General features: G+C 46.1%; 70 protein-coding genes, 2 tRNA genes and 3 pseudogenes. 35 read left to right on the top strand and 40 right to left on the bottom strand.

Annotated features, from left to right (window positions below):
- Positions 1–499 precede the first annotated feature (499 nt).
- Positions 500–1,027 carry a dihydrofolate reductase family protein gene (locus EII41_RS02525; RefSeq protein ID WP_124789300.1) on the top strand — a complete coding sequence of 176 codons (528 nt, stop codon included), beginning with the start codon at positions 500–502 and terminating at the stop codon, positions 1,025–1,027.
- Between the two features lie 67 nt (positions 1,028–1,094).
- On the opposite strand, the gene EII41_RS14485 is transcribed toward EII41_RS02525, so the two are convergent.
- The 5 genes and pseudogenes from EII41_RS14485 to EII41_RS02545 form a co-directional block, all read right to left on the bottom strand.
- Positions 1,095–1,295, bottom strand: coding sequence for a hypothetical protein (locus EII41_RS14485; protein WP_260425449.1), 201 nt, complete (start codon positions 1,293–1,295; stop codon positions 1,095–1,097).
- 168 nt (positions 1,296–1,463) lie between these two features.
- Complete coding sequence (locus EII41_RS14490; RefSeq protein WP_231964098.1) at positions 1,464–1,613, bottom strand: hypothetical protein; 150 nt, start codon at positions 1,611–1,613, stop codon at positions 1,464–1,466.
- A 26-nt stretch (positions 1,614–1,639) separates the two neighbouring features.
- Positions 1,640–2,059, bottom strand: a complete 420-nt coding sequence (locus EII41_RS02535) for a virulence RhuM family protein (protein ID WP_124789301.1) — start codon at positions 2,057–2,059, stop codon at positions 1,640–1,642.
- A 20-nt stretch (positions 2,060–2,079) separates the two neighbouring features.
- A complete protein-coding gene (locus EII41_RS02540) occupies positions 2,080–2,598 on the bottom strand; it encodes an ORF6N domain-containing protein (RefSeq protein WP_124751656.1) in 519 nt (172 codons plus the stop codon).
- Positions 2,599–2,610: 12 nt separating this feature from the next.
- A pseudogene (locus EII41_RS02545) lies at positions 2,611–2,814 on the bottom strand (tyrosine-type recombinase/integrase); the annotation flags it as partial.
- Between the two features lie 285 nt (positions 2,815–3,099).
- On the opposite strand from EII41_RS02545, the gene EII41_RS02550 reads away from it, so the two are divergent.
- The 3 genes from EII41_RS02550 to EII41_RS02560 are packed head-to-tail and all read left to right on the top strand — an operon-like array spanning position 3,100 to position 5,954.
- On the top strand, positions 3,100–4,329 hold the full coding sequence (locus EII41_RS02550) for a site-specific integrase (protein ID WP_124789302.1): 1,230 nt from the start codon (positions 3,100–3,102) through the stop codon (positions 4,327–4,329).
- Between the two features lie 53 nt (positions 4,330–4,382).
- Complete coding sequence (locus tag EII41_RS02555; RefSeq protein WP_124789303.1) at positions 4,383–5,585, top strand: site-specific integrase; 1,203 nt, start codon at positions 4,383–4,385, stop codon at positions 5,583–5,585.
- Positions 5,586–5,591: 6 nt separating this feature from the next.
- A complete protein-coding gene (locus EII41_RS02560; protein ID WP_124789304.1) occupies positions 5,592–5,954 on the top strand; it encodes a hypothetical protein in 363 nt (120 codons plus the stop codon).
- A 338-nt stretch (positions 5,955–6,292) separates the two neighbouring features.
- Here EII41_RS02560 and EII41_RS02570 read toward each other — a convergent pair whose 3' ends face one another.
- A complete protein-coding gene (locus EII41_RS02570; RefSeq protein WP_124789306.1) occupies positions 6,293–6,697 on the bottom strand; it encodes a nuclear transport factor 2 family protein in 405 nt (134 codons plus the stop codon).
- 133 nt (positions 6,698–6,830) lie between these two features.
- Here EII41_RS02570 and EII41_RS02575 point away from each other — a divergent pair, with 133 nt between their 5' ends.
- From EII41_RS02575 to EII41_RS02630, 11 genes and pseudogenes are all read left to right on the top strand, one after another.
- Complete coding sequence (locus EII41_RS02575; protein ID WP_124789307.1) at positions 6,831–7,145, top strand: winged helix-turn-helix transcriptional regulator; 315 nt, start codon at positions 6,831–6,833, stop codon at positions 7,143–7,145.
- A 223-nt stretch (positions 7,146–7,368) separates the two neighbouring features.
- Positions 7,369–7,788, top strand: a complete 420-nt coding sequence (locus EII41_RS02580) for an SRPBCC family protein (protein WP_124789308.1) — start codon at positions 7,369–7,371, stop codon at positions 7,786–7,788.
- Positions 7,785–8,258: a MarR family winged helix-turn-helix transcriptional regulator gene (locus tag EII41_RS02585; protein ID WP_124789309.1), complete on the top strand. Its 474-nt coding sequence runs from the start codon at positions 7,785–7,787 to the stop codon at positions 8,256–8,258. The genes EII41_RS02580 and EII41_RS02585 overlap by 4 nt, the downstream gene beginning before the upstream one ends.
- Positions 8,259–8,266: 8 nt before the next feature.
- Positions 8,267–8,710, top strand: a pseudogene (locus EII41_RS02590) (GNAT family N-acetyltransferase).
- Positions 8,711–8,712: 2 nt separating this feature from the next.
- A complete protein-coding gene (locus EII41_RS02595; RefSeq protein WP_124789310.1) occupies positions 8,713–9,327 on the top strand; it encodes a DNA alkylation repair protein in 615 nt (204 codons plus the stop codon).
- Positions 9,328–9,335: 8 nt separating this feature from the next.
- Complete coding sequence (locus EII41_RS02600; RefSeq protein WP_124789311.1) at positions 9,336–9,860, top strand: AAA family ATPase; 525 nt, start codon at positions 9,336–9,338, stop codon at positions 9,858–9,860.
- Between the two features lie 342 nt (positions 9,861–10,202).
- Positions 10,203–11,003 (top strand): type IV toxin-antitoxin system AbiEi family antitoxin, encoded by an 801-nt coding sequence (locus EII41_RS02605; protein WP_124789312.1) that lies wholly within the window; start codon positions 10,203–10,205, stop codon positions 11,001–11,003.
- Between the two features lie 190 nt (positions 11,004–11,193).
- Positions 11,194–11,829, top strand: a complete 636-nt coding sequence (locus EII41_RS02610; protein WP_124789313.1) for a hypothetical protein — start codon at positions 11,194–11,196, stop codon at positions 11,827–11,829.
- Between the two features lie 26 nt (positions 11,830–11,855).
- Positions 11,856–12,705, top strand: a pseudogene (locus EII41_RS02615) (AraC family transcriptional regulator).
- Positions 12,706–12,801: 96 nt separating this feature from the next.
- Positions 12,802–14,163, top strand: coding sequence for an MATE family efflux transporter (locus EII41_RS02620; protein WP_124789314.1), 1,362 nt, complete (start codon positions 12,802–12,804; stop codon positions 14,161–14,163).
- A 285-nt stretch (positions 14,164–14,448) separates the two neighbouring features.
- Positions 14,449–14,775 carry an RteC domain-containing protein gene (locus EII41_RS02630; RefSeq protein ID WP_124789353.1) on the top strand — a complete coding sequence of 109 codons (327 nt, stop codon included), beginning with the start codon at positions 14,449–14,451 and terminating at the stop codon, positions 14,773–14,775.
- Between the two features lie 90 nt (positions 14,776–14,865).
- Here EII41_RS02630 and mobA read toward each other — a convergent pair whose 3' ends face one another.
- From mobA to EII41_RS02700, 13 genes are all read right to left on the bottom strand, one after another.
- Positions 14,866–15,282, bottom strand: a complete 417-nt coding sequence (mobA, locus tag EII41_RS02635; protein ID WP_124789316.1) for a conjugal transfer protein MobA — start codon at positions 15,280–15,282, stop codon at positions 14,866–14,868.
- Between the two features lie 880 nt (positions 15,283–16,162).
- Positions 16,163–16,957 (bottom strand): NERD domain-containing protein, encoded by a 795-nt coding sequence (locus EII41_RS02645; protein ID WP_074452739.1) that lies wholly within the window; start codon positions 16,955–16,957, stop codon positions 16,163–16,165.
- A gap of 3 nt (positions 16,958–16,960) precedes the next feature.
- Positions 16,961–17,233, bottom strand: coding sequence for a hypothetical protein (locus EII41_RS02650; protein WP_009347047.1), 273 nt, complete (start codon positions 17,231–17,233; stop codon positions 16,961–16,963).
- Positions 17,220–17,984: an AbiH family protein gene (locus EII41_RS14495; RefSeq protein WP_124789317.1), complete on the bottom strand. Its 765-nt coding sequence runs from the start codon at positions 17,982–17,984 to the stop codon at positions 17,220–17,222. Before EII41_RS14495 ends, EII41_RS02650 begins: the two co-directional genes overlap by 14 nt.
- Before the next feature lie 15 nt (positions 17,985–17,999).
- The gene (locus EII41_RS02660; protein WP_124789318.1) at positions 18,000–18,470 is read right to left on the bottom strand and encodes a hypothetical protein; all 471 of its coding nucleotides are present in this window, start codon (positions 18,468–18,470) and stop codon (positions 18,000–18,002) included.
- A 2-nt stretch (positions 18,471–18,472) separates the two neighbouring features.
- A complete protein-coding gene (locus EII41_RS02665) occupies positions 18,473–18,745 on the bottom strand; it encodes a hypothetical protein (RefSeq protein ID WP_124789319.1) in 273 nt (90 codons plus the stop codon).
- A complete protein-coding gene (locus EII41_RS02670; RefSeq protein WP_124789320.1) occupies positions 18,738–20,591 on the bottom strand; it encodes a restriction endonuclease subunit S in 1,854 nt (617 codons plus the stop codon). The genes EII41_RS02665 and EII41_RS02670 overlap by 8 nt, the downstream gene beginning before the upstream one ends.
- The gene (locus EII41_RS02675; RefSeq protein ID WP_185711807.1) at positions 20,588–21,721 is read right to left on the bottom strand and encodes a YhcG family protein; all 1,134 of its coding nucleotides are present in this window, start codon (positions 21,719–21,721) and stop codon (positions 20,588–20,590) included. Before EII41_RS02675 ends, EII41_RS02670 begins: the two co-directional genes overlap by 4 nt.
- Positions 21,722–21,734: 13 nt before the next feature.
- Positions 21,735–24,164 carry a type I restriction-modification system subunit M gene (locus tag EII41_RS02680; RefSeq protein ID WP_124789321.1) on the bottom strand — a complete coding sequence of 810 codons (2,430 nt, stop codon included), beginning with the start codon at positions 24,162–24,164 and terminating at the stop codon, positions 21,735–21,737.
- 5 nt (positions 24,165–24,169) lie between these two features.
- Complete coding sequence (locus tag EII41_RS02685) at positions 24,170–26,209, bottom strand: DUF262 domain-containing protein (RefSeq protein WP_185711808.1); 2,040 nt, start codon at positions 26,207–26,209, stop codon at positions 24,170–24,172.
- Positions 26,210–26,225: 16 nt separating this feature from the next.
- Positions 26,226–29,507, bottom strand: coding sequence for a type I restriction endonuclease subunit R (locus tag EII41_RS02690; protein ID WP_124789323.1), 3,282 nt, complete (start codon positions 29,505–29,507; stop codon positions 26,226–26,228).
- Between the two features lie 4 nt (positions 29,508–29,511).
- Positions 29,512–30,198 carry a M48 family metallopeptidase gene (locus EII41_RS02695; protein WP_124789324.1) on the bottom strand — a complete coding sequence of 229 codons (687 nt, stop codon included), beginning with the start codon at positions 30,196–30,198 and terminating at the stop codon, positions 29,512–29,514.
- 3 nt (positions 30,199–30,201) lie between these two features.
- Entirely contained in the window at positions 30,202–30,432 is a 231-nt protein-coding gene (locus EII41_RS02700) for a helix-turn-helix transcriptional regulator (RefSeq protein WP_124789325.1), read from the bottom strand.
- 137 nt (positions 30,433–30,569) lie between these two features.
- Here EII41_RS02700 and EII41_RS02705 point away from each other — a divergent pair.
- Positions 30,570–31,254, top strand: a protein-coding gene (locus EII41_RS02705; protein WP_124789326.1) for an IS1 family transposase whose coding sequence is annotated in 2 segments (ribosomal slippage) — positions 30,570–31,067 and positions 31,069–31,254 — 684 coding nt in all. Because the reading frame shifts where the segments join, the coding sequence is not laid out codon by codon here.
- Between the two features lie 984 nt (positions 31,255–32,238).
- Here EII41_RS02705 and EII41_RS02720 read toward each other — a convergent pair.
- Together EII41_RS02720 and EII41_RS02725 are read right to left on the bottom strand one after the other, a co-directional pair.
- On the bottom strand, positions 32,239–33,291 hold the full coding sequence (locus tag EII41_RS02720) for a site-specific integrase (RefSeq protein WP_124789327.1): 1,053 nt from the start codon (positions 33,289–33,291) through the stop codon (positions 32,239–32,241).
- A 270-nt stretch (positions 33,292–33,561) separates the two neighbouring features.
- Positions 33,562–33,648 (bottom strand) — tRNA-Ser (locus EII41_RS02725).
- 249 nt (positions 33,649–33,897) lie between these two features.
- Here EII41_RS02725 and dnaN point away from each other — a divergent pair.
- Genes dnaN through rlmB form a run of 6 tightly spaced genes read left to right on the top strand, consistent with a single transcriptional unit; the run spans position 33,898 to position 40,379 of the window.
- Complete coding sequence (gene dnaN / locus EII41_RS02730) at positions 33,898–35,022, top strand: DNA polymerase III subunit beta (protein WP_124751654.1); 1,125 nt, start codon at positions 33,898–33,900, stop codon at positions 35,020–35,022.
- Positions 35,023–35,033: 11 nt separating this feature from the next.
- Positions 35,034–35,795, top strand: coding sequence for a 3'-5' exonuclease (locus EII41_RS02735; protein WP_124751653.1), 762 nt, complete (start codon positions 35,034–35,036; stop codon positions 35,793–35,795).
- Between the two features lie 52 nt (positions 35,796–35,847).
- Entirely contained in the window at positions 35,848–37,053 is a 1,206-nt protein-coding gene (coaBC, locus tag EII41_RS02740; protein ID WP_124789328.1) for a bifunctional phosphopantothenoylcysteine decarboxylase/phosphopantothenate--cysteine ligase CoaBC, read from the top strand.
- On the top strand, positions 37,050–37,955 hold the full coding sequence (locus EII41_RS02745; RefSeq protein WP_124751651.1) for a DUF4835 family protein: 906 nt from the start codon (positions 37,050–37,052) through the stop codon (positions 37,953–37,955). The genes coaBC and EII41_RS02745 overlap by 4 nt, the downstream gene beginning before the upstream one ends.
- Positions 37,956–37,958: 3 nt before the next feature.
- The gene (gene recN, locus EII41_RS02750) at positions 37,959–39,623 is read left to right on the top strand and encodes a DNA repair protein RecN (RefSeq protein WP_124789329.1); all 1,665 of its coding nucleotides are present in this window, start codon (positions 37,959–37,961) and stop codon (positions 39,621–39,623) included.
- A gap of 12 nt (positions 39,624–39,635) precedes the next feature.
- Positions 39,636–40,379 carry a 23S rRNA (guanosine(2251)-2'-O)-methyltransferase RlmB gene (gene rlmB, locus EII41_RS02755; protein ID WP_185711809.1) on the top strand — a complete coding sequence of 248 codons (744 nt, stop codon included), beginning with the start codon at positions 39,636–39,638 and terminating at the stop codon, positions 40,377–40,379.
- Between the two features lie 379 nt (positions 40,380–40,758).
- Here the strand turns inward: rlmB and EII41_RS02760 are convergent, their stop codons facing one another.
- Complete coding sequence (locus EII41_RS02760; protein WP_124751648.1) at positions 40,759–41,580, bottom strand: DUF6261 family protein; 822 nt, start codon at positions 41,578–41,580, stop codon at positions 40,759–40,761.
- Between the two features lie 479 nt (positions 41,581–42,059).
- On the opposite strand from EII41_RS02760, the gene EII41_RS02765 reads away from it, so the two are divergent.
- The 4 genes from EII41_RS02765 to EII41_RS02780 are packed head-to-tail and all read left to right on the top strand — an operon-like array spanning position 42,060 to position 45,105.
- Entirely contained in the window at positions 42,060–42,287 is a 228-nt protein-coding gene (locus tag EII41_RS02765; RefSeq protein WP_124751670.1) for a hypothetical protein, read from the top strand.
- A gap of 57 nt (positions 42,288–42,344) precedes the next feature.
- Positions 42,345–43,091 (top strand): glycoside hydrolase family 16 protein, encoded by a 747-nt coding sequence (locus tag EII41_RS02770; RefSeq protein WP_260425454.1) that lies wholly within the window; start codon positions 42,345–42,347, stop codon positions 43,089–43,091.
- A gap of 3 nt (positions 43,092–43,094) precedes the next feature.
- A complete protein-coding gene (locus tag EII41_RS02775; RefSeq protein ID WP_124789330.1) occupies positions 43,095–43,787 on the top strand; it encodes a DUF5020 family protein in 693 nt (230 codons plus the stop codon).
- A 28-nt stretch (positions 43,788–43,815) separates the two neighbouring features.
- Positions 43,816–45,105, top strand: a complete 1,290-nt coding sequence (locus EII41_RS02780) for an NCS2 family permease (RefSeq protein ID WP_124789331.1) — start codon at positions 43,816–43,818, stop codon at positions 45,103–45,105.
- A 19-nt stretch (positions 45,106–45,124) separates the two neighbouring features.
- On the opposite strand, the gene EII41_RS02785 is transcribed toward EII41_RS02780, so the two are convergent.
- The 3 genes from EII41_RS02785 to EII41_RS02795 are packed head-to-tail and all read right to left on the bottom strand — an operon-like array spanning position 45,125 to position 47,797.
- Positions 45,125–46,219: an endonuclease/exonuclease/phosphatase family protein gene (locus EII41_RS02785; protein WP_124789332.1), complete on the bottom strand. Its 1,095-nt coding sequence runs from the start codon at positions 46,217–46,219 to the stop codon at positions 45,125–45,127.
- A 2-nt stretch (positions 46,220–46,221) separates the two neighbouring features.
- A complete protein-coding gene (locus tag EII41_RS02790; RefSeq protein WP_124789333.1) occupies positions 46,222–47,106 on the bottom strand; it encodes a rhomboid family protein in 885 nt (294 codons plus the stop codon).
- Positions 47,087–47,797: a rhomboid family intramembrane serine protease gene (locus EII41_RS02795; protein ID WP_411292572.1), complete on the bottom strand. Its 711-nt coding sequence runs from the start codon at positions 47,795–47,797 to the stop codon at positions 47,087–47,089. The genes EII41_RS02790 and EII41_RS02795 overlap by 20 nt, the downstream gene beginning before the upstream one ends.
- Positions 47,798–48,003: 206 nt before the next feature.
- On the opposite strand from EII41_RS02795, the gene EII41_RS02800 reads away from it, so the two are divergent.
- On the top strand, positions 48,004–48,276 hold the full coding sequence (locus EII41_RS02800; RefSeq protein WP_124751642.1) for an HU family DNA-binding protein: 273 nt from the start codon (positions 48,004–48,006) through the stop codon (positions 48,274–48,276).
- A 152-nt stretch (positions 48,277–48,428) separates the two neighbouring features.
- On the opposite strand, the gene folB is transcribed toward EII41_RS02800, so the two are convergent.
- Entirely contained in the window at positions 48,429–48,782 is a 354-nt protein-coding gene (gene folB / locus EII41_RS02805) for a dihydroneopterin aldolase (RefSeq protein ID WP_124751641.1), read from the bottom strand.
- 89 nt (positions 48,783–48,871) lie between these two features.
- On the opposite strand from folB, the gene EII41_RS02810 reads away from it, so the two are divergent.
- A complete protein-coding gene (locus EII41_RS02810) occupies positions 48,872–49,291 on the top strand; it encodes a polymer-forming cytoskeletal protein (protein WP_124751640.1) in 420 nt (139 codons plus the stop codon).
- Here the strand turns inward: EII41_RS02810 and EII41_RS02815 are convergent.
- From EII41_RS02815 to EII41_RS02825, 3 genes are all read right to left on the bottom strand, one after another.
- Positions 49,284–51,977: a 4-alpha-glucanotransferase gene (locus tag EII41_RS02815; protein ID WP_124789334.1), complete on the bottom strand. Its 2,694-nt coding sequence runs from the start codon at positions 51,975–51,977 to the stop codon at positions 49,284–49,286. The two genes, EII41_RS02810 and EII41_RS02815, sit on opposite strands and share 8 nt — an antisense overlap.
- Positions 51,978–51,988: 11 nt before the next feature.
- Positions 51,989–54,526, bottom strand: a complete 2,538-nt coding sequence (locus EII41_RS02820) for an adenosylcobalamin-dependent ribonucleoside-diphosphate reductase (RefSeq protein ID WP_124789335.1) — start codon at positions 54,524–54,526, stop codon at positions 51,989–51,991.
- A gap of 422 nt (positions 54,527–54,948) precedes the next feature.
- A complete protein-coding gene (locus EII41_RS02825; protein ID WP_014225652.1) occupies positions 54,949–55,119 on the bottom strand; it encodes a DUF362 domain-containing protein in 171 nt (56 codons plus the stop codon).
- Between the two features lie 152 nt (positions 55,120–55,271).
- Here EII41_RS02825 and EII41_RS02830 point away from each other — a divergent pair, with 152 nt between their 5' ends.
- On the top strand, positions 55,272–55,988 hold the full coding sequence (locus EII41_RS02830) for a porin family protein (RefSeq protein ID WP_124789336.1): 717 nt from the start codon (positions 55,272–55,274) through the stop codon (positions 55,986–55,988).
- Here EII41_RS02830 and EII41_RS02835 read toward each other — a convergent pair.
- The 3 genes from EII41_RS02835 to rsfS are packed head-to-tail and all read right to left on the bottom strand — an operon-like array spanning position 55,975 to position 59,224.
- Positions 55,975–56,826, bottom strand: a complete 852-nt coding sequence (locus tag EII41_RS02835) for a phosphatidate cytidylyltransferase (RefSeq protein ID WP_124789337.1) — start codon at positions 56,824–56,826, stop codon at positions 55,975–55,977. The two genes, EII41_RS02830 and EII41_RS02835, sit on opposite strands and share 14 nt — an antisense overlap.
- Before the next feature lie 13 nt (positions 56,827–56,839).
- Complete coding sequence (gene ftsH, locus EII41_RS02840) at positions 56,840–58,840, bottom strand: ATP-dependent zinc metalloprotease FtsH (protein WP_124789338.1); 2,001 nt, start codon at positions 58,838–58,840, stop codon at positions 56,840–56,842.
- A gap of 24 nt (positions 58,841–58,864) precedes the next feature.
- Positions 58,865–59,224: a ribosome silencing factor gene (rsfS, locus tag EII41_RS02845; RefSeq protein ID WP_124751634.1), complete on the bottom strand. Its 360-nt coding sequence runs from the start codon at positions 59,222–59,224 to the stop codon at positions 58,865–58,867.
- A gap of 112 nt (positions 59,225–59,336) precedes the next feature.
- On the opposite strand from rsfS, the gene EII41_RS02850 reads away from it, so the two are divergent.
- Positions 59,337–59,407 (top strand) — tRNA-Gln (locus tag EII41_RS02850).
- 64 nt (positions 59,408–59,471) lie between these two features.
- Here EII41_RS02850 and EII41_RS02855 read toward each other — a convergent pair.
- Complete coding sequence (locus EII41_RS02855) at positions 59,472–60,587, bottom strand: acyltransferase family protein (RefSeq protein WP_124789339.1); 1,116 nt, start codon at positions 60,585–60,587, stop codon at positions 59,472–59,474.
- A 417-nt stretch (positions 60,588–61,004) separates the two neighbouring features.
- Between EII41_RS02855 and EII41_RS02860 the strand changes: the two genes are divergently transcribed.
- From EII41_RS02860 to EII41_RS02880, 5 genes are all read left to right on the top strand, one after another.
- The gene (locus EII41_RS02860; RefSeq protein WP_124789340.1) at positions 61,005–61,460 is read left to right on the top strand and encodes a hypothetical protein; all 456 of its coding nucleotides are present in this window, start codon (positions 61,005–61,007) and stop codon (positions 61,458–61,460) included.
- Positions 61,461–62,295: 835 nt separating this feature from the next.
- Positions 62,296–69,657 (top strand): InlB B-repeat-containing protein, encoded by a 7,362-nt coding sequence (locus tag EII41_RS02865; protein WP_185711810.1) that lies wholly within the window; start codon positions 62,296–62,298, stop codon positions 69,655–69,657.
- 789 nt (positions 69,658–70,446) lie between these two features.
- Positions 70,447–71,157 carry a DUF6261 family protein gene (locus EII41_RS02870; RefSeq protein WP_124789342.1) on the top strand — a complete coding sequence of 237 codons (711 nt, stop codon included), beginning with the start codon at positions 70,447–70,449 and terminating at the stop codon, positions 71,155–71,157.
- A 110-nt stretch (positions 71,158–71,267) separates the two neighbouring features.
- Positions 71,268–74,399, top strand: a complete 3,132-nt coding sequence (locus tag EII41_RS02875; protein WP_124789343.1) for a SusC/RagA family TonB-linked outer membrane protein — start codon at positions 71,268–71,270, stop codon at positions 74,397–74,399.
- A 21-nt stretch (positions 74,400–74,420) separates the two neighbouring features.
- Entirely contained in the window at positions 74,421–76,352 is a 1,932-nt protein-coding gene (locus EII41_RS02880) for a SusD/RagB family nutrient-binding outer membrane lipoprotein (protein WP_124789344.1), read from the top strand.
- A gap of 860 nt (positions 76,353–77,212) precedes the next feature.
- On the opposite strand, the gene EII41_RS02885 is transcribed toward EII41_RS02880, so the two are convergent.
- The 7 genes from EII41_RS02885 to EII41_RS02915 all read right to left on the bottom strand — a co-directional run bounded on the left by EII41_RS02885 (position 77,213) and on the right by EII41_RS02915 (position 87,839).
- Positions 77,213–80,842, bottom strand: a complete 3,630-nt coding sequence (locus EII41_RS02885) for a glycosyl hydrolase 2 galactose-binding domain-containing protein (protein WP_124789345.1) — start codon at positions 80,840–80,842, stop codon at positions 77,213–77,215.
- 156 nt (positions 80,843–80,998) lie between these two features.
- Positions 80,999–81,493 carry a UpxY family transcription antiterminator gene (locus EII41_RS02890; protein WP_260425451.1) on the bottom strand — a complete coding sequence of 165 codons (495 nt, stop codon included), beginning with the start codon at positions 81,491–81,493 and terminating at the stop codon, positions 80,999–81,001.
- Between the two features lie 5 nt (positions 81,494–81,498).
- Positions 81,499–82,980 (bottom strand): glycoside hydrolase family 10 protein, encoded by a 1,482-nt coding sequence (locus EII41_RS02895; protein ID WP_317615866.1) that lies wholly within the window; start codon positions 82,978–82,980, stop codon positions 81,499–81,501.
- A gap of 6 nt (positions 82,981–82,986) precedes the next feature.
- Complete coding sequence (locus tag EII41_RS02900) at positions 82,987–83,769, bottom strand: glycerophosphodiester phosphodiesterase (RefSeq protein WP_124789347.1); 783 nt, start codon at positions 83,767–83,769, stop codon at positions 82,987–82,989.
- Between the two features lie 18 nt (positions 83,770–83,787).
- Positions 83,788–84,726 (bottom strand): thioredoxin-disulfide reductase, encoded by a 939-nt coding sequence (gene trxB, locus EII41_RS02905; protein WP_124789348.1) that lies wholly within the window; start codon positions 84,724–84,726, stop codon positions 83,788–83,790.
- A gap of 36 nt (positions 84,727–84,762) precedes the next feature.
- Entirely contained in the window at positions 84,763–85,401 is a 639-nt protein-coding gene (locus tag EII41_RS02910; protein WP_124789349.1) for a LolA family protein, read from the bottom strand.
- Complete coding sequence (locus tag EII41_RS02915) at positions 85,398–87,839, bottom strand: FtsK/SpoIIIE family DNA translocase (RefSeq protein WP_124751623.1); 2,442 nt, start codon at positions 87,837–87,839, stop codon at positions 85,398–85,400. The genes EII41_RS02910 and EII41_RS02915 overlap by 4 nt, the downstream gene beginning before the upstream one ends.
- Positions 87,840–88,247: the final 408 nt, after the last annotated feature.

Raw genomic sequence — 88,247 nt, forward strand, 5'->3', positions numbered from 1 at the left:
GACACGTCTTACCGCTTTCCGGATGCTTTGTCTTAGAGAGGAAGAGATTATATTCGAGGGAAGCAGAGAAAAAAGGATATAGGATATCAGGACTATCGGATTTTGAATAAATAATCGTCTTCTTCGTTTCTAAGAATAGACTTTACAGCATGTTATAAACGAAATGAAGAATTGAAAAAACGATTTTTCATGGTTTTTGCTTACAAATACAGTATCTTTGTAGGAGAAATATAGAAGTATATGTATTGCGGGAATATTTTTCTGCAATTCATGATATATAACATAACGTTCGCTGAACGTCTCGTTACGGAAACTGGTAATTTTCAAATGGAAGAGACCGATGCGCAATGTTCATGCTATACGCAAGTATGGCGTGGGCTTGCCTGTCTTCTTCCAAGGGCATACCAGTGCCTCGTAACGAAGCAGCGTGAGTTCCACGCTTTCTTTTTTGGAGGTTAGCGAATGTTCTTTGACTGGAAAAATGGCAATAAATTGAGACATGAAAAAGATTAAACTGTACATCGCTGTTTCTTCGGATGGATATATCGCACCTCCCGACGGAGACTTGAGTTGGCTTGTCAATCACCCGATACCATCGAAGGAAGAACATCAAGATTTCTTAAACTCCGTGGATACCGTTCTTTTAGATGGTAATATGTACAGTAATCTTGTTTGTATGGATATTCTATGGCCATACAAAGGCAAAGAGGTATATGTCGTTTCTTCTCATCCGGTCTTAGCAAAGTATGACGTAAAATTCATCACGGAAAAGGTTTCGGAGACGATTGCTGACCTCAAAAGAGCGGAAGGGAAGGACATTTGGCTTGCCGGAGGCGCCGACCTCATTTCCTTATTACGTGACAATGGCTTGATTGACGAAATGATAATCATTTACACGCCTGAAGTCTTTGAAAAGGGGATTGCTTTATTCTCAGGGATTCCTGAAAAGTCCGGTTGGGTACAAATAGAAAACAAGGAATTTGATAGTAGTATGATTCGAAAGATATATCGATGTTTAGGAGGGTAAGTTGGCAAAGCAGAGAAGAAACCTACTCCTTTGAAGAAGCAGGCTTCTCTATTTTTATAGAATTTGGCTAAGTACCTTTTTTCTGGTAGCATTTACTTCCATCCGGCGAGATATAAAAATCGAATGTTTCTTCGACGGTTGTACCCGAAATATCGAGCGAGTACTTGCAACGGATAATCACGACAAGCACGTCTGCCGGATTCTGGCTGTCATACTCTCGTAAGTTGTCGGGTGGCAAAGTTCTAAGCGAATCAATCCGAGCGTTCATTCGCTCAATGTCTTCCGCATACTTGTCGTATTCGCTTTTCAGCTTGGTGGCGGTCTGCAAATCTTCGGTTAGTTTCTTCGCGAGTTCAATACGTTTGATGACAACCTCCTTATCCTTTCTAAAATCGTTTGTCAGATAAGCAATACTGTCGGCAACCGTGACTATGCCTTATTCCGACATTTCCAATACCTTAAAGTCAATGCCGGATTGACCTTTCAATACGTAATCACGAATGGCTTTCTCGTACTTGCTGTTCATATTGAACTCACTGCAAGCAACGAAGAGAACCGCAATCAAAAAATAAATTGTCTTTTTCATAACTGAATTGTTTGTGAATATTCTACTTAATTTAGTTTTATATCAGCAAATCTTGACGATAAGTTATATACCACCCAAACCTCTTTTTCTTTTTGGGGCTTTGTACAGATATATTCGGTCAAAGCCTTCATGACCCATTCCCTAAAAGCTCTTGCTTCAAAGGAGGCCGTCCGGTAACTTATGAATATGAGAGCTTCCAAATTATAGAGCTTCATTTCAGATTCGCGGCCATTATACTTATATTTATGTATACAGCTCACTTCGTCTTCACACAATAACCCGGATTTGAATATACTCCGAAGCTGATTGCCGATGCTACTTACATAAACATTAAACAGACTCGCAATCTCATGCTTAGTCATCCATAAAGTGCAATTTACAAGTTTTGCTTCAACAACAAATTGATTTTCGCCGTTTTCTCGGATTTTGATATAACCTCGATTCATAACACAACATAGTTAATCGGTTATTCCTCCTCTTGCTTTGCTGTGAAACCGATTCGCCGGCGAGGTTTGTTTTCTTGCTCTTTTTGTGATGCAAGTTCGGTGAGTGCTTGGTAGATGTCACTAAACTGCATATTCGTTTCAATCATAAACTCCTCCAGTTTGCGATTCAATTCGGCGTAGCCTAAGGCGTATTGACGCAGTACCACGAACGCCCGCATAATAGAGATATTCACCTCGATAGCTTTGGGACTTCTTAATACAGAAGAGAGCATTGCCACCCCTTGTTCGGTAAATGCAAATGGAAGGGCTGGACTGAATTTCAGGTTCTGAGGCAGGTTGTCACATATTGTGATAAGCTCTTGCCATTCACTTTTCGTGAGTTCAAACATAAAATCCGGCGGAAAACGCTTTATATTACGTTTCACGGCTTGTTTCAACGCACGTGTTTCGACCTCATAGAGCTCGGCAAGATTATAATCAAGCATTACTCGTTGCTCCCGAATCTCGAAAATCTTGTTTTGAATGAGTTGTAATTCCATAGTTCGATGAATTTATGGGTTGATGGCTAATTTTTCATCAAGGCTTTTAATCTTAGCTGCAAAAAGATTCATGTCATCACTGATTTTAGAGTCTGTGATACGTGCATAAATCTGAGTTGTCCGGATGTTCGTATGGCCTAACATCTTACTGACACTTTCAATGGACACTCCCTTTGATAGAGTGAGAGTCGCAAAAGTGTGCCGGGCGCAATGGTAAATACAAGCCTAAGCAGGCATAAGAGGAACATAGGTATAAATAAGGTAACTGGTTGTGAATTAGCTGTTTTTCTATATTCTGCAACAGATAGGGATAGGCAAAATAGTATGGGATATTGAGACCTTTCAGTTACCAAACCGTTATCCTGTTGTTTCCCGAACAAGCTGAGGTAACGATTATTGGAAGATTTTTTCTCATCTCGTTTCTTTCTGTCTGTTTATCAATATTTTGCGTATCAGAGAACGCTTTAGCAACGGGTAATTTTGCCCATAAAATTAAAGCGTATGAGGATAGAAAAGTTCAAGGTGTTGCTCTACCTGAAAAAGAGCAGACCCGACAAGTCGGGCAAAGCCCCCATCATGGGACGCATTACCGTCAATCGTTCGATGGTGCAGTTCAGTTGCAAAATCTCCTGTACTCCTGACTTATGGAATCCTCGTGAGAGTCGGTTGAACGGTAAAAGCAATGAAGCCGTGGAGGTGAATGCCAAATTGGACAAGCTGCTACTCTCCATCCATGCGGCATTCGACACCTTGGAGGAACGTAAGGTCGATTTTGACGCCGAAGCTGTCAAGGACCTGTTTCAAGGAAGTCTCGGAACGCAGATGACTCTATTGGGAATGACGGACATTGTCTGCGAGGAATTGAGGAAACGCATCGGGATAGACCGTGCAAAGGGAACTTACCCAGCCTATATCTATACCCGTAGAACTTTGGCAGAGTTCATCGAAAAGGAGTTTTGCACCAAAGACATCGCTTTCGGTCAGATGACGGAGCAGTTCATTCACGATTATCAGAGTTTCATCTTGGACGATAAAGGACTTGCCATAGATACCTGCCGACACTATCTGGCTATCGTCAAGAAGGTATGCCGTAAAGCCTACAAGGAAGGTTATGCCGACAAATGTTTCTTCGCACACTTCAGTCTCCCCAAGCAAGAGGAGAAGACACCGAAAGCCCTAAGCCGGGAATCCTTTGAGAAAATCCGTGACTTGGAAATTCCTGAACATCGTGCTTCCCATATCTTGGCAAGGGATCTCTTCCTTTTCGCCTGCTATACAGGGACAGCCTACGCCGATGCTGTTTCCGTTACACGGGATAACCTATTCACGGATGATAATGGCTGTCTATGGTTAAAATACCGCCGCAAGAAAAACGAGCTTCGCGCCTGTGTCAAGCTGCTGCCCGAAGCCATCGAATTGATAGAGAAATACAACGACGATACCCGTCCGACTCTTTTTCCGATGCTATACCATCCCAACCTTCGCCGTCTGATGAAAAGCCTTGCGGTTCTTGCCGACATCAAGGAAGACCTGACCTACCATGCCGGCAGGCATTCCTTCGCTTCGTTGATTACTCTGGAAGCCGGAGTACCCATAGAGACCATCTGCAAGATGCTGGGACACTCCAACCTGCAAACTACTCAGATATATGCGAAGGTAACTCCCAAGAAACTCTTCGAAGATATGGACAAATACATCGAAGCGACAAAAGACCTCAAACTCGTATTATAAAAACACAGACATATTGAAAGCAGAGTGAAAACAAAAAAAACAATGAAATAACCATGCGCAGTACATTCTCTTTACTACTCTATATCAATCGCAACAAAGTTCGTGCAGACGGTACAACTTCCGTCCTTTGCCGAATCTCCATTGACGGGAAAAGCACGACGATAACCACCGGTATCTCCTGCAAACCCCAACAATGGAACGCCAAAAATGCAGAGGCCTCAGATACACGGACAAACAACCGTCTGAAGAAATTCCGCAGTAATGCGGAACGGCTTTATGAGGATCTGCTCAAGAAATACGGCGTTGTCAGTGCCGAACTGTTGAAAAACGAAATCGCAGGACATGTCGTAGTCCCCCTTCATTTACTCCGGATGGGAGAAAGAGAAAGAGAACGCCTTGCGATAAGAGCCAAAGAAATAGGCTCAAACTCCACATACAGGAGTTCAAGATATTACCAAAGTTATATTCGCGAGTTTTTGGAGTCAAAAGGCATGAGCGACATTGCTTTCTCAGACATCACCGAGGAGTTCGGACGGGAATACAAGGTTTATCTGAAACGATACAAAAACTTCGGAGCATCGCAGACCAACCATTGCCTTTGTTGGCTGAACCGATTAGTTTACCTTGCCGTTGACCATGAGATTATTAGAGCCAATCCATTGGAAGAAGTCGAATATGAGAAGAAGCCACCTGCCAAGCGTATGCATATCAGCAAAGCGGAGTTGAAACAACTGCTGGAACTGAAACTCCCCGACAATGACCCTTTGAAAGAACTGGCTCGACGGACTTTTATCTTCTCCTGTTTTACGGGGCTTGCCTATGTCGATACACAATTGCTTTATCCGCACCACATAGGGAAAACTGCCGAAGGAAGACGTTATATACGGATTAACCGCAGGAAGACAAAGGTAGAGTCATTTATCCCCCTGCATCCGATAGCGGAGCAGATTATCAATCTGTACAACACGACCGATGACACACAACCCGTCTTCCCTCTGCCAAGCAGGGATATGATGTGGTTTGAAATACACGAACTGGGCGTCATCATCGGGCGCAAGGAGAATCTGTCCTACCATCAAGCCCGGCACAGCTTCGGCTCGTTTTTGATTTCCGAGGGGATTTGTACGGAGAGCATTGCTAAGATGATGGGGCACGCCTCCATCACCAGCACGCAGACTTATGCGAAGATTTCTGAGAAGAAAATCTCAGAAGATATGGACAGGCTGATAGAAAGACGAAAGAACAACGAATATTGAAACACGATGAAAAGAGAAATCATAACCATCAGGGAGAATGGAGAAATACATATCCCGACAACTCCCGTATGGATGTCGGCTTGTGAGATAGCCAATCTGCTCGGGGCATTCTCTGGCAAGGTGAACGCACAAATCAAAGCGATATTCAAAGAGGGGCTTTTGATGGAGACGGAAGCGATGAAGACAATCCGCTCAGAACGGGGATTTATTGATTTGTACAGTATTGAAATGATAGCAATGCTGTCGTTTCGTATTGCCACGCCACAGGCAAAGACTTTGCGCAGGTGGATAATCGGCAGGTTTTCTAAGAAGAAAGTTTCCTCCTCACCCATAATCGTCTGCTATACCGTCGGCAGACAACATAATTAAGGAAAAGCAGGCAGTGAGAGGATAATTTCCCACTGTCTGCTTTTTACTTACTGTACATTCCGTTGTGTCTTGATTTTGGCGTATGATGAGCCAATGAAGAAAAGTGGTCGAAGAAGCCAACAAATCTTACGTAAGAATCAGAAAAAACTTACGTCACTTTTCTGGAATCTTACGTCACTTTTTTTTGAGAGTTGCTTTGTCGTGGTCAAAACAAATCGACAATATGACCAAAATCAAGACAACAGAGGCAAACAGTTAAACCCTAACAGAAATAGATTAATAAACAGGCAGTAAGACGCATTTATCTCACTGCCTGCCTTAGTGTTTTTGGTAAATGATCATCCTTGTGCCAGTGCCGTCCAGAAGCGGTCTTCTTCGTCGATTCGCTCGGAGAACAGCCAGACTTCCTTTATCAGGTCATTATCAAAGCGGAAAAGGTCTACTCCCCTCATCTCCATTGAATGCCCGTTTGCCGACACTGCAAATCCAATCGCAGCTACAACCAAATCGCCGTTTCCCGTCACATAATCCACTTGGTCGATAGCGAATGTTCCATTACTCAATTGAGCCATTCTTCCCAAATGAGCGAAAACATTCTGCTTGCCGTTGTAAACGCCCGACAATGTACCCTTTCCCGGTTGATGCCATATCAAATCATCGGAGAGCAATGCCCCCACCGTTTCAAAATCACCCTGTGCCAAAGCGGTGTAAAATTGACGCACTTTTTCGATTTTCTTTTCCATAAAACTGTATTTTTAATTGTCAGAACCACTGCAAAGTTATACCTTTGCACTACTATCTGCAAGTACACACAATATTGTATGATACACACCATATTGTTAGAATTGCTGATTATCAAGAATAAAAAAGTTTGTCATGGAGAGAAAGATTTCAGACACAGAATGTCCCGTGCGAAAGTCTATGCAGATTTTTGCAGGTAAATGGACGCTACTCATCATTTTTCAAATCAACCACAGGGTAATCCGTTACGGAGAACTCAAACGTGCTATTCCCGGTATCAGCGAGAAGATGCTTATCGACGAGTTGAAATTCTTGTGCGGTAAAGGGCTGATTAAAAAGAAACAGTATCCCGAAGTACCTCCACGAGTAGAGTACTCCCTCACGCCATTGGGAGAGAAAGTTCTGCCGATTATAGACGAGATTGCCAAGTTCGGTATGGAGAATTTGTAGTCTTACAGATTAGATTTTCAACGTGTGAAGCATAAATTTTCTCTCAAAAAACGGTATTGCCTTCAAAAAAACAAACCGTTTTACCTTTTATTGTTGTCGAATATATTATGTTTGTGGCAACAAAGTGTTTTTTCACATGAAAGATAGAGGGCATAGAAAAACGAAACATCAGATTTCGCTTTATTCATTTCCTGATACTTTCAGAACATAAGACAATTAAAATATGTGGTCAAAAACGTATTCTATTACAACTAATGAAGTTACAAAAGAACAAATGTGGAAGCTATTTGCTGATGTAAATGGCTGGCATACATGGGATAGTGGAGTGGAAAACGCTCAATTGAATGGGCAATTTGAACAAGGCTATCATATTCTTTTGAAACCTAAAAGCGGTCCGAAGATAAAGATTGTTCTTTCAAAAGTAGTAGAGAAGCAATTGTTTATTACGGCTTCTTCTTTCCCTTTGGGTAAAATCTATCACCAGCATTTGTTTGAGGAAACCTCTGATGGGTTGAGAATTTCATATACTATCACGGTAAAAGGAGTGTTGAGTTTCTTGTGGGTGAAACTTATTGCCCAAAATCTGTTCAATTCAATTCCCAAAGATGTTGTAAAACAAATAAACATAGCCAAGACACTATGAATAAGACAGACATTGTTTTTGGAATCGAAAAGGCAGAAGAGAGTTCGGGGTTTCTGCTTTGGCAAGTTACAACACTTTGGCAGCGTCGCATAAAGCAATCATTGGATTTATTGGATTTGACGCATACGCAATTCGTTCTATTGGCAACTGTAGCTTCACTTTCTCAAAATGGTAATATCGTAACACAGATTGACATTGCAAATCAAAGTAAAACCGATCGTATGATGGTTTCTAAAGTTTTACGCACACTACAATCAAAAGGGCTGATAGAGAGAAGAGAGCATAGAACCGATACACGAGCCAAAGAAATAACCATCACTCGAAAAGCCTTAGATCTTGTACAAAAAGCGGTAGTTGCAGTGGAGCAAATAGATAGAGAGTTCTTTGGAGTTCTCCGCACCGAGCGAGAAAGATTCAACGACAGTATGCGTCAACTAATCAAGAATGACATAAGTCGTTCCTCAACGTAACAGACTTCATGAAAATAGAAAGAGTAACCGAAAACAAGAAGCAATTCCTTGACCTGTTATTGTTAGCAGATGAATAGGAAGATATGATTGACAAGTACTTGCCAAACGGAGACTTGTTTGCCTTATACGACGATGACTTGAAAAGCATTTGCGTTGTAGTGCCGGTAAGCAGTAATACCTGTGAACTGAAAAACATAGTGACATACGAGCAGTATCGGGGCAAAGGTTTCGGTAGGAGATTGATAGATTACATTTCCGATTTCTACAAAAAAGACTATAAGACAATGCTTGTCGGTACAGGCGAAGTTCCTGCAATTCTATCGTTTTATGAAAGTTGTGGCTTTGAAAAGTCTCATCGGATCGAGCATTTCTTCACGGACAATTACGACCGTCCTATTTTCGAGGGAGATATACGACTTGTAGATATGATTTACCTTAGAAAGAACTTATAACAATGGGAATAGACAACATATTAAGCAAGATATTACCAATAGAACATGGCTTTCAGCATATTATTGATGGAGCTGATGAAATCCTTTCTGCATACTCGAAGAAACAATGTTTTGAATTTGCTCTCGAGTTGTTCAAACACGAAGCCTATCAAGCCCGAATGTTGGCAACAACTATATTGGGCAGATTGGCAACAACGAATAATGATGCACTTCATTTTCTGAAAGAACAAATAAGTACTGATGAAAATTGGCGTGTGCAGGAAATGCTTGCAAAAGCTTTTGATGAAGTTTGCAAACATAGAGGATATGAAACGTCTTTACCACTCATCGAAGAGTGGATAACTGACGATAATCCGAATGTAGTCCGTGCCGTAACAGAGGGGTTGAGGATTTGGACAAGTCGTCCATTCTTCAAAGAAAACCCATTGATGGCTATTGCTCTAATCGCTAAGCACAAGGGACACGAAAGCGAATATCTTCGGAAATCCGTAGGAAACGCTCTAAGGGATATAAGCAAGAAGCACGCAGAATTGATACGGCAAGAGGTGGAGCAATGGGATTTATCCAATCCTCGAATTATGTTCACTTATAAACTTGCAGCGAAGTTGTTAAAATGAATATTACAATGAGCAAAGCCATTCTTTTTATTTTTTCTGGACTACCAGCGGTTGGCAAATCCACACTTGCGAGGTTTGTCGCAAAAGAGTTTGGAACGGTTTACTTGCGCATTGATACCATAGAACAAGGACTGAAAGACCTATGTCGTATCAGTGTCGAGGGAGAGAGTTACAGATTGGCTTACCGCATGGCAAGCGACAATTTGCAACTCAACAGTAATGTCGTGGCTGATAGCTGCAACCCCATCGAATTGACAAGAAGGGAATGGGAAGAGGTTGCCGCTAAGAGTGGTTGCCGTTTCTTAAATATTGAAATTGTTTGCTCGGACAAGTCGGAACACAAGCAACGAGCAATGCAGAGGATTTCAGAAGTCACAAATATGAAGATACCGATATGGGACGACATCGAAAAACGAGAATATCACGAATGGCGAAAAGACCATATTATTATTGACACAGCAGGCAAGACTATTGAACAATGCAAAACTGAACTAAAAACAAAGATAACCGACAACCATCTTCTTGATGAATAGATTTCAACGATGGCAGGATAAACAGTGAGTAAAGACATCAACAATTAAACAGAAAAGAGTTTGCTTCATTAAAATGGAACAAACTCTTTTCCGTTTAGGCTTATATACTCCTTTGTTGCATCAACTTGTCCATGTCCCTTGCAATCTTTTGGTCAGTGATTTGAACATAGATGTGTATGCTGTCTATGGAATGTTGCTTTAGGGAAAAGGATTAAAGACAATTCGTTTGAATCCCAAAAGAGACTGTATGGAGCTTTTTTTACTCAATTCTTTGAGCTTTTCTTTTGAGTAGTCTATCTTTGCGAATAGTAGCCATTACGGCTACTATTAAAGAATAAGGAAATGGCAGAAAAAGTATTCTCTTATGGTGATTTTATCAGGCAGGTCTTGTCGGTGGGGCGAATTTCGTTTACCATTGAGGAGGTGATGCAGCAAAGCGGATATGGCAGGAAAATCGTACAGGTCTCCCTTTCTCGTTTGGCAAGCAAGGGAGAGATTGCACTTATAAGACGAGGCTTTTATGTGATTATTACCCCGGAGTTTTCCCTGCAAAAAAACGTCCCGCCTCTTATGTATATCGATGATTTGATGAAATACATAGAAAGAGATTATTACGTCTCTCTTCTGTCGGCTGCCGCACTTCACGGGGCTGCCCATCAGCAACCGATGCGTTTTTTTGTTACTACAGGTATGCCTCCTGTCAGAAACATAGAGAATGACAGGTTGCATATCGCTTTCAACATAAGGAAAGAGTGGGATAATTCTTGTGTTACACAGATGAAGACCCGAACGGGATATGTGAATGTGTCCACTCCGGAGGCGACAATGCTCGACCTTGTGGAAAACCAACGCACTTTCGGATTGGCACGGGTTGTCGGTATTATTGATGAATTGTCTGAATGTATCAGCAAATCTTCTTTGCGAAACACCGCAACCTATTACCCTACGGCCATCATACAGCGTTTGGGCTACATCTTTGAGAGCTTGCCGGGAAAAGCAGACCTGACAAAGGGCTTGGCTTCCGTACTTGCCAAGCGGACTGTATATCCCCAATATTTTTCTCTTTCGGCAGAGAAGCGTGGCACATTGGACGAAAAATGGAAAGTCATTGTAAACGATGAAATAGAAACAGACGTATTATGATACCTCAACGATATATCCTCGAATGGAAATCCGTAGCCTAAAAGTCCAAAAAGGCACGAAGCCGGACAATGGTGTAAGCAATGAAAATCCGTAAACTCATTTTCATTGCAGAGCGACCGCCTTTGCCGCCAATCGCCCTGCTGAAATAAAAATATTTTTAATATGTGAATTACCAATAAGATTAAAGTATATGTGTCAGCCTGAATTAAGAGATATCGAAAAAGAGAAAAGAAGACTTGCTTTTGAAAAAGCTCACGAGATTAGGAAGTTTGAAATTGAACTTTATTGGAAACGAACTACTTATTTTTGGGCATTTATAGCCTTTTCCTTTGGAGCGTATATTGCAGTTGTATCTTCCGAAAGCAAAGAGTTTACCAATAGAGAAAACTACGCTTTCGTTATAACATGTATTGGCTTTATCTTTTCTCTCAGTTGGTATCTCGTAAATAGAGCCAGCAAGCATTGGCAAACCAATTGGGAGGTGATTATAGATGATTTAGAAGATGAATTCACAGGAGATTTGATGAAAAGACATATAGAGAATAATAACAAATGGTATGAATTGACATTATCGTATAGATATTCTGTTTCAAGGATCAACCAGATTGTAAGCCTCTTTATTACCATTGTATGGGTTATCTTGATGTGTTTTTCTGGTTATCAAATTCTCAGTATTTCCACATTATCCTTATCAGGAAACTGGATGTTTCCTATATTCTTTATTGTCACAATCGCTTTCTTTGTTATTCTCGTAAAATGGGGAAAGTCTGAAAAGCCAAAGGAAAAGGTTACTCTTAATCGAAAATCGTCCAAAGAATGTTGTTGAACGAAATCATAAAATAATGGAAAGATATGCTCCGGTTACGCATCTATAGAAGTTCACAGCTCTCAGATTTCGGAGTCTATCTGAAGACTGTTATCTCTCGGACATCGGCATCTTCGGAAAGATACGCTTTCTCCCATACCGACGACTATTATTTCTTTGGCTTCATAGAGGATGGGCAATGCCGTCTGAATATTGATTTCGATGAGTACTCTTTCGGGAAAGGAAGTCTGGTAATCATCCGTCCAGGACAGGTACATCGCATCATCGATGCTTCCAACCTTTCTGCAAAATTTCTGGTTATCGACTCGGTATTGGTGGATAAGGAGGAAAAAACGAACATTAGAGCGATACGGTCGTCCCCAAATACAACTATCCGACATATCGGAACTGAAACTATTATTATCGCTTCTCGACCGCAAAATGGGTTGCATGGAAAATCCATCTGCCAAAGCAGTCGTTCAGCGACTGACCACCGTCATTGTAGGGTTGGTCGTGGAGAACGTTGTAAATGCAACGATAGCTCAATCCAAATTGCAGGGGATAGTGACCAGACACAAGGAAATAGTATGGGAATTTCGGGATTCGCTGGAAAGTAATATCCGAAGCAATCGTTCGCCATCATTCTATGCCGGACGGCTGAACATTACCGTTGCCTACCTGAATGAGGCAGTAAATTCTGTTCTGGGGACAAGTGTGAGCCACCATATCCAAAACGAGATTATTTTGCAGGCTAAACGTCAATTGGTCTATACTACAGATTCCGTCAAAGAGATTGCACATAGTTTGGGCTTTAACGATCACTCCTACTTCACACGACTGTTTACCAAGGTTGTGGGCATTTCTCCCTCGCTTTTCAGAAGAACTTACCACGAATAGTGCTATTATAACCGTTGTCCGTCTATTGTGGCAGCCTGTATTCAACCATACCTTTGCAGCGAACTTTATTCACTTAAAAAGATACGGATTATAAGGATGAACAACGCTGTGAATATTTTGCGAGAAGGAAGTATGATGAAAGCCCTGACAAAGTTGGGGATACCTATTGTCATCGCAATGCTGATTATGGCGATATACAATGTGGTGGACACTTTCTGGGTTGCACGTTTGGGAACTCTTCCCGTTGCCGCCGTATCGGTCGTTTTCCCTCTGTCGCTGTTATTTCTCGGGATAGGTTTGATGTTCGGTGTCGGAGGCGGAGTGTATATATCCCGTCTGTTGGGAGCGAAGCAGATTGTCAAGGCTGGTCAGGTTGCTTCCGTCTCGGTGATTACCTCTGTGATGTTGGCTGCTCTCATTGCCCTTGTGTGCAATGCGTTCCTGCCGGACATTCTTCTGTTTATGGGAGCAAACGAGGGAATGATACACTTGGCAGAAGCATACGGCAGACTCTTCATCATCAGTTGTGTCATAGGGGCGTTGAATGTGTCGATGTCCAACATCATTGTTTCACAAGGGGCATCGAAGACATCTGCGTCGGCAATGATTATCGGCTCTGTCGTCAATGTTGCATTAGACCCCTTGTTTATCTACACTTTCGGCTGGGGCGTGGAAGGTGCGGCATGGGCAACCATTCTTTCAAGAATCATCACGACAGTCATTTATATTCGCTTCATCCTCTCGAAAGCAGAGGTAAAAGTGTCGTTTGCCCTGTTCGCTCCCACGATAAGAATGTATGCGGACATCATCAAGATAGGCATCTCGATGCTCTTTCTGCAATCGCTCCAAACTCTCTCCATCAGTCTGTTGCAGAGAGCAGCTGTGAAATATGGTGCAGAGGCTGTCGCGGCTGTGGGTATAGTCCTGAAAATCGTCACATTGGGAACAAACGTGGTCTTCGGGTTTGTCAAAGGACTGCAACCGATGGCTGGTTATAACTATGGAGCATGCAATTTCCAAAGGTTAAAGGAAGCGGTGCGCTGTTCCCTGATACTCACCACCTCGTTTTGTGTACTTTGGAGCATACTCATAATGGTATTTACCTCTCCTGTCATCAGTTGTTTCGGCAAAGACGAAACAATGCAGGGAATTGCACAAATTGCCCTTAGGGCCAATACGATTATGTTTTTCACTTTCGGCTTCCAGTTTGTGTATTCCACACTATATATGGCAATCGGACGGGCAAGGCAGAGTCTTCTGCTCAATATCGGACGGCAAGGGCTGTTTTTTATCCCTGCCATATTGCTGCTCCCATCATATTGGGGATTGAATGGAGTGCTTTATGCACAGCCAGTAGCCGACGTCTTTGCAACTTTGATGACACTGTTCTTTGCCATTCAAATTCATAGGGAAATACGTCATAAATCACATCTCACAACAGAGAATCTACAATGTTGAACATAAAAGATATGATTATGCTAAGACTTACTCAAACGGAAGACTTCAAGACGATGAATTCGTCTTGCTCTACAAAAGAACAGATACAAAAGGTGTCAGACAACTTTATATTGAAGGTTGTTGCTCTATGTGATACAGAAGAAGATACTGTCTCGTTGTTTCGTATTCTCCGCTATACTCGTTTTCGTTTACAAACCTTGCAAGAGAAGTACTTGATGGACGGAGAGGGGAAAAAATGTATTGGAGCTACTCTTTGTCATTGACACGGAGCTGGAATTGCTGAAGATGCGAATACAGGGGCTTCTTCCTGCTTTGCCCGTCAAATCAGCCAAGAAACTCCGCTGGACAGGCAAGGCAACAGACTTGGTGGAACTGCTCTATGCCCTTGACACCTGCAATTGTATCAATAATGGAGAGATTGGCGTAGAGGAACTGGCAGACGCTCTTTCTGAAATCTTCGGTGTGGAAATCAAGAACTGTTACAACGTATATATGAATATGAAACGTCGCAAAGATGACAGTCGCACCTATTTCCTTGACGAACTTCAAGAGAAACTTAACAGACGTATGGTGGAAAGCGACTTGAAAGGCGGCAAGTTCAAGAAACAGTAATCGTATTCACAAGGTTAATCAGGCTTCCTTAATAAGTAAAAGGGAAGCCTGATTTTCTTTCATAGAGAAATAACAATACACAGTAAAAGGCTATTGCCGATGTTGCCATTTCTCTTGAAACTCACGGGTGAGTTGCACGATTTCACCCCCGATTATTGCCAATTCAAGCGTCAGTTTCTCCAACTTGGCGAGCATCGCAAAGGCTTTTTTCTCGGTAAAGTTGCTCTTCAAAGCGACAACAGTTTGGTTATAATTCACTCCCACACTGCGGAATTGCCCGTACAAAGTCGCCAGTTTCTGGTAATAATCAAGCAGGGAACGATCCACTTTTATCACCCGAAAGGTCTCATTAAAGACTCTTGCCTTGATGAATAGTGACAGACTTGGTACACCACTTTCCTCTTTCATCGTGAGGAAATGGGCGTATTCTGTCGGCGTGAAATTGACCGAAACACGCTTTTCTGTCTTCTCTTTGGAGCGTGCGCTCCGAATGTTCTTCATTTTCATTTCTTACTTTGGATTTTAGTGTTTCACGACATCACCGGCATTTGAGGCATCGTATTCTCCCTTTCAAGAAAAACGACTTCGGAGTTTTTCAGCCCTCTGCAAGAGCAAGGGTTTTATGCTGCAAAAACGAAGTCGTGCTGCATAAAACATACCTTGCTATTTGCTCCGACGCAAATAAATCCGCCTCGAAAGGCAGTACTTTATCTTCTCGAAATGTATGTTTCAAAGCCATGAAATACCGGCTCATCGCTTGGGTGTAAAGTTACGACCTCTTGCCCCCAAAGCCATTAAGAGAGACGAAGCCACAACTAACCAAATCGAAGCCACAAGTACGCACTAATAAAAAGGGGGTGAAATTGGCTTGAAGGACATCTATATTTGCCCCGTCAGACAGGTGCTCACCGGTAGGAGGGGATACCGACTTCCTCAAGTCTAAACACCTGTTTGTACCTATTTGAACAGGCAACCAAGGATATGGCAATAGGAATGAGAATGGGCATAGGGCGGCAGCTCCGTATTCACTTGCACAAGTGTACAATGGGAGACGTGTGGGAGAACGTATGCAAGTATCAACCCCGTCATGTTTTCCGATACTTAAGCAAGGAGGGAAATACCCCACCAAGTAAGGCTCTGTTCCCTTATCGAAGCCTCCGGCGGTATGCCCACATGGAAATATAGCCTATGACAATGCCCGATTGAACACTATCAATGAGAAGTATGTACTGCTTCGTGAGTTCGCCATACCCAATGAAGAATGGGCAAGGAAGGCTGATTACATCGAGTTTCTATACACCGATGAAGCGGAACATCAGGAAGAGATACAGAGGATTAGGGATAATCATTGCAGAAGATTAGGCAGATGATACGACTCTACTCAGTCTTACTGAGTAGTAAACTTGCATCGAGGATAATTGGAACAACCGTAGAAACTTCCGTATTTCCCATTTCGCCGTACAAGCGTACCTCCACACTGTGGGCATATACCCGATGAAATTTTTGAATCTGTTCTGTACTTTGCTTCTTTTACGTTGCGAACATGGGTCTTGTTATCAACTACCTCACGTATGTTCTTTGAAGAAAGACGTTCCACAACTACTTTTATGTCAGTATCGGTAATGTACGATGTTTGATATGCTTGAATTGTGGAAAGAAGAGCAGTGTCATAAATAACATGGCCTGCAGACGAAACTCTACTAATATCGGCATTCCCAGTGAAAACGACAATGGGGATAACTTTTAGGTAAGGCCATTCTTTCAGATTCTCCTTAATCCTATACATGTGTCCTACTACCTGTTTTACTGGATTATAGAACTGGTTCTTGGTAACGTAGGTGTATGTCTTCCAAGGTTTCTTGGGGTAAGTTACTTTAGTCACGATTATCTGTTTCCACTCCTGGATATTATCATTGCCATATATCTCACCTCGATAGTTCTTTGTCTCTATGGCAAAGACTCCATATTTAGACACTACAATGTGGTCTATTTGTGTCGTGCCATTCGTTGTCTTTAGCATGACATCATCCATCACATGGTATTCGTCTGGTAGTTGCATGAGAATATCATGAATTCTCATTTCACCTCGCTTTCCCTTTTGTCGAGGGGAGTTATACCACCAACCGAATATGGTTATGGCGATGATAGCGACAATGAAAAGTATGGATAGAATTAACTCCATGAATCATACAATATAAACGCCCAGAAACTCACACCTCCCAATGTGTTTAGGATCTTCTGTGTATTTCCAATTGACAGGATTATAGACTTCTTCCACAATACCATTAACGATAGCAAGAACGTGAGTAGCCTTTCGCGCTCGGTTTATATCAACCTTCCAATACTTACGGGTCATCTCATAAAGATTCTCCCTTTTTACTTTCCCTACTTTTACACACATGATGCAGTCTTCGGGACTTGGTATAAGTGCTTTCTGATTCATATTATTCCCTGTCATAATGGTTTTCGATATAGTTTTCATTCTTACCGATAGCCAGGAGGATGATGATCATCAGTAGAGGTGTGGCCAATAGGCTCAGGAGCATGACTCGTCCGGGAAATAGTTTGTTTCTTTCCTCATGATTATATCGCAACTCTGCAATACTCTTTATGTCAAGCCCTATGTCCTCCAATGCTTTCTTTCTCCCTTCCGTTGAGAAATCCTCTGGGTTGAGGGGGGCTATCATGGCCTTCTGCAACTCTTCTTTGGGCTGGGGCGTACCAATGCTACGAAGATATTCAATGAGTTTATCCTGTAGGAAAGCTAACTGCTCATTAAGTTCCTTGACTGTATAGCCGTAGTCGGCATTCTCTGTACATCTCTTCAACAATTGATAATAGTTGTTCTCAATGTCAACCCAGCCTTTGGTTTCAATTGATTGGAGGATTGTTCCAAAGAACGGAGTACTATCAATAGAGAAAGTGTCAGGATGGTTTTGTAGCTCCGTTATCAATTCATAGCCAGAACAAGTCTTGTTGCCTCGAATATCTTTGAAATATGAGTTCTGGAAAGCGAACACATTCCAGCAACTTATATGAGTGTCATCTTTGATGGTCAGTTTGCAAAGACAATCATCGGACACTTTTGAGGTGTTGCCGGCAAAAGCATCAATACGGCTTTCCCAATACCAGTTTATAAAGTCTTTATAACTGGTTTTGAGGCCATGAGCCATGTCAAAGCCGTTTCCTATGATGACAAGTCTGTTCATTCTTCATTATCGCAATTAAGATAATTGGACATTGAGAATTGTTTCTCGATTTTTACTGAAGTCATCATTCCATACAATTTTCAACTTGATAAATTCATCATGCCCTTCACACAAAGCAATCCTTTCCTCAACACTGTTTGCTGCATTGATTAAATCATATGGTCCCCATTTCTCATGAAAGAATATTAGCCCTTCCAACTTGTCTTGGTCGAGTATTTCAACTCTTACATTCGATGCGTCAGCAGGGCCTGCATTCACAATCTTAACGATTGAATTTGACTTGCTTCTATAAGCGTTACACTTGATATCTGCCTGAAGTTCTTTCGCCTCAGCTTTCTGCAACTGGCGAATTTGAAGATCGTTCAAGCGTTTCTCTTGTAACTTCAACTTGCGGTCATGTCGCAAGTATGCAAAAACACCACCAGTTATTCCTAAAGCAGAAAGAATCAGTCCGCCCCAATCTTTTACAAATTCAATCCAATCCATATTTACTTTATTTTGATATGTTTGTTACCTTTGAAAGCCTTCTTAAGCTGGTCTTTGATGTAAGATGCAGCATCTTTCTGCATTTCTTCCTTGACCTCATCAAAGGCTTCTTGGTTGAGTTCTTTCAATTCCTCAATACCACCAAAGTATTCTCTATTACAGAATGTACATTTGATATATGATTTGTCATCATTGAACTCAAATTGATCTTCATAGCCACATGTGGCGCAGCGAAGACGTATCTCATAACTATCTTTAAGTTTATTATTAGTCATTTATAACATCAGGTGCAAAACCGTTCTCGCGCATCCATTGGATAGCGTTTAACCAACGTTCTTTTGATATTCGCTTCTTCGATTCATGCCAGTTGTTCAGCACCTCATTCACGATATCGGCATCTGTGAAAGTCTTGTTGCTGTTTAGAAAATCCTCCCATGCACTATAGAGCGTGGCAACGATTTCACACCGCTCTGTGTTTTGCGTCTTGAACGTATCAATGATTTTTTCGAATGTGGGCAAAACTGCAGAAAAGTATTTATCAAAATACGTTTTATGCTTGCCACGGTTTTGCATTGGCACATATCTGTTCCCTTTCTCTGTCCGTCTCACCTCAAACCATTTCTGCTTTTTCAACTGGCTGTCAATAGAGCGTAATGCTCTGTTGTCATACGGACCAGCTGCATCTCGATGATAGTGAGAGCCTATGTCTATACGGCAAAGACGTTCTGTGAGGAACAGCATTTTCTCCATCTTCACATGTCCAAATGTCGGTTCTTCACATAGCCTATCTGCAATCTCTGCCGCCAAAACGCTTCTTCGGAAATGTACATTTGCCGTTGTGGTATTCGTTCTGGCTACTGTGTTTACCAGCCTTATCTTACCAGTAAGCAACTGCTGCATCATGCCTTGCTTAATGGCGGTGTATTTGTCTCGCTTGGCTTCGAGAGCAGAGATTTCGTTGTCCATTGAAGAAAGGACTAAAGCGATGGCGGATTGCTCTTGTAATGAAGTTGGTGCATATAGCAATACGTTGGCAACTTTTTCTTTATTAAGGTTCTGTACGCTGCTACCAGCCGCCATTGATACATATTGGTTCATAACGGCATCCGAACAAAGGATATAATACAAGAACTGCATATCGTAAGCCTCTTGATAGTCTTGTATAACAAGCCATCCGTCATGAATACAACCATCTATATCCAATATATAAGGTCTTCCAAAGCTCATAGAGTTAGAGAGAATAAAGTCACCCTTCTTCACTTGACGAGTTTTAGATAAACCCTCTTTTTTGATTTTCTCAGCAGCTTTACGGAGGTACTTATCTTCGGGCTTCACATCACCGATTTTTATCCAATTTAACCCATCTTGACTGTCAGTAATATAGTCCTCAATAGGACGTGGTGATCCTCCACGAAGAATTGTAGCATCTTCACCAAGTTTTTTCTCCTCCCACGGCACAGTGAATCCTTTGAGGCGTTTCTTGCCTGTAAGGAGTTGCTGCATGGCACCTTGCTTGATGGCTCGCTTCTTCTCAATCAGCTTACCCAATTCTGCTATTAAGGCATCAACATTTGAAAGTGCAGTTGCTATACGAGTTTGCTCAGATTTATCCTTTGGATAGATCAATTGGAATTTCACAAAATCCTTTTGATACAAATGATTTATTGTAGAACCTGCAGTAAGCTGGTCAATAAATGATTTGAACCATATTGACTTAAATATCCATGACAAATAGGCTTGATTAACTGCATTTTCTTGTTTCGATCTAACTACGAAAACACCGCTATTGAGCGTTCCAGGTCCAGGAATACTATTAAGGAAGGCTACTTTTCCTATTGTTCCATCTTTAGAAATAAGGACATCACCTTCTTTAATTTGGATATTTGTATCTTGGTCATATCTCCATTTGCTTACATAGCAACAATTTTTCCAATCGATATATCCATCTTTGAAATCCGTTCCAGTAATCAGAATATAGTCGCCCTGTGGCAAATATTCACCTGTGGTTAATCCTTGCCATCCAATTCTTGCTTTAAGGGTACACAATTTATCTATGTTGGTTGCCTCCCAATCCACAGGAATCCTTCCTACCTCTGTATCTTTGAATCTTGTTTCAATCATTTGCTTATCTCCTTTAACAGAAAGTCTTGTAGTGTTTTCTTGTCTGGTAGCGAAAGCATGTAAGTGGACACAAACAGGTTGTTGTCCAAACCAGCCAGAGCGTACTCCACCATCTTGTCGCCTTTGCGAGTGCAAAGCAGAATACCCACAGGAGGATTGTCCCCTGGATTCATCTCGTTCTCCCTGAAATATGAGACGTAGGCATTAAGCTGACTGAGGTCGGCATGGCGGAACTCGTCGTCTTTCAGTTCGATGATGACATTGCAGTGTAAGATACGATTGTAGAACACCAAGTCGGCAAAGTAGTATTCATCGTCGATAATCATCCTCTTCTGCCGCGCCTCAAAGCAAAATCCCTTGCCCATTTCGAGCAAGAACTCTTGCAGATGCCCTATCAAGGCATTCTCCAAATCGCTTTCTGTAAACGCTTCGGGGCGCAAGCCAAGAAACTCAAACGAGAATGGATCTCTGATGGTAAGAACTGGCGATGTGTTAACTTCTGTCCTTTCCAACAAGAGTTCAGGCTTTTCACTCACTCCTGCACGGAAGTAGAGGTTTGTCGAGATTTGTCTGCGTAGCTCTTTTACACTCCAACAGCAACGGACACACTCTGTTTCGTAGAAAAAACGTGCTAAAGAATCATCAACTGTCAACAGTTCAACGATATGGGAAAAGGATAGATTAGACATCAACTTTTCTGCCGGTGTAGTGAATTTATCCGACGCCGTCGGACTTTTCTCCACAGATTTCTCCGATGCTGTCGGAGAAATGGCAGTCAAGTAGTTTTTTATTTGAGGATAAGTCAAATAGAACTTACGACCATTTGTGAGCAATGTTTCATTGATTCCCCTTTTGTTCACACGCTCAGCCAAACGCTTTAGCAGACGGTCGCCATACTTAGCGCGGTCATTGCCATGCTGCTCATACTCCACAATATAGAATCCAATGACATAGTTTCTTATCGTAGCAAAACGGTTTATCGCTTTAACGGTTGCCGAATAGGCGGAATCGTGCAACTGCAACACCAGTTCAGACAGATGCTCGAATGAAAACGCCGTCTCATCTGCCCAATTTTCTGGCAAGTTATATAGAACAGTTATTTCTGTATGTTTTGTTTTTTTCTTGTCCATATAAAAATATGATTTACAAGATGAATCCCATCTCTTTGAGTGAACGAAGGACCTCCTGTTCCAAATCGTTCACTTTGCCCTCGGTTGCGCCTAGTGTCACCTCATAACGCTCGGCAAGGGAGGTTACGTCGCTTGTTATCTGGTGTGTGACGTTTTGCATCAAGGCTTCGCAACCACCTACAACACTTGCAAGCCACTTACGTTCAACCACAAGCGTCTTGATTTCATCCTCTTTCATGGCGGCATACTTCGCTACAACTGACTCCGTAAGTTCGGTGCGCTTCTGCTTCCATTGGGAAACATAACCCTCCTTCTTTGTATAAGTAGATTCCCAAAGCTTCAGGATTTCCAAGTCCTCCTTGGTCGTACCATCCGTCTTTGCATTCTTGACTGCTTTCTTTACATCAGCAATCTTCACATTGGCAGGCTTGTCTTCTTCGTCATCATCGTTGAAACGGAATACATCGGTATTCGACTCCACAAGGTCGGACAATTCCTGTTGTAGGCTCTCTATAGAAGACGACAATTCAGCAATCTCTTTGGTCTCGGCTGTGAAGTATTCAGCAAGCACGATGCTGACAGGCACGAGGTCGCAAACTATCTCGTCGTACATGATAGCCTTCTTCTTGTCGCCTTTGCCCGACTTTGTAGCTCGCACTTCCGGAAATGTCCACCCATCGTTAGCAATCATGTAGCTGTCATCCTGCATCACGTCTGCCCAGTAGTTGAGCAATACATCATAGACTTCGTAGGCATCCACCAGGCCGCTGTGGTCTTTTGCCTTGTCAAGTAACGACTCTGACCATTTGGCAATCAGCTCCATGGGGCGTGCGCCCTGACCGACGGCTTTCATCTGTGGCATAATCTCTGCTTTCCATTCATTCAGAAGTGCAGAGAACCGACCATTCTGCGAGACGTAAGAAGGATCTTTCTCTATTGTTTGAGCTATGTCTGCCTTTACGGGCTTCAGGCTATAGTAACCATTTGCCGTACAGTTGAAAAGGCTGACCTTCAATGAAGGACAGGCATTCCAGTACGTTTTCATCCCGTCCACATCGTGGGCAGGAAGTCCTCCATGCAAATGAGCCTCGATGTCATGCTGAATCTCAGTGTCCTTTGGCTGTATGTATCGGGGAATGTTCAGATTGTAGTCATTACGCTCTATCTCATCCCATTCTACAAGACGGCAATAGTGGTCAATGGCCTCTTGTGCATCCCAAGCATCCACGATGCGCTTGATGTCTTGCTCGCGCAGACGGTTCTTTGCTCCGTCCTTCTTGAAGCCATCTTTTGCATCTATGAAGAAGATACCCTTGCGACTATCCTTATTTTTCTTGTCGATGATAATAATGGAAGCAGGAATGCCTGTACCAAAGAAAATGTTTGGCGGCAATCCAATAATTCCCTTGATATAGTGCTGTTTGACAATATGTTTGCGGATATCGTATTCTGCGTTGCCACGGAAAAGAACACCATGAGGCAGGATGCAAGCGCCACGTCCTTCATCAGTCTTCATGGAGGCAATGAGGTGAAGCAAGAAAGCGTAGTCGCCACACTTGGCAGGTGGTAACAAGTTAGCGGTCCAGCGGTTATACAGGTCATTCTCCATGCCCGATGCCAGCCAGTTCTTCATAGAGAAAGGAGGGTTGGCTACGCACACATCAAAAGTGCTGACCATACCATACTGCTTGAACTGTGGGTCGGCTAACGTGTCGCCCACCTTGATATCGGCACTGCTGATACCGTGAAGCAACATGTTCAGCTTAGCCAATGCCGCCGTACTGCTGTCTTTCTCCTGTCCGAAGATAGACACACGGGGATTGCTGGCTTCAGCCAAGGCACGAAGCAACAAAGAACCAGAGCCACAAGTAGGGTCATAGATGGTATGCTCGGCACGGTCGAGTTCATCGATGCGAAGGAGCTTTGCCATCACACGACTTACCTCGGCAGGTGTATAGAACTGTCCCTTACTCTTACCGCTCTCGGCAGCAAAGTTCTTCATCAGATATTCATATGCATCACCCAGAAGGTCATCATCAGCAGCACGGTTATGCGAGAAGTCGAGTGCATCATTTTCAAATACGCCGATAAGCTTTGACAAGGTATCAACCATCGTGCGTCCACTGCCCAGTTTTGTGGGGTCGTTGAAGTTAGGCAGCGCAAGGTCACCAATCTGTCGGGCATTCATTTCCTTGATGGCCTCCAGTTTGGTATTCATCTTCTCGCCAATCTTATCCTCCTGTTTCAGAGCCACGAAATCCTTGAAGCTACAACCCTCTGGTACTCTAAGACGGAAGCCTGGCTGACCAGCCTTGTCAGAGAGATACTTCACGAACAAGACTATCAGCACGTAATCCTTGTACTGACTGGCATCCATTGAGCCGCGAAGTGCATTACACGACTCCCAGAGTGCGCTGTATAACTGTGATTTCTTTATTGCCATATTTATTACTCACTTTCTAAGAGTGTCTTAAATTCAACGCTTATGTTTTGTTCTTCTTGTAGCGAGGCAAAGAAGCCAAAGTCTATTGCGTTCTTTGCTTGCATAACATCTGCAAATTCTTGTGTTGTTGTAGTAACTGGTATGGTTCCCGACAAGGCTTGCATCGCTGTGGGATTAGGGATGTTCCTCACTACTGTCAAGCGATAGCGAGTAATTCCATTACCAATTACTTTGTCAAGAGTGATGCTTTCCTTGCCTTTCTTGCCATAAAGCATACGTTCTTCTTGCTCAACCTCAGTTACGCTACTTACAAGGTTCTGACTGAAGAATGCCATCAGACGATTGCACACTTCATCGCGCCGATGCTCTATATCCTCTGGCAACCAATCATGCTTCAGATGATTGGTTGCCAAGTCTTGTACTTCTTTGACGTGAGAAACGATATAATATCGCTTTTTCTCGCCAAAATAGCCGTTTCCTGCACGAATGTTCGGATGCTTCTCGAAAGGTATTTTGTTGCCGATGCTCTCTAAATGTTCCTCTGCTGCTTCACGTGTCCAGCCAGCATAGTTGGCTTGCTTCCATCGTTTCGGAAGAATATGCTCAATCTCCAATTTTCCCGTAAATAATTTGCTTTCAACGTCGTAAAGATAAGCAGCAAGGAGTATAATGCTCTTAACGACTTTACTTCTTGTGCGCGATGCACGTTCTATCAGACTGTTAAAGTCTATCGGCATGATATTCTGGAATACAGTATCGCCATTGTGATAGATGTCAATGCAGAACTTATAAGTCGGTGGTTTGACAGCATTGACCTGTGGCTTGATTATAAACTGAACCAACATGTACGACAGCAAGCCACGCATGAATTTTTCTATGCGTGTTTTGAAATTATCTTCGCCTCGATGTTTGATATAGAACACACTGACAACACAACGCCAATAGTCATTGGGGAAGTTTACCAAACAATGAATGTACTTGATAGCTTCTAACGTGTAGTACTCGTTTCCTTCGTCAAACTCGCCTACATTGTCGTAGGTGTTCACCCAGAACCTTGCCAAGTCTTTGATGTCCTCAAAGAAATTGTCCTTATGAAGTTCGTCATATTTGTAATTGTCGCCAGCATAAAACTTGCGAAGTCCTTTCTCATTATCTGTTATATTGTCCCTGGCACGAATAACGTGCATGTAGAAACGGAACATGTCGTTTATGGTCAGACCGCTGTCCTCGACAAGTTCTTCAAGGTTTTTCCATTCATCGGTAAAGGCAGACTTCTCTTCGGGTGTCCTTAACTTCTTATACAATTCTGCTTTAAATATATCAGAATCTGACAATGGAAGACCTCGATTATTCAGTGTACTAAAAATTGTCAGGGCTGAATTGAGGTCTTCGCATTCAATCGGAAACACGATGCAGTCGTTTAGAATGGTAAGACACAACTCTTTCCACATCATCGTGTTTTCTGCAGCAAACTTCTCACACTGGTTAAAGAAATAGGTATAATTCTTTGCGTAGGCTGATTTGCTGTCACGTTTCTCTCCTGTACAAAGGATATTCTTGAAGTCTTCATTATCCTTGTCGAGAGCTACACGACTGTCAATCTTCAGTAAGGTTCTGTCCTTTACCTTACGCGACATCTTGTCAACTTTCCAAATGCATGGTTCTATCTGTTGCATCAGTCCTTCGATGTCTTCATCGTTCGGCCATTCTTCTTTCATTTTTTCAAGCTTCAGATAGAATGCACGTAGCAATAGCATCAATGATGTCATACGTTGTTGTCCATCTATGATATTGATTTCATTCTTATTTGCTTCGTCGGTATAGGTAACTATGGTGCCGATGAAGTACTCCTTTGGTGCATCTTCGTTTTTTCGTTTCTCATTGAAAAAGTTTTTGATGTCCGTCCAAAGAGTATCACACTCATTTTCACCCCAACGGTAAGGGCGTTGATATTCGGGTATCACATAAAGCCTATCCTTATTCGTTGAATCGGACATACTCAGCAAAGATGCTATATTTTTTCTACTTACTTGTAATTCTGCCATTTTATCTGTTATTATGTTATGAGTTTTGTGAAGCGAGACGGTAAATCTCATAGATGTCCTGTTCGCAAAATGATGGGAACATAGCTTGCAGGTCGTCACGCAAGTCCCAACTGGCATTGCTGTCGGAATCTTGCCAATTAGCCCCTGCATTGCGATAGATGAAATCGTCAATCTTCTTTATGATTTCAATTACCTCGTTGTCATCCGCAGGAGCGTTCCATGCAGTACGGTTATTCCATAAAGCCTTGCTACGCTTGTTACTAAGTCCATTTGGCGCATCACTACCATGCTTGATTGCTTTTATATGCTCAATGAGTGCCTTTATTCTCTCTTTGGCGGTAGCATTGCTTTCCCTCAGTTGGTCGAGCAATGCCTGTAACCTCTCACTGAAAGCTCGTTGCTCTTCCTCGTCACCGCTATTCCAGTCGGTATTGACACGGCGAGCCTTACCCTCAATGACTTCGGCTGCTCCATTGGCATTGCCTCCTGCTTGACGGATGGCTTCATCAGCAGCCTTGTCGGTGTCTGTAGTATCATTGATAAGGTCGAGGAAAGAGAAGTCGGCAGATGCTTCCACCAAAGTCTCAGCATCCTCCGCACGGATATGCTGGTCAAGAAGCTGTCGCATATCGGGGTCAAGAGTGCGTGGATCGAAGTCGTCACCAGATTTCTGGCGCACCTTGCGCTGTATGGTTCCTGCCTCTCGGGAGAGTGAGGCAAAGCGTTCTATCTGCTCAGGCGTGAAATCTGTCTGGCAGAAATAGTCGGACATATTGTTATATGCTGTGACCATGCCACCTGTGATGCTGTACATGAGGTTTCGGCGGCATTGTGCAGGGTCTTCACCTTCCAGTTCGGCTACATAATACTCCGTAAGCGGTTCCAATTCTGTAAGTCCCTTACTTTCCCAGATGGCTTTCAGTCCTTCATAGGCTTCTGTTGCAGCCTTCAGTTTTTCTTTGCATTTATTGACAACACCATCGAGCAATCCTTCTACATCGACACCATCGAGACCAGAGAAGCCTTCGCCGTCGTTGAACTTGACAACGGCATCTTCAATGCTGTCGAACAGATTCTTGAAACTGATGATACGGCCAAATTCCTTGTGTGTTTTGACTATCACGTTGCCTTCCTCGTCTTTGATGTCCTCGCCAAGTCGGTTCACACGGCATACTGCCTGGAACAAAGTATGGTCTTTAATCTCATTGTCGATATAAAGGACGGTGGCACATGGGGCATCGAAGCCAGTGAGCAGCTTGTTTACCACAATGAGCAGCTTCATCTGTGCAGGACGCTTGATGAAGAGGTTCTTTGCCCACTTCTCATAGTCATCAGCATTATTGATACCATCACCAGCATCTTTGAACGACTGCTTTGCCCAGTCATACTTGAATTTAGCCTCCGTTTCCTTGCTCGTGTCAGCCGAATCGTTGGCAATATCACTGTCCATTGGGTCATAGCTCGTTACTACTGCAACACGCCCTCTGAGCAGAGTGTTGCTGCTGTCTTGAGTAAAGAACTTGTAGTATCTGTAAGCCTGATAGATTGAACCAGCCACCAACATGGCATTACTCCAATCATGCTTCAACAGACCAAAACCAACATCGTCAAGGATGCTGTAGCCGATACGCTCGATACGCTCCTTTGTAGAATAAACCTTTTCCAAGGTTGCCCATCGGTCTTCTACCATTCTGCATTGCTCATCAGACAGCTCACGTCCTGCTGTCAATGCAGCCAGTTTCTGGTCAACTTTCTGTTTGTTGGCAAGCTGTTGCTCTACGTTGCGGTATTCATATTGCAGGTCGAGGATAACCCTGTCTTCCACGGCCTGTTTGTGCAAATACTTGTGGATATATGGGCCAAAGGTACGTTCAGACATGCTCTTGATGCGGTTATACATATCGCCCTTGTCTTTCTTCAGGAGAGGCGTGCCAGTGAAACCGATGAGCATAATCTCCTTACCCATGATGGCTCGCATGGCTTCGTGAAGGCGACCGCTCTGTGTGCGGTGGCATTCATCGACAAAGACAAAGATGTTGTCACCCTTCACACTGAAGTTGTCGCCATATTTCTGTGTGATAATGGCTTGCAGTTCATTAAGGTATTCATCCAGACTAACCTTTGTTCCCGATTCGTCTTTCTCGGCTTCATCCTCAGATCCGTTTGCACCGAACTTGTGGATGAGTGAGCAGATGAGCCATTCTTCACCTTTATTAAGCGTGTCGAGAAGGTCGCTGCTTGAAGTAGCCTGATGAAGCGTGTTGCCTCCTTTTATGAATGTTCCTGCCAACTGCAGGTCAAGTTCTTTGCGATCAGTAATGACCACGACACGAGGATTCTTATAATTACGACGTATATAGGATGCCAAAGCAACCATCGTAAGACTCTTGCCAGAACCTTGCGAATGCCAGATAACACCGCTTTCCTTCTTTGGCATACGTGCCACCGCTGCTTTGATAGCATATATCTGATGTGGGCGTAACACTTTCTTGATGCCGCCATCATTCAGTACACCATAGCGGAAGAAGAACATAAAGTTCTCTTTGTTGAAGAACATCATGTATGACTCTTGCTCTGTCAACACATCACCCAGTTTGTTGGTGTCGCGCTTCCATTTACACCAGAACTTTAACGGAGTTCCGACAGTACCATAGCGGAACTCCACGCCATCGTTGGAAGCTATGGTAAATTGTGTTGTGGTAAAGAAGGATGGTATGAAATCTCTTTCGTTTGATAAGTGCTGCTTGATACCTTCTTCATAATTGACAAGACTGCGCTTCAGTTCAATGACCGCCAAGGCTATGCCGTTCACATAGACAACGATGTCTGGACGCTTGTTCTTTCCCAACAAGGGGTCAATGTAACTGACCTCTTCGGCTATGGCAAAGTTATTGTTGGCAAAGTCCTTGAAGTCAAACAGCATCACGTCCTCGTGGTTTGACTCTGGGTCTGGTTGTGACTTGATGCCCATCATCAAGGTGTCATACAGGTCTGTATTGCACTGCATCAGACCGCTCATCTTGGCATTTCCAAGTCTGGCTTTGCTTTTTAGCTGAAATAGGACATCTTCTATCTGCCGTTCCGTGTATTTCGGCGTTTTGTCCTTTTTCTTCTGGGCTTTCAGGAACTTGCGCACCTCATCATCAAGGATGGGCGAGTTTTGCTTACCCAAACTGTTGACTATCTCGCCTTTGGCATATTGCCAGTTGCCGAGATACTTGTAACCAAGTTCGTCTTGAAACCTCCTAACGAGCTTGTTCTGATATTCTCTTTCCCTTTGTTCTTGATAAGTTGCCATAGTCCTATAGTGGGAATTCGTTTAATTGTTCTTTTATCTTTTGCCATCCAGGAAGATAAGTTCCAAGGATATGCTTGAATTTGTTTGTATGATTCTGCTCTATGAGGTGAGTAAGTTCATGGGCTACCACATATTCTATGCAGTTCAATGGTTTCTTAGCCAACTGTAGATTGAACATTATCTTTCCAGTATCTTTGTGGCACTTGCCCCAACTTGAAGTCATCTGCTGAATAGTCCATTCTGCGACCTTAACATCAAGTATTTTCTCCCATTTAGTCACATACAATTCGAAGGTTGGAGTAATTTGTTCCTTATACCAGTTCCAAAGTACATTTGCAATGCTTTCCTTTGTGGTACGTTCATAGACATATACATTGATATAGTCGCCCAGAATATCGACATGGAAGGTACAGGTGTTGTCCCTGATAACCTTCAGACGATAAAGTTCACCTTTGTAGTAATGGGCTTCACCAGACACATATTCGCGCTTATCTTGAAATGTGTAGGATGTAGTCTCTTTGCGCTTCTGTACGAGCCATACCCATTTCTTTAGGACAAAGAGCTTAATCTGCTCATCAGTGTATGACTGTGGAGCAGACACATGAACCCTTCCATCGGGTGGATAGACCGCCAAATGGAGGTTCTTAATGGGCTTACGCTCAACTTCTATATCAACACCATTTACTACCATGTCTCACTTTGATTTTTGCGACAACAAATATGATTTGTACTCGCGCACAATCAATTCCTTAATGTCAACTTCAAGCAAGTCGGCAATCTTCAAAAGGCTTGGAAGGTCAGGCTGAGAAGAATTGGTACACCATTTTGAAACGGTGGATGGTGTTACCCCCATCTGCTCAGATAGCCATTTGTTGGTTCGCTTCTTTTCAACCAATACCAACTTGATACGATTTACATCTTCCATATATCTCAGTTTAATGCCACAAAGTTAGTGAAATTATTTCACTTTCTCATAATCTTACACAAAACATTAAGCTAAATTGCTTAATTTTATGATATTGTTAAATTGCTATAGTTTTTGTAACTTTGCAATAAAAAACTATGGATTGTCCAAGATGCGGAAGTTTAAACCATCGCAAAGATGGCGTTGTCGGTGGTCGTCAGCGACATTATTGTAAAGATTGCCAATATCGTTACACAGTAGAAAAGAAATCGGATGTTAAGTCCTCACAAATTCGCCGTATGGCTTTGGAGATGTATTTGGAGGGTTTGGGGTTTAGGGCTATTGGTCGCATATTAAAAATAAGTCATGTCACGGTTTATTATTGGGTAAAGGAATGGGGTGAAAACGTGTCGCTTCCTCAAAAAGAAAAATGTGTCGATATTGTGGAATTAGATGAAATGCATACTTACGTGGGTTCAAAAAAAAACTACCGTTTGATATGGATTGCTGTTGATAGACTTGGAAAAAGGTTTATCTCTTTTGTCTGTGGGGACAGAAGCACAAAGACAGGCTTAAAACTATGGAAACGGGTGCAGGAAATTTCTGTTTGTTTTTATTGCTCTGATTGTTGGAAAAGTTATGCGGAAATTATCCCTCCAAAAAAAACATATTCAAACAAAAGCAGAAACTTACACCGTAGAGAGTTACAATAGCAGAGTCAGGCATTATTTGGCAAGATTTAAGCGAAAAACAAAATGTTACACCAAAACTGAACATATGATAGAAAAATCTCTAAAGTTACTCTTTTTGAAACTTAATAATGAATTAACTATATTAGTTTAACAATCCCAATTTTATATTTTCCATCTTCTTTGTTATCTTTGAATTGCTTATTTAAAGCGGTAATGTTATTACTGGTATTCTAAAACATAAAATTTCCACATCCCAAAGATTGCCTGTCTGGTGACACATAAACATTGGTACGATTGACTAAGCAAACAGCCATCAACATAAAGTTGACAGCCGTTTTTTCATTCAGAGTTGTCTTGAATTATTAACTGACATTGTAACACGGCTACTTAGCGCATCCGAATGAGGAATTTTCCCACACATATCTCTGCCAGCCAAAGCCAAATGCTTGCGCCCCAAAGGAGAGACTCTGCGAGTGCAAGTGCCACCCAAATTGATATTTTGTATCTCAGTTTCATCTTGTCTGATTTTTTTGATTTTATGCGGATTTCAGAGGTGAGAGAGTTGAGTTTCAACTTTCTTTTCCCTGCTTCTCGCATATCCGACATTTTTTTATGCGTCTTTCCGTCGGGTCGGTCGTTTTCGTTTCAGTGGCGTAAAAAGGTAGGGCTTAGGACAAACAAGGTTTTACGGCGAGAATACTACCTGCAATGAAATGGAAGTGTGGAGATTGTCGTCTAAACGGCTTGCCGCCCCGACCTTTTTTGGTCCGTAAAAGTCCGGAACTACCTTTGCAGCTGACAACGAACAACCGATTCCGACATGATACACGGGCATAAGTGGAGGATGGGTAAGGAGAGAAGCAGGGCGAAAACAAAAAAACGCAGTCTTCGGAGACTACATTTATCATAAGAATAGAATACCCGGAAAACAAAAAGCAACCCCAATGGACAGCCTTACGAAAATAACTCAGAGAAAATTCTTTTTTCTCACGATATACTCTTATCTTTGCAACAAACAAAGTGGTTCTTTGAAATGGCAAAACAAGGTAGAGTATAGAAGCTCGCTGGTTTCCTTATTGTTACCTCCCTTTATTGATAAACAATATAATCAGTTGATTATTTGATATTTATAGAATTACCTATGCTTTGCCATATGAAATGTCAAATCTTTGTTGATACCACATAGAGTTCCTATTTCTTTTAGATAGGCATTCATTTTCTGATTGCTCAAAACCGGCAATATCCTGTTGTCGGGTAATCTGCCCTCATACTTCTCCAATATTTTTTTTGGTATATCAAGTAACGGGATAGAAAACGACACATCTGTTTTTTCTCTCTTCCCGATTATCCACAAGTTGCCATCAAATGAAGTGCGGATATTCTCTTTTCTTAAATTTTTCACGTCAATATATGCTAAACCGCAGAAACAAGAGAAAATGAAGATATCACGTACCTGTTCCAAACGCTTGGTAGAGAATTTTTTCATTGCTATGGCCGTAACCTCTTCCTGCGAGAGGTAACCTCTATCTACCTTTTTCAAACGTATCTTATAGTTCGCGAAAGGATCTGCTTTAATCCATCCGTTGTTTTTGGCTATGATGATTATGCGTTTAAAAAACTGCATGAATTTGGCGGTAGTATTCGGATTACATCCGCAAGAAGTCAATAAATAGACTTCGAAATCCATCAGGAAAAGATGATTGATCTCTTTGAGGGCGATGTCATTCAAATGATATTTCTCTTTGACGAAGTTACTAAGACGTTTCCTTGCTACTTCATATTTCTGGTAAGTAGCCTTAGATTTGTTTATACCAACAAGCTTGGCTACATCTTCATTGTGTTTCTTGAACATTTCCAGAAGCATTTGTTGCTTGAGCTCAACTCCAAAGAAAATGTTTTTAATACGATCCGGTGTAACGGAGCTTTCACGCTCCTGAAGTTCTCGATAGATTTTTGTCATAGTAGCCTTAATGCTATCAAGGATGGCATTAAGTTCTATCACTTCTTGTGTTCTTCCGACAGCCTTGCCCGCTTTGGCGTCCCAAATTTCGGGGGAGACCTCTACTTTTGCTCCGAACTGTACAGCTTGTCCATTGACTGTAATTCGTCCCATAATGGGCATTTTCCCATTTGCTTTAATAGCACTACTTTTGCCATAGAAAAGGATGTTGAATGTACTTTTTCTCATAACTCAAAATTTAATTTCAAAATTAGTTTCAATAATCAAATTATGAGATATATAAGGGCTGCCTATTCCAGACAAAACACGGCCAAATTCAGACAATTCGTAACCTATTTTGCTTTTTGAGGAGTAGGTTACGAATTGGTTACGAAACCATGTCCTTTTTTGGCTTATCAGTGACTTTAAGTGGAACCCATACTATATGAAAAAAGTCCCACAAATCAATGATTTGTAGGACTTGTCTTGCTTTTGACCTTTTTTGTCTTAGTCTTCCGGCGGAAAGCGAGGGATTCGAACCCCCGGTACAGTTGCCCGTACACCGCATTTCGAGTGCGGCCCATTCGACCACTCTGGCAGCTTTCCTTCCTTTTCTAAAGGACGCGCAAAGGTAATATGTTTTTCAGAAAATACAAAAAACGAAATAAATTTACTTGTCGGTCCCCTTTTTCGCTCTTTCTGGAATTGGGGCTTTTCTTACGCCTTCTTTGTTGTCTCTGAAATGCTTGTCTTTATTTTGCGATTTTTAGAGCGGATAATGTAAAAGTTTTACTATTTTTGCTCGACTTATCAAACAGACAAAATAATATTAACTATAAGAAAATATAAACCGTTATGAAATTTGATGTATCAAGTTCCGCGTTGTTGACACGCTTGCAGTCGATCAGTAAAGTGATTGCTTCGAAAAATACGCTGCCTATCTTAGACAGTTTCTTGTTTCAGTTGGAGGGCAATAAACTGACGATTACGGCTTCCGATGTGGAAACTCGTCTGGTGACAACCGTCGATGTGATGAATGCCAGCGGAAGCGGTCTGTTTGCTGTTTCTGCCAAGATTCTCTTAGAGCCGTTGAAAGAATTGCCGGAACAACCACTTGTGTTTGAGATCAACGATGATAACTTGTCGACCGTTGTGCGTTACGAGAACGGGAAGTATGAATTTATCGGCCAGCGTGGTGATACATATCCTCAACAAAAACCGTTGGGCGAAAACGCCGTAGACCTCACCATGGAGTCGCAGGTATTGTTGAATGGTATCGCGCGGGCGTTTTTTGCTACGGCCGACGACGAACTTCGTCCGGTGATGAACGGAATCTACTTTGATATTCAGACCGATAATCTGACGTTTGTCGCTTCGGATGGTCATAAACTGGTGCGGTTGCGTAATCTGGCTGTCAGATCGGAAGGGCGTGCTTCGTTTATTTTGCCGAAGAAGCCGGCAAATTTATTAAAGGCTTTATTACCTAAGAATACCGATCCGGTCAAGATCGCGTTCGATGAAAATAATGCTTATGTGAAGACGGCTAATTTCGAGATGGTCTGCCGTTTGATAGAAGGGCGTTATCCGAACTACAACAGCGTGATTCCGCAAGATAATCCCAACAAAGTCACGGTCGATCGCGTATCGCTGCTGACGGCCTTGAAGCGCGTATCCGTTTCTTCCAATCCGGCCAGCGGTCTCGTTAAGTTACAGCTTTCGAAAGATGCCATGATGATTTCGGCACAGGATATTGACTTTTCTACTTCGGCCGAAGAACGGGTGATGTGTCAATATGAAGGAATGGATTTGAGCATCGGATTCAAAGGGACCTTTTTGATCGAGATATTAAGCAACATCAACTCGGGCGAAATTGTGCTGGAATTGGCTGATCCGTCTCGCGCCGGAGTGATTGTACCGGTGGAAAACGAATCGGATGAAGAACTCCTGATGTTGCTCATGCCGATGGTCTTGAACGATTAAATCACGATTACATGCAGCTCAATTTAGCCAATCCGCTGGTGTTTTTCGACTTGGAAACTACCGGTGTGAATATCTGTAAAGACCGGATTGTCGAAATTTCGTATTTGAAAATTTCGCCGAACGGAAAAGAAGAAGGGAAAACCCGGCGCATCAATCCGGGAATGCCGATCCCACCGGAGGCAACGGCCATACATGGCATTACGGACGAGGATGTGAAGGATTGCCCGACCTTCAAAGAGATTGCCAAATCGCTGGCGTCGCAGATCGAAGGGTGCGACTTGGCCGGATTTAATTCGAACCGTTTCGATATACCGCTGTTGGCCGAAGAATTTTTGCGTGCGAATGTGAATATTGATTTGTCCAAACGTAAGTTTGTCGATGTACAGACCATCTTTCACAAGATGGAACAGCGCACGTTGCAGGCTGCCTACAAATTCTACTGCGACAAAGAGTTGGATGACGCGCATAGCGCCGAGGCCGACACGAAAGCGACGTATGAGGTCTTGAAAGCTCAGTTAGACCGCTATCCCGATTTGAAGAACGATGTGAAATTTCTTTCCGAGTATTCGAGTTTTACGAACAATGTCGATTTCGCCGGACGGATGATATATAACGACAAAGGCGAAGAAGTGATCAACTTCGGGAAGTATAAAGGACGTTTGGTGACGGACGTGCTGCAAACCGATCCGGGATATTATGCATGGATTATGGGCGGGGATTTTCCGCTCAACACGAAGCAGAAACTGACGGAGATCCGGATGAGGATGAAGTAGCGACAAATCACCGACAAAGATAATAAGAAGCAAAGCTGTACGTTGTAAACGTATGCGAGGAAAAAAAATCATATTAGGCATAACAGGCGGTATTGCCGCCTATAAGGCCGCTTATCTGATCCGTGCTTTGGTGAAGGAAGGGGCGGAGGTGCAGGTGGTGATGACGCCGGCCGCGAAAGAATTTATCACGCCTCTGACCTTGGCCACGTTGAGCCGTAAGCCGGTTATCAGTGAGTTTTTCTCTAACCGCGACGGATCGTGGAACAGCCATGTCGATTTGGGATTGTGGGCCGACGCGATGCTTATCGCCCCGGCTACGGCTTCGACGATCGGGAAGATGGCGAACGGCGTAGCGGATAATATGCTGGTGACGACGTACCTCTCGTGCAAGGCGCCTGTTTTTATCGCTCCGGCGATGGACTTGGATATGTTTGCTCATCCGTCGACGCAGCAAAATCTGGCCCGTTTACGTTCGTACGGTAATCATATCATCGAACCGGGCGAAGGCGAATTGGCCAGTCAGTTAGTCGGCAAGGGACGGATGCGCGAGCCCGACGAGATTGTCCGTGTGCTGGCTGCTTTCTTTGTCGCCTCGAATGATTTGCAAGGGAAAACGATCCTGATCACGGCCGGCCCTACCTACGAGAAAATCGATCCCGTACGTTTTATCGGCAACTACTCTTCGGGAAAGATGGGCTTCGCGTTGGCCGAGGCGTGCGCGCGAAGAGGCGCGAAGGTACGATTGATTGCCGGGCCTGTTTCGTTGAAAGTAGATCATCCCAACATCCTGCGGACAGACGTCGAGTCGGCCGATGAGATGTATGAAGCGACGGTGTCGGCTTTCTCCGATGCGGAGATCGCGATTCTTTCGGCGGCGGTGGCCGATTATCGTCCGGCGGAGGCAGCGTCGCAGAAGATCAAGCGCGAAGGACGGGAGGCGCTCTCGTTATCGTTGGTGCGCAACAGGGATATTGCGGCCGTGTTGGGCGAGAGGAAACGTGCCGGGCAGTATGTAGTGGGCTTCGCCTTGGAAACGAACGACGCCGTGGCGCATGCGAAGGAAAAATTGGCGCGAAAAAAGCTCGACATGATTGTGCTGAACTCGCTTCAGGAAGAAGGGGCGGGCTTCGCGTGCGATACGAACAAAATTACCGTGATCGACCGTGAGGGGCAGATGACCGACTTTCCGCTGAAAGATAAAAAAGCCGTGGCCGACGATATCTTAGATTGTCTGAAAACGTTAATAACAAAGGGATGAACAGAAGAAAGAAGTGGCTTGTCTGTCTGTTGGCAACGCTGGCGTTAAGCGGCTGGTCGCAGGTATCCGAACTGAATGCGAAGCTATCGATCAACAGCAGTAAGGTACAGGGCACGAACAAGGAAGTTTTCAACACCTTGCAGAGGGCGTTGAACGAGTTTATCAATAATAAGAAATGGACGAACGCCAAATTTTCGCCCAATGAACGAATCGACTGTACGTTTACGATGATTGTCAATACGCAGGAAGATAATCGCTTCAGTTGCGAGTTGCAAGTACAGGCGCGTCGTCCGGTTTATAATTCGTCTTACGCGACTACGATTTTTAACTTCCGCGACACGCAGCTCGATTTCCAATATATGGAGAACGAGCCGTTGGAGTTTTCGGAAACGACGTTACAGAGTAACCTGACGGCAACGATCGTCTTTTATATTTATGTGATTCTGGGCATCGATTTCGACGGTTTTTCGCCCAAGGGCGGGAGTGTTTTTTTCCAGCAGGCGCAGCAGATTCTGACGTTGGCGCAGTCCGAACCGTCGTGGAACGGTTGGAAGGCGTTTGAGAACGACCGCAACCGTCATGCGTTGATTACGGCGCTGACCGAGAATCAGAGCGAGGGGTACCGTCAGTTCTGGTACGATTATCATCGCAAGGGGCTGGATGAGATGGCGGCCAACGCCGATCGCGGACGGACGAATATCCTTGAGGCGTTGCCCGCTTTGGCGGCGTACAAGAGTGCGCGCCCCACTTCCATCCTGCTGCAAGTTTTTTCCGATACGAAACTGGATGAGCTGGTGGCCATCTACTCCAAAGCCACGACGCAGGAGAAGCAAGCCGGCTATAAAACCTTGTCGAACCTCTATCCGGGCCAGACGAACCGGCTCGAATCGCTTAGAAATTAACGTATGCTTCAATCGCTTTTTATACGAAACTTCGTCTTGATAGACGAACTCCATATTCGCTTTGACGAAGGCTTTTCGGTCGTGACCGGCGAAACGGGAGCCGGAAAGTCCATTATTCTCGGGGCGTTGGCGCTCGTGCTGGGACAGCGCGCCGATTCGAAGAGCATTCAGTCCGGCGCGGATAAATGTGTCGTCGAGGCCGTGTTCGACGTCTCGGCTTATCGGCTCGAAGACTTTTTCCGGTCGCATGATCTGGAGTATGACGCGGAGAATTGCATCTTGCGCCGCGAGCTGATGAGCAGCGGCAAGTCACGCGCGTTCATCAACGATACGCCGGCTCCGCTCTCGGTAGTCAAGGCTTTGGGCGACCGGCTCATCGATGTGCATTCGCAGCATCAGAATCTTTTGCTGGCCGATACGCAGTTTCAGATGAACGTGGTCGATATCATGGCCAAAACGGAGCCTTTGCTGGTCGATTATCGGCGGGAATATGATCGTTATCAATCCGTCGTACGACAGTTGGACGAGCTGGAAGCGTTGGCGGCCAAGAGCCGGCAGGACGAGGATTATCTGCGTTTTCAGGTCGAAGAATTACGCACGGCGCAGTTGACGGCCGGCGAACAGGAAGAGCTGGAGGCCGAACTGGAAACGCTCTCGCATACGGAAGAGATCAAGTCGGCGTTGTATAAAGTCACCGACAGCCTGATCGGAGAGGAGAGGGGCGTGGTGCAGCAGCTGAAAGGGGCGCTTCATGATGTCGAAGCGTTAGAAGCGTACTTCCCGAAGGCGAAAGACTTTGCCGAGCGCTTGCGTTCGGCATGGACGGACATGTCCGATCTGGCATCGGAGACGGATGTGTTGAAGGAAGACGTGGAGTTCGACCCGAATCGTTTGGAGTGGGTCAACGAGCGACTGAACACGATTTATTCGTTGCAGCAGAAACACCGTGTGCCGTCGGTCGAGGAGCTGCTGGCGTTACAGCAGCGGTTTACGACGCAACTCTCGGCCATCGATTCGTTCGACGAGCAGATGGAGGCGCTCACGAAGCAGCGCGAAACGATTTACGAGGCGTTGATGGTACAGGCCGGCGCGCTGACGGCTCGACGCCGTGAGGCGGCCGCCGAGATAGAACGGCAGCTTGTCGACCGGATGGTGCTGCTGGGCATGCCCAATACCCGCTTCGGGATCGAGCTGGCACAGAAAGAAAAGCCGTCGGCCGACGGCATCGACGAGGTTCGTTTCCTTTTTTCGGCCAATAAGAACGAAGCGCTCAAACCGGTGGCGCAGACGGCCTCCGGCGGCGAAATCTCCCGCCTGATGTTGTGCATCAAGGCCATGATTGCCGGTTTTGCCGCGTTGCCGGCCATCATCTTCGACGAGATCGATACGGGCGTATCGGGCGAGATTGCCGATAAAATGGCCGACATCATGCAGGATCTCGGACAAAAGATGCAGGTGATCACGATTACGCATCTGCCGCAGATCGCGGCCAAAGGACGGGCGCATTATTTCGTCTACAAGGAAGATACGGCCGAACGGACGTTGACGCGCATCCGTCCGCTGACGACCGAAGAGCGCGTCAACGAAGTGGCGCGGATGCTCAGCGGAGCGTCGCTGACCGACGCCGCCGTGGCGAACGCGAGGGCGTTGTTGCAAAAAGAAAAATAAACCGAAAGAGAGATGAGTGATAAAGACATGATATTCGGCATTCGTGCCGTGATGGAGGCGATACAGGCCGGCCGCGAGGTAGACAAGATTATGGTGAAAAAAGACTTGCAGGGCGACCTGATCCGCGAGCTGGGCGAGCTGCTCAAGGGACGGATGGTGCCGGTGCAACGGGTGCCGGTGGAGCGGTTGAACCGCATCACGCGGAAGAACCATCAGGGGGTGATCGCGTTTGTTTCGGCCGTGACGTATCACCGGCTCGAAGACATCATTCCTTTTGTGTTCGAGCAGGGGCGAGACCCGTTCATCGTGTTGCTCGACGGAGTGACCGACGTGCGCAATTTCGGGGCGATAGCCCGCACGTGCGAGTGTGCCGGGGTCGACGCGCTGGTTATCCCGTCGGAAGGGAGCGTTTCGGTCACGGCCGATGCGATGAAGACTTCGGCCGGGGCGCTCAACGTGTTGCCCGTATGCAAGGAGCGCACCATTCATCAGGCCATTCGATTTTTGAAAGACAGCGGGGTGAAGGTGTTTGCCGCTACCGAGAAGGCCTCGGCAAGTTATACCGAGGTGTCGTACGACGGGCCGGTGGCCCTTGTGATGGGCGCGGAAGATACGGGTGTTTCGGCGGCGAACCTGCGCGTCTGCGACGAGATGATCCGGATCCCGCAGGTTGGCTCCATTGCTTCGCTCAATGTGTCGGTCGCTACCGGGGTGATGCTCTTCGAAGCCCTCCGACAACGCTCCGAACGGAAATAATCAATTACGAATTACGGATTACGAATTACGAACGCCTCGGCTGTCCGAACGCAAATAACGCAAATGGCGCAAATCAACGCAAATTAAAACTTGTGTTCCTTGTCATAAACTTGTGCCCCTTGCGGTTCTGACTGCTGACCGCTGAAAACAGATAGCTAACGAACAATTACGAATTACGAACGCAAATAACGCAAATGGGCGCAAATCAACGCAAATTAAAACTTGTGTTCCTTGTCATAAACTTGTGCCCCTTGTGGTTCTGACCGCTGACCGCTGAAAACTAAACAATCCCATTGCAAAAGGGGGAATGTCATCCCGACAGCCCCCTCTCTGAAAAATATGAAAAGCTCTTTTATATAAACCTTCATGAAACCTCGTTTTATGTCGCCTGCGGCGTTTCACTGCCGCCGCCGTCTTCGGCCGGAGGATTTTGCGGATCGGGTGCCGGCGGTTCCGGCTCGGGCGATCCTCCTTTCGACCGCCGTCGGGCGATCGTCTCCTGCAACTGACGGCTCAGCGCGTTCACCCGGTCGATGACGCCGCCCAGCTCTTCGGCCTTTACAATATCGTGCGTGATCAGCTCGTTGACCTGATACAGGGCGCCGATGCCGCCGATCAGGGAGCGGAACGCCTCGTCCACCTTCGGACGGATCGCCTTCATGTTGTCGCGCTCGTAACGCTCCAGCTTCTCGCCCGAACGCATGCCGTACAGCGTGTTGAATTCGTTGTTGGCTTTGTCGAGCATCTCGACCGGCCCTTGCAGATCGAGCAAATGCACGTCGTCGCGATAATCCTCACCCAGCAAATCCTGCGTCAGGTTCGTCACCAAGGCCGTATTTTCGGCAAACGGTTGTTGGTTGGCCAGCCGGTACGGTTTCAGGGCGAACGAGAGGCGTTCGGCCGCGGCGCGTTTTTCGGGCACGGGATGATACAGTCCGCTGTCGATCATTTGTCGCACGAAGACGAACAGGTCGTCGCGTTTGCGGTCGCATTCCTCGATTTCTTTCGTCTTGGCATACGCCTGATTCTGCTTGTAGGCCCGGTCTTCTTCGGCAAACAGCGTAGTGTACGTCGTGCGTAGCGGCGAGAGCAGATACTGCGTCGCGAATCCTTCACTGATGATGCCCAATACATCGTTATGATACTGATAATGCTCTCCGTTGCGAGCATTGTTTAGATTGATTTTGATGAATTCTTTCATGATGTGTAAACTTTAAGCGTTTTTCAATTTTTGAATTTGTTAAAAAATACGTTCAGAAAGTTCTGAAACCTTGCCGATGAACTTTTTTATACTTTCAGAAAGTTCTGAAACCTTCCCAATGAACATTTTTGTGCTTTCAGAAGGTTCTGAAAGCTTTCAGAAGGTTCTGAAACCTTGCCGATGAACTTTTTTATACTTTCAGAAGGTTCTGAAACCTTGCCGACGAACTTTTTTACCTTTCAGAGAGTTCTGAATGATCTTTTGCTAATGAAAGCTGCTAAAACTCTCTGAATGCTTTTCCTGCCTTTTCTTCGACCGTTTCTCCCGCTTGGCGAAACGTGTCGCGGCCGGTTTTCGTGTTTCTCCTCCTTTCTTTTGTCCGGTCGCGGGGGTAAAGATACATATTTCTGCGGATATATTATACAATGTATAAAAAAAATAACAGGGTGGCGGCATTTTTTTGTTTGTCGGGCGAAGAAATGCCAATAAAATATAATATCTTCGCCCGCAAAATGGGAAAAAGAAAAATCATCTTACGGATATTGTCGGTGTTAATCGTGCTGATTGGCGTGGCGAGCGCGGTCGCTTACTTCGTGTTGCGCCCGGAGAAAGAATGGATGGCGTTTTATGTACTCTGCTGCGGCGGAGTCTTGATCGTCAATCTGATTCTGATGATGATTTTCGCCGCTAAAAATATCCGGAAATAAAAAAACACTGGTATGACGAAACGTGTACTTTGCGCTTTAGGGCTTGTTGCTGTGGTCATGCTCGCCTGTACGGCTTGTTCGGAGAAGGTGGATGACTCGTGGCAGTTGGTGTGGGAAGAAAATTTCGACGGCGATACGTTCGACTCGTCGCGCTGGAGTAAAATTCCGCGCGGAAAATCGGACTGGAATAATTATATGAGCGACTTCGATTCGTGCTATCACGTGGGCGGCGGACTGCTTACGCTGCGGGGACTGAACAATTACAGCCTGCCCGAAGATACGGCCCGATTCCTCACCGGCGGACTGTATACGAAAAACAAGGTCGGTTTCGCTCACGGACGCCTCGAAATCCATGCCAAGCTGGGGAACGCCACGGGCGCGTGGCCGGCTTTCTGGCTTCTTCCGTTCGACGGGGCGCAATGGCCCGGAGGCGGCGAAATCGATATCATGGAGCGGCTCAATGATGAGGGGATCGCCTACCAGACCGTCCATTCGCATTACACGCACGTGCTGAAGGAAACGTATCCGCCTAAAGGAGCTACCGGCGCCATTCGGGCGGACGATTACAATACGTACGCCGTCGAACTGTATCCCGACAGCGTTTCGTTCTACATCAATAACCATCATACGTTTACCTATCCCCGCATCGAAACGGACAAGGAGGGACAATTTCCGTTCGACCGCGAGTTTTACCTGCTGCTCGACATGCAGCTGGGCGGACAATGGGTGGGGCGTGTCGAGCCGGCTCATCTGCCGGTCGAGATGCAAATCGACTGGGTGCGCTTTTATCAAAAACGAAAATAAACAATGAAAACGATCATCAAACACGGGCTGCTGGGCGCAGCCCTTTTGCTTTGCGGAGCATTACAGGCACAGAACGTGCAGGTGCATTACGACTTCGGACGGGCCACGAACGACAAGTTAGGCAGCCGCCCGCTTTGGACTACGACCGTCGAAATGTTTAAACCCGACAAATGGGGCAGTACGTTCTTCTTTGTCGATATGGATTACAAGTCGGACGGCGTGGCTTCGGCCTATTGGGAAATCAGCCGCGAACTGAAATTCTGGAAAGGCCCGATCTCGGCGCATCTCGAATATAACGGCGGACTGCCGTTCGTTAAAAACGCGTATCTGGCCGGCCCTACGTACAGCTACAATAACGCTCAGTTCACACGCGGGTTTACGCTCTCGGCCCTGTATAAATACATCCAGAAAGCCAACGAACCGAATAACTTTCAGCTGACGGCCACGTGGTACCTCCATTTTGCCGACGGAAAATGCAGTTTCATGGGATTTGCCGACTGGTGGCGCGAACCGAGTGCCGTGGGCGAGTTCGTGTTCCTGAGCGAACCGCAGTTCTGGGTCAACCTGAACCGGTTCAAAGGCGTCGACGAAAAATTTAACCTCAGCTTAGGCAGTGAAGTCGAAGTCAGTTACGATTTCGCCGGGCGCGACGGCCTCTTCGTGATTCCTACGCTGGCTATGAAATGGAGCTTCTAAACCGTAACAAAATAATGATTTTACAGCTATGAACTTATCCAAACTCTTCGGGTTCGATCCTCGAACCATGAATGTCAAAACAGAAATACTCGCGGGAATCACGACGTTCCTGACCATGGCCTATATCCTGGCCGTGAATCCGAATATTCTCGGATCGGTAGGGATGGACAAAGGCGCCGTCTTTACGACTACCGCCATCGTGGCCGTGCTGGCTACGCTCGTCATGGCGCTCTACGCCAAAATGCCGTTCGCGCTGGCGCCCGGCATGGGACTTAACGCCTTCTTCGCCTATACGGTCTGCATGACGATGGGCTACAGTTGGCAGTTTGCTCTGGCGGCTGTCTTTATCGAAGGATTGATTTTTATTCTGCTCACGGTAACGAACCTGCGCGATATGATCGTCCATGCCATCCCGGCTTCGCTCCGTAATGCCATCGGGCCGGGAATCGGATTGTATATCGCTTTCATCGGGCTGAAAAACGGCGGCGTGATCGTGCATAGCGACGCGACGTTCGTGACGTTGGGTACGATCACCCACGGGGCCGGTCTGCTCTCGGTCATCGGGATCGTGCTGACCAGCGTGCTGCTGATTCTCAATGTGCGCGGCGCCCTGCTGCTCGGTATCCTCGGTACCGCCCTGATCGGCATCCCCATGGGACTGACCGTGTACGGCGGCGTGACGAGCATCCCGCCTTCCATCGCGCCGATTGCCTTTCAGTTCGACTTTTCTCAGCTCTTTACGATCGATATGCTGATCGTCATCTTTACGTTCCTCTTTATCGATATGTTCGATACGATCGGTACCTTGGTGGGCGTGTCGACGAAGGCCGGGATGATCAAAGACGGTAAAGTGCCCCGCCTCCGGAAAGCCTTTATGGCCGATGCGCTCGGCACGACTTTCGGGGCCCTGCTGGGCTCGAGTACGGTAACGACCTACGTCGAAAGCGCTTCGGGTGTGGCGCAGGGCGGACGCTCCGGACTGACGGCCTTCATCACGGCCGTCTGCTTTGCCGCGGCCTTGCTCTTCGCACCGATTTTTCTGGCGATTCCCGGAGCGGCCACGTGCCCCGTGCTCGTCATTGTCGGGTTGTTTATGCTCAGCCCCATCAAAGATATCGACTTCGAAGACTATTCCGAAGCGATTCCGGCGTTTATATGTCTTATCCTCATGCCGCTCACGTATAGCATCTCGGACGGTATCCTGATCGGTATCATCAGCTACGTGCTGTTGAACCTGCTCGGCCGGAAATACCGGAAGCTGACCCCGGCCATGTACGTGCTGGCTGTACTGTTTGTGCTGAAGTATATTTTTATTTGAGAAGAGCTCTCCCCGGAAGCTATTCCGGCTTCAGATAACACCATACCGGGTAATGGTCTGAGAGCTTGACCCGATCGACGGTCGCCCGGTAGGCCGTCATATTGGGCGAATGTAAGATATGATCGATGCGGAACCAAAACATGTTTTCGTTATAACTTACGCCCACACCCCGCCCCGATTCGACGTATGCATCCCGCAGCGGTCCTTGTATCCTTCTGCGGGCATACGAGATCGGCGTGTCGTTGAAGTCGCCGCATACGATGAGGTAGTCTCCTTGCAACGCTTCGATTTCGTCGGCAATGATGTCGGCCTGTTCCGCCCGGATGCGGAAAGCTTCTCCCATCTTCTGCTGTAAAGATCCGCGGATATTGTCGAATGTACCCGTATTGGCGTTGCGGATAAAGTCGGAATATTTCGAACGGTCTTCGACCGTAAACTTGAACGACTCTAAATGATTGTTCATCACAATCAGTTTCTTGCCTTTCACATTGAGCTCATGCACGGCCGATCCGTTGAACGAACTGTCGTAACGTATCTTTCGGGAGCCGCGTATCGGATATTTCGAATAAATGGCCAGTCCCGTTGTATAATGCGGATAATGAACGAGCGGTACGTGGAAATGATAAGGATACATGCTTAGCGCGCGGGCAATTTTGTTTTCGGTCAGAATGTCCGTATGTCCTTCCAGATATTCCTGCATACAGACAATATCCGCGCCCGATTCGGCAATATACCGAATGATTGGGTTGGGCTGCTCGGTGGTATGATCTTTATATCCGAAACACATGACATTATACGTTAATACCTTGATCATCTCTTCGCGAGGCGGCTGCTTCACCTGTAAATGAAACGGTATGTATTGCTTGATCGGTTTCCAGCAGACCAGAAAGGAGCATAAGACCACGAAGGCATGGTTCCATTTGCGCGTGATGCTCCAGAGAAGCAGAAAACCGACGTTGAGGAACAGAAAAAGAGGAAAAGCCAGTCCCAGATAAGCGAACAGCAAATGATCGGCAGGCGACACCATGTCGGAGAAAGCCGATAGGAGAAGCAGGAGAACGACACCGCCGTTGAGGACGGCAAGAAGGCTATGTATCCACCGGAGCGCTTTCATTTCTACTTCTTGCTGGCGTCGAACAATGCTTTTTTCTCCTCGGACGAAAGGCTTTCGTAGCCGGAACGTTTCAGCTTGTCCAAGATCGCGTCCAACGCTTGCGATTCGGCCTGTTTGCGTGCACGGTACTCCTGATCCGTCTCAGGCCGCCGTCCGTAGGTTACTTTCATCCGCGGCGGGCGTCTCTTTCTTACATTGACTATCCGGTCGATCAAACGGTTCAGATAAACCGTCAAATCTTTTCCCTGCTTGAGTCGGAAAGCGAACAGCATCCCCCACAACGCTCCTCCGATGTGGGCGATATGTCCGCCGGCATTGTCGGAAGTGATCGACAGAAAATCGATGATGAAGGCGAAGAAGGCAAGGTAGATCAGGCGTATCCGTCCGATAAACATCAGCTGGAGTTCGTAATCTTTCCGGTAGAACGAGACGGCGAAGACAATGGCCATGACCGAAGCCGAAGCGCCCATCAGAAAAGCGATCGTTTCCCTGTTTCGGAAATACGGAAAAAAATGATACGCCAGCATGTACATCAAGGCGCCGGCTATCCCGCCCGAAATATACACGCCCGCTAACTGACGCCCATTGAAAAACTCCATCGCGATACGGCCGAACCAGTATAACCACAGCATGTTGAACAACAGATGTAGGAAGTCGGTATGCAGGAACATATACGTAACGAATGTCCACGGTCTGTAGAGAAGTATCGCGAACGAAGAGGGAAGTTGCAGATAGGAGAGAAAGGCTGTGGAGTCGATCTCGAAGAGTTGCAGGCAAACAATCGCCAGCCGGACAAGCAGAAATATCCCTACATTAATATATATAAGTTTCGTAAGAATATTTCCTTCCGCAAACGACTGCTTGATTCTAATAAAAAAATTGTCCATGGTCTCTATTTTTCTTTTTCCAATACAGAATCAGGAAGAATCCGAATAGCATCCCTCCCAAATGGGCAAAGTGAGCCACATTGTCGTTACTGAAATTAGAGACTCCCATAAACAACTCGATCAGTCCATAGCCGATTACGAAATACTTGGCTTTAATGGGGATCGGTATAAACATGAGATACAACGGAGCATTGGGGAAAAGCATGCCGAAAGCGAGCAAAATACCGAACACGGCTCCGGAGGCTCCGATCGTTACGAGGGCGCTTACTCCGGGATCCATCGCTATTTGTTGTGAAATACTGATGCCATTTGATACGGCTAACGAATGAATCTGATAGAGCCAGGTCAACTCCTGTACAAGGGCTGCACCGATACCCGTCACCAGATAGAAGGTCAGAAAGCGTTTCGGTCCCCAAGTGACTTCCAAGATTCGTCCGAACATGAAAACGGCGAACATGTTGAAGAAAATATGTCCGAACGAACCGGTATCATGCATGAACATGTATGTGATCAACTGATACAATTTGAAGTCTTTAGTCCCGGGAAAATGAAGTCCCAACCAGTCGATCAGATGGATGCCGAGTTTGGGTAATACCAAGGTCGCCAGCCAACACAGAGCGTTAATTATAATTAAATTCTGAGTCACCGGAGGGATGCTTTGAGTTAGTCCGAATCTGTTTTGCATTGTCATCTGTTTCTTGTTTTGAGGCAAAAATAATGTATATTTTTGGCTTTCGCATCGGATTTTACCGGAAAATTGTACTTTCTCGAAAAAAAACGTTCCATAATTGTTGGTAGTCGAATTTTCAAACTATATTTGAGGCCTGAAATAAAGTAAAAAGATGGAACAGATAGATTATTGATTAATACTTTTTATTATTTTTAAATTACAACATTATGAACAAAACAGAGTTTATTGATGCTGTTGCCGCAAAAGCAGGCTTAAGCAAAGTCGATGGAAAAAAGGCTGTTGAAGCTATGATTAAAACGATTCAAGACGAGATGAAGAAAGGCGAAAAAGTGTCCATTTTAGGATTCGGTTCTTTCTCGGTCGTAAAAAAAGCCGCTCGCAAAGGGGTAAATCCGCAGACAAAGAAAGCGATTAACATCCCGGCTCGTCAGGTTGTTAAATTCAAACCGGGTGCAAGCTTGGCTCAAGTAACCAAGTAAGACAACGTTTATTTTTACTGAAGAAAAAGCTACTCTGTAAATTATGGACAGGGTAGCTTTTTGTTTTCAGAGTTTTCAGAAAAAATATGTTTGTCGATAAAACAAAAAAGTAACCTGACGTCCGGTCTCGATGGAAAGACGTTATGTCTTCGTTACTCTTCGAGTATGACCGATGCGCTTTTTACTTCACCTCCCAGAGGAGGAGATTGCTTCGAAATCTTCAATGTAAATCCGGAAAGTTCGGGAAAATGTGTTTTTAACGCTTTCAGAATCCGTCCGGCTACATGCTCGAGCAGTTGCGATGGAATAGCCATTTCGGCTTTTACGAGTTCATATACTTCCGCATAACTGACCGTATCGGCCAAATTGTCGGTTTGTAGAGACTTGAAGTGCGACATCGAAAAAGACAGATCAACCACAAATACTCCTCCTACCCGTGTTTCCTGCGGCAAAACCCCGTGATACGCATGAAATATCATGCCTTGCAATTCGATTTTTCCTTTCATTCTTGTTAATTTGTCTGTAAAAATAAGCAAAAAAACTTTCTTTGAAAAGAATAATATCTATATTTGCGACAAACCAAATTAAAAAAAACATGGTACGCACAAAAAATGAAGAAATACCCATTAGCAGCGGAGGAGTACATAACGTATTAGCTGCCGGAACAATTGTGACAGGAAGCATCGCTTCGGATTCCGATTTTCGTTTGGACGGACGGATCGAAGGCGATATCAATTGTAAAGGAAAAATCGTCATCGGTCCCAAAGGCAGTATCGTAGGGAATATCATTTCGGATAATGCCGAAATCTTGGGCGATGTGGAAGGTTCGATTCGCATCAAGGAAAAGCTGGTATTTAAATCTACCGCTATCATCAAAGGGGATATTTTTACACAGACGCTCGAAATCGAACCGGGTGCTCACTTCAACGGAACGTGTACGATGTCCGGTAAGAGCCAAATGGACGGAATGCAGGCTCCCGGAAATAAAAAAGCCAACGTCACTCCAATCAAGTGATTGTATTTGTGCGATGACTCTTTGAGAGCATCGCACGAATTTTTTGGTTGAAATCGGAGGCTTTCAAAAGCTGTTCGAGAGGGATATGTATGCGGTAGCGCCAATAATGATTCGGGTCTGCCGGGATATTGATACGCTCTTGTCGGGCATCTTTCCGTCTCAATTCATGGTCCATGGCCAACCAATCCTGCAAGGGAAGGATGGTCAACATGGAGTGTGCATACAGGTGTTCCGTGATTATTTGCTCGGCTATTTCAGGTGTACATTCTGCCGTTGTCGATTCGGATCCTTTTAAGACAAACTGAGCATATCGTCGCGTACGTTCCGGTTCTTCTTCCCACCATGTACGCAAAGGGCTCATATCGTGTGTCGAAGTTGTGCAGACAGAGTAGTAGGGAACCGCTTTCAAGTCGGTAAATTCTTGCCCGAATGCTTTGGATATGCGACCTAATTCGAGGCTCAGGATGTGCAGGTCTTCCATTACTTCTTGTACGGAATCGGGAATCATCCCTAAATCTTCTCCGCACACCAACATCTCTGTCGTCGCAACTAAGGGACGGAGCCTGTTTAACGCCGTTGCTTTCCAGAAGTCATGATGCCGTACGTAAAAAAAGTAAGCGTAGAGTTTGTCGAAAGCACTTTGCTCGGCTTCCGTCAATTCCTGATACCGGTATGATTGAGAGGCTGAGATACGCGGATGATATTTTCCCGGCTCGTAGGGGTCTTCCAGAAAAAGCACTTCATTGGCGAGTGCATAGAGGCCGGATTCGATTTGACGGGATACTCTATCTTCATGCCCTTCGAAGATCGATTGTATCTTTCGTTGGGTATCGCAAAACGGATTCAGGATCATGTGCTCCGCATCAATAGGGGAGAGGTAGTGGTCGATAACAACTTCCGTTTGCTCACCGAATAATTCCGACAGGTATTTCCGGTGAATGACCGCTGACGTAAATTCTTTTTTGAACGTCAGACCGTACGATGCGATTTCAGCCACGGTCAACGGCAAAGCCGGTCGGAAGTGTCCGCACAACCCTTGTACGTAATCGAGCGGAATTTCCCAGATACGAAAGAACCCGAGGATATGATCGATACGAAAACTGTCGAAATAATCGCTCATCTTACCGAAGCGCTTCTTCCACCACGTGAATCCGTCTTCTTCCATGATCTCCCAATTATAGGTGGGGAAAGACCAGTTTTGCCCCATGGCCGAGAAATCATCGGGAGGGGCGCCCGCTTGACCGTTCATATTAAAGTTGCGGGTGTCTGTCCATGCTTCCACGCTCGTTCGGTGAATGCCGATCGGCAGATCACCTTTCAGGATGATTCCTTTCTCACGAGCATAGTTGGAAACAGTTTGAAATTGTGTATGCAGGACGTATTGCTGGAAATAGATGAATGAAATTTCGGGATAAGCAGAACCGTTTTCCGCAGATAGTTTTTCAATCCGGAACGGACTGTATATCGCGTCTTTTCCCCATTTTGAGTAATCGGCCGTATGATATTGGTCACGTAAATAACAAAACGCTGCGTATGGAATCAGCCATTTCTGATTGTCTGCCCGGAAACGTTTGAAATCGTTGCTCGACAAAATGGCTGCACCTTCCTGTTCGAAGAAGGCGCGGCAATACGCTGTTTTATAATGTTCAACCGCTTCGTAATCGACTTCTTCCTTTTCATTGAGAACAATCTGTTTTTCCCGAAAATAGGCCATCCGTTCCGAATCGTTAAGTATCCCCATGTCGTATAGCGAGATATACATCGGGTGCAGGGCATAAATCGAGATGGCGCTGTAAGGATAAGAGTCTCTCCACGTATGCGTACGGGTGGTGTCATTCATCGGGAGCACTTGAATGATACATTGCTGTGTCTGCTCCGCCCAGTCGATCAATAATCGGAGATCATGGAGGTCGCCCACTCCGAAGCTTTGTTCGGATCGTAACGAAAAAACAGGGATGACGGTCCCTGCTCCTTTCCATTCGGGCAAATCTTCACGATACGGATATTCTGAAATCACCGTGACCTCATATGTTTCTGAAGGTTCCTTTGTCAGCAAACGATTATCTCCTTTTTCCCAATGGCAGACCTGTTTCGCTTCATCACAAACGAAAAATTTGTACTCAAACGGAAAACGAATCTCATTAGCATTGAGGCAAACTTCCCATTCGGCAGCACCGGAGGGACGTAGAAGTTTCGCTTGCGTTGTATCCCAATGTCCCAGACAAGCTTGATTGCCGGTAAGAGCTACCTGCTGATTCTTTTGCACCCGAGGATTCGGGATTCGGATGATCAAGCTTCGATCGGGCTGCTCGTGAGTGGGTTCAGACGCGTTGTGAGCGAACAAATTTTGCGTAAATGCCGAAGTATACAGCACGATATTCTTCGGTTCTTCACGCCAATAGTCATACAGACAGTAACTTGATGCAGTACGGTCAAAAACGATGCGGTGTTTTCGGTTCCACGGTTCGGTAGCTACTTTGCCGTCTACATCTGTCAGTATATAGTGATACTCGATTTCGGTGATCTCGTCGGGTAGCTCAAGTTGCAACGACCAATGTTCACCGTCCGTGCAATCCATCTCTTTCGCCATGACCGGCTCGCCACCACCCAATTCGGGAATGGAGCCACACACGCGCATCTTCTGCTGCGGGCACGTCCGATAACCGATATGGAAGGATATGTTCATCGATCAAATGTCTATCCGCAACGTGAGGCACCGCAGTTTTTGCAGATCAGGCAGCCTTCCTGATAAACGAGCGTCTCGTAGTCGCAGTTCGGACATTTTTGTCCTTTCAGCTCCGTGCCGTTGGGCAGGTATTTTTTCAATGCGCGTGCCACGCCGTTTTTCCACGTGTTAATCGATTCATTATTCAGTTCCATCTCCTGCACCAGCTTGATGACTTGACTGATGGGCATGCCATAGCGTAAAACACCCGATATCAATTTGGCGTAATTCCAGTATTCGGGTTCGAATTTGCTGTCCAGTCCTTCGAGCGTCATCTTAAAACCACGCTTGTTCTTAAACTGAAAATCGTAATGCTTGCGTCCGTCCGCGTCGTAGCTTTTGATGATGCTTCCTTTTTCTACCGTTTTCGGTAGCATGATGCCTTCTTCGTCATCGGCCAGACCGGTAAAGATTTCGTAGGGACGTCCGTTCATCAATCCGACGAAGGCGATCCATTTTTCACGATTGTTTTGGAACTTCACCACATCGGCTTCCAGCTCCTGCGGACGTGTCGAGACAATGACCGGAGGCTCCATGCAGTCTTCACTTTTCTTTTTCTTCTTTTCTGTCGACAGCAATACGCCCGAACGTGATCCGTCTCGATAAACCGTGCACCCTTTGCATCCTGAACGCCATGCTTCTACATATAATTTATCGACCATTTCTTCCGATACGTCGTTCGGCAGATTGATCGTTACGCTAATCGAATGATCGACCCATTTTTGGATACGTCCCTGCATCCGTACTTTCTGTACCCAGTCCACATCGTTCGATGTCGCTTTGTAATAAGGAGAGTGTGCAACGAGATTGTCAATTTCCTCGGCGCTGTATTTTTTTGTAGCCGAATATCCGTTAGCCAGCATCCACGTGACGAATTTATGATGAAAGACGACGTATTCTTCGAAGGCATCGCCCGTTTCGTCGACGTAATCTATGTGCACATCGGCGTCGTTCGGATTTACTTTGCGCCGACGTTTGTAGACCGGTAGAAATACGGGTTCAATTCCTGAAGTCGTCTGGGTCATCAGACTAGTTGTACCGGTTGGTGCAATGGTCAGACACGCGATGTTACGGCGTCCGTATTTTACCATATCGTCATATAAGGCCGGGGATTCTTGTTTTAAACGTAAGATAAACGGATTGCATTCTTCGCGTTTGGCGTCGTATATTTTGAATGCTCCGCGCTCTTTGGCCATCTCGACCGATGATCCATAAGCGGCCAACGCCAGCGTTTTCTGAATTTTTTCTGCGAAGTCGGTTGCTTCTTCCGTTCCGTAGCGGAGGTTTAAGGCGGCCAACATATCGCCTTCGGCCGTGATTCCGACACCCGTACGCCTTCCGGCCAGTGTCTTTCGCTGAATTTTCTGCCACAGTTCACGTTCTGTACGCTTGATATCCTCTCCTTCCGGGTCGGAGGCAATCTTTTCCAGAATCTTTTCAATCTTTTCCGATTCCAGATCGATAATGTCGTCCATGATACGTTGTGCCAGCGCAACGTGTTTCTTAAACAAATCGAAGTCGAAATATGCATCCTTGCTGAACGGGTTCACAACATACGAGTAGAGGTTGATCGCCAGTAGTCGGCAGCTATCATACGGACAAAGCGGTATTTCGCCACACGGATTAGTTGAAACTGTGCGGAAGCCCAAATCGGCATACGAATCGGGTACTGATTCTCTAAGAATCGTATCCCAGAATAATACGCCCGGTTCGGCGGATTTCCATGCATTATGAATGATTTTTTTCCATAGCGACCTCGCGTCGATGAGCTTCGTCACCATCGGGTCATCTCCGGCAATCGGATATTGCTGGTGATACATCGCACCGCTCACTACCGCTTCCATAAATTCGTCGTCGATTTTGACCGATACGTTCGCGCCTGTTACTTTACCTTCCGTCATTTTTGCATCGATAAATGATTCGGCATCGGGGTGTTTGATGGAAACACTTAACATCAAAGCTCCGCGACGTCCGTCCTGAGCGACTTCGCGTGTCGAATTCGAATACCGTTCCATAAAAGGTACGAGTCCTGTGGAAGTCAAGGCGGAGTTTTTTACGGGCGATCCTTTCGGGCGGATATGCGATAAGTCGTGCCCGACGCCTCCTCGGCGTTTCATCAGCTGCACCTGCTCTTCATCGATACGAATCACTGCACCATACGAATCGGCACTACCTTCTACACCGACTACGAAGCAGTTTGACAATGAGGCGATCTGAAAATCGTTGCCGATGCCTGTCATCGGGCTTCCCTGTGGTACAATGTACCGGAAATGATCGAAGAGTTCAAACAACTCCTGCTCCGACAACGGATTCGGATATTTCGCTTCTATACGGGCTATTTCTCTGGCCAGACGGCGGTGCATGTCTGTGGGCGTTTGTTCGTAAATGTTTCCGAATGCATCTTTCAACGCATATTTGTTCACCCAAACCTTCGCTGCCAATTCATCACCTGTAAAGTAATCTAACGAGGCCTGGTAAGCATCGTCGAATGTGTACGTTTTTAAGCCCATATTTTCTTTATTTATTTGTTGTGTTCTTTAGGCGGCAAAAGTAGTTATTCTTTATTTTCTTTGCTAAATTATTCCATGAAAAAAGATGTGGGTGTTGATAAGTTTTCTGATTGTGTTTTTTAAAATGTATTATATGAGTGTTTTGTATTTCTTTGGTGGGTAAAAAGTTTTCCAAAAAGAAAAATATAGTGAAGCGTGCAGTGATCTAAATGGTCTAACTTTGTTTATGTACGCATTGCTTTTTTGCAACATGTCTCTCCATGGTAAAAATAAGATTTTACTTATGAAAAGAAAGGAGGGGTATGGTGGATTTATTTCGATGGAGTGGTTGGCTCAATGTCTGTCATAATTTACAAGAAAAACGTAGAGTATGGAATGAATCGCATACTCTACGCTTTGATTTTTTAGCTTTTCTTCTTTGATTAAGCCCCCGGGCTGATTGCACCCGTCGGACATGCTTCTGCGCATGTTCCACAATCGGTGCATACTTCCGGATCGATGCGGTAGATATCTCCCTCAGAGATTGCTTCCACCGGACATTCATCAATACATGTACCACATGCAATACAATCTTCGCTAATTACGTAAGCCATTTTCTTTTATTTTTTAAAGTTAAAACAATGCAAAAGTAAACGATTCTTCCGATTAAAAAAAATGTTTGTCTCTTTTTTTATTCTCTTTTTATTATTTCCTTTGTCGCAATAACTTTTTTCTTCTTCCGTTATTCATACAAATTAAAAGTAAATTGAGACGAACTATATTGATTATATTATGGGTATGTTTTTGGGCTGCTTCGTGTCTTTATGCTCAACGACAAAGACCGAAGAACCAGCCGTATGCCGATATGAAGCGGTATCATTTCGGGTTTCATGTCGGGATGCATACGCAAGATTTGATTTTAACGCATTCGGGGGTGACGACGTCTGACGGCAAAACGTGGTTTGCCGAAATACCGTCTTATTCGCCGGGATTCAGCGTTGGGGTCATCGGCAATTTATATATCAATCAATATTTGAATCTGCGTTTTACGCCGACCGTTCACTTTGGCGATAAGAAGTTTGCTTTTATTGACGCGCGAGCTTCCGATTCTCAGGCTACGTTTACCACTTCGATCCGATCGAATTATCTTGCCTTGCCGTTAGATCTGAAATATACGGCGATGCGACTTAATAACTACCGTCCTTATTTGCTTGGCGGTGTCTTTACCAGTTTTGACATGGGGCGTAAAAAAGAAACTCCGGTCTTGCTAAAGCCATTGGATTATGGAGTAGAAGTTGGCTTCGGATGTGATATTTATTTGCCTTATTTCAAGCTTTGTCCCGAGCTGAAGTTTTGTTTCGGACTGGCCGATGTCCTGCAAAAAGACCGTCGTGATTTGATCAGCGAGCCGGATCGGGTGTATACTGAGGCGCTATCGAAAGCTACTTCACGTTTGATCGTACTGACATTCAACTTTGAATAAAGACTCTTAGATAGAGCCAAATAACCGGAGTGGCCAGCATCATACTGTCGAAGCGGTCTAGTACGCCACCGTGTCCCGGAAGGAGTGTCCCGGAATCTTTGACGCCATAGGTTCGTTTAATCAGAGATTCAACCAGATCTCCCCATGTGCCGAATACAACGATAATCGTTGCGAAAGCCATCCAGTGATACCCACTCACCACAGGATAAAAATAAGCCAATGTCAACGCTGCAATCCATGCAATGACAAGCCCCCCGGCAAATCCTTCCCATGATTTCAACGGAGAAACACGCGGGAACATACGTCGTTTGCCGAATGTCGTGCCCACCAAATAAGCCCCGGTGTCATTGAGCCAGATAAAAAGAAAGATAAACAACCCATAATAAGGGAAGTATGTCTTATTTATCGGATCGAACACAACAAAATTGAGCATGGAAAAGAGCCCGGCACCATAAAACTGAGAAAAGAGTGTCGTTGCCCACCGGTTTACCGGATTTTCTTTTTTGTGATATAGGCCCGCGATTAAGATGAAAATCAGAAAAAGCAAATATGGCGCATAGATTAGTTCTGAGGCTTGTCCGCTCGCATAGAAAAAAGAGGCCGCAAAAAGATACATCCCCCCGGCGATTTCCAACCATCGGGAGAGGGCATTTTTATGATGAGGGGTAGAGATTTCTGCATCATTATTATGTCGGATAAGTGAGTGAAGCTCGTGCAGGGAAAGGCCTACAACAAGCATAAACAACGCGAGGAAAGCATAGGGATGTAGCGTCATCGCAAGTACGATGACGGCTACATACACAATTCCGGTTACTGTTCTGATGAATAATTTTTTCAAAGCACAGCGTCTTTTAAAAGCCTACTTCCGTTTCCGTATGTTGAACCGATTCCGGAATAGGAGACGACTGGTTTGTGGAACCATCCTGTTGCTCCATGATTTCCTGTGAGCGAGAAACCCAAGGGCGTTTTCCGAAAATCGCCTCCAAATCTTCCGAATAGATCACTTCGGCTACCAGCAGTTTTTCAGCCAATTGATTGTGTTGAGCCGCGTGCTCGGTCAAAATACGTTTGGCACGTTCGAACTGCGAGTTAATCATGCTTTGTACTTCCTTATCGATCAGTTGTGCCGTTTCTTCACTGTAAGGTTTGGTAAAGCCCCATTCCTGCCCTGTGGAATCGTAATAATTCAGGTTAGGCAGTCGTTCGCTCATGCCAAAATAGGTGACCATCGCGTATGCCTGTTTGGTAACACGCTCCAGATCGTTCGAAGCTCCGGTAGAGATTTCGCCGAGGAAAACTTCTTCTGCCGCGCGCCCGCCAAGCGTCGCACACATCTCGTCTAATAGTTGCTCACGTGTAGTAATCTGCCGTTCTTCCGGTAGATACCATGCGGCTCCAAGTGCTTTTCCTCTAGGTACGATGGTCACTTTAACGAGAGGATTGGCGTGTTCCAGCAACCAGCTGATGGAGGCATGGCCGGCCTCGTGGTAGGCGATGCTTTTACGTTCCTTTGCTGTCGTAATTCTGGTTCGTTTTTCCAGACCACCCACGATCCGGTCGACGGCATTCATAAAATCTTCTTTCTGCACGAAACTTTTACCGTTTCTTGCTGCAATCAGGGCTGCTTCGTTGCATACGTTTGCAATATCTGCTCCCGAGAAGCCCGGTGTTTGGCGTGCCAGAAAATCGGTATCGACCGATGAATCGATTTTAATCGGTCGAAGATGTACGCCGAAGATTTCTTTTCGTTCGTTCAAGTCGGGCAGTTCGACATGAATTTGACGGTCGAAGCGTCCCGCGCGCAATAGCGCTTTGTCGAGCACATCGGCGCGGTTCGTAGCAGCGAGGATGATCACGCCGCTGTTCGAACCGAAGCCGTCCATTTCGGTCAGCAGCTGGTTCAGTGTACTTTCACGTTCGTCATTGCTTGTCATATTGGCATTCTTTCCGCGAGCCCGTCCTACGGCGTCGATCTCGTCGATAAATACGATACAAGGAGCTTTTTCTTTCGCCTGACGGAATAAGTCGCGCACACGCGATGCCCCGACACCGACAAACATTTCCACAAAATCCGAGCCGGAGAGGGAGAAAAACGGTACATGCGCTTCGCCGGCTACTGCTTTGGCTAAAAGCGTTTTTCCTGTTCCCGGAGGGCCTACCAACAAAGCTCCTTTGGGAATTTTTCCGCCTAATTCGGTATATTTTCCCGGATTTTTCAGGAACGAGACGATTTCTTCTACTTCCTGTTTGGCTTCGACAAGTCCGGCCACGTCTTTAAATGTCACTTTGACATGCGAATTTTTGTCGAAAAGCTGCGCCTTTGATTTTCCTACGCTGAAAACGCCGCCCGGTCCTCCGGCTGCTCCCCCTGCCATGCGACGCATAAAGAACAGCCACAGTAAAATGATGATAATGAAAGGCCCGATGGATACGAGCAAGTTCCATAGCGTATCATCTCCTTCCTTGAAACTTAACTGTGCCGAGATTTGCTTCTCGGCCACCATTTTGTCGTAAAAATCCGAGAACTTATCGGCCGAAGGGATTTTGACATATACCTTTGCTTCCGTTCCGAACTGTTCTTCTTCACGGGTGAAAATTCGTTTCCGGTGGTCACTCTTGACAGTAGCCTCCAAAAGGTTTTTACGATTGTGGACGACCATTTTATCGAATACGTTGTCGGCAGCTAACTGCTGAAATTCGGTCCATCCCAACTCTTTCGAAGCCGAGAAATCATTCATCAGATATAGTCCCATCAACGCGACAAAAACAATTCCGTACATCCAATACAGGTTGAAACGGAATTTAGGCTTGTTGCCGCTATCGTTTTTCGGCAAATTATTTTTTTCTTCCATACATTATATATCAAACCGAAACGTTCAGTCTAAATCGGGAATGGCTTTAATCTTCGAATCGGCCCATAGATTTTCCAGATTATAGAACGATCGTTGTTCGGGCATAAAGATATGAACAAGAACCGTGCCATAATCCATCCCAATCCATTGTGCATTTCGGTTGCCATCCATCGAGAGTGGTTTCTCGCCGGCATCTGTGCGGACGATGTCCCAAACGGAGTCGGAGAGTGACGATACTTGTGTCGGGCTGTTCCCTTCACAAATGACCATATATTCGCAAATCGCTCCCGATAATTGACTCATATCTACTGTAACGATTCGTTTTCCTTTTTTTTCTTGCAGGCCTTTAACGACCGCATTGACAAGTGTTTTTGTTTGATTCATTCTTGCTTTTTTCAATTCTGCGGGACAAATATAAGTCATTATTTTTTGGCGGGAAAAAAAATATATGTAATTTTGCACCCGGAAAGAAGAGAAACTCTTTCCTACTTCCCATTGTTCTATGGTGTAATGGTAGCACAACAGATTCTGGTCCTGTTTGTCTAGGTTCGAATCCTAGTAGAACAACAATGAAATGTTACATGTTTCATTGTTTTCATTCTTCCCTCTCTTTTTCGAATATAAAGTGTTTCTACACTTTCAGAAAGATTTGCTTCCGATATAAAAAGTAAAGGAATAGCCAGCAGGCAGCGATGTATCCGCAACCGTTGAGAATATTTTCCCATACTTCAGGAAATTTGGCGGCAAGTCCTGCAATAAAAAAGTCGGAAATGTGTTGAAAGTCGATGATACGTTGCGCGAGGTAAATGGTGATCGAGTTCATACCAATAACCCTGAAAAACAACGTCCAGCGTCGATAACCTTCTACATCGATGATATAATAAAACAGCGCGAACATGATCAGCGAATAGCCGGCCAAAACACAGACAAAACTACTTGTCCAAAGTTGCTTGTTGATAGGAAAAACCGTATCCCAGAGGTAGCCGATAAGCATCAGTACGATGCCGGCAGCAAGCATATAGAGCGACTTCTTATAGCCTGAAATTTTCTTTTCCGGGCTTTTGACGAACTTTCCGGTTAACATTCCGAGCAGAGCTGTCACAATGGCAGGAAAGGTGCTTAATATTCCTTCGGGATCAAAGTAATTATCGCCGTAGATTAATTTACCCGGAAGCATGATACGATCTATCGTTCCGACCAAATTGTGTTCGAACGAGAATGGATCATCTCCTTCCGGCACAAGCCACAGTAGCAACCAATAGCCGATCAGAATGACCGTTGAAATGACAGTTAGCATTTTCGGTCTGAATTTCATAAAGAGCAGTGCGGCAAACATCCATGCCAATCCGATCCGTCCAAGTACACTTGCGCAGCGCAGATCATAAAAGTTCCAGTTGAACAGTCCGTTATAAACCATGCCGAGCAGTACGAGTATGAGACCGCGTTTTACAACTTTCAAGGTGATCTGTTTTTCTGTGTGTTTACTGGCGCGTTGTTTGGCGAGTGAGAACGGAAAGGAAATGCCCGCAATGAAAAGGAATAAGGGGAAAATGGTGTCGTGGTGTACCCAACCGTGCCATTCTACATGTTCCATTTGTCGAGCCATCCACTCGGCTGTTTCGGTACCCGGCCACGGTCGAGAGAAGGCCTGAATCAGGTCGGCCAGTCCCATGATAAAAAGCATATCGAAGCCTCGTAGCGCGTCAAGTGAGAGCAAACGCTCTTTTTTATTTATCTCTGCTGTCATGTTCTTTGTATGATTCAACGTTCATTTTGAAGATGCAAAAATAATTCTTTTTCTGTAATGCTTTTTTGGGGAGAGTATTTTTACCAGAGTTTTTTAGAACTCTTTTTTTGTTTTGTAGTGCTTGTTTAGTATGGATATAGTTTGACTTTATGAGTCGTTTGTTTTTGTTGTGGTAGCAGGGTCAAGAAGCGCAACTGATTATTGTCTCTGTTTTTTATTCTGGCTTGCGGATGAAAATATTCGTGAGTCTGGAAGTTACAGAGCAGAGTCTGTCTTTCGTTTTTTTGTGGTTATTGTTGAAGTTTTCACTATTTTGTTCACGTTTCAGAATAACTTGCGCCTGAATGACGGTATAATTGATAATTTATCTATCTTTGTCGCATTGAATTTATGGAGTTTAGTAATCAGGCGATAGAAATGAAAAGTTATACATTACTTTTATTGCTTTTATTGCCTTGTTTTGCAGGAAAAAGTTATGCACAATCGTTGTATGACAAGCAAGGACGGGTAATAGCAACAAAAATAAACAACGAACAAATCAATGTTACCGGATCAACCTTTCTGATTGAAGAGGGGCGAATGATTGAAGTGTTGGACGGAGCGCGTCGCGAAGATTTGGGCATTAATTATATCCGTCAGCCGGATAGCAACCGGATAGAATACATTAACAAGGAAAGCCAATTAGTGGGTTACTATGTTCCTTCGGAAAATCGATTTTATCGTGTAGAAATCCGAAGCGGTAAGGTTGATCACGTAGCTTTGCTATACGAAGGGCAGGTGTATACGTTGGATGAGAAGCCTTCTTTTCGTATAGATGCAGGTTTCCCGCCCGAGTGGGTAGGTTATGTAGTGTTCTTTTTTCTGGGATATTAAATTTACTACATACACAAACTAAAATAATCGATGAATAATAATGAAAGAAAATAACGTTATTCGACGAAGGTGGAATACCTTCACTGTTTCCATAGCAGAGTATGCGCATAAAAATATGCTGCGTTTCTGGCTGATGGCGTGTCTTATATTATGCTCTGGTACCGGAATATGGGCGCAGAGTGCTCAAGTAATCAATCCATCCGGAGGAACCGGATTAAATGATGGGCTGAAAATTCAGGTAAATACAAATGGAGCGTTAGCAGTTTATCGAAATAATATGGCTCAGTATTGTTGTTCGAATGTTTGGCCAAATGGTGCTACGGGGGGAGTGCCTCTAACATTCCGTTTCAGTAAGGGGAATTCATATAATACATCAACAGCAACTTTGACCGCTTGCTCTACGACCCCTGTACAACAGAATGGCAATACGTATACGACCAGTATTACCGGATGGGTGCGGTCTACTATCTCATCGGATTTGTTCTATGTGACAATCAATGTGACTTATACGCATCCCAATAACTATTTCTATGTAGATTATTTTGTAAGAGCAGCTTCTAATTTGTCTGCTTCTGGAGAGAATCAACTTTTACATCTCTATTTATCTCATGATACTTATATTTTGGGAAAAGACGGCTCACGAGGCTATCGTTCAATAAACGGCACCGGTGAGCTTATAGGAAACTACCGGTCAGAAACAGACAGAGGTAGCTGTGGTGGTGGAGAAAATAATCCGACATATCCTTCCACTCACGGTTTTAAAACAAAAAACGGATTCCGAAGCTATTATACCGGATCTTATAGTTCTCGTAATAATATAGGTTCAGATATTAAATTGACGAATACAATCAATACGACGTGTGTAGATGACGGAGTTGCCGTAGAGTTTACTATTGGGCCTTTTACTTCTGCCGGACAAGTATTTGCCAAGCAGGTGTTGCACGGTTACGGAAACAATCAAGGAGAATTTGATACTACACCGGTGAATGATCCTTCGGTTTCCGGATTATCTTCTTCAGCGGTAACTGTTGAACTTACCTCCAATGCCTATTCCGAACCGGAAGGAAACAGCGATCATACAACCAATACGGTCAAAATCCGTGTCAGTGGGGGGCGGTTAACTCAGGATCAGGTATGCAATTTTACGTTGCATAACGGTACCGCCCAGCAAGGTCCTCATTATACTTATGTGAAAGGGGTTACTATTCCTGCCGGAGATTATAGTACAGCGAAAGAAATAACCCTGAATAATATCACGATCAAAGGCAATACCGAATGTAATACTGACCGTACTTTCCAAATATCGATTGATGATCCCGGACAATGCAATGATTTGATACAAAAAAGTCCCACAAATAATCGGGCAACTATTACGATTCAGGATGATGAAGTTCGTCCTACGATTACGACGAACTTGCCGAATCTGGAATATCATTACGGACAGAATGTGCCTGCCGTAACGTTTGCAACGAATCCGTCGAACGCAACTGTGAGTTGGACAAACTCGAATACGAGCATCGGTCTGAATTCTTCTTCCGGAAATGGGAATTTGCCTTCGTTTATTGCGAAAAACGAGAGTACGGCTCCGATCACGGCTACGATTACCGCTACCCCGCAAGGTGCTTGTCCCGGAACGCCCAAGACATTTACAATCAAGGTACATCCCAAGCTTAAAATTACATACGAATATAATGGAGGAACAGCGCCGACTATATCCAATCCGACGACTTTCTTATATGATCAGTCGGTGACGATTGATAACGAGCCGACACGCAAAGGATATACATTTAAGGGATGGACGTGTCAGGAGCTGAATATTACAACCCCGGCAAAACCGTTTGTTATTCCCGCTCGTACGGATAAGAACCTTACACTTCGTGCCGACTGGGGGCTTGACAACTATACCATTACGTATACGCTCAATGGTGGAGTAGAGCAAGACGGAGGGAACCCAACGTTATATGACGTGAACACGCCGAGCTTCTCGCTGAAGGCTCCCAGAAAGCCCGGCTTTACTTTTACGGGCTGGACGGGTAGCAACGGGACATCTCCCAATACTTCGGTCTCGATCCCTCAAGGATCTACCGGGAATAAAAATTATACTGCTAACTGGACGGAAAATACGTATACGATTTCGTATAATTACAATTCCGGTAATGCTCCGGCTTCACCGAATAAAGCCCAATATAAGATTACGGAGGTGCCTTTTGATATTAATTCTACGGCTACCGCGAATCAGCCTACCCGTACCGGCTATGATTTTACCGGTTGGACTGGGCCTAATGCTACTTCGGCTACAAAAACCGTACATGTAACGAATGCCGTATTCGTGTCTTCTGGAGATCCTCAAAACTTGTCGTATCTGGCTAATTGGGTGCCGATCAATTATACGTTGACTTATCATCTGAACGGAGGAACGGCGTCCAATCCGGCGGACTATACCATCGAATCGCCCGAACTGAGCTTGAACAGGCCTACCCGTTCGGGATATACGTTTACCGGCTGGACCGGAACGGGGCTAAGCGGTCAAGTGATGGATGTGAAGATTCCGCGAGGCTCGACCGGAAATCGCGAATATACGGCTAATTGGACGCCGATTAATTATACCATTACGTATAAGGATGGTTCGGCTAATATTACCGTTCCGGGAGCGCCGACGCAATTCAATGATCCGCAGTTGCCGCTTACCATTAACAATGAACCGACCAAACCGGGTTGGACGTTTACCGGCTGGACGGGCGGTGCCGGAGCTGATGGTGGAAAAGTGATTACTATCCCCGACAACACGCATGCAAATCAGATATATACGGCCACGTGGAATCCGATAACCTATACGATTACATTCAATCCGAATGATGGGGTGAATCCCGCTATTCAGCCGGAATGGACAAGTTACGATATGTCCAAGTTGCCGCTGAGTGGCGTCAGTGTGACACCTACACGTACAGGATATACCTTTAACGGATGGACAGGCCACGGTCTGACGAATCATAAGGCTCCGTTCTCGATTGCCTCTACGACAAACGGGGTGCCCGGTAATTTAACTTATACGGCACAATGGATTCTGGATACGTATAACTTGAGTTATGATTTAGGAGGAGGAGCAGTTGCGACCGCGAATCCTACGACGTATACCTATACGACGCAAACGATTACGCTCACAAATCCTACACGTAAGGGCTATACGTTTGCCGGCTGGACCGGAACGGATATTACGGGAACGAGCATGTCGGTACAGATTCCGCAGGGATCTGTCGGGCATCGTTCGTATACGGCAACGTGGACGGCCGACAGATATACGATTTCCTACAATCTGGCCGAAGGGATGGTGACTACGGCGAACCCGGATGAATATTATGTCACAACCCCTACGATTACGCTTAATAATCCGAGTCGTTCGGGCTATACGTTTGCTGGCTGGACGGGAACGGGTATTACCGGTTCGTCTACGTCGGTGCAGATTCCGTTAGGCTCTACCGGAGACCGGACCTATACGGCCACATGGACTCCAATTACGTATACAATTAAATATGTAGATGATAACGGAACGACAGAGTTGCCTGCCGGAGCACTATCGGCCGGAGCTCCCACACAGTTTGACGACACAGAGTTGCCGAAGGCTTTTACCGTAACAGCGACTAAAGCGGGTTGGACATTCGAAGGATGGGAGCAAGGAGCCGGAGCCGGGGGGACACCTGATGTGACGATTCCGAAAGCAGCCGCTTCTCACGCCCATCAGACGTACAAAGCGAAATGGACGGTGATAAATTACGATATTACGTATTCACTCGACGGTGGAACTGTCGGGGCGTCTGCTAACCCTTCGACTTATCAGGTGACTTCTGCTCCAATCACGTTGACTCCTCCTACCAAGTCGGGTTACACGTTTGCCGGCTGGACCGGTACGGACCTTGGTGGCCCGACTTTGAATGTGACAATTCCGACCGGCTCTACGGGGGCGCGTTCGTATACTGCTACGTGGACTCCTGTTACTTATACGATAAAGTATGTTGACGATAACGGCACGACGCCACTTACGACGGTATCCGCCGGCGCACCCACGCAGTTTGACGATACGCAGCTTCCGAAAACATTTCATGTAACGGCTACTAAGCCCGGTTGGACATTTGTCGGTTGGACGGGGGGTGCCGGAGCAAGCGGAAGCCAGGCTATTACAATCGCAAAAGAGTCGGCTTCGCATGCTGATCAGACTTATCGGGCGATCTGGACGGCCGATGATTATACGATTACATTCAATGCGAACGGAGGAACGAATCCTACGATTCCCATTAATCTGGCCGGTTACAAGATGACGACTTTGCCGCTTACTGCGAACGTGATACCTACTCGTACGGGTTATACGTTTGCCGGTTGGACAGGTCACGGACAGACGAATCAGACGGCTCCGTTTACGATTGCCTCGACGACAGCCGGTGTTCCCGGTGATCTGGTTTATACTGCCGGTTGGAATATCATTACCTATAATATCAGTTACGACCTCGACGGAGGAACGGTGGCGGGTAATCCTGCAACGTATCAGGTTACCGACAATGATATTACCCTGACGAATCCCACGAAGCCGGGTTGGACATTTGTCGGCTGGACGGGCACAGAGTTGGCGTCTGCCAGCCAGTCTGTAACGATCCCGCAAGGTTCGACCGGAAACAGAAGTTATAAGGCTACGTGGTCGGCTAATGCCTATACGATTACCTTCGATCCGAATCAGGGCGTGAATCCGACGAATATACCGACGCAATGGTTAGGGTATAATATGACGGATTTGCCTTTGAATAATATCAGCGTGACTCCTACCCGTCTGGGATATGATTTTACCGGTTGGACAGGTCCGGGACAGACGAATCAGACAGCGCCTTTCAGCATTACGGATGCTACTCCCACCGTGCCGGGCAATCTGGTTTACGTGGCCGGCTGGAATATCATTACCTATAATATAACGTATACACTGGATGGAGGAACAGTTACTCCGACGAATCCTGCGTCTTATCAGGTAACGACTCCGGCCATTACGCTGAACAACCCGACCCGCACGGGATATACGTTTGCCGGTTGGACAGGAACAGACTTGACTGCTCCGTCTACATCGGTGACGATTCCTACCGGTTCTATCGGACAGCGGGATTATACGGCTACATGGTCGGAAAACGGATATACCATTACGTATAACCTGAATAACGGAACGGCATCGGCTACACCGAACAAGGCAACGTTTAAGATTACGGATGTACCGTTTACCGTTAACACGACCGCTTCAGCCAACCAGCCGACGCGTACGGGGTATGACTTTACGGGTTGGACAGGACACGACTTAACCGTCGCGAACAAGACCATCAATGTGCAGGCCAGTACGTTCTCTACACCGGGAACACCCGAGAACCTGACGTATACGGCCAATTGGAATCCGATTACGTATGCGATCCATTATACGTTGGAGAATGGAACGGCAGGGGCCGGTCATGTTACGTCCTACACGATTGAGTCTCCTACATTTAATTTGGTGCCTCCGACACGGAGCGGTTGGACGTTCGTGGGGTGGACCGGTAGTAACGGTTCCGTACCGCAAACCACCGTTACGGTTCCTCAGGGCACGACCGGCGAATTGAACTATACCGCCAATTGGAGTGCCAATGCTTACACGATTACGTTCGATCCGAATAATGGCGTGAATCCGACTATTCCGTCTAATTTAGCCGGATATAATGTTACGGATTTGCCTCTTGACGTAGACTTGACCCCGACCCGCTTAGGATATACCTTCAAGGGCTGGACCGGGCACGGACTGCCGGGTACGACGGATCCGTTCCGGATCGACAACACGATGCCTGGGGTGCCGGGTAACCTGACTTTTACGGCTACGTGGGAGTTAGACAATTATACCTTGCATTATCATTTGGGCGGAGGTGTTCATGTGCCGGGAAATCCATCTAGTTATAACGTGACCCAGTTGCCGGTCGATGTGGTAACCGAACCGACCCATCTCGACCCGAATACCGTCTTTATCGGATGGACGTGCCGCGAAATGCCGACGGTTCCGATGACGCTGGCATTTACGATTCCCGATCAAACGACCGGCGAACTGAACTTCGATGCACATTGGACCAAGAGCCTGCACAGTCTGAACAACAACCATCCGGGCAATATCAACGATACGCTGTTTGTTTGTGAGGGGCCCCGTAAATTGTATGGCGACCCGCAAGGAAAATCTTGGCAATGGATATTACCCGACGGTCAAATACTGACAACCATGAACATCGATGCGAAGAAATCCGGACGTTATGTGTGCAGCACAAACTATGGAACGAAGATCATCAATGACACATTGCATGTTTACTTCCTGATGGAAAACAATCGTTCTTCGATCCGTTATATTACGACGACAGGGGCTAAATTGAACCGCGCACAGGAATTTGTGCTCGATATTCCGCGCGAGATGTGGCCGCATGTTACTTCGAACTGGAGTGTTTCCGGAGGAGGAGTGATCCGAAAATCTTCGGCCGATTCGCTGATGGTTACTTGGGGCACGATGGGTGACAAGTCGGTTACCGTCGATGTGACCTTTACGTATGCCGGTATCCGATGCAGCAAGCGATTATCGACGAATATCCAGATCGGTCAGCGTTCGCTTGGGTTCTTTGTCGATCACCGGGCGACGGGAGGACGGAAAGACGGCTCCTCTTGGCAAGATGCTTTCCTGACCATTACTGACGCGCTTGCACGTGCGACGGTGGGCGACCGTATCTGGGTGGCCAAAGGAACGTATCAGCCGGTGTCCGGACGATCTTTCGATATCCTGCAAGACAGTATCGAGATTTATGGCGGTTTCGAAGGGACGGAAGAATATCTGTATCAACGTAACATTGCTCAACATCCGACGGTTGTAAAAGGAAACGGAGCATCGGTATGGAGAATAAGAAACTCGACGGGAAGCCGTATCGACGGATTCATGATTGAAGACGGACGGGCCGAACGAGGTGCCGGTGTGCTTTATGAAAGCGCTTCGGGTACGGTTGCGAACTCGATTATCCGTGATAACGTAGCGACCAAGCAGGGTGGGGGAATCTATCTGCCTGCTCCGTTGTCTGGTCATCCGGCATCGCTGATTGTCAATACCGAGATCAGCGGAAACCAGTCGCCTGAAGGCGCCGGTCTTTACAATGATGGTGGCGAATTGCGTATGGTGAATGTGACGATTAGCGGAAACAAGGCTAAGCGTAGCGGTGGATTTTATAACAGGGCAAGCAGTCCCGTAATTACGAATACGATTATCTGGGGCAACGTGGCTACGGAAAGCGCTCCGGAGACGAATGATGTGGTCAATGACGGCGGTTCTCCCCTTTATGCGTTCAGCATCATCGGCGGTTCGAGAACATCGAACGGATGGAACGCGGCGATCGGGCGCGACAGTCAGGGCAATATGGATCGCGATCCGTTGTTCAGGCGCAAAGGGTTTGAGAGTGACGGGGTGACGATGCGTCGCGGTGATTACAAGCTTACGCATTCGAGTCCGGCGGTAGAGTCCGGTTATAACGTTACGCCGCTGCAGATCAACACGCCATGGGATGTAATTTTACAGTATCCGAAGTCATCGTTCCATTCGGGCTTACGCTTCGATTTGAACCATAAGGAGCGTATCAGCGAGAGCCGTGTGGATATCGGAGCGTATGAATACAATGCCGGCGACATTATATTCAATCCGATCTCGCGTCCGGTGACCTTGCCCGAAGTGCCGGGATTGATTACTGAGCCGGGAGCCGGAATCCACATGGTAAAGGGACATGAAAACTTTGTCTTTACCGTACGGCCGAAAGCCGGATACAGCCTCGAGTACCTAACGGTAACGACGGGTATTCCCGTTCGCGACAAGCACGGTATCCTGATGCAGAAAAACAGCGACGGTAGCGTAACCGTGACCATCCTGAAAGTCTGGGAAGCTCTTGACGTGTCGATCAACGGAGTCAGCCCCGTTTCCAACGCGTTGATACCCGAACATAAAGTGTGGGCGCACAGACAGCACCTCTATATCGAAGCTCAATATGCTACGATGATGCAAATCTATACGCTTGACGGACGACTGTATACCCAGCAGATGATTCCACAAGGTAATACGGGTCTTCCGTTAGCCGCCGGATTCTATACCGTAGTCATGGACGGTCGCGTTTACAAAGTGATGGTTGAATAAGCAACCGTTTCTTCTCTCCGGTACTCTGGAGTACTGATCAGAGGCTGCCCCGTAAATAGATGTTTACGCGGGCAGCTTTTTTTATTGAGTGCGGCGGAAGAGAAACAACGCGCGGCGTGCTAAAAAATGTTATATAACATATAAGAAGCCTGCTTCATATTTTAAAAAAATATTTTACCTTTGCGACTGCAAAAATCCTAAGTGAAGAATGAACTTCTGTACTTTTAAATTGAAATGGCCGATAGCTTGCGAACCGTATCTTAATCGGCAAAGAAATACCTCTTTCATTATAATGAATGTTAATAACAGGGGGGGGTATTTAACATGTATTTTGCTGCTTGAAGCGTCTGTCTCAGAATCATTCTTCTTTCGTTCGAACGTTTTTACGTTTTTTTTATATTTCGTCCGGTGTCCGAACATCTCCGCGCTCCTCATTACGCTTATCGGAGGTGTCCGGCAATCTTCGCACATCTCATTACGCTTATCGGAGACGTCCGAACATCTCCGCGCAGTTCATTACGCTTTCCGGAGATGTCCGAACATCTCCGCGCGGTTCGTTACGCTTTTCGGAGGCGTCCGAACATCTCCGTGCGGTTCATTAGGCTTTCCGGAGACCTCCGGCAATCTCTGCACGGTTCGTTACGCTTTCCGGAGGCGTCCGGACATCTCCGCGCGGTTCATTAGGCTTTCCGGAGACCTCCGGCAATCTTCGCGCAGCTCATCAGGCTTTCCGGAGATTGTTTGTTTATCCCGACAACCGATTCTTTTAACCCCTTAAATATTCATTTTATGTTACGTATTGCTTATTCTAAATTATCTACCAAAGTATTGGGTAACTTGTCGAACCGAACGCTCGAGGTCGTTTCGCCGGCATATCAGAGCGGAGTACTGCAACATAATCCGATTGTCGAAGTATTGAAAGCCAAGAACAAGGAGTATCAGGATGTCGTGATCAAGAATACGTATAGCGGTCTGGGCGATCCGGTGGCGCAGGCCGATATGCTGCGCGACACACTGTTTCGCAACCTTCGTCGGATGCTTCAAGGAATGGCGGCATTCAGCCATACCTCCAAAGGCAAAGCGGCCGAAGCCTTGCTGACGGTCTTTGAAGAAACGGGCGATATTAACAACTTGTCGTATGCCGACGAAAATATTGTGATACGGACGTTGATTAAACGGCTCGATGAGCCGGAAAATATGGGTCATCTTTCTACAGCCGTAGCCAAGGACGAATACGAAGCGTTGCGGTTGGCGCAGTCCGCGTTTGAAAAGATGAGCGCCGAGCAGACGGATGCCAATTCGGCTTTGCGGCAAAAGATGTCGGCCTCGAGCGCGCGGCGCGAATTGGAACAGGCGCTGCGCAATGTGTTCTCGCTCGTGTCGGCTATGAAAGATGTGGCAGGTTGGGAGGACTTGTATCACGACCTCGACGAACTGCTCAAAGAAGCCCGCCAAAGCAACCGGAAGCCTAAAAAGGAAGAGCCCGAAGAAGGCGCGTAACAAAAAACGGAAATTTTATCGATGCGAAATACCGGGGCAGCCATGCCACCGGTATTCCGGATAGAATCAACTGAATAAATTCTATTGTATAACTTAAAAAACAAAAAAGCATGAAAGTAAAAAAACTTTTTGGAGCGAGAGGTCTGCTTACACTGTTGCTGTGTATCTCGACCCTTTCGCTTTCGGCGCAAACGATTACCGTGCGGGGAACCGTGACGGATCGGAACAATGAACCGCTGATCGGAGCCACCGTTTCGGTTGCGGGAAGCACGAATCAGGGTACCATAACGGATTATGACGGGAAGTATACCTTGACCGATGTACGCAGCAATGCGAGCCTCATGTTCAGTTACGTAGGAATGAAGGCGCAGACAGTAGCTGTCAACGGTCAAACAACGATTAATGTAACACTCGAAGAAGACAGTGAAATGCTGGGCGAAGTAGTGGTGACGGCGTTGGGTATTAAACGTGAGAAGAAATCGTTGGGATATGCCTTGCAAGAAATTAAAGGTGATGAGATTATTCAGTCCAGAGAGGTGAATATGGCGAATGCGCTGTCCGGTAAGATCGCCGGTTTGCAGGTTGTTAAAGGTAGTAACGGCGTCGGAGGATCGTCTAAGATTGTACTTCGTGGTAATAATTCGTTGACCGGAGATAACCAGCCGTTGATCGTGGTAGACGGTGTGCCTATGGACAACTTTACGGGGGCAAGCAACAATGACTTTTGGAATCCGAGCATGGATATGGGTAATGGTCTGGGTGACTTGAACCCGGAAGATATTGCATCGCTTTCGGTTTTGAAAGGTGCCTCTGCCGCGGCTCTTTATGGTTCGCGTGCCGGTAACGGTGTCATCTTGATTACTACGAAAACGGGTAGTGCGCAGAAAGGACTTGGCGTTACGTTCTCCTCTACAACGGGTTTTGAAAGTGTCTTTATGATTCCGGAGGTGCAAAATGTGTTTGGTCAGGGAAGTAACGGCGTATATGATCCAGAGTCCGGATCAAGCTGGGGAGCTAAAATCGAAGGACAAGAAGTAGAGAAGTGGGATAAGAGCAAGGCTCCTCATCAAAACTATGACAATATCGGAAACTTTATGCGTACGGGAATCAATACGCAGAACTCCGTGGCTTTGTCTCGTCAATTAGGCAAAAGTTCATCGCTTTATTCTTCTCTTACGCACTCTTTAAATAATGATATCGCACCGGGATCGAAACTCGAGCGTCTGAATTTGATCAGCCGTTTTGTGGCCGGATTCGGAAAAGATAACCGATGGACGGCCGATGTGAAGATTCAGTATATTAACACCTCCGTACACAATCGTCCGATTGGTGGAAATAAAGGGGAGAACTTCTGGAGTACAGTCTTGACTATGCCTTCTACAATCGATATTCGTGAGTTCGAAGCCGGAGTTAATGAATTTGGTAACCATATTTGGTATAATCCGAAAAGTGGTTTGAACCCCTATTGGGCATACCGGTATAATATCAATGACGATAACAGAGATCGTTTCTTGATGAACGGTTCTTTAAAATATCAGATCACGGACTGGCTGAGCGCAGAAATTAAAGCCGGTACTGACTTGTATACGACGAATACGGAAGGAAAAACGTATGGTAAAGGACCACTCACTTCGACCGGAAAATACAGTTTGGGAAAAAATGTGTTTAACGAAACGAACTTGAGTTATTTGTTTAGTGCCAGCAAAGATGATTTGTTCGGTAAAGTAGGTATGGCGGCGACATTTGGCGGTAACTTGATGAGACGTGAGAATTCGTCGATTTCTTCCAGTACGGGCGAATTGGAAGTGCCTAATCTGTTCTCGTTGAATAATGCGAAAGGGCATCCCGGAGTATCACAAGGATACGGATTACATAAAATCAATTCGTTGTATGGAACGCTCCAATTTAATTATGATAAATACCTGTTCTTAGATTTTACCGGACGAAACGACTGGTCTTCTACGCTTAGCAAAGCCAATCGTTCATTCTTCTATCCTTCGGTGAGTACCTCGTTCGTATTCTCCGAACTTCTCCAGAAGACTGAATCGCTTCCGTGGCTGACATACGGTAAACTTAGAGCTTCGTACGCCGCTGTAGGTAACGATATGGGACCTTATCAATTGTATAATTTCTTCAACATCGGTAAAGACCCTAACGGCAATACGACGGCCAGCAGAAATGGAGTGTTGTATAACGATAATGTGAAAAACGAATTGATTAAATCGACCGAAATCGGTATCGAAGCGAAATTCTTTAACAATCGTTTGGGCTTCGACTTGGCTTTCTATAAATCGAATGCAACGAATCAGTTACTGAATATTCCCATTAATCCGCTGAGTGGATATAATGCTAAAAAAATCAATGCCGGAGATATCGAGAACAAAGGATTTGAGTTGATGATCAATGCGCGTCCTGTAGATTCACGTGATTTTGCCTGGGACCTCAGTGCGAATATCGCGAAAAACATCAATACGGTAGTTGAATTATCGGATGAGGTGACTCAGTATGGCTTGGGACAAGGATTCGAAAATATTCAGATTCTTGCTGCCAAAGGAGAACGCTATGGAGTCATTTACGGAAGTAAATATGCCCGGGTGGAAGATGAGAAAAGCGAACATTACGGTAAAATCATTGTCGATGAGAACGGAATCCCGACGGCTGCCGACGGAAGTCATTATCTGGGCGATCAGCAGCCGAACTTATTGTTGGGCTTGACAAATACGTTTACATATAAAAATCTTTCACTCAGTGTGCTTTTAGACGCGCGTTTCGGGGGTAAGATTTATTCCTATACCAACTACCTGTTGAAATCGAACGGACGTTCGGCAGCCACAGTAGTCAATGGAGAGCGTGCTAATATCGTGTACGACGGAGTCGTTAAACAAGGCGATCAATATGTTCCCAATACGAAAGAAGTATCGTCGCAAGTCTTTTGGACTACCTTAGCCGGAAGATCGAACAGAAACGTAGGTATTACAGAAGATAACTTGTTTGATGCGACGAATATTCGTATCCGTAACATCGCTTTAAACTATCAAGTTCCTTTTAAGTATGCTCAACTGATCGGGGCGCAAGGTGCCAAAGTGGGAGTGTCCGCCAATAATCTGTGGATGATTGCCAGCCATTTGAATGGCGTTGATCCGGAGTCGGTTTATGCAACCGGTAGCAATGCCGTAGGTCTTGAAAGTTTGTCGCCTCCTACTACAAGGTCTTTCTATTTTAATCTATCCGTAAGTTTCTAACATAAAGAAAATAAAATCATTATGAAAAATATATATTTTAAGATAGGCGCATTCGTTTGTTTATCCGCGTTGCTCACCGCGTGTGGTGATTTTGATGAGATTAACAAGAATCCGACAGCTGCCGATATAGATCAAGTACAGATTGAGTATTTTATAAACAGCTCCATTATTGGCGCGCAGCAGAATCCGCATGTTGCCGAACGTGCTTTCGTGTTATACTGGAAAGATGCCGGACATATGGACCGGATCGGAACGCTCTCTACAGGATATACCGATAACGGTTGGACAACGGATTATTTTAATGAGGCCTCGAAATGGTTGGGCGATGTAAACACCGCCATACAAGTGGGCGAGATGAAAATTCAATCGGGCAATATAGACGAGTATTCCAATAACTTATTGCAGGTAGCCAGAATATGGCGGGTTTATATGATGAGCGAATTGACCGATTTGTTCGGCCCGATACCGATGAATGGCTTTCAGGGCGTAAATCCGGATTTCAACAAGGTAGAGGAAATCTATGATTTTATGCTCAAAGAGTTGAAAGATGCCGTTGCCAAAATGAATGATAAGACGGTGATTGATCGGGTAAAGAAAACAGACCCGGCTTACCAGTATGATTTTGGCAAATGGAAAAAGTACGGTAACTCGATGCGGATGCGTTTGGCTATGCGTATTTCGAATGTTGATCCGGCACGCGCCAAAGCAGAATTTGAAGATGCGGCTAAAGGCAGCGACTTTATTGCTTCTCTGAGCGATAACTTCAAGGTTCAAGAAAAACCGGGATGGGATCCGCTTACCGGAGTGATGAGTCGTGAGTGGAATGCGCAAAGACTGTCTACCACAATTAATAATCTGTACATCGGATTAGGTGGTGTGAGTACGGAGTCGCAAGTAAAAGGAGATACAAAGGCCTTGGCAAAGGTAAAATCCGAAAATTGGATGGGTATAAAATATGAACAGCAGTTCACGACGAAAACGAATGACCCGTCTGCCGGATATTGGTTCGACGGATTACATGCCAAAATAGATCCGCGTGCTTATAAGACGTTTATTATCCCCGGACAGTTCGATAATCCGGAATATAATAAATACCCGTCATGGGCACCCGATCAGACGAGTAAGACGGAGCGTCCGTTGTTGAAACCCAGAGCTAACGATCCGGAGAAGACGGATACCCTCGTGAAGATTGATGCTGCTTATTGCTGGAATGCCGCTGTGGGAGGATCATGGGATAAGAAAGGAACTTATAATAAAGTGATAGGATGGCCGGGATGTCTTCCTCGTTTGGCGAACCGATTCAGAAACAGTTCCGAGTCGCGTATTTTCTTTGCATCGTGGGAATCTTATTTCCTGATTGCAGAAGCTGCGGTAAAAGGATGGACCGTACCGATGAGTGGTAAAGCTGCGTATGAGAAGGGTATTGAAGAAAGCTTTAAATATTGGAATGTCTCCGAACATTATGCAGCTTACATTGCTTCTGAGAATTATAACAGAGTGGGTACTTCTGTAAAATGGGAGCATGTGGCAGAACCTTCGGCCACAGTCTCGATGCAGTACAAGGACGGAGAAACCGGCGAAACGAAAACGATGGATTACAAATATCCGGTAAATACGATCTATAAGAATGGCAGTGTCAGAAACGATCTTCTTACTAAGATTATTACGCAGAAATTCCTTGCTCAAGTTCCTTGGTTACCTCTTGAGGCATGGAGTGATCACCGTCGGTTAGGATTGCCTTTCTTCGAAAATCCGGCCAGAGAATTGCCGTTGGAAGGTATGCCGGCTTTGACGGAGTCGAACTATATGACGAATAGTTGGGACTTTTTCCCGCAACGTGTTCCTTATCCGGCATTCTTGAAAAACAATGTGCCGGAAGGATATAATCAAGCTGTTAGTTTGCTCGGAGGAAAAGATGATATTCATACCGTGCTTTGGTGGGCTAAACATTAATTACGGGTAAAAGCTTAATCGCTTTATAACAACAGGCTATCCGGAGAGTGAGAACTTGACGGATAGCCTTTGTTATTTTCCGGGCTGTCTGATGTAGATGTTCGGATGACGGGTAGTGTTTCCATCCCTCGCGTGATTATCATGAAAAAGACGCTACATTTTTAAAAAACACGTGTGTTTTTCCGGAAAATGTAGCGTCTTTTTCTTTAAACCCTAATTACGCGATAGAAAGTAATGGCGAACAGTTGATTGACAGTTGATATCAGAGACGCCCCCATTGAACGCCTCTACAGAGCATGCCATGGTCATATAAGTCTAACGTGTACCCAAGAAGTATCATGTACGACAATTAACAATTGGAATATATCAGGCTTACAGCCCTCCGCCGAGGAGGTACCTTTTTTCCCCAACGCTTCGCATTGGGCTGAATGATCTCGCCCTTTCAGGGCTCTTGTTTAATTGTTAATGGTCAATGGTTAATTGTTATACCGGGTACATGGTTCGGTGGGTACCGGGCATTCCCCCTTCGAAGGGGGGGAAGGGGGGATGTTCACCGGCCAACAAATCAGCATGTCAACGAATCAACAACTCAACGCCCGCAGGGCATCCAAGGGCTGAAAGCCCGGATTATTTCAGCCCCATCCCGCAAGGGTGGGGGATCGACATCCGGACCTTGTTCGCATCTATCGCGGAATCCGGGTTAAAACGACTCAAAAAATCAACAACTTACCAAATCCCTCTAAAGGGGCTATACCTTATAGAAAAATGTAAATGAGAGAGGGGATTATACAAACTTACCCAAGATTACATTCGGTAAACGTAACCTTGGGTAAGTACTAACTATTGAGAAAAAAGGTCTGTTACTCTACGTTGTACCCCGACAGCTGTACTTTCGGGGTGTTGCCGCGCGTATCTTCGTCTTTCCAGCGGATGTTGACTGTTTTCTTCTCGCCGGGAAGCAGGGCAAAGTAATTGTCGGAGTAGAAGACGGGGAGGAATTGTAATCCGTCTTTTTCTCCGGTCACATTTACGCGGATCATCAGCGCGGGTATTGCCGTCGTATTTTCGACCGTGACGGTGGTATGCCAAGTACCGTCGGGGTCTTTCCGAGTATCGATCGCAGGGAGTAATTTTACTTTCGGCAGTTCGCGTAATGCCTGATAATTGTTTTCTTCGAGGCTTCTGTGATAGAAGTTTTCGGAAATAACCGTTCCGTTTTCGGTTAGTGTCAACTTGATAAAATGTACCTTCGAGAGGTCGGACGGAAATTCGAGACGGATACATTTGTCTGTCGTATCTTCATAACTGTCGACGGTCGCCTCTTTTTCCCACGCTACGGATGCGTCCATATTCAGCAACTGCGTTTTCGCTGTCAATCCCTTACGCATGCCACCGCTGTAATTGACCACTTCTACTTCGTCGGTGGCGGGGTTCCACTGGATATGCAACGGTTCCGAGGCTTTCTTGATGGCAAAATAGGCGGCCGTCGGCTCGAAATAATAATCGTATGTCTGCCAGACCATCGAGGGCCAACAGGGATGACTCATCCACATGAGAAGCCCTTTGCGGTTGAGGCTGCGCGACTCGAAGAGGCTGCGATGCCCGTCGTAGTTGACCCATTGCGCCAGTTCGGCAAACTCCTTCGCGTTCTGCGGCTCACCGTACCCCTTGGCGATGATTTCGTTGAACGAGGTACATCCCTGAGCACCCTCGCGTGTATAATCGTGCATTCCCCACTGATGATCCTGCGGCCAAAGCCCTTCGGGCGAGAAGGTGCGGAGCATGCTTTCGTACGTCATGACGTTGGGCATCCCGCGCTCGCTGTGGAACTTGTCGTTACCTGTTTTCAGCGTAAAATATTCTTTTGCCGGGAGCATGCGGTACGGGCCGTGTCCGCTCACCACATCGTCGGCCGAGCTGGAGATATAATGTATATCGGGATGTTTTTCCCGGACGATGCGACGCAGCGCCTGATCGATCTGAGCCGGCGGGAACCCTTCGTTTCTACCGCAATAAATGGCGATGGAGGCATGGCTGCGGATACGTTTCACGTAATCTTCGGCGTTGGCGATGAACATTTCGGGGTAGTACGGATCAGGGCCGTCGGCAGGGTTGGCCAGCCAAAAGTCCTGCCAGATCATGATGCCGTGGCGGTCGCACGCTTCGTAAAGCTCTTCGTCACCGATCATCCCGACCCAGTTACGCATCATCGTGAAATTCATATCGGCGTGATAGGCCACCGCGATATCATATTCGCGACCGCGATAGTTCAGGTTCGACTCGCTGAACCCCCAGTTTCCGCCGCGACCGATAAAACGACGTCCGTTGATGAAGAGGCTCAATATACGGTTATCTTCATTAAACGTCATCTGACGGATGCCGGCCTTGAAGTTACGTGTATCGGATACCTTATCGCCGACTTTAAACGTAAAATTCGCGTCGTAAAGATTCGGAGCACCATATCCTTTCGGCCACCACAGGCGCGGATGTCGGATGTTCAACTGCGGATAAGTTGTCGCGTCGAAAACGACTGTTTTTTCTTCGCCCGCAGCCAGCTCGACCGGTTGCTCAAACGTGATTTCGCCGATTTTGCCTTCGAGCGTACCTTGTACGGCTTTCGTGTCCCAGTTCCGGACGATGATACCGGCCGTCAGCTTGGCCGAGGTGGTATCGGGTAAGGGAAGTACGGAGCGCACGAACGGATCGGCCACGGTGACATGACCCGTCGTTGTGAGCGATACGTCGTTCCATATTCCGATGTTGCGTCCGCGCATGGTCGGAATCCAGTCCCATCCGATCGTCGCATGGAACGTCGGATTATCGGCGCCCAGAATGCCTCCGTTAAAGTCGGTGCTCTGGCGGTTCTTCTCTTTGATGGCGCCGATGTGCGCATTCTTCACAATCTCGACCGCAACCACATTCTTACCTGCAACGACAAGGTCGGTCACGTCGAACTTGCCCCGCATGAAAGCTCCCTCGATACGTCCCAGTTTATGGCCGTTCAGATACACGTCGGCTTTCCAGTTAATACCGTCGAAATTGAGGAACAGACGATCTTGTTTGAAGTTTTCGGGCAGCTCGAATTCGTCGCGATACCAGAAATTGGAGTAGAAGAACGATTCGGAGATATGCAACTGGTTATCGGCATAATTCGGTTCGGCTATGGCGCCGGCGTTTTTGAAGCTGCTCAATACCGTTCCCGGAACGGTGGCAACGAGCCAGTTCTCCGGCTTGTAGTTGGGTGTCGAAATCTCTTCGCCCTTAGCCGTTACTTCCGATGCACGGCGAATCATCCAGCTGCCGCCCGAGAGGGACATACGCCCGTCTGCTACGGCCGGTCTTTCGACAGGGTAGGGGACCAATCCTCCTACACCCATCACTTCCATCTCGCTGAGGATATAGCGGTTTCCGGCCGATGCTTCCTGCATCAGCACACGTACGTAACGTCCTTTATATTTTTTGTCGAGGGCGATCTCGTCCGTCAGCGTCTCACCGCCGGGAAGCTCGGCCACATCATCCCATTGCTGCGCATTGTCGGATACCTGCACTTTGCCGTGAACGGCTTTGTTGACCCAGCGTAATACGACCTTATCGAATTCGGAACGGCTCCCCAAATCGACATACAGCCATTCTTCGCCGGCAGAGGCACTCATCCACGCGCTGTTGAAAAACTTCGACGGTTTCATCTCCACGAGTCCCTCGGCATCATAGAAATTTGCCTCCGTAAACACCCAGCTATGAGCGCCGGCCATTTTCAGCGTCACCCGATAATAAGGGTTGTCGGCTTCCTGTTTGAAGATTATCGTCTCGTTCAGCTTTCGCACCGACATATCGACTTGTTCTGTCTGCTTATTCGGATCGGTTACCGGCACGCGGTACGATACGGCTTCGCCCGGCAGGTTGCTTCCGCTCAGGCGGCCGACTTCGACCCATTCCTTTCCATCGGCCGATGTGAGACAAACGATCTCGTAACCATCTCGGGCTACTTTATCGTCATACACAAGCGTTCCAACGAGCGAAAGTTTGCCGACCTTCGCACTGTAATTGGCAAGTGAGAACTGAAAGTACGTATCGTCACCCATAAAGGTGTTTCTTGAATATGGTCCTTCATCGACCATCCATTCACGTTCGCGACGGGGCACGTCGCCTTCGGGAGTGGAGAGATTCAGGTATTGCGGCTGCTTGTCGGTCACGATCCCGTCCGTCGCAAGTTGTGCGGTGAGGTTGTAGTCGTAGCCGGATGACGCGAAGGCTGCCCTTCGAAGAGCAATATTGCGATAGGTCATATAATCCGGCGAGAGAGAAGGAGAAAAATCTTCCTTGGGATTACCGGGATATTGTCCTATCCTGCGTGTATAATAGTCCGATCGCTCGAACGATTCACTGCTCACTTTCGTTTCTTTACATCCGCAAAGAAACACCGAGGCCGTGATGGCCGTACAAAAAGAAAAGATCTCCACAGCTCTTTTCCGCTCTTTCCATTTCTTCATGATTTATTTTGATTGTAATTTGTTATATTGCTGTTTTGTATAATCATTATCCCAATATTGTTCTATTTGTCCGGTCGTATCCGGTGGGTCGAAAAAATATCCGCAGAAAGATGGCTCGCATTATCCGGTTTTTTATCGTTTGATGCAGTTAAAGATTTATTTGATTCGCTTGACCGGCGCTACACTCGTCAGATCGACGGTTACGGTGACTGCCAGCTGTTCGATATGGAGCTGTAAACGGTTTTTCCCCAGCTTACGGATCACTCCCGAAACATGTTTCATGGCGCCATTCAAAATCTCCACTTCCTCGCCCACAGAAAGGACGTGGTTGGCCGCCTGTTCCAAGAACGAATGGATGGCATCGATCTCTTCCTGACGAATAACGGCCGGTTTTCCCGAATAGTAAATGATGCGGACTACGCCGTATACTTTCAACAGCGCCATCAACTGCGTTTCCGAACATCTTACAAAAACATACGACGAGAAGAGGGGCTTATCAACCATCTTCACTCGGTCCGACCAGACTTGCGGAGAGCGGTGCAAAGGCAAATAGCTCTCCACGCCCATCGCTTTCAGCCGTTCATCGACTTTTTTCTCCGCACGCGGCGAAGTGTAGAGAACATACCAGTTTACATTCGTTTCTGCGCTCATTCTGTTCATTTTTCGTATTCCGAGAGATAATAATAGGTTGAGCGCGAAGGCTGACTTTCCATCCGGTAACGGTTCGACGCGGTGACGCAAAACGAATACTCCTTTTCCGTATCCCGATCGATAGGCAGATACAATACGTTCTCCCGGATGCCTGTTGCCAAAATCGATTGTGCCTTGGTCATATCAATCGAGTCGGACTGTGAATAGTAAATGGTATAGGTATAGTCGTCTGAGCTTCTTCCTTTCCACGAGAGTTTGAGTCGTCCCTGTTCACGTATGACGACGATCTCTTGCGGCGCGCATGGTACGGAAGCTTTTTCATTCATCCAAATCAGAGGGGGGAGCTGCGCGGGATATTTAAAGAAGCGGTTCTTTAGTTCATTATACAGTCCTTTCTCATTTTTAATCACGAACTGCGTCCGGAAGAAAGCGCAACCCTTTACTCCCTGACGGCGCACATAATTAATCTGATCGGTAATTTCAGAGAGATTCCAGTTTCCTTCTTTTTTATTCAGGCGATAGGCTCCCAAACCGGCTACCATGTTTCGCTGTCCGGAATGTTCAAGCCAATTGTTGACAAATGGGTAGAAATCTTGTTGCTGATAATACATCATGGGCACGATCATATCCTGTTTTCCAGCTTTCAACCATGCTCTTGGGTCTTGATACGCATCTTCGTAAGCAGTCCACCGAGCATTCGGATGCTGCCTCTTGCTGTATTTGCCGAGAGGCGAACTGCTCACCTGTACCCAAGGTTTCGTCTTTTTCACCCAATCATGTACACGCGCAATCATCCGGTTGATATTATCACGTCTCCAATTTTCGAGATTCTGACCCTTCCCGTACTTTTGATACGTTTTCTTGTCGGGAAAAAATTGTGCTCCCTCCGGATAACGGATGTAATCGAACTGAATGCCGTCAATATCGTAATTTTTTACAACCTCTTTTACTAAGGATAGAAGATAATCGGACGTTCCCGGATGACCGGGATTGAGGTACCAGTCGCCGTGATGTTTTATACATAACTCCGGATGGCGTTTGACAACCGATGCTCGTCCCTGCTCCTTCACCATTTTGGCTGAACCGACGGGATAGGTCACGAAAAAGGCGTGACATTCCATGCCTCGTTTGTGGCATTCGTCAATTACGAATGCGAGCGGATCATATCCCGGCCATTTTCCGCATTGTCCGGTAAAAACGGCCGATACCGGTTCGATTTGCGAGCGGTAAATCACGTCGCCTCGCAGTCGGGTTTGTACAAAAACCGTATTGAAGTGGGCTTCTTGCAGGCGATCCAAAATGGTTCGCAACTCCTGCTTCTGCCGATTTCGCTCAGCCTCGTTCGTTGCCGGACTTGTCGGCCAGTCGAGGCCAAAGATCGTCGTCAACCATACGGCACGAATTTCGTGCTTGGGATGGTCGTAATCTGCGGCCGACAAACTGCCGGCCCAGATATACCACCACAGTAGCACGACGATCTTTCTCATCATGTGTTATTTTCGGATAAACTTCAGCGCTTCGACAGGAATGTCGGTCGTGATAAAATCTGCCCCGGCATCGATCATCTCGCGCATCAGTGTCGTATCGTTAACTGTCCAAATATTAATTCCCAATCCTTCACGTTTGGCTTCTTTGAACCATTGAGGATTTTTCCGCATCACCTCGTAATGATAATCAAGACCGGCAAAGCCTTCCTTCTTCAATTGTCTGGGTGATAACTCGCCGTTCAGATAATATACTTCGGCTTCGGGTGTCAGGCGGATAAACTCGCGTGCCGCATCCAGATTGAATGAAATATAATCCGTGCGATGTTGCAGTTTTTTTTCCTTCACCAAGTCGGTAATCATTTGTGCAGCCAAACGGTTGCGTTGAGGTGTAGCATGCGGTTTCAGTTCAAGAATCAGGCGGATACGCTTCGTACGTCTGGCAGCTTCCAGATACTCGCGCAAGGTAGGAATTTTTTCTCCATTGGCCAGCGCAATTCGCTGAATCGCTGCATAATTCGTCTCCTGTATTTTCATTTCCTTGATCGTCATATCATGAAAAACAACGGGGACGCTGTCTGCCGTTAGATGTACGTCGAACTCAGCTCCGTAGACTCCGATATCTTCCGCATTTTCAAGCGATACAATGGAATTTTCGGCAGCCCCTTTGGACTGCCAGAAACCACGATGTGCGATGATTCGGATTGTTTTCGTGAGAATTTCGGGCTCATCTGCATGTGAACAGCTTGTGAAAAAGAGACAGATGGAGACTATCCCTGTTAATATATTCATATCGCTCTGTATCTTATCTTATCTGCTCATCAAATAACGTTCTGCTTCGATGGCAGCCTTACAACCGCTTGCAGCAGCCGTAACGGCTTGTCTGTAGTGCGGGTCGGCCACATCGCCTGCTGCAAACACACCGGGAACTGTCGTTCGAGGCGTACCGGCTTCGGTTTGGATATATCCTGTTTCGTCCGTAGCCAGCCAAGGTTTGAATATCTTGGAGTTAGGATTGTGTCCGATAGCCAGAAAGAAGCCGTCGATGGCGATGTCGACCATTTCTTCGTCCGGTTCGCCTTTGCGTTTTACTAAATGAGCGCCTTCTACTCCGTTTTCTCCAAAGAGTCCGACCGTATTATGTTCGAACAGCACCTGAATATTCGGTGTGTTCATCACGCGATCCTGCATCACTTTCGAAGCACGCAGGAAAGGTTTCCGTACAATCAAATACACCTGTGAGGCCAATCCGGAAAGATACAGCGCTTCTTCGCATGCCGTATCGCCTCCGCCTACAACGGCGACTTTCTTCTTGCGGTAGAAGAAACCGTCGCACGTGGCACATGCCGAGACACCCATGCCCGAATATTTTTGTTCGTCAGGTAGTCCCAGATATTTGGCCGATGCGCCGGTGGCAATAATCAGCGTCTCCGCCTCAATCACTTTGTCATCATCGATGGTAATTTGATACGGTGCGGCCGATAGATCTGCCGCCGTAGCGATTCCCTGACGGATATCCGCACCGAAGCGTGCGGCCTGTTTCTTCATGTCTTCCATCATCTCCGTACCCGTCACACCATCGGGATAACCGGGAAAGTTCTCCACTTCGGTTGTCGTAGTCAACTGACCGCCGGGCTGAATACCTTCGTACAGTACCGGGGCTAAATTAGCTCGCGAAGCATAAATGGCAGCCGTGTATCCTGCCGGTCCCGAGCCGATAATTAAACAACGGACTTTCTCGTTTGTCATATTTTTAACTGTTTGTTTTGTTTTTGGTAATTATTTTTATCGTAAATCTATTTCTGTTACTCCCGGATAATCGGCCGGATTGAATCGGAAGACGTGCTCCGGTGGATTGATACCTGTCTGCATTTTCCGGATGCGGATCACGCTGCGTGCGCCGTTTTTCAAGGTTACCGTCAGACGCACCGGCAACGAGGTGGCGCGTTCGATCTGTACTTCGACCTTGGCCACATCGCCGTTCTTTTTCGAGGTCAGCATCACATCATCGGCCATTTTTCCGTTGTCCGACGTGCTTTGACCGATATAGGAAAGCGTGAAGCCTTTTTTATAAGAGCGAAGGAGGATCATCGGATTCGTAAATTCCAACTCGTCGCCTGTGGGGTTCGACAAGTTGACCTCATCCGTCCGGACTACGTACGTCCATTGTGTCGTACCGTCGTACCACGTCCGTGTATCGGGCGTGATGAGTACGAACTTTTCTCCTTTCATTTGTATGGTGCCTTCGAAACTTTCGGAAATACCTTGTTTCTCGTGGCGGATATTTGCCGCAAACGAAGCTTTCAGTCCGTTCGATTTTTCATAAGCCGCGGCTGCTTTATCCAAAATTGTTTCGGCTTTCTGCGCCGTCACAACTCCTACGACCGAAAGCCATAACATGATTATATATCGAATCCGTTTCATGATTTCAACGCATTTAATTTCTGTTCCAATGAATATTCGTCCTGTATCAACACTTGACGTGCCTTGCTCCCTTCGTAGGGACCGACGATGCCGGCGGCTTCGAGTTGGTCCATCAGTCGTCCCGCACGGTTATAACCGATCGAAAATTTACGTTGAATCAACGAGGTAGAGCCTTGCTGTTGGATGATGATGAGTCGTGCCGCTTCGTCGAAGAGCGGGTCACGATCGGATAAGTCAACGCCCGATGCCTTGTCTCCTTCACCTTCCGGTACATATTCCGGCAACTCGAACGCCGTGGGATAACCGGCCTGCTGACCAATGTAGGATGCCATCGCTTCCACTTCGGGCGTATCCACAAAAGCGCATTGCACGCGGGTCATGTCGCTACCCTGCGAAAAGAGCAGGTCGCCGCGCCCGATCAGCTGATTGGCGCCGGGTGAGTCGAGAATGGTACGCGAATCGATCATTGATGAGACACGGAAAGCTACGCGCACGGGAAAGTTCGCTTTAATTGTTCCCGTGATGATGTTTGTCGACGGACGTTGCGTGGCGATAATCATGTGAATACCTACGGCTCGCGCTTTCTGTGCGATTCGCGCGATCGGCATTTCAATGTCGCGTCCGGCCGTCATGATCAGATCGCCGAACTCGTCGATGATGACCACGATGTACGACATATACTTATGCCCTTTCTCCGGATTCAGCCGGCGGCTGATAAACTTTTCATTATAATCTTTGATGTTACGGACGTGTGCTTTCGTCAGTAACTCATAGCGGTTATCCATCTCCTTACAGAGCGAATTGAGCGTATGTACCACCTTCGTAAAATCGGTGATGATCGCTTTCTCTTCGTCGGGTAACTTAGCCAGATAATGACGTTCGATTTCGGCATAGATGCTAAATTCGACCATTTTGGGATCGACGAGTACGAATTTCAGTTCGGCGGGATGTTTTTTGTACAGTAACGAGGTAATGATAGCGTTGAGTCCGACGGATTTTCCCTGTCCCGTAGCACCGGCCATCAGCAGGTGAGGGGCTTTGCAGAGGTCGAACATAAAGACGTCGTTCGTGATGGTTCGTCCCAGCGCCACCGGAAGATCGTATTTGCTCTCGATAAATTTGCGCGAACTGATTACGGACTGCATCGAAACGATCTGCGGGTCTTTGTTAGGCACCTCAATGCCGATCGTTCCTTTACCGGGCATCGGGGCGATGATACGAATGCCGAGCGCGGCAAGGCTCAGGGCAATATCGTCTTCGAGGTTGCGAATTTTCGAGATTCTCACTCCCTGTGCCGGCACGACTTCGTAGAGCGTGATGGTGGGACCTACCGTTGCTTTAATCGACAGAATGCTGATACCGAAGTTTTCGAGTGTCTGCTTGATGCGTCGTTGATTATCGGTCTGCTCCGCCATGTCGACCGGTTTTTCGGTCTGTTCGTATTTTTTCAGCAGGTCAAGTGTCGGAAAACGGTAGCTGGACAGGTCGAGACGAGGATCGTAATCGCCCATGGACGAATCGTCGTACGGTTCTTCGTCCTTCGGCACTTCAATAGTAAATACCGATTCACCGTTGATGATTTTGTCGCCTTCGGCTATCGGAACGATTTGCGGCTCGTCGTCAAAATCTGCTGTCCGGTACGGATCATCGTCGTATATTATTTTTGTTCCGGGCACATATTCTTCGTCATCCTCGTTATCCTCTTCCGATATATGCCGTTTCGTCGTATGAGACTCTTTATCTTCGCCGCTCTCCTCCGTATCCGAATTATTTTCCGTCTGTGCTTGTTTGGCCGGTCTGTTCGGATTCCAAGAAAGAGTAAACATTTTTTGCAGCCACGGCATCACACGTTTGCTGGCGAAAACGGCTATGGTAAGAAAAGAGACCATCAGCAACAGCACGGTGCCCGGTATGCCGATATTGCGAATCAAGACTTCGGAAAGTTCATACCCGTGACGCCCGCCTAAATAGAGAAACGAGTCTTCATATCCTTTCAGGAAGACGAACGACAGAAAGAGCGATCCCCAGATGAGCATCGAGCTGCAGAGCATAAAGCGTTTCATGAGAGACATCCGGCAAACGCCCATCAGATAGACGCCTAACGACCCGAAAAAGTAGAGTAGAAAGAATGACGCTACCCCGAACCAGCGGTTCATAATCAAGTCAGCAATCAAAGCCCCTCGCACGCCGGCCCAGTTTTCAACGCTCCCGCGATTGGTTAGCAAGTCTTTCAACGGCACATTTTCGATGGCGCTTTGGTCTGCTCCCCCCGTGAAAAAGAACGATGCCATAGCGATGCCTACGTAAGTCACCGTGAAACAGATCGCCAGCCCTGCCAGAAAACGCAAGCGTTCACTTGTGAAGAAGACGCTCAGCAACCCCCATATATCATTATCCGTTTCTTGCGAACGTTTCTTTTTTACCGTCTTTTTTGCCATTTTTTATCGCTCATTTCCTCCCTCTTACCAAACCACAGGACGAAATCATTCAGCGGGCAAAGATAGCGATATTTCTCTAATAATTCAAGCTGAACGAACGACCTGACCAGCAACACGCGAGATGTACTTTGGGTATGAAGAAAACACCGCTTAGCGTTGTATCCTAATACAACTTTTTTGATGTTGTTATGCCGGGTACATGGTTCGGCGGGTACCATGCATAACCATTGACAGTTAACCATTGACAATTGGAATATGTCAGGCCTACAGCCCTCCGCCGAAATACGATGCCTTTTTCCCCAACGCTTCGCATTGGGCTGAATTAAGGCGCCCTTTCAGGGCTTTTACAGCAATCAGCGGTCAGCATTCAGCGGAGCCAACAACTCAACAATCAAACAACTCAACGAA

It is taken from the genome of Tannerella forsythia (assembly GCF_003860135.1).
GTDB lineage: Bacteria > Bacteroidota > Bacteroidia > Bacteroidales > Tannerellaceae > Tannerella > Tannerella forsythia_A.

Bases quoted from the DNA above. Each gene is read 5' to 3' on its own strand.
- EII41_RS02525 (WP_124789300.1), top strand. From the start codon at position 500: ATGAAAAAGATTAAACTGTACATCGCTGTTTCTTCGGATGGATATATC.
- EII41_RS14485 (WP_260425449.1), bottom strand. From the start codon at position 1,295: ATGAACGCTCGGATTGATTCGCTTAGAACTTTGCCACCCGACAACTTA.
- EII41_RS14490 (WP_231964098.1), bottom strand. From the start codon at position 1,613: ATGAAAAAGACAATTTATTTTTTGATTGCGGTTCTCTTCGTTGCTTGC.
- EII41_RS02535 (WP_124789301.1), bottom strand. From the start codon at position 2,059: ATGAATCGAGGTTATATCAAAATCCGAGAAAACGGCGAAAATCAATTT.
- EII41_RS02540 (WP_124751656.1), bottom strand. From the start codon at position 2,598: ATGGAATTACAACTCATTCAAAACAAGATTTTCGAGATTCGGGAGCAA.
- EII41_RS02550 (WP_124789302.1), top strand. From the start codon at position 3,100: ATGAGGATAGAAAAGTTCAAGGTGTTGCTCTACCTGAAAAAGAGCAGA.
- EII41_RS02555 (WP_124789303.1), top strand. From the start codon at position 4,383: ATGCGCAGTACATTCTCTTTACTACTCTATATCAATCGCAACAAAGTT.
- EII41_RS02560 (WP_124789304.1), top strand. From the start codon at position 5,592: ATGAAAAGAGAAATCATAACCATCAGGGAGAATGGAGAAATACATATC.
- EII41_RS02570 (WP_124789306.1), bottom strand. From the start codon at position 6,697: ATGGAAAAGAAAATCGAAAAAGTGCGTCAATTTTACACCGCTTTGGCA.
- EII41_RS02575 (WP_124789307.1), top strand. From the start codon at position 6,831: ATGGAGAGAAAGATTTCAGACACAGAATGTCCCGTGCGAAAGTCTATG.
- EII41_RS02580 (WP_124789308.1), top strand. From the start codon at position 7,369: ATGTGGTCAAAAACGTATTCTATTACAACTAATGAAGTTACAAAAGAA.
- EII41_RS02585 (WP_124789309.1), top strand. From the start codon at position 7,785: ATGAATAAGACAGACATTGTTTTTGGAATCGAAAAGGCAGAAGAGAGT.
- EII41_RS02595 (WP_124789310.1), top strand. From the start codon at position 8,713: ATGGGAATAGACAACATATTAAGCAAGATATTACCAATAGAACATGGC.
- EII41_RS02600 (WP_124789311.1), top strand. From the start codon at position 9,336: ATGAGCAAAGCCATTCTTTTTATTTTTTCTGGACTACCAGCGGTTGGC.
- EII41_RS02605 (WP_124789312.1), top strand. From the start codon at position 10,203: ATGGCAGAAAAAGTATTCTCTTATGGTGATTTTATCAGGCAGGTCTTG.
- EII41_RS02610 (WP_124789313.1), top strand. From the start codon at position 11,194: ATGTGTCAGCCTGAATTAAGAGATATCGAAAAAGAGAAAAGAAGACTT.
- EII41_RS02620 (WP_124789314.1), top strand. From the start codon at position 12,802: ATGAACAACGCTGTGAATATTTTGCGAGAAGGAAGTATGATGAAAGCC.
- EII41_RS02630 (WP_124789353.1), top strand. From the start codon at position 14,449: ATGCGAATACAGGGGCTTCTTCCTGCTTTGCCCGTCAAATCAGCCAAG.
- mobA (WP_124789316.1), bottom strand. From the start codon at position 15,282: ATGAAAATGAAGAACATTCGGAGCGCACGCTCCAAAGAGAAGACAGAA.
- EII41_RS02645 (WP_074452739.1), bottom strand. From the start codon at position 16,957: ATGGAGTTAATTCTATCCATACTTTTCATTGTCGCTATCATCGCCATA.
- EII41_RS02650 (WP_009347047.1), bottom strand. From the start codon at position 17,233: ATGACAGGGAATAATATGAATCAGAAAGCACTTATACCAAGTCCCGAA.
- EII41_RS14495 (WP_124789317.1), bottom strand. From the start codon at position 17,984: ATGAACAGACTTGTCATCATAGGAAACGGCTTTGACATGGCTCATGGC.
- EII41_RS02660 (WP_124789318.1), bottom strand. From the start codon at position 18,470: ATGGATTGGATTGAATTTGTAAAAGATTGGGGCGGACTGATTCTTTCT.
- EII41_RS02665 (WP_124789319.1), bottom strand. From the start codon at position 18,745: ATGACTAATAATAAACTTAAAGATAGTTATGAGATACGTCTTCGCTGC.
- EII41_RS02670 (WP_124789320.1), bottom strand. From the start codon at position 20,591: ATGATTGAAACAAGATTCAAAGATACAGAGGTAGGAAGGATTCCTGTG.
- EII41_RS02675 (WP_185711807.1), bottom strand. From the start codon at position 21,721: ATGGACAAGAAAAAAACAAAACATACAGAAATAACTGTTCTATATAAC.
- EII41_RS02680 (WP_124789321.1), bottom strand. From the start codon at position 24,164: ATGGCAATAAAGAAATCACAGTTATACAGCGCACTCTGGGAGTCGTGT.
- EII41_RS02685 (WP_185711808.1), bottom strand. From the start codon at position 26,209: ATGGCAGAATTACAAGTAAGTAGAAAAAATATAGCATCTTTGCTGAGT.
- EII41_RS02690 (WP_124789323.1), bottom strand. From the start codon at position 29,507: ATGGCAACTTATCAAGAACAAAGGGAAAGAGAATATCAGAACAAGCTC.
- EII41_RS02695 (WP_124789324.1), bottom strand. From the start codon at position 30,198: ATGGTAGTAAATGGTGTTGATATAGAAGTTGAGCGTAAGCCCATTAAG.
- EII41_RS02700 (WP_124789325.1), bottom strand. From the start codon at position 30,432: ATGGAAGATGTAAATCGTATCAAGTTGGTATTGGTTGAAAAGAAGCGA.
- EII41_RS02720 (WP_124789327.1), bottom strand. From the start codon at position 33,291: ATGAGAAAAAGTACATTCAACATCCTTTTCTATGGCAAAAGTAGTGCT.
- dnaN (WP_124751654.1), top strand. From the start codon at position 33,898: ATGAAATTTGATGTATCAAGTTCCGCGTTGTTGACACGCTTGCAGTCG.
- EII41_RS02735 (WP_124751653.1), top strand. From the start codon at position 35,034: ATGCAGCTCAATTTAGCCAATCCGCTGGTGTTTTTCGACTTGGAAACT.
- coaBC (WP_124789328.1), top strand. From the start codon at position 35,848: ATGCGAGGAAAAAAAATCATATTAGGCATAACAGGCGGTATTGCCGCC.
- EII41_RS02745 (WP_124751651.1), top strand. From the start codon at position 37,050: ATGAACAGAAGAAAGAAGTGGCTTGTCTGTCTGTTGGCAACGCTGGCG.
- recN (WP_124789329.1), top strand. From the start codon at position 37,959: ATGCTTCAATCGCTTTTTATACGAAACTTCGTCTTGATAGACGAACTC.
- rlmB (WP_185711809.1), top strand. From the start codon at position 39,636: ATGAGTGATAAAGACATGATATTCGGCATTCGTGCCGTGATGGAGGCG.
- EII41_RS02760 (WP_124751648.1), bottom strand. From the start codon at position 41,580: ATGAAAGAATTCATCAAAATCAATCTAAACAATGCTCGCAACGGAGAG.
- EII41_RS02765 (WP_124751670.1), top strand. From the start codon at position 42,060: ATGCCAATAAAATATAATATCTTCGCCCGCAAAATGGGAAAAAGAAAA.
- EII41_RS02770 (WP_260425454.1), top strand. From the start codon at position 42,345: ATGCTCGCCTGTACGGCTTGTTCGGAGAAGGTGGATGACTCGTGGCAG.
- EII41_RS02775 (WP_124789330.1), top strand. From the start codon at position 43,095: ATGAAAACGATCATCAAACACGGGCTGCTGGGCGCAGCCCTTTTGCTT.
- EII41_RS02780 (WP_124789331.1), top strand. From the start codon at position 43,816: ATGAACTTATCCAAACTCTTCGGGTTCGATCCTCGAACCATGAATGTC.
- EII41_RS02785 (WP_124789332.1), bottom strand. From the start codon at position 46,219: ATGAAAGCGCTCCGGTGGATACATAGCCTTCTTGCCGTCCTCAACGGC.
- EII41_RS02790 (WP_124789333.1), bottom strand. From the start codon at position 47,106: ATGGACAATTTTTTTATTAGAATCAAGCAGTCGTTTGCGGAAGGAAAT.
- EII41_RS02795 (WP_411292572.1), bottom strand. From the start codon at position 47,797: ATGACAATGCAAAACAGATTCGGACTAACTCAAAGCATCCCTCCGGTG.
- EII41_RS02800 (WP_124751642.1), top strand. From the start codon at position 48,004: ATGAACAAAACAGAGTTTATTGATGCTGTTGCCGCAAAAGCAGGCTTA.
- folB (WP_124751641.1), bottom strand. From the start codon at position 48,782: ATGAAAGGAAAAATCGAATTGCAAGGCATGATATTTCATGCGTATCAC.
- EII41_RS02810 (WP_124751640.1), top strand. From the start codon at position 48,872: ATGGTACGCACAAAAAATGAAGAAATACCCATTAGCAGCGGAGGAGTA.
- EII41_RS02815 (WP_124789334.1), bottom strand. From the start codon at position 51,977: ATGAACATATCCTTCCATATCGGTTATCGGACGTGCCCGCAGCAGAAG.
- EII41_RS02820 (WP_124789335.1), bottom strand. From the start codon at position 54,526: ATGGGCTTAAAAACGTACACATTCGACGATGCTTACCAGGCCTCGTTA.
- EII41_RS02825 (WP_014225652.1), bottom strand. From the start codon at position 55,119: ATGGCTTACGTAATTAGCGAAGATTGTATTGCATGTGGTACATGTATT.
- ftsH (WP_124789338.1), bottom strand. From the start codon at position 58,840: ATGGAAGAAAAAAATAATTTGCCGAAAAACGATAGCGGCAACAAGCCT.
- rsfS (WP_124751634.1), bottom strand. From the start codon at position 59,224: ATGAATCAAACAAAAACACTTGTCAATGCGGTCGTTAAAGGCCTGCAA.
- EII41_RS02855 (WP_124789339.1), bottom strand. From the start codon at position 60,587: ATGACAGCAGAGATAAATAAAAAAGAGCGTTTGCTCTCACTTGACGCG.
- EII41_RS02860 (WP_124789340.1), top strand. From the start codon at position 61,005: ATGAAAAGTTATACATTACTTTTATTGCTTTTATTGCCTTGTTTTGCA.
- EII41_RS02870 (WP_124789342.1), top strand. From the start codon at position 70,447: ATGTTACGTATTGCTTATTCTAAATTATCTACCAAAGTATTGGGTAAC.
- EII41_RS02875 (WP_124789343.1), top strand. From the start codon at position 71,268: ATGAAAGTAAAAAAACTTTTTGGAGCGAGAGGTCTGCTTACACTGTTG.
- EII41_RS02880 (WP_124789344.1), top strand. From the start codon at position 74,421: ATGAAAAATATATATTTTAAGATAGGCGCATTCGTTTGTTTATCCGCG.
- EII41_RS02885 (WP_124789345.1), bottom strand. From the start codon at position 80,842: ATGAAGAAATGGAAAGAGCGGAAAAGAGCTGTGGAGATCTTTTCTTTT.
- EII41_RS02890 (WP_260425451.1), bottom strand. From the start codon at position 81,493: ATGAGCGCAGAAACGAATGTAAACTGGTATGTTCTCTACACTTCGCCG.
- EII41_RS02895 (WP_317615866.1), bottom strand. From the start codon at position 82,980: ATGAGAAAGATCGTCGTGCTACTGTGGTGGTATATCTGGGCCGGCAGT.
- EII41_RS02900 (WP_124789347.1), bottom strand. From the start codon at position 83,769: ATGAATATATTAACAGGGATAGTCTCCATCTGTCTCTTTTTCACAAGC.
- trxB (WP_124789348.1), bottom strand. From the start codon at position 84,726: ATGACAAACGAGAAAGTCCGTTGTTTAATTATCGGCTCGGGACCGGCA.
- EII41_RS02910 (WP_124789349.1), bottom strand. From the start codon at position 85,401: ATGAAACGGATTCGATATATAATCATGTTATGGCTTTCGGTCGTAGGA.
- EII41_RS02915 (WP_124751623.1), bottom strand. From the start codon at position 87,839: ATGGCAAAAAAGACGGTAAAAAAGAAACGTTCGCAAGAAACGGATAAT.